The organism is Pseudomonas sp. R4-84 (genome assembly GCF_054130985.1).
In genome coordinates, this window is record NZ_CP096390.1 from 3,815,001 (window position 1) to 3,930,343 (window position 115,343).

Genomic DNA, 115,343 nt, shown 5'->3' on the forward strand with positions numbered 1-115,343 from the left:
CAAGGAATTTTCCGTTTCGACTGCGCCGGAAGTGGGGCGAATTATAGACATCCAGAATTTGCCGTCAACCGTTATTTTTTCCTTTCTTTATCTTTCCGGCTGAACGGGTCCAAACCCGCCTGATATATAGACTGCGCCGCTTGAAATGCGCACTATATTGCTCAAACCCGTTTCTCTTGCCCTTTTATTGGATGACACCCCGTAATGACTCCAGCCAATCGCAACCTGGTTTCTTCTTTATTCCCGGTTGCCTTGCTAATAATCGCGATGGCCTCGATCCAGTCTGGCGCGGCTCTTGCCAAAAGCATGTTCCCGGTAGTGGGCGCGCAAGGAACCACGACCCTGCGCCTTATCTTCGCCAGCATCATCATGTTGTTATTGCTACGCCCTTGGCGCGCCAAGCTCACCGCTCAATCCCTGCGCACGGTGATGGTCTACGGGATGGCGCTCGGCGGCATGAACTTCCTCTTCTATATGTCTCTTCGTAGCGTTCCACTGGGCATTGCCGTGGCACTGGAATTCACCGGCCCGCTGGCGGTTGCAATCTACGCCTCGCGTCGGGCGATCGATTTCCTTTGGATCGCCTTGGCAGTGATCGGATTGCTGCTATTGATACCTACCGGGGCAGCCGACACCGGCATCGACTTGGTAGGTGCCGGTTACGCCCTGGGCGCAGGCGTGTGTTGGGCGCTATACATTCTGTTTGGCCAGAAGGCCGGCGCGGACAATGGCGTTCAGACCGCAGCATTGGGAGTCATGATAGCGGCTCTGTTTGTCGCCCCTATTGGTATTGTGCACGCCGGTGCCGCGCTGCTGACGCCGAGTCTGATTCCGGTCGCCATCGGGGTCGCCATCCTGTCCACAGCCCTGCCTTATACCCTGGAGATGATTTCCCTGACCCGGATTCCAGCCCGCACTTTCGGGACGCTAATGAGCGTCGAGCCCGCGATCGGCGCCCTGTCGGGATTTATCTTCCTTCAGGAATACCTGTCGCTGGCGCAGTGGGCCGCCATCACCTGCATCGTCCTTGCATCAGTCGGCGCGACACTGACGATGGGCGATACCGCAAAGCCCGCCATCGCAGCAGATTGAGCAGTTTTTATATAGCTCTGGTATTTACCGCACATTTAGGCCATGTTTAGCCCCGTAACCTAATGCCAGGCATGGATTTTTTTATACAGGACGTCATGAACGCTTCAAGCGAAAGCGAACACAGCCGTACGTAGACACAAGATCCACGACGGCATAAGGACGGGAATGAAACGAATCTTGATCTTGATCGCCGTGCTGGCAGTTGCGGGCTGCGCGGCGACATCGAAAACCGAAATGAAACGCGGTAAAAAGGGCCTTCACATCAATTGCTCCGGTCTGACTTCATCCTGGGACCAATGCGCCGCCACGGCGGCCAATTCATGCGCCCCCAAGAACTACAAGGTGATCGCCAAATCCGGTGATGCCGTCGAGGAACCGGGTGACTATCCCTTCGGGCTCAACCCCGCCGGGTATACCAGCCGCAGCATGATCGTCATCTGCAAATAATCAGCGGATCAGTCAAAGGGTCGGTCGGCGATTCGACGACTGATTTCCTCACGGCTGGATTTGAGGACATCGCGCTGAATCTCAGGCGATGCCAACATGCGTGCCACCACCAATGCCCCGACACATTGTGACAGGACCGCCCATGCCAGGCTGTCACTTCCCATTATCCGCGCCCAGCCTTCATGCAACCGGCAGATCCAAGTCTGTGCCGCCTCCCGTACCTGAATATCCGAGCGCGCGATCTCTGCCCCCAACACGGGCAAGGCACACCCCACCTCCGGTTGCTCCACATGGCTCATGCTCAAGTACTGCTTGAGACAACGCTCCAGTTTCGTTGAGTCCATGATCCCATCGCCACTCAAGCGGTCCAGGCTGTGGGCCAGCTCTCGTTCGACAATCGCCCTGAAAAGCTCATCCTTGGATGAGAAATGGCTATAGAACGCGCCGCCGCTCAACCCGATCGCCTTCATCAGGCCATCAACGCCCACCGTTGCAAATCCGGATTTCTTAGCGGAGATAGCGCTGCTGGCGAGCAGTTTTTCGCGAGTTTCCATCTTGTGGTTGGCTGAATAACGCATCGTCCTGCCTCTGAATGCACACCTTGACGTTGGCCGGATCTTAACATAACGTCCGTTTAGTTAACGATCGTTTAGCAATGGGACGGACTATGAATAACAAGAAGGTCGTACTGGTTGTGGGTGCTGGCGATGCCACCGGCGGGGCAATAGCCAGGCGTTTCGCCCGGGAGGGTTTCGTTGCCTGCGTCACGCGTCGAAGTGCCGACAAGCTTGAGCCGTTAGTTAACAGCATTCGGGACGAGGGAGGTGATGCTCACGGTTTCGCCTGCGATGCGCGCAACGAAGATGAAGTCATCGGGCTGATCGAGCAAATTGAAGTACAGATCGGACCGATCGAAGCTTTCATATTCAACATTGGCGCCAATGTGCCCTGCAGCATTCTGGAAGAGACCGCGCGCAAGTATTTCAAGATCTGGGAGATGGCTTGCTTCTCCGGCTTTCTCAATGCTCGGGAAGTGGCCAAGCGCATGGTCAAGCGCCAGCGCGGGACAATCCTGTTTACCGGAGCCACGGCCGGATTGCGCGGAGCGTCAGGGTTCGCCGCGTTTGCCGGGGCCAAGCATGGCGTGCGAGCGTTGGCGCAAAGCATGGCGCGCGAACTGGGCCCGATGAACGTCCATGTCGCTCACGTAATAGTGGACGGCGCCATCGACACGGCCTTCATTCGCGACAACTTCCCGGAAAAATATGCCACCAAGGACGAAGACGGCATTCTCGATCCGGAACACATTGCTGAAAATTACTGGTATTTGCATACCCAGCCCCGCGATGCCTGGACATTCGAGCTGGATCTACGCCCCTGGAGCGAACGCTGGTAAGCCTTCCCTTCATAACAAAAAAGAGCAGCCCATGAGCAAATCCGTAGAGTTTTTCTTCGATCTCGGCAGCCCCACCACCTACTTGGCCTACACGCAGTTACCTGCGCTTTGTGCACAAGCGGACAGTGAGCTGATCTACCGCCCGATGTTGCTGGGGGGTGTCTTCAAGGCAACCGGCAACGCATCGCCTGTTACCGTACCGGCCAAAGGGCCTTATCTGTTCAAGGATCTGAATCGCTTTGCTATCCGTTATGGCGTTGAGTTCAAGCTCAACCCCTACTTCCCAATCAACACGTTGCTGTTGATGCGCGCCGTAACCGGGATGCAATTGCGCCACCCAGACCGATTCGAGACCTTTATCGATTGCCTGTTCCGCGCCCTTTGGATTGACGCCCGAAATCTCAACGATCCAGCGACAGTTGCGGCGGTTCTGGAAGACGGCGGTTTTGATCCTGGGTATGTACTGGCCTTGACCTCTGATCAACAGGTCAAGGACCAGCTCAAAAACTCCACCGAAGAAGCGATCCGCAGAGGCGTGTTTGGCGCGCCGAGCATGTTTGTAGGCAACGAGCTGTTCTTCGGCCAGGATCGGCTGGACTTCGTCCGTGAAGCCCTAGCCTGACCTTTTTGCATCAGATCGCCGCTGTCCGGGTGTTCAGCCATTGCAGCGCATCGCCTTGCAGCAATGGGCTCAACCGACGCTGAACCTCGGCGTGGTAGGCGTTGAACCAGTCCCTTTCATCCTGGGTCAGCAACGCTGGCTCAAGGCAACGGGTATCGATCGGGCACAGCGTCAGGGTTTCGAAGGACAGGAACTCACCGAACTCGCTACTGCCTGCCTCGCGGTTGAGGACCAGGTTCTCGATGCGCACACCCCAGCGACCCGGGCGATAAGTGCCCGGTTCGATGGACGTGATCATACCCGGCTGCATCGCGGTTTGTGGCGCGGCAGCGGCTTGATAGGCAATGACTTGTGGCCCCTCGTGCACGTTCAGGAAATAACCGACGCCATGGCCAGTCCCATGACCGTAATCCACCTGCTCGGCCCAGATTGGCGCGCGGGCGATGGCATCGAGCAAAGGCGATAGGATGCCCCGGGGAAATTTGGCCCGCGATAACGCGATCACACCTTTGAGGACTCGGGTGCAATCACGCTTCTGCTCCGGCGTTGGCGTTCCGACCGGTACCATGCGTGTGATGTCCGTGGTACCGCCGAGATACTGGCCACCCGAATCGATCAACAACAGGCCATCGCCTTCGATAACGGCGTGCGCTTCTTCCGTGGCGTGGTAGTGGGGCATTGCGCCATTTGCATTGAAGGCCGCGATGGTATTGAAGCTCAGGGAGACGAAATCCGGCCGGCGTTTGCGTGCCGCGGTCAGATGTTCATCGATAGTCAGCTCGGTGATGCGCTCGCGGCCCCAGGCGCTTTCCAGCCAGGCGAAGAATTCGCAGAGCGCCGCACCGTCCTGTTCCATTGCCTGGCGGATATGCTCGGCATCCGCCGAGGTTTTGCGGGATTTGGCCAGGGTCGTGGGGTTGAGACCTTCGACCAGCTTGACGCCACTGTCCAGGTTATCCAGCAAGCCGACCGTGACCCGCGCCGGATCGATCTGCAGGCTCGCACCGCTTGGCACTTCACGCAGCGCGGCCGCGGCTTCGCTGTAATCGCGCAGCGTCACGCCATCCTGTTCAAGAGTGGCACGCAATGGCGCACCGACTTTGTCCAAGGCTACGAACAACGTCGCCTGTTGTTGGCCAATCAACGCGAAGGAGACAAACACCGGGTTGAACGACACATCCGCGCCACGCAAATTGAACAGCCAGGCAATGTCATCCAGGGTCGCAATGAAATGCCAATCGGCACCGCGTTCCTTGAGGGATTCGCGCAGTTTGGCAAGCTTCTCTACACGACTCACCGTGGCTTGGGGTGGCAGGTGGGCGTAGACGGGCTGATCCGGAAGGGCTGGACGATCGGTCCAGATCTTATGCAGCAGGTCGACGTCGGTACGCAACCGCGCGCCGCGCGATTCAAGCTTACTGCTCAGCGTGCGGGCCGACGCAACGGCCATGACTGCACCGTCGACCGCCACAACACCACCCTCGGGTGTTTGTTCACCCAGCCAGTCCAATGGGCCGGGCTGACCTGGCATGAGCTTGACCAACTCGATCCCACTGCCCTCCAGTTCCTTCGTGGCCTGTTCCCAGTATCGACTGTCGGCCCAGACCCCGGCGAATTCCCCCGTCACGATCAAGGTGCCGACCGATCCATGGAAGCCGGACAACCACTGACGCCCTTGCCAATAGCCTGGCAGATATTCGGACAGATGCGGATCGGCCGACGGGACCAGCAGCGCATGAACGCCCTCCTCGCTCATCAACTGGCGAATTCGGGCCAGGCGCTGGGGCACCTCTCCTGGGGTCAAAGGCTCGGTACTCATTATTACTCCTGCTAATCGATTTTATTGTTCGTTGCAAAAGGTCGGTCGGTTCAAGGGGGCGTCGCCCAAAACGCCGGCGCAGCAGCGCAGGCTTCCTTGATAACCCGCACCGCCTCATCAATATCCTGTTCGCTGGTGAAACGCCCCAGGCTCAAGCGGATAGTCCGCCCGGCCGCACGTGCATCATGCCCCAGGGCCAGCAGGACATGGGATGGGCTGTTCTGCGCTGAATTGCAGGCCGAAGTAGCCGAAAATGCAATCGACGCACCCAATGTCGCCGAGTTGAATTCACCTTCGTTGAACGTCAGGCTCAACGTGTGGGGAATACGGCAGCTCGCACTGCCATTGATACATACACCGGGTAATGCCAACAGCGGCTCGAGCAAACGATTGCGCAACCGGGCGATCTGGGCAAGCTCCTGGTCGAACGACTGCGCCGCCAGCTCGAACGCAGCGCCCATGGCTGCAATCTGATGGGTCGCCAGGGTGCCGGAGCGCAAACCACCTTCGTGGCCTCCGCCATGAATCTGTGCCGATACCCGAGGCCGCGCACGGTCGCCAACGTATAGCGCGCCGATACCCTTGGGTCCGTAGATCTTATGCGCGGAAAAGGACATCAGGTCCACCGGCCACCGGGCCAGGTCGATGCCCACCTTTCCCGCCCCTTGGGCGGCGTCCATGTGGAACAGCGCGCCGTGCTCGCGAACGATCTCACCGATGGCAACGGCGTCGTTGACGGTTCCCAACTCATTGTTCACCAGCATCAGCGACACGAGGAACGTGTCTTCGCGCAGGGCCTCGCGAACCGCGCGTGCAGTGATCAGGCCATCGGCGTCTGGCGCCAGCCAAGTCACCTCGACGCCACTTTCCTCTAGTTGCCTGACCGTATCGAGAACCGCCTTGTGTTCGATCAGGCTGGTAATGACATGCCCACCACCGGCACCGCGCGCCTGCGCCACGCCCTTCAAGGCCAGGTTATTGGATTCGGTGGCACCGGAGGTCCAGATGATTTGATCGGCTCGAGCGCCAACCAACCGGGCCACCTGCTGGCGTGCCTGCTCCACGGTTTGTCGTGCCTCCTGGCCGAACGCATGGGAGCTGGAGGCTGGGTTGCCAAAGTTACCGTCGAAGCCCAGGCATTGGATCATGACCTGGATAACCCGCTCATCCACCGGCGTGGTGGCGGCGTAATCGAAATACAAAGGACGCTTATTCATAAGGAAACTCGCAGAGCCGGTTCCAAGACCAGGGTGCCCTCGTTGGATTCGAGACAAGCATTACCTGATCAAGACCTTTAAAGAAGTCGGACTTCATTTATAAGTGCGTAGGAACGCTCCTGGAACAGCGAGCTTAGCAGGCATCGCGCCGAAGCTCAGCCCTCACTCATGCTTTCGAGCAACAACGGATACAGCGACGCGACCAACAGCAACGCCATGCCCCAGTTGAACAGGCGCAACCATCGACGATCACGCAACAGGTTTCGCAACAGGCTGCCACAAACGACCCAAAGGCTGACGCTTGGCAGATTGATCAAGGCAAACACCGCCGCGATCACTACCACATTGAAAAAGTAGCCTTGCAGCGGTGTATAGGTGCTGATTGCACCGATGGCCATGATCCAGGCCTTGGGGTTGACCCATTGGAACGCCGCCGCGCCCCAGTAACCGATCGGCTTGTTGTTGCCCGTTGAGCTGTCCGAGACCGGGCCGGAATGGGCGATTTTCCATGCCAGGTACATGAGATACGCCGCGCCTATGTAGCGCAGCACGGTGTACAGCAATGGATAAGTCTGGAACACCGCGCCCAGGCCAAGGCCCACCGCCAGCACCAGGGAAAAGAAGCCGCAGGTGATGCCCAGCATGTGAGGGATCGTACGGCTGAAACCGAAATTGACACCCGAGGCCAGCAACATGGTGTTGTTGGGGCCTGGTGTGATCGAGGTCACCAGGGCAAACAGGGCGAAGCCCAGCAGCAGGTCAAGCGAGAGCGTCATGGCAGGTCAATCCGTTGGGGCAGTCAAATGATGACCCTACCCCACGTCCCGGCACGCGCCCATGGACAGTTAGGCAAAACTTCGAGCGGTACAGTCCTTCAGCTTGGTCGGCCAGGCAGTTGAACGGTCCGTTCGGCATTCATTTCGCCACGCTCGTCGAAACCGGTATTTTTCTGCGACGGTCCCAGCAATTCGGCTTTCTTCGCGTGATACTCCTCAAAAGAAAGGCCTCGGCGATTCAGCGCTTCGAGGGCCAGCTCACGAGTTTCCTCAGCTGTGTAAGGACGCAGCTCCGGAGACGACGAGGCGCAACCGCTCAATACGGTGACGGCCAACAGTAGCAAGACAGCAAGGATACGGTTCATGGCGGGCGTCCAATGTTCTGTAGTGGGGCGATGAACAAAGGCTACCCGCCAGCATGGAACGGCAAAAATCAACGGTTTCGATAGTGGGTATCGCCCTCTCGTATCTCTCGTTGCGCTTGGCTAACCCAGGGGCAATGCAGAGCGCCGTCCAGGCTGCGCTCGATAATGCGCAGTACCTGAAATGAGCCGAACGTCACCGCTTTGGCCCGATGCTTGTGAACCAGCCACCAGAAATACCCCTCGCCATCTGAAATGACGATTCCTATTAACCTCCACAAGGAGCTCACCCTTGGCCAAGTCGCCGCTCGCAGCAGCGTAGCGGTCACGGCGCTGCACTTCTATGAGTCCAAGGGCCTGATCAAAAGCACCCGCAACCAGGGCAATCAGCGTCGCTACCCTCGGGAAGTGCTACGGCGGGTGGCGCTGATCAAATTCGCCCAGCGCCTGGGCATTCCCTTGGCGGAGATTGGCGAGGCGCTGAAGAATCTGCCGGAGGATCGCGCCCCGACAGCAGCCGACTGGCAGACCTTGTCGGCGCAGTGGAGCCGGAATCTGGATGAGCGCATCAATCAACTGATCGCTCTGCGCGACCGACTGAACGGCTGCATCGGTTGTGTGTGATCGTCCGGGAGCTTGATGGCTCGCCACCCAAACACCAAACCACGCTTATCGCTAACGCGAAACATTTTCTTTCAACTTACTCTTCAGGATTTGAGTGTCTCGTTCGTCTTAATTAGATGCAGCAGGCCGCGTCGGCAAAAGCCACGGCCTGCTTTTCCAGGGTTCAGGCCGTTGCGAAGCCCGCGACACGGAACCTTCCATCGAATCAAGACGTTCAATCATGTCGAAGAAGTCCCGCTCCAAACTCTGGTTTCTCGTTCATAGCTGGTTGGCGTTGCCCATCTGGTTTTTTGTCCTGATCGTCTGCGTCACCGGCACTCTGGCGGTGGTCAGCCAGGAGATCGTCTGGCTGGTCAATCCTGAGATGCGCGCCAGCAAGCCCAGCGATGACGCCCCGTTGCTCAGCTATGACCAGGTCATGGCCGCCATCAAGCAAGCCCAGCCGCTGACACAAGTGCAAAGTATCGTGCGTCCGGATGAGTCGCATTTTGCCCTTGAAGCCAAAGTCACCTACCCCGACGGCCGCCCGGACACCGTCTACGTCAATCCCTACAGCGGCGTCATCCAGGGATCGGCCCCGGCGTTCAATTTCAGGGCTTTTACCCGCGCCCTGCATGGATGGTGGCTGGTGCCGTTCACCAACGGCTACAGCTGGGGCTGGTACCTGGTGTCTCTCCTCGGCCTGCCGATGCTGGCATCACTGGTTACCGGGCTTGTCGTCTACAAACGCTTCTGGAAAGGTTTCCTGCGCCCGACCTTGCGCATCCGCCACGGCGCGCGGATTTTCTGGGGCGATTTCCATCGGCTCAGCGGTATCTGGTCGATCTGGTTCATCGCGGTCATTTCCGTGACCGGCACCTGGTTCCTGATCGAAGCCACACTGGCCGACAACGGCATCTCCATCTCCAGCGCGCCGGTCGTCCCGGTCGTGGCTCGTGAAAGCGTTCCACTGTCAGCCGATGGTATTGCTCCACCACGATTGAACCTGGACCGAGCCATCGAGATCGCCCGGCAGCAAATCCCGGGGTTGGACGCGAGTTTTGTCAGCCTACCCGGCAATGCCTACAGCCACGTCGAAATCGGCGGGCGCGGCTGGTATCCATTGATGTTCCAGACCGCGACCATCAATCCCTACAGCGGCGAGGTGGACGCCACGCGATTGTTGGCGGACCGCACGCCCCTGGAGTTCGTCACCGAATCCATGCGGCCATTGCACACCGGGGACTTCGGCGGCCTCTGGATCAAGCTCATCTGGTTTTTCTTCGGTCTGATCCTGAGCATGATGGTCCTCAGTGGGTTGCTGATCTGGACCAAACGCACCGCCCTGGCCACTGCCAACGCCGTCAAGCGCAGCCAGAAGCCTGCCCGGCCCGCCCGGATCGCCCCCCCATTGCAACCCTCCCTCCACCGTGACTCGCCGGAGGGCAGCCTGTGAATCCGTCCACCACAACCCAGCCACCCTCTCGCCTGGGCCGGTTCTGGCATAAATGGCGTTTCCATCTCAATGTGCTATTGCTGCTGATTCCCCTGGGCTTCATGCCCAAGTATTTCTCGGAAGCTGCGTTGTTCCGTGGCGACGGCGGGCTCGGAGAGCGGGAAGTCGGTGAGATCCAGGTCGGGCCGTGGAGCTTGCGCCTGGCGGAATTTCGCAACGAAGCCCCTCGTACCCAGGGTCCCGCCGGCCCCATGAAGCACTTCAATGCCGCGCTGTGCCAACGCTGCATCAGCCAGGTGAAAGCCACCTATCTGCGCATTGGCAAGCCCCGCAGCCTGCGGGCCGCCGGGGTGATTTTCTTTGGCTCGCCCTATCGCATGGGCGCGTTGTTGCCAGTCCCGCCGAAGACCCAGCCCGATGCCGAACTGTGGATAACCCTCGAGGGTTGGGACGGTTCGATGCACCAGGCCTCGATTCCACTGAACCAGGCCTCCCCGGCCACCGTTGCCTGGCTGAAAACCCAAGGAGCCCGACCATGACCCTCCGCGCCTTCCTCAACAGCATGGCATTGCTCCTTTGCGCAAGCTTGAGCACCAGCGCACTGGCCCATAACCCGATGTGCGAGTGCAAGGCCATCGACGCCGAGCAGATCCAATGCACCGGCGGTTTTTCCGACGGCAGCGGTGCACCCGGAGTGACGCTGGACGTGATTGGCTATGACGAAACCATCCTCGTACCCGGCAAGCTCGGCGCCGACCTCAACGCTGACCTTCAAGAAACCGGACGCCGAGTTCTACGTACTTTTCGACGCCGGCCCCGGGCACGTCGTGGAAATCGACCAAGCCGACATCGAGGCCCCATGAGCACACCTACCCACCACGTCGTTCGCCCCGCTGGCGCGGGCCACGAAACCCTTTATGTCTTGCTGCTGTGCCTGATCATCGTATTGGGAGCCGGGTCGGTGGTGGCCTGGCATGGCGAAACCCAGGACGTCACTCACGTGCAAAGCAACCAGTTGGATGCCCGTCGCGACCTCAGCGCCGCCGAGCAAGGCATCTATGCCGACCTGCGGGTCACGCTGGACGAGATCCGCATTCTGCGCGAAAGCGAGCTAGCCCTTCCCGGCCCGCAAGCGTTGGCGGACGAAGGTTTTGCCCCGTTCGCCCAAGATGCCAGTTCTGTCACCCGCGGCGGCCACGCCTGGCAACTGCTGGGTGAAAAAGCCTACTTTGGCGCGAGTGCTACCCCGTCAATCGCAGGCTCCTTTCTGATGCGCATCAGCGAAACATCCGGCGCGCCCCCGGACATCTGGCTCAACCGCAGCAATCCTGCGACCGCCCCTGCCGTGTTGGACGACGCTGCTTTGTCCGCATCCGGCTGGCAACAGATCGTCGCGCAATTCGATGCCGGCGTGACCCGCCAGCACCGGCATTGACCCCTCGCCCTCATCCAAGAGAAGACCGCTTGCCCATGTCTATCGCCTCTCCACGCCGCCCGTTCCTGCGCCTGCTGTTGCTTGGCCTGCTGGCCTGCCTGCTCGCCCCGATGGCCAGCGCCGAAACATCCAAGCGCCTGCGCATCGGCATCACCTTGCACCCTTACTACAGTTACGTGGCGAACATCGTCGGTGACAAGGCCGAAGTGGTGCCGTTGATCCCGGCCGGATTCAATCCCCACGCCTATGAACCCAGGGCCGAAGACATCAAGCGCATCAGCGGTCTGGATGTGATCGTGCTCAACGGCGTCGGCCATGACGATTTTGCCGACCGCATGATCGCCGCCAGCGAAACACCAGACGTGAAGGTCATCGAAGCCAACGAAAACGTGCCCTTGCTGGCCGCCACCGGCACTGCCGCCAGGGGCGCGGGCAAAGTCGTCAACCCGCATACGTTCCTGTCCATCAGCGCGTCCATTGCCCAGGTCAGCAACATCGCCCGGGAGCTGGGCAAGCTCGACCCCGATAACGCCAAGACCTACATTCAAAACGCTCGCGCCTACGGCAAGCGCCTGCGGCAGATGCGTGCCGACGCCCTGGCCAAGCTGACCCAGGCGCCGAACGCCGAGTTGCAGGTCGCGACTGTACATGCCGCCTACGATTACCTGCTGCGCGAGTTCGGCCTGGAAGTGACCGCCGTGGTCGAGCCGGCCCACGGTATCGAGCCGAGCCCCAGCCAGTTGAAAAAGACCATCGATCAGTTGCGCGAACTGGATGTGAAAGTGATCTTTTCGGAGATGGATTTTCCCTCCACCTACGTCGACACAATCCAACGTGAATCAGGCGTAAAGCTGTACCCGCTTTCGCACATTTCCTACGGTGAATACAGCGCCGAGAAATACGAAAAGGAGATGACCGGCAACCTCGACACCGTGGTCCGGGCGATCCAGGAGTCCGGCGCATGACCGTGCAGCAAACCCTTATCCAGCCAAAGGCCGGCCCGCTGATCGAGTTCATCGACATCAGCCTCGAGCTGGGGCGCACCACGATTCTCGACAACGTGGGCTTGCAGATACAACCTGGCAGCGTCCATGCCCTGGTCGGCCCCAACGGCGGCGGCAAGAGTTCCCTGATCAAGACCCTGCTCGGACAAATGCCGCACAAGGGGCGCCTGAGCTTGCAGTGGCCAGGTGAGCCCGGCGTCATCGGCTATGTGCCCCAGGCCCTTGAGTTCGATCGTGGCCTGCCCATGACGGTGGACGATTTCATGGCGGCGATGTGTCAACGGCGCCCGGCCTTTCTCGGCTTGAGCAAGCATTACAGCGGTGCCATCGGCCAGGCCCTGGAGCGGGTCGGCATGCAGGATAAGCGCAAGCGCCGGATGGGCGCGCTGTCCGGCGGTGAGCGCCAGCGGGTACTGCTCGCCCAGGGCTTGATCCCTTCACCGCAACTGCTGGTCTTGGACGAACCGATGTCAGCCCTCGACGAGGCCGGCATCCAGGTGTTCGAGCGGTTGCTGCAGGACTGGCGCCAGGCCGGGATCACCGTGCTGTGGATCGAGCATGACCTGGAAGCCGTCGGGCGGCTGGCCGACCGGGTCACGGGCCTCAATCGCCGGGTACTGTTCGACGGCCCGCCACGCCAGACCCTGACCCCGGAGCGACTGCTCACGCTGTTTTCCACCCATCCACGCACCAACGGGAGCGCGGCCTGATGAGTTACGAAGCCTTTCGCTTGATGGTCCAGGGCTGGGCCTCGTCCGGCTATCTGCCCGAAGCGCTGGCCTATGGGTTTGTGGTCAACGCATTGTTGGCCGGGTTGTTGATCGGCCCGGTGCTTGGCGGCCTCGGTACGCTGGTGGTGGTCAAGCGCTTCGCGTTTTTTTCCGAAGCCGTGGGCCATGCGGCGCTGACTGGCGTGGCCGTCGGCATCCTGCTCGGCGAACCCTACACCGGGCCGTACGGAAGCCTGTTCGGCTATTGCCTGCTGTTCGGCATCCTGCTCAATTACCTGCGCAACCGAACCGGCCTGTCACCGGACACCCTGATCGGCGTCTTCCTTTCGGTGTCCCTGGCCCTGGGTGCAAGCCTGCTGTTGATCCTGGCGGGCAAGATCAACGTACACATCTTGGAGAACGTGCTGTTCGGTTCCGTGCTGACGGTCAACGGCAACGACCTGCTGGTGCTGGCGGTGGTCGGTTCACTGGTGATGGCGCTGGCGTTGCCACTGTACAACCGCATCATGCTCGCCAGCTTCAATCCGCAACTGGCGGCGGTGCGCGGGGTGGCGGTCAAGGCCCTGGACTACCTGTTCGTGATCTTGGTGACATTGATTACCGTGGCGGCGGTGAAAGTCATTGGCGCCATTCTGGTGGGGGCGCTGCTGGTAATCCCGGCGGCTGCCGCGCGCCTGCTCAGCCAATCGTTGAAAGGCTTCTTCTGGTGTTCGGTACTGATCGCCACCGTCAGCACGTTGTGCGGGATTCTCGCGCCGATCGTCTTCGACCTGCCGATCCCGTCCGGTGCCGCGATCATTCTGGTGGCCGGCATCGCCTTCGCCCTGAGCGCCATCGCCCGTGGCGTCGTCCCCAGCCTCAAAGGGAATCTTGGATAAATGGTTTTTTCATTGCGACAACTGACCCTGGCCGTCGCGTTGTGCGGCGTGGCCGTCACTTCATCATTCGCCGCCGAAAAGGTCCGTCTGCTGGCGTCGTTGCCGGTCACCTACGGGTTGGGCGAGGCCTTGCTCAAGGGCACCGAGGTCAGCCTGGAGCGGGCCGCGCCCGCCAATCTGCCTGGCACCCGTCAGAATGCCTATTTCAGCGGCCGTGGCGCGCCGGCCCTGGGCAAACTGGCCAGTGATGCCGATGCCGTGATCGGCCTGCGCTCGTTATGGCCGGACGATCCGCTGTACCCCATGGCCCGACGCAGCAACATCCGCATCGTCGAAGTCGACGCGGCCCGCCCGGTGGACGGCGCCCTGCCCGGTATCGCCGTGCAACCGGGGATGGCTGACGGTTTGGCGAGCCAGCCATGGATGGCCAGCCCCAACCTGGGGCGGATGGCCGACGTGATCGCCGCCGACCTGGTGCGCCTGGCCCCAAACGACAAAGCGAAAATCGACGCCAACCTGGCGGCCCTCAAGCAACGCCTGCTCAAGCTCAGCGCCGACAGCGAAAAACGTCTCGCCAGTGCCGATAACCTGAGCGTAGTCAGCCTGAGTGAGCATTTTGGTTACTTGATCAGCGGGTTGAATCTGGATGGCATCAGTACTGACGCCCGGCCCGACGCCGAGTGGACGCCCGAGGCCTTGAAGCAATTGACCACAACGTTGAAAGACAATGACGTGGCGCTGGTGCTGCATCATCGCCAGCCGTCGGAAGCTGTGAAAGCGGCCATTACCGAGGGCGGCAGTCAGTTGCTGGTACTGAGCACCGATGGCGCCGACCCGGTGGCGGAGCTGGAAACTAATGTGGGGGTGGTCGTCACGGCACTGATGGGAGGCTAACCACAGCCACGGTGGGAGCGAGCCTGCTCGCGAGAAGCGGTGTGTCAACCAACATAGATGCTGGATGTGCCGGCCTCATCGCGAGCAGGCTCGCTCCCACAGGTTTTGGGTTATGTCTGAAGGAACCCGTTAAAAAACATCCCCGGGCACCCGCACGAACCCTTCCATCAATACCCGCGCGCTGCGGCTCATGATGGCTTTTTTCACAGTCCATTCGCCGTCGACCTGGCTGGCCTCGGCGCCGACACGCAAGGTGCCGGACGGGTGGCCGAAACGCACGGCGTTGCGCTCGATACCGCCGGCGGCCAGATTCACCAGGGTGCCGGAAATCGCGGCGGCGGTGCCGATGGCGACGGCGGCGGTGCCCATCATGGCGTGGTGCAGCTTGCCCATGGACAACGCCCGCACTAGCAAATCGACGTCGCCCGCCGCCACGGCTTTCCCGCTGGACGAAAGGTAATCCGCTGGCGGCGCGACAAACGCGACTTTGGGGGTGTGCTGGCGCTGAGCCGCTTCGTCCAGATGCTTGATCAACCCCATGCGCAAGGCACCGTGGGCGCGGATGGTTTCGAACATCGCCAGCGCCTTCGGATCGCCGTTGATGGCGCCCTGCAATTCAGTACCGGTGTACCCGATATCCCGGGCATTGATGAAAATCGTCGGGATGCCTGCGTTGATCAGCGTCGCCTTCAAGGTACCAACACCGGGCACTTCCAAGTCGTCCACCAAGTTCCCGGTTGGGAACATCGAGCCGCCATCGCCCTCCTCCTCGGCAGCCGGGTCCATGAACTCCAGCTGTACTTCAGCCGCCGGAAAGGTCACGCCGTCGAGTTCGAAGTCGCCGGTTTCCTGCACCGCGCCGTCGGTGATCGGCACATGGGCGATGATGGTCTTGCCGATGTTGGCCTGCCAGATCCGCACCACGGCCACACCGTTTTGCGGAATCCGGGCCGGCTCCACCAAGCCACTGCTGATGGCAAACGACCCCACCGCCGCCGACAGGTTGCCGCAGTTGCCGCTCCAGTCCACGAAAGGCTTGTCGATGGACACCTGGCCGAACAGATAGTCGACATCGTGGTCGGCCCGGGTGCTCTTGGACAGGATTACCGTCTTGCTGGTGCTGGACGTCGCGCCGCCCATGCCATCGATCTGTTTTTCGTACGGGTCGGGGCTGCCGATCACCCGCAGCAACAGGGCATCCCGGACCGGGCCAGGGACTCGGGCGGCTTCGGGCAGGTCTAGCAGGCTGAAGAACACGCCTTTGCTGGTGCCGCCACGCATGTAAGTCGCGGGGATCTTGATTTGAGGCGAGTGAGCCATGTGCTCCAACTCCTTAAAAACGGGCGGCCGGAAAAACCGGCCACCCAGGCGATTTAAACGGCCACCGCCGACTCGAGGAAGTCCTGGGCGAAACGTTGCAACACGCCCCCGGCTTCGTAGATCGACACTTCCTCGGCGGTATCGAGGCGGCAGGTCACCGGCACTTCGACGCGGTCGCCGTTCTTGCGGGTGATGACCAACGTCAACGTCGCGCGCGGGGTGCGCTCGCCGATCACGTCGTATATTTCGCTGCCGTCGATGCCCAAGGTCTTGCGATCTGTACCGGGCTTGAACTCCAGCGGCAACACGCCCATGCCCACCAAATTAGTGCGATGGATGCGCTCGAAGCCTTCGGCAACGATCGCCTCGACACCGGCCAGACGCACCCCCTTGGCCGCCCAGTCCCGCGACGATCCCTGGCCGTAGTCGGCGCCAGCGACGATGATCAACGGCTGCTTGCGTTCCATGTAGGTCTCGATGGCTTCCCACATGCGCATGACCTTGCCTTCCGGCTCGACCCGGGCCAGGGAGCCCTGCTTGACCTTGCCGTTTTCAACGACCATTTCGTTGAACAGTTTCGGGTTGGCGAAGGTCGCGCGCTGCGCGGTCAGGTGGTCGCCGCGGTGGGTCGCGTAAGAGTTGAAGTCCTCTTCCGGCAGGCCCATTTTCGCCAGGTACTCACCGGCGGCGCTGTCCAACATGATGGCGTTGGATGGCGACAGGTGATCGGTGGTGATGTTGTCCGGCAGCACCGCCAGCGGGCGCATGCCCTGCAGCGGCCGCGCACCGGCCAATGCACCTTCCCAATAAGGCGGGCGACGGATGTAGGTGCTTTGCGGGCGCCAGTCGTACAGCGGCGTGACTTTCGGGCCGGTGTCTTCCTGGATGGCGAACATCGGGATGTAGACCTGGCGGAACTGCTCCGGCTTCACCGCCGCCTTGACCACGGCTTCGATTTCTTCGTCGCTTGGCCAGATGTCCTTGAGGCGGATTTCGCGACCGTCCACCACGCCCAGCACATCCTTCTCAATGTCGAAGCGAATGGTCCCGGCGATGGCATAAGCAACCACCAGCGGCGGCGAGGCCAAAAACGCCTGCTTGGCGTACGGGTGGATACGCCCGTCGAAGTTGCGGTTGCCCGACAGCACGGCGGTGGCGTACAGGTCGCGGTCGATGATTTCCTGTTGGATCACCGGGTCTAACGCGCCGGACATGCCGTTGCACGTGGTGCAGGCAAACGCCACCACACCGAAGCCCAGCTTCTCGAGCTCGGGCGTAAGGCCGGCTTCATCCAGGTACAGCGCCACGGTTTTAGAGCCCGGTGCCAGGGATGACTTGACCCACGGCTTGCGGGCCAGGCCCAGGCGGTTGGCGTTGCGCGCCAGCAGGCCTGCGGCGATCACGTTGCGCGGGTTGCTGGTGTTGGTGCAACTGGTGATCGCGGCGATGATCACCGCGCCGTCGGGCATTTGCCCAGGCACGTCGTCCCACTGGCCGGAGATGCCTTTGGCGGCCAGATCCGACACCGCGACACGGGCGTGGGGGTTGCTCGGGCCGGCCATGTTGCGCACGACCGAAGAAAGATCGAACGTCAGGCCACGCTCGTATTGCGCGCCCTTGAGGCTGTCTGCCCACAGGCCAATGGTCTTGGCGTAGTGTTCGACCAGCTGCACTTGCTGGTCTTCGCGCCCAGTGAGCTTCAGGTAGTCGATCGTCTGCTGATCGATATGGAACATTGCCGCCGTGGCGCCGTATTCAGGGGCCATGTTGGAGATGGTCGCCCGGTCGCCCAAGGTCAGCGCGCTGGCGCCTTCGCCGTAAAACTCCAGCCATGCGCCCACGACTTTTTGTTTACGCAGGAATTCAGTCAGCGCCAGCACCATGTCGGTGGCGGTGATGCCCGGTTGCAGCTTGCCGGTCAGCTCGACGCCGACAATTTCCGGCAAGCGCATCCACGAGGCGCGGCCAAGCATGACGCTTTCCGCTTCCAAGCCACCAACGCCGATGGCAATCACGCCCAGTGCATCGACGTGGGGCGTGTGGCTGTCGGTGCCGACGCACGTGTCCGGGAAGGCCACGCCGTACCGCTGCTGGATCACCGGCGACATTTTCTCCAGGTTGATCTGGTGCATGATCCCGTTGCCCGGCGGAATCACATCGACGTTCTTGAAAGCTTTCTTGGTCCAGTTGATGAAGTGAAAGCGGTCTTCGTTGCGACGGTCTTCGATGGCGCGGTTCTTGGCGAAGGCCTGGGGATCGAAACCGGCGCTCTCGACCGCCAGGGAGTGGTCGACGATCAGTTGGGTCGGCACCACCGGGTTGACTTGCGCCGGGTCGCCGCCCTGCTGGGCAATGGCGTCGCGCAAACCGGCCAAGTCCACCAGGGCGGTCTGGCCGAGAATGTCATGGCACACCACCCGCGCCGGAAACCATGGGAAGTCCAGGTCGCGCTTGCGCTCGATCAGTTGCAGCAGCGATTCACGCAGCGTGGCCGGGTCGCAGCGGCGCACGAGATTCTCCGCCAATACGCGAGAGGTGTACGGCAAGCCATCGTAGGCGCCGGGGCGGATGGCCTCCACGGCCGCGCGAACATCGAAATAATCCAGCGAAGTGCCAGGCAGCGGTTTGCGAAATTCTGTGTTCATCGTCAGGACTCGGGTCACGGTGGTTTCAGAAGGGTTGGCGCAGCTACTGAAGTGAACATGTTCCCTTGTGGGGGCGAGCCTGCTCGCGATTGCGGTGTGTCAGCCAACATTGATGCTGCTGACCCGACGCTATCGCGAGCAGGCTCGCTCCCACAGGGTTGTGGGTTTATCCAGTTCCCCAGTTCCTGCGGCTAGCCCTCCAGCTCAGCGTTGTTCGATTGGCACGAACTTGCGCTGTTCGACGCCGGTGTATTCGGCGCTCGGTCGGATGATGCGGTTGTTGGCGCGTTGTTCGAACACGTGGGCGGCCCAGCCGGTCAGGCGCGAGCAGACGAAGATCGGCGTGAACAGCTTGGTCGGGATGCCCATGAAGTGGTACGCCGAGGCATGGTAGAAATCGGCGTTGGGAAACAGTTTCTTCTGCTCCCACATGGTCTTGTCGATGGCTTCGGAAACCGGGAACAGCACCGTGTCGCCCACTTCATCGGCAAGTTTTTTCGACCATCCCTTGATGACCTCGTTGCGCGGGTCGTTGTCCTTATAGATCGCGTGGCCGAAGCCCATGATCTTGTCCTTGCGCGCCAGCATGCCGAGGGTGCCTTCGATGGCATCCTGGGGTGAGCTGAAGCGCTCGATCATTTCCATCGCCGCCTCGTTGGCGCCGCCATGCAACGGGCCGCGCAACGAGCCGATGGCGGCCGTGATGCAAGAGAACAGGTCCGACAGCGTGGAGGCGCAGACGCGGGCGGTGAAGGTCGAGGCGTTGAATTCGTGCTCGGCGTAGAGAATCAGCGACACGTTCATCACCTTGATGTGCAGCTCGCTCGGCTTCTTACCGTGCAATAGATGCAGGAAGTGGCCGCCAATGGACACTTCGTCAGTTACGCATTCGATGCGCTGACCTTCGTGGCTGAAGCGATACCAGTAGCACATGATCGCCGGGAACGCCGCGAGCAGGCGGTCGGTCTTGTCGTGCTGTTGGGAGAAATCCTGCTCGGGCTCAAGGTTGCCGAGAAACGAGCAACCGGTGCGCATCACGTCCATCGGGTGGGCGTCGGCGGGAATGCGCTCCAGCACTTCTTTCAAGGCTTGGGGCAAGTCGCGCAATTGGCGCAATTTACCGGTGTAGGCGTCCAGCTGTGCCTGGGTCGGCAGCTCGCCGTACAGCAGCAGGTAGGCCACTTCTTCAAATTGCGCATCCGCCGCCAGGTCGCGGACGTCGTAGCCGCGATAGGTCAGCCCGGCGCCCGACTGGCCTACGGTGGATAGGGCAGTTTGCCCAGCTACCTGGCCACGGAGCCCGGCGCCACTGAGTACTTTTGCTTCGGCCATGTTCTGTCTCCATTTTCTTGAATTTGTAGGGAGTCGCGCCTTACTTCTTCGCCGCGAACAGCGCATCGAGCTTCTGCTCGAAGGTGTGGTAGTCGATGCGATCGTAAAGCTCCATTCGGGTCTGCATGGTGTCGATGACATTCTGTTGCGTGCCGTCGCGACGGATGGCGGTGTAGACGTTTTCGGCCGCCTTGTTCATGGCCCGGAAGGCCGACAGCGGGTAGAGCACCAGGGACACGTCGGCCCCGGCGAGTTGTTCGGTGGTGTAGAGCGGGGTCGCGCCGAATTCGGTGATGTTGGCCAGGATCGGCGCTTTCACGCGGCTGGCGAACAGCTTGTACATTTCAAGTTCGGTGATGGCTTCGGGGAAAATCATGTCGGCGCCGGCCTCGATGCATGCGGCGGCGCGGTCCAGGGCCGATTCCAAGCCTTCCACTGCCAGGGCGTCGGTACGGGCCATGATCACGAAGCTGTCATCGGTGCGGGCATCGACGGCGGCCTTGATGCGGTCGACCATTTCCAGCTGCGAGACGATTTCCTTGTTCGGACGATGGCCGCAACGCTTGGCGCCGACCTGGTCCTCGATATGAATCGCCGCCGCGCCAAACTTGATCATCGACTTGACCGTGCGCGCCACGTTGAACGCCGAGGAACCGAAACCGGTGTCCACGTCCACCAGCAACGGCAAGTCGCAAACATCGGTGATGCGGCGCACGTCGGTCAGCACGTCATCCAGGCCGGTGATGCCCAGGTCCGGCACGCCGAGAGAGCCGGCTGCCACGCCGCCACCCGATAGGTAGATCGCCTTGAAACCGGCGCGCTTGGCCAGCAGCGCGTGGTTGGCGTTGATCGTGCCGACCACTTGCAGCGGATGCTCGCTGGCGACCGCATCGCGGAATCGCTGGCCTGGAGTGCTGTTGCTCATGACTCACCTCGTTCAGTGGCGGCGCTGTCCTGGAAATGACGCGCAATGTTGCGTTTGGACGCGCCGATGTGCCGGCGCATCAATAATTCAGCCAGTTCGCCGTCACGGTCGGCGATGGCATCGAGAATCCGATGGTGCTCGGCAAAAGCCTGGCGCGGACGGTTGGGCGTGGTGGAGAACTGGATGCGGTACATGCGCACCAGTTGGTACAACTCGCCGCAGAGCATCTGCGTCAGGGTGCGATTGCCGCTGCCCTGGATAATCCGATAGTGGAAGTCGAAGTCGCCTTCCTGCTGGTAATAGCCGACACCGGCCTGGAACGCCGCATCGCGCTCGTGGGTTTCCAGGACCCGGCGCAGTTCGTCGATTTCCTCCAGGGTCATGCGCTGCGCCGCGAGGCGACAGGCCATGCCCTCCAGGGACTCGCGAATTTCATAGAGTTCCAGCAGCTCGGCATGGCTCAGCGAGACCACTCGTGCCCCGACATGGGGGATGCGCACCAGCAGGCGCTGGCCTTCGAGGCGATGGATCGCCTCGCGCAGCGGCCCACGGCTGATGCCGTAGGTACGGGCCAGTTCGGGCTCGGAGATCTTGCTGCCCGGGGCGATCTCGCCCTTGACGATGGCAGCCTGGATGCGTCGAAAAACGTTCTCGGACAAGGTCTCGACATCGTCTTGGACGAGGACCGGCGTTTCGAGCTGATCGAGCATATTGTCGACACCTTGAAAATCAATACGGCAAAAACTAAACGTATAACCCTCAAACGTCAAAGCAAAAAACCATATTGTCGACAATCGTCTAATAACGCGTGCTGACATAACTTGCCGCTTCGAAGTATCGTAGCCCCCGGCCAGCGGTGGCGTCAGAAAACCACCGTGCTAGAATGCCGCCGCATTTGCCACTCTTCTATATAGAGAAGGCACCTAGGGAGCTTGTGCAGTAATGCCAGGGCCTGAACCGAAAACGGAACGCTGCGCACCAGGATTTATGACACTCAAGCCCTTATCCGCTGCCTTTTGCTTCATGTGCCTGCCCGGGCTCGCCGCGGCGGGGGAAAAAACCGTGTACGGCCTCAACGAATATGCGGCGCTGCAGGGCATTGACCTGGAGGTTGCCGCCAAGCTGGACACCGGTGCCAAGACGGCCTCGCTCAGTGCCCGCGACATCAAGCGCTTCAAGCGCAACGGCGAATCCTGGGTGCGCTTTTACCTGGCGATCGACGCCGCCCATTCGCACCCCATCGAACGCCCGCTGGCCCGAGTCAGCAAGATCAAGCGCCGCGCCGGTGACTACGACCCCGAAGAAGGCAAGAAGTACACGGCCCGGCCGGTCATCGAACTGGACATCTGCATGGGCTCGGCCCTGCGCAGCATCGAAGTGAACCTGACCGACCGCAGCGCCTTTCAATACCCGTTGCTGATCGGCTCCGAGGCGCTTAAACGCTTCGACGCGCTGGTCGACCCCAGTCTCAAATACGCAGCCGGCAAACCCGCCTGCGCCAATGCCGCTCACACCGCAGAGTAATTCCAATGCGCTCCCTTACCCTCCATTTGAAAATGCTGATCGCCATCCTGGTGGTGCTGGGCCTGTCGGTAACGGCCTATCAGATTTTCGTGCTCGGCATCCCGGTGACCGAAGACGCCACCGATGATCTCTGGAATATCGATGCCAAGGTCGAATTCGTGCCCAACGCCAAGGATCCGGTGAAGATCCAGATGTTCGTGCCCCCCTTGAGCCGCGACTATGTGAGCCTCAACGAGAGCTTCATTTCCAATAATTACGGCGTGGCGGTGAACCGGGTCGACGGCAACCGCAAGGTGACGTGGTCGGCCCGTCGCACCAAGGGCAACCAGACCCTCTATTACCGCTTGGTGCTGACCAAGCGCTACAGCGCCGAGAAAACCAAGGTCAAGGGCCCTACCTTCCGCGACAGCATTGCCGTCGAAGGGCCGGAAAAACTCGCCGCCGAAGCACTGCTCGCGCCGATCCGCCAGCATTCGGCCGACGTCGAGACCTTCATCAGCGAAGCGATCAAGCGGGTCAACAACCTCAATGACGACAACGTCAAGCTGTTGCTGGCCGGTGATCCTTCGTCGGCCAACAAGGCACGCATCGTCGAATTGGTGCTGTCCATTGCCCACGTGCCGGTGGAAAAGGTCCACACCATCCGCCTGGTGGCTGACCAACCGCAGACACCCGAGCTGTGGCTGCGCAGTTTCAACGGCACCGATTGGCTGTATTTCAACCCGGATACCGGCGAGCAAGGCCTGCCCACCGACCGTTTGCTGTGGTGGACCGGCGATGAGAACCTGATCACCGTCGATGGCGGCAAGAAAGCCACCGTCACCTTCAGCATGAACAACAGCGAAATGAACGCCATTCGCCTGGCCAAGCTGACGGATGAGAACACCGACGCCAACTTCCTCGAATATTCCCTGTACGGCCTGCCGCTGCAGACCCAGCAAACCTTCATGATCATGGTGATGATCCCGATTGGCGTGCTGGTGATCCTGGTGCTGCGCAACCTGATCGGCCTGCAAACCCTGGGGACCTTCACCCCGGTGTTGATCGCCCTCGCCTTCCGCGAAACCCAACTGGGTTTCGGCATCATACTGTTCACGGTGATCACCACGCTGGGCCTGTCGCTGCGTTCGTACCTGGAGCACCTCAAGCTGCAGATGCTGCCGAGGCTCTCGGTGGTGCTGACGTTCGTGGTGGTGCTGATCGCCGCCATCAGCCTGTTCAGCCATAAGTTGGGCCTGGAACGCGGCTTGTCAGTGGCGCTGTTCCCGATGGTGATCCTGACCATGACCATCGAACGCCTGTCCATCACTTGGGAAGAACGCGGCGCCGGCCACGCGATGAAAGTCGCCATCGGCACCTTGTTCGCCGCGTCGCTGGCGCACCTGATCATGAGTGTTCCTGAGCTGGTGTACTTCGTGTTCACCTTCCCGGCGATCCTGCTGATTCTGGTGGGCTTCATGCTGGCCATGGGTCGCTATCGCGGCTACCGCCTGACCGAGCTGGTTCGGTTCAAGGCCTTCGTCAAGGCTGACTCCTGATGTTCGGCCTCTGGAAGACCTGGAAAGCCCTGGAAGCCCGGGGCATCATGGGCATCAACCGGCGTAACGCCGACTACGTGCTCAAGTACAACAAGCGCAGCCTGTACCCCATCGTCGATGACAAGATCATCACCAAGGAACGGGCTATCGCCGCCGGCATTCATGTGCCGGAGCTGTACGGGGTGATCTCCACCGAGAAGGAAATCGACAAGCTCGACGAGATCATCGGCGGGCGCACCGACTTCGTGATCAAGCCGGCCCAGGGCGCCGGCGGCGATGGCATCATCGTCATCGCCGATCGCTTCGAAGGCCGCTACCGCACCGTGTCCGGCAAGATCATCAGCCACGAGGAAATCGAGCACCACGTCTCGAGCATCCTCACCGGCCTGTATTCCTTGGGTGGGCACCGTGACCGGGCTCTGATCGAGTACCGCGTGACGCCGGACCAGATCTTCAAGAGCATCAGCTACGAAGGCGTGCCGGACATCCGCATCATCGTGTTGATGGGCTACCCGGTGATGGCCATGCTGCGCTTGCCGACCCGTCAGTCCGGCGGCAAGGCCAACCTGCACCAGGGCGCCATCGGCGTCGGCGTCGACCTCGCCACCGGCCTCACCCTGCGCGGCACCTGGCTGAACAACATCATCACCAAGCACCCCGACACCACCAACGCGGTGGATGGCGTGCAGTTGCCCTACTGGGACGGCTTCATGAAACTGGCCGCCGGTTGCTATGAACTGTGCGGGCTGGGCTACATCGGCGTAGACATGGTGCTGGACCAGGAAAAAGGACCGTTGATCCTCGAACTGAACGCCCGCCCCGGGCTGAACATCCAGATTGCCAACGACTGCGGGCTGACCCTGCGCACCCATGCCGTGGAAGCACGCCTGGAAGAGCTCAAGGCCTGCGGCGTGATCGAAACCGTGGAAGAGCGCGTGGCGTTTGCCCAGGAATTGTTTGGGCACATTCCGCCGGTTGAGGGGTGAAGCTGAGGATGAAAACCGAAGCTGAAGGTTGAACCCTGTGGCGAGGGAGCTTGCTCCCGCTGGGTTGCGCAGCAACCCCAAAGCCCAGCACCTCGGTGTATCAGAATGATCGCGCTCAACTGCCCAGGGGGCCGCTTCGCAGCCCAGCGGGAGCAAGCTCCTTCGCCACGGGTCTCATTGAAGCTTCAGACCTGTTCAATACCGACATCCCTCTAGGAGCAATTCCTACAGGGGATTACAATCGCCACCCCGCCTGAACGGCCGACCCACCCCGCCCATGCCAACCTGCTTCGTACACTCGCTGCCCTACCGCGCCAACCCCGCCGATTATTTCGCGGCGATCCGCCATGCCCCGGGAAGCGTGCTGCTCGACAGCGGCCGGCCGAGCGCCGAGCGGGGGCGTTATGACCTGCTCAGTGCCTGGCCGCTGGAACAACTGGCGGTGCTGCCGGATGAAAGCGGTGGCCATTTCCTACAGCGTCTTCGGATGCATCTAACGCAGCTGGGCCACGCAGAGCTACCTGGCACGATGCAATTGCCCTTCGCTGGCGGCCTGATTGGCTACTTGAGCTACGACTTCGGCCGACACCTCGAAGCACTGCCGTCCCATGCACACGATGACCTGCAACTGCCCGACGCACGTTTCGGCCTGTACGACTGGGCATTGATTACCGATCACCAGGCCGTTACCAGCCAACTGGTTTTCCATCCCCATTGCGGCGAAAGTGAACGCCAACGTTTGATTGAACTGTTCAGCCAGCCGCTCGCGGCGCCTGCCAAGGCGTTCAGTCTTGAGGGCCCGATGGCGCCCGACCTCAGCGCTGAAGCCTATAAGCAGGCATTCGAACGTATCCAGGCGTATATCCAGGCCGGCGATTGTTATCAGGTCAACTTTGCCCAGCGCTTTCGCGCCCGGTGCCAGGGCGATGCGTGGGCCGCTTACCAGGCGCTGCGGGCGGCCTGCCCGACGCCTTTTTCCGGTTTCCAGAGCCTGCCGGAGGGCGGCGCGGTACTGAGCCTGTCGCCGGAGCGTTTCGTCAAGGTCAGCGAAGGCCACGTCGAAACCCGCCCGATCAAGGGCACCCGACCCCGCGGCACAACGCCCGAGGAAGACACGGCCCACGCCGCCGAACTGCTGGCCAGCCCCAAGGACCGAGCGGAAAACCTGATGATTGTCGACCTGCTGCGCAATGACCTGGGCCGCACGTGCCGCATCGGCTCGGTGCGAGTGCCGGAGCTGTTCAGCCTGGAAAGTTATCCGAACGTGCATCACCTGGTCAGCAGCGTGACCGGCGAACTGGCGGATGACAAGGACGCCTTGGACCTGATCGCTGGTAGCTTTCCCGGCGGCTCGATCACCGGCGCGCCGAAAATCCGCGCCATGCAGATCATCGACGAACTCGAACCGACCCGACGCGGGTTGTATTGCGGCTCGCTGCTGTATCTGGATGTGCGCGGGGAAATGGACAGCTCGATCGCCATCCGCAGTTTGTTGGTCAAGGATGGACAGGTGTGTTGCTGGGGCGGTGGTGGGATTGTCGCGGATTCAGATTGGCAGGCGGAATATCAGGAGTCGATGACCAAGGTGAAGGTCCTGCTGGAAACCTTGCAGAACCTGTGAACCCTGTGGGAGCGAGCCTGCTCGCGAAGGCGGTGGTTCAGCCAGCATTGATGTTGACTGACAAACCGCTTCGCGAGCAGGCTCGCTCCCACATTGAGAAGTGTTACAGGCCGAGGGGGCGGTTCGAAGCCTTGATGAATTCCTGCTTCAACTCGGCAAACGTATGCACCGCCGGGAATTGCGGAAACTCGCGGATGACGTTTTCAGGCGCATGGAACAGAATCCCAGCGTCGGCTTCGCCCAGCATAGTGGTGTCATTGTAGGAATCTCCCGCCGCGATCACCCGATAGTAAAGGCTCTTGAAGGCAAGGACCGACTGACGCTTGGGATCTTTCTGACGCAGCTGATAGCCAGTCACTCGCCCGCCGTCGTCGGTGATCAAACGATGGCAGAGCAGCGTCGGGAAACCCAGCTGACGCATCAGCGGTTGGGAGAACTCGTAAAAGGTGTCGGAAAGAATCACCACCTGGAACCGCTCCCGCAGCCAGTCGACGAATTCGATGGCGCCGTCCAGCGGCTGGAGGGTGGCGATGACTTCCTGGATATCGGAGAGCTTGAGACCATGCTCGTCAAGGATGCGCAACCGTTGCTTCATCAGCACGTCGTAGTCGGGAATGTCCCGAGTGGTTGCCCTGAGGGATTCAATCCCGGTTTTTTCAGCGAAGGCGATCCAGATCTCCGGGACCAGCACACCTTCCAGGTCGAGACAGGCAATTTCCACAAGACACTCCCATTTTTTTGATGTTTATCGGTTGAGCGAACAAAAGGCTTGCCGACTCTAGCCATTCGACGAAGCCCGCGCAACGCACAGGAGCGCGCCAGCCCCCGTTGCTTTTGTTACCATCAGCCCCATATAGAGCGCCCAGCGCCACCGACCTGTAGGAAACCGCCCTGATGAGCCCATCGTTTGACGTCGTGGAACTCGCCACGACCTATGCCAACAAGTCCCCCCAAGACATCCTCAAGCTGGCCTTCGCCGAATTCGGCGATGACCTGTGGATATCCTTCAGCGGCGCCGAAGACGTGGTGCTGGTGGACATGGCCTGGAAACTGAACAAGAACGTCAAGGTGTTCAGCCTCGACACCGGCCGCCTGCATCCGGAAACCTATCGTTTCATCGACCAGGTCCGCGACCACTACAAGATCGACATCGAATTGATCTCGCCCGACCATACGAAACTGGACCCTTTCGTTAAGCAAAAAGGCCTGTTCAGTTTCTATAAGGACGGCCATGGCGAATGCTGCGGCATCCGCAAGATCGAGCCGTTGCGGCGTAAACTGACCGACGTGCGCGCCTGGGCCACCGGCCAGCGCCGCGATCAGAGCCCTGGCACCCGCAGCCAGGTGGCGGTGCTGGAAATCGACACGGCATTCTCTACGCCCGAGCGCACGCTGTATAAGTTCAACCCGCTGTCGCAGATGACCAGCGAGGAAGTCTGGGGTTATATCCGCATGCTCGAGCTGCCTTATAACAGCCTGCACGAACGCGGTTTTATCAGCATCGGCTGCGAGCCATGCACCCGCCCCGTCCTGCCGAACCAACATGAGCGCGAGGGCCGCTGGTGGTGGGAGGAAGCCACGCAGAAAGAATGCGGGCTGCACGCCGGCAATATTATCGCCAAATCCAAGACTGTTTAGCCCTTCCTCATTTTCTGTACACAAAAATGTCACTTCAGGTGCCATTTTTGTGTGCATGCCCCGCTTGAATGCCCCTAAAAGTTACACCGACTCTAAAACCCTACCTGCTGCCTCCCCCCGCTTGACGCTAGCGTTGAAAATAAATACCTGTTCGAACGGTCAAATTTTACCTTCGATATTTCAGGCGGTTACTTGCAATTCATAACAAACCGAAATCAACGACCCATTCGTTAGATCCTGAAGTGGCATATATCTGGCTTAAGACGACCAGTGTTTTGTATACAAAGACAAAACAAAATACACACACTTTTCGATCCGCAAGCCTGAAGCGCCCTATCCCGTACAGGCTGCAGATGCCCCGTAACCAATGATGCTCGCCGCCGCGACGAAGATCTGCCGAGCCTCGCGCTCATGCACAGTCACCGTGGCCCGAGACTCTGGAGCCTGCCGGAATGCGTACAAGTCTTTCTAATAACATCGCGCTGGATCTGCCCTCCCCAACCACTGCGCTCGAAGAACGAGCAGCAGCTCCTCTCGCCTTGAGCCCCAGATTGCATAACAAGGATTTAGCGCCAACCAAGGCCGAAGGCCGGCGCTGGGGTCGCTACAGCATCTTTGCCCTGTGGACCAACGACGTACACAACATCGCCAACTATTCATTCGCCATCGGCCTTTATGCCCTGGGCCTGGGCGGCTGGCAGATCCTGCTGTCCCTGGGGATCGGCGCGGCATTGGTGTATGGCTTCATGAACCTGTCCGGCTACATGGGGCAGAAAACTGGAGTACCTTTTCCCGTCATCAGCCGGATCAGTTTCGGTATCCACGGCGCGCAGATTCCTGCGCTGATCAGGGCCGTTATCGCCATCGCCTGGTTTGGTATTCAGACGTACCTGGCTTCAGTGGTATTTCGCGTGTTGTTGACCGCTGTCCACCCTGGGTTCGCCGAGTACGACCAGAACTCCATCCTCGGGCTGTCGAGCCTGGGTTGGGTGTGCTTCGTGGCCATCTGGTTCGTGCAACTGGTGATCCTGGCCTACGGCATGGAGATGGTCCGGCGCTACGAAGGCTTCGCCGGGCCGGTAATTCTGGTGACGGTCGCGGCACTTGCCGGTTGGATGTATCTGCAGGCCGACGCAACCATTGCCTGGTCGATCCGCGAGCCCCTGACCGGAGGCGAGATGTGGCGCAACATATTGGCGGGCGGAGCGCTGTGGCTGGCGATCTATGGCACGCTCATTTTGAATTTCTGCGATTTCGCCCGCTCGTCGCCGTGCCGCCGAACCATCGTCGTAGGAAACTTCTGGGGCTTGCCGGTGAACATTCTGGTGTTTGCCGCCATTACCATCCTGTTGTGCGGTGCGCAGTTCCAGATCAACGGCCAGATCATCGAAAGCCCGACCCAGGTCATCGCCTCGATTCCCAATACGTTCTTCCTGGTGCTTGGCTGCCTGGCCTTTTTGATCGTCACCGTGGCGGTGAACATCATGGCCAACTTCGTCGCCCCGGCGTTCGTGCTCAGCAACCTGGCGCCCAAGTACCTGACCTTCCGCCGCGCGGGGTTGATCAGCGCCGCCATTGCCGTGCTGATCCTGCCGTGGAATCTCTATAACAGCCCGCTGGTGATCGTGTATTTCCTGTCCGGCCTCGGCGCCCTGCTCGGGCCGCTGTATGGCGTGATCATGGTCGACTACTGGCTGCTGCGAAAAGGCCGCATCAACGTGCCGCAACTGTACAGCGAGGACCCAAATGGTGCGTATTTCTACAGCAACGGGGTCAACCTGCGGGCGGTGGCGGCGTTCATTCCAGCGGCACTGATCGCGATTGTCCTGGCGCTGGTGCCCGGCTTTGACAGCATTTCACCGTTTTCCTGGCTGATTGGCGCTTCGATTGCAGGGTTGTTGTACCTGATCATCGCCAAGCGCGAGCCGCACTACGAGGACGTAAGCGGAGAATCCATCGCTGTGGATAACGTCAGCCATTAATCCATGGAAATGGCTCGTCAGGTACGGGCCTCCTGTTTTTCGTTCAAAAGGAATAGCTCATGCGAATTCTAGTGGTCAACGTCAACACCACCGATTCCATCACCCAGGCCATTGCCCGACAAGCCCAGGCCGTCGCCGCGCCGGGTACCGAGATCATTGGGCTCACGCCGCATTTCGGTGCCGATTCCATCGAAGGCAACTTCGAGAGCTACCTGGCGGCCATCGCCGTCATGGACCGGGTGATGTCCTATGACCAACCCTTCGATGCGGTAATCCAGGCCGGCTACGGCGAGCATGGTCGCGAGGGCTTGCAGGAGTTGCTCGACGTGCCGGTGGTGGACATCACCAACGCTGGCGCCAGCACCGCCATGTTCCTGGGCCACGCTTACTCGGTCGTCACGACGCTCGACCGCACAGTGCCGCTGATCGAAGATCGCCTCAAACTCTCCGGCCTGTTCGATCGCTGCGCCTCGGTGCGGGCCAGCGGCCTTGCGGTATTGGAGCTTGAAGAGGACCCGCAACGGGCGGTGGAAGCGATCGTGCAGCAGGCCGAACTGGCGGTCAGGCAGGACAAGGCGGAAGTGATCTGCCTGGGCTGCGGCGGCATGGCCGGGCTCGATGAGCAGATCCGCCAGCGCACCGGCGTGCCGGTGGTCGACGGGGTGACCGCGGCCGTGACGATTGCCGAATCGCTGGTGCGGCTGGGGTTGTCCACCTCTAAGGTGCGCACCTACGCGACACCTCGGCCGAAGAACATCATCGGCTGGCCGGGGCGGTTTGGGCGGTGAGTGTGCGGCTCTAGACCGTGGCGCGCTCCCACATGGATTCCAGCTGCCACACAAACTGTGATACTGCGAAATCCTATGGGAGCGAACTTGCTCGCGACTGGAGCCAACTCGGTCAACGTCCAAATCAGACCGCGCTAAACCGCCGAGCCAACCCCTGTTCGCCAAACTGCTCAATGATGAAGTCCACGAACGCCCGAGTCTTGCCTGGCAACAGTTTATGCTCAGCGTAATAGATGGAAATGTTGCCATCATCGACGTACCAGTCCGGCAGGACCCGTTGCACGGCGCCGCTGTCGAGGAAGGGAAGAGCTACTGGCATGCTGACCAGACCGATGCCCAACCCCTGAGCCGCGGCGGCGCAATCGGCCTCTGAATCACTCATTGTCATGCCGGGTTTAAGCATGAGCGGGCTATGTTGTTGGTCGCGGCTGGTCAATTGCCATGAACGGACACGCCCGGTTTGGGGCGAGCGAATAAGAATGCCTCGATGGTGCGCCAGATCCCCGGGCTCGATGATCTCTGGATATTTCTGCAAATAATCGCCTGACGCAACCAGCACCCGGTGGGCCACGGCCAATTTTCGAGCAACGACGCCCTGAGGCAACTCAAAACCGCCGCCGATAGCCGCGTCGAAGCCCTGGCCGATCAAGTCCACCTGCCGGTTATCGAAATGCCAATCCGGACTGATCGCCGGGTACCTGCGCAGCAATTCCCCCAACAACGGCACGACATACAACCGCCCGAACGCCGTGCCCATGCTCACTTTCAGCGTTCCCGCCGGTTGTCCGCCGGCGCTGGCCAGGTTGGCGACGGCATTCTGGATGGTGTTGAAACTGCTGCCAACTTCTCCTAGAAACAACAGGCCGGCTTCGGTCAGCCTCAAGCTGCGGGTGCTGCGCTGGAACAGGCGCACCCCCATCCGCGCCTCCAACTTGGCGACGCTTTTACCCACCGCTGCCGGGGTCACGCCCAAACGTCGTGCCGCCTCGGCAAAGCTGCCGACTTCGGCGCTGCGAACAAAACATTCGATACTGCTGAAACTCTCCATGGCGCCCACTACCAACTTTGGGTTTACACAGACTATATCAACGAAGGTCTACCCAGCCGATAGCCTAGTCTTGATACTCGCCCCATCACCGCGGCACCTCGCCCCGGCACCTTCTGGAGAACATCATGAATACCCAAGCACTGAACGGCAAAGTCGCATTGGTCCAAGGCGGTTCCCGTGGCATCGGCGCCGCCATCGTCAAGCGCCTGGCTGCGGAAGGCGCGGCAGTCGCCTTTACCTACGTCAGCTCTGGCGCAAAATCCGAAGAACTGCAGAACAGCATCACCGCAGCGGGCGGCAAGGCCCTGGCCATCAAGGCTGACAGCGCCGACGCCGACGCCGTGCGCAACGCCGTCGCCGCCACCGTCGAGGCTTTTGGCCGCCTGGATATCCTCGTCAACAATGCCGGCGTGCTGGCAATGGCGCCGCTGGATGAGTTCAAGCTGGAAGATTTCGACCAGACCCTGGCCGTCAACGTGCGCAGTGTGTTCGTCGCCACCCAGGCCGCCGCGCGGCACATGGGCGAAGGTGGCCGGGTCATCAACATCGGCAGCACCAACGCCGATCGCATGCCCTTCGCTGGAGGCGCCACGTACGCCATGAGTAAATCCGCGCTGGTAGGCCTGACCAAAGGCCTGGCCCGTGACCTAGGCCCAAGGGGCATCACCGTCAACAACGTGCAGCCCGGCCCGGTGGACACTGACATGAACCCGGCCGACAGCGACTTTGCCTCCAGCCTGATAGACCTCATGGCGGTTGGCCGTTACGGCACGTCGGAAGAAATCGCCAGCTTCGTTGCCTACCTCGCGGGCCCGGAAGCTGCCTATATCACCGGGGCCAGCCTGACCATCGACGGCGGTTTCGGCGCCTGATCCGAGGCAACCCGCAGGGCTGCACAGCAGCCCTTTCGCATCAAGCCCATTCCAGTTCCGGCAAACCGCACAGGCTTGGCTGGAACAGTTTGAGTGATCGGATGATCGCATCGGCGTGGGCGTACTTTTCGTCGGCCATGGCCGAATCCGGAATAGCGATGGCGGTCATGCCCGCCGCTTTCGCCGCCGTGACGCCGAACGGGGAATCCTCGAAGACCAGGCAATCGCGAGGATCGACGCCCAGGCGTCGGGCCGCGGTGAGGAAGATATCCGGAGCGGGCTTGGCCGCACCCACTTCCGGATCATCTGCGGTCACGATGCAGTCGAACAACGCGAACCAGTCCCGATGCAGGGTGGTTTTCAGCTCGAACGATGGGCGAGCCGAACTCGTCCCTACCGCAATCGGGATGTGGTGAGCCTTCAAATGCCGCACCAGCTCCTCAGCGCCAGGCATCCCCATGGCATGAGGAAAACGCTCGCGCATCAAGGGTTCGCGAATGGTCAGGAATTCTTGGGGGGTGATTGGCAACTCCAGCGCCTGGACAACGTAGTTGGCCAGGTCCGTGGCGCCACGCCCGATGATGTTCTGCTTGACGCTCCAGTCGAACGTGCGCCCGTAGCGCTCGGCAATGATGGACGTGACTTCGGTATAGATGCCTTCGGTGTCCAGCAGCAAGCCATCCATGTCGAAAATCACGGCCTTGATCGGGCCAAACTTTTTCAGCGGTGCATTCATCGCATCTGATCCGTTATCAACTCAGCATTTCAGGGATGGCTCAGGTGCGCCCGGCGCAACGTATTCGCCTTAAAGGATTCAGCAGAATAACGAGGCGCGCTCGATACAGGCAATGGGAAATTTTATTAGGACGGTGACGGGGGATTGGCAACTGCAACCCCCCGTCACGAACAGTTGGGATGATCGACGGGAACGTGCGTCAGCTGCCGGAACCACCTGAGCCGGAGCCCGACCCGCCGCCGCTTGAGCTACCGCCGCTACCGCTGCTGCTGCCGGTCCCACTGCTTGAGCCGGAACCGCCGCCCATCGTGCTGCCGCCGCTGGTGGAACCGCTACCGGTTCCCGGGCTGGTGCTGCTGCCGCTGGCATCACCACCGTTGCCTCCACCCACGGAGCCGGGTGGCAGGGCGTTGCCGGTGGTGTCGGTGGTGGATCCCGCATCCATCTGCGTCGAAGGCGGCATGCCTCCCTTGTCCACGGGCGCGTTGTCCGACGATTGGGCGAAAGCCGCCAGCGAACTGGTGCAGAGGACTCCGGCGAATGCCAGAGCCGTCAGGTTTGACTTCATCATGGTCAATCTCCTTTTCAGATGATTACTTCATGTCAGGCAACCCTGGCGCGCCGATGGTGCCGCGAAATCGACGGGCGGATCACGATCAGCTGGGCGTGCCCGAAGCGTCGTCACCGGCGATGTCCGGATCGTCCGGCGTCGCCTCGACATCCTGATCATCGCTTGGCACCTGCTCGACTCCAGTGTCGTCGTCATCAGGGGGTCGCTGGTCGCGGCTTAGCGGGTCGGTGGGTGAACGCAGCGGATATTCCGGCGTCTCGTCGTCGGGTACGGGCGTATCAGCAGTCATGGTAACCTCCTGGTATTTGCAATAAGCGCAAGCAAGACGGACTTATTTGTAGGACTCATCCTCAGCCTGAGCATCTTCATCGTCGATCAAGGGAACCTGAGCATCATCCATCAGGGAACCAGGGTCTTCGTTACCCGGATCGTTGACGCCCGGATCGTTGATGAAGGGAACACCCGACGGGCCCTTTTCTTCCTTGCCTTCAGTTTCCGGCGTCATGACACACCTCCAATCACACGTGAATGTATGAATTCGAGGCGATAGAAAGCTAATCGTTCCGGGTAAATGCCCATAAGAAAAAACCGGCGCTGGGCCGGTATTTTCAATGCGTGGATTCGCTCAGCGATGCTTTTTCTTGTGCTTGTGCTTGTGCTTCTTGCCGCCCGAGTGTCCATCATTATCGTTGGACAGGTTGCTGCCCAGCGCACCGCCTGCCGCCCCACCAATGCCCGCGCCGATGGTGGATCCGGTCGATCCGCCCAAGCGGTTGCCAACGATCGAGCCACCCGCCGAACCCAGCCCACCACCGATGGCTGCTTCCGTACGGCTGCCCTTGCGCGCGCCCACCGCACTACCGGCCGCACCGCCGACACCCGCGCCAATCGCGGCGCCAGTGCTGCCGCCCATCTGTTGGCCAACCACATTACCCAACACACCGCCCAGACCACCGCCAACCGCAGCAGTACCGTCGCCAGCGGCCATCGCGCCCTGAGCGAGGACAAGCCCAAGCGCCAAGGTGGACAAAGTCAAACGCATGATAAAAACCTCAAGAATGCCGCATCGGGGGAAAAGGCCGGCGCGCGCGGGCGCGAGTGTACGCCAAACCGCGACAGCCATGGCGGTTGGACCACAAGCAAGGGGGTAGTTTTATGACAGGCAAAAAAAAGCCCGCTGGGGAAACGGGCAGGTACTGCTTTCTAACGGATGAGCTGAGACTACGCGACCGACTGTGAAAGAAACGTGAAAGCAAATCTCTGTAGGAAAAAAATGAAAAATCTCAGGAAACGTCCCGTTTTTACGAAACGAACGGGCGAAAAAAAGCCCCATTCGATGACGGGGCTGCGCTGACGATTATTTCCTGACGGGTATTCGGGGCAGGAATTTGGCTTTTTCCCCTCGCTGTACCTTGGATACTCTCGTCTTGATGGACTTGATCGGCTCGTCGCCGAAATCCGATCGATAGGCCGACTGACCACACTGTAGACCTTCGTTGACCGGATACGCGGCGCCATTTTCCTCGCTGTACTGTGCTCCCATCGCATTTCCCCTTTTGACGAAGCCGATACCGGCAACAACGATTGCCTATAAATATCGACTTTCACGTCAGTGAGACTAGCGGGTCATCAACAGACTGCCTGTCCGCAACCCGCCCTGACCGACGAACGGAACCCACTGTTTCAAAAAGGAAACACTCACTCCGCGCCCAGTATGGTGCGGCTCAGAACCCTGGAGACCTGATCAGCCGAATAAGGTTTGGACAGAAACTCGAAACCTTCATGTCCGCTTCGAGCCAGCTCCTCGCTGTAACCAGACGTCAACACCACCGGCAGCTCCGGGCGACGCTTGTGCAATTCCCTCGCCAGGGCGATTCCGCTGATGCCGGGCATGACGACATCGGAGAATACGGCGTCGAACCTCGTCGCATCCTGGCCAATCATCTCCAACGCCTGCTCGGCATTGGTCGCCCAGGCCGTTTCGTATCCCAGGTCTTGCAGGATCTGGTTGGCGAAACGCCCCACTTCCAAGTTGTCTTCCACGATCAATACCCGACGCCGGCCCTTCTCCAGCACCATAGGCGTGGTTTCCTCGCGTTTGGGCGCCTGGACTCCTTCTGGTTCGACTTCCGGAAGATACAGCGTAAAGACGGTGCCCTTACCGACGACGGTGGAAACATCGACGTTGCCTCCCGACTGCTTGGCGAAACCAAATACCTGGGACAACCCCAGCCCCGTGCCCTTGCCCACTTCCTTGGTGGTGAAGAACGGTTCGAAAATATGCTCGAGTATTTGCGGGTCGATTCCCGTCCCGGTGTCCTCCAGGGCGATGGCGGCGAAGGCCTGCCCTGCCCCGGCATGGCCTCGGATCGGCGGCATGCTGTGCCCACAATCGAGCCTCAACCACAACGTTCCCTGGCCGTTCATGGCATCCCGGGCGTTCAAGGCCATGTTGATCAGCGCCGTCTCGAACTGGCTCAGATCCGCGCGGATGTAGCAAGGCTGTTCACACAATTGGACCTTGACGTGGATGCGCGCCCCCGTGACCGTTTCCAGCATGTCCCCCAGGCTCTGGACTTGCTTGCCCACGTCGATGATTTCCGGCTTCAACGGCTGTCGCCGTGCAAACGCGAGTAACTGGCTGGTCAGCTTCGAAGCCCGCTCCACCGTTTCGGAAACCGCGACCATGTAGCGCTGCCGGCGCTCGTCGGACAGGTTGGGCATGCGCAGGAAGTCGACCGAGGACCGGATGATGGTCAGCAGGTTGTTGAAGTCATGGGCCACGCCACCGGTGAGCTGGCCGATGGCTTCGAGCTTTTGCGACTGGCGAAGCGCCGCTTCGGTCTGTTGCAGCCGCGTCGTGCGCTCCTCGACCCGTTGTTCCAGGGTCGCGTTCAGTTCGGCCAGTGCCGCCAGGCCTTCACGCACCGCGGCGTCCGCACGGGCGCGTTCGATGTGGGCCCAGCAGCGCTCGGTGACCTCCATCAGCAACGTCAGGTCGTTCGACGTCCAGGTTCTCGGTGTTTTGTCATGGATCGCCATCAGCGCCGTCAAGCGACCATCCTTGATCAGCGGGACGCAAATGGTGGCCGCGATGCCTATCGACTGGAACGCAGCCGCTTCCTCAGGCGCCAGCTCCGTCAGGTTGTCGTTGATCACCAATGGCTTGCCGGCCCGCAGATTGGTGACCGCCAACCGGCCGAAATCCAGCAGACGGTAATGCCCGATGATGCTGGGCGAACCAGCCCTCGCCCAATCGCCACGAATCGTGAAGCCATCCTCGTCCTCATCCATATCGGCATAGGCGCAGTTGGACAGGTTGAGGTGCGCCGCGAGAATGCGCGCGGTGGTCGCCATGATCGCCTGCGGATCCGTGGCATTGGCCACGGCACTGCCAATGGCATCGAGCACCGCCAGGCGTTGGGTCATGAGCACCGTGGAAGTCGTCTCGGTGACCGTGTCCAGCATACCCACGACCTTGCCGAACTGATCCCGGATGGGGCTGTAGCAGAACGTGAAAAAAGCTTTCTCGGGGCCACCGCCACGTTCGATGACCAATGGAAAATTCTCGATATAGGTCGCTTGTCCCTCGAAGGCCGCGCCCACGATCGGCCCGATATCGCTCCAGGCTTCCTGCCAAACCTGATCGAACGGACGGCCCAATGCTTCGGGTTTGCTACCGAGGATGGGCAAGAACGCATCGTTGTACAGCATGACCAGCTCGGGGCCCCAGACGATTGCTTGGGGAAAATGGGACGCAAAGCTCAGCGCCACGGTGGTCTTGAGCACATCTGGCCATTTTTCGAAGGGTCCGAGGGAGGTGTCGTTCCAATCGTGACGGCGCACCCTTTCAGCCATTTCTCCATAGCTCTGGAGCCAATCTGTCATTGCGTTCGATCCTTCTGGCACGCCAATACCCAGCGAGGGGAAAAGCTTGTGACCCCAGGCAGGGCCGTATTATCCCGCGCGGGGTAGGAAAGTGCGATTGGATTGTGGGATGTGTCGGGCTGCAATTACCCAACAAATGACGATTCTCGACCGAAAGGCTACAGCAACGTCCTACAAACCAACGAAAGTGGCGGGCTTTCGCCTCCTCTGGCGACCAGTACGCATCGTCGGATCAAGGCGATGCAGCGACTCGAAAAGATGTGGATCATGGGGCTAAAGATCGGCTTGCAGGCGCCGATAAAACAGGCGCACTTGGTATTTGCCATACCCGCCCGAGACATGGAGACGAAGGCGCAAGCGGACGAGACTGCGATAACGCAGGTGTCCGACGAAACAGGCGAAGGACATATAGATAAGAAAAAAAATCAGGGGCGAAACGGTGAAGAACACCAAACCCAGAAGTGATGTATCTCCAGTATCACGCAACAGGTTTTTCGCCCTTGAACAACGAATGCTATTCGACGGCGCGGCGGCGGTCATCGCCGATACTGCGGTCGTGGCACGTAGCGGCGCCGAAGATGCTTCCGTCGCGATTAGCGGCATCAGCGTCAGCGACACCGATAGCGCAACACAACACGTCACCTTGAATGCCAGCCATGGCACGCTGAACCTGGCCAGTACCAATGGCCTCACCGGCTTGACCGGCAATGGCGGCGCCAGCATCAGTTTCAGCGGCTCGCTGGCAGACATCAACGCCGCCTTGAACGGCATGTCGTTCCGGGGCGACAGCAACTTCAATGGTGCTGCCTCGTTTACGTTGACCAGCGACGACGGCAGCAATACCACCAGCAAAACCATCGACATCAACCTGACCCCGGTCAATGACGCACCGACGATTTCCGGCAGTGGCCCGGCGTTGCAGGTGGACGAAGGCGGGACGGCGAATTTCTCGCCGGCCACCAGCTCCCCCGACGGCAAGGGCTTCACCCAAAGCAACCTGGGCATGACCGATGTCGATAACGTGCAGCAACAGGTCATCATCAAGCTCACCTCCCTGGCGAGCAATGGCACCTTGTTGCTCAACGGTAAGGAGCTAGGGGTAGGGTCGAGTTTTTCCATCGACCAGATCGCCAACCTCAGCTATCGCCACAATGGCGACCAGGTCATCAATCCCGCGGGCCTCACCGACAGTTTCACCATTACCATCGATGACGGCGCCGGCGGCGTCGTTCACGACCACAACGTGCAGGTTCACGTCAATCCGGTGAACCAGGCGCCGACATCGAGCGGCACCATCACGATCATCGAGGGCGAGCAAAGCGTCAACCTGACCGACAACGGCAACCTGGTCAGCCCGATCGGCACGCCCCGTGGCACGATCCAGATCGGCGATCCCGATCAATCCCCGGGTGTCGACTTCACCTATACGCTCAACTCCCTGCCGACCCACGGTACGTTGCGCTATGACGGCGTGGTGATCACCGACAGCAGCTTCGTCATCCTGGACCTCTCCAAGCTCACCTACAGCCACGACGGCAGCGAAGCCAGCGGGGCCGGCGCCACCGATAGCTTCTTGCTCAATGTCACCGATGATGGCGGCGGCACCGGTGTGCCCAAGACGTCGACGTTGACCGTCGATCTCACCATCCTGCCCAACAACGACGATCCGGTCCTGGATCACAGCATCGACCAGAACCTGAATCCTGGGGAAACGATTCGCGTCGTCACCAACGCCATGCTGCAGGTCACCGACAACGACTCCTTCGATTCCAGCCTCAGGTATACGCTCACCGCCGTGCCCGACAGAAACGTCGGTTATTTCACGCTCAACGGTGGGTTGCTGGTGGTGGGATCGAGCTTTACCCAGGCCGACATCAACGCAGGCAACGTGGTCTATCACGTTCGGGCCTATACCGGCACGGCGCGAACCGACAGCATGAGTTTTACCGTCAAGGACGGCGGCGTACGCCTGTATCCAAGCGCGCGCGATGGCGGTATCTACGACACCGACGCGGCCAACAGCTCGTTGACGGTCAAGACGTTCAACGTCCACGTGCCGGCCGAGCCATCGACGTTGCCGGGGGCACTGCCGGCCGACCCCGCGCCTAACCAGGCGCCCGTCAGCGGTGGCGACAAAACCGCGACGATCGACGAAGCCGCCAGCTACACGCTGACGACCGCCGACCTCAACGCCACGGATGACTTCACCTCCGCCGACGGTTTGACGTACCGGGTGCTGGTCACGCCGGGCAGCGGCACATTGCTGCTCGACGGTGTGGCGATTGGTGCGTTCGGCACCTTCACCCAGGCCGACGTGGACGCTGGACGCGTTACGTTCCAGCACAGCGGCGACGAACACTTTGTCGACAACTTCCAATTCTCGGTTTCCGACGGGACGCTGACCACCGCGACCGAAAATTTCAGCCTCAGTATCGTGCCGAAAAACGACACACCGACCGCCACCAATGACGATCGGGTATTCACGGCCGAAGGCGGCACCGTCACCATTACCAACGGCAACATCGTGGTCGCCGATACCGACAGACAAGCCGATGCCAGCGGCGGCACCCAATACGCCACGAGCAACGACGTCATCCTGCAGATCAGCGCGCTGCCACAATTCGGCCACCTGACGCTTGGCGGCGTGACCGTGACGTTGAATCAGACCGTGACCTCGGCACAATTGGCCGCGGGCGACCTGAAGTACGTCCATGACGGCAGCGAAAACTTTACTGACAGTTTTTCCGTCGTGCCCGTTGACGACCAGGGCGTGGCCGTCGGAGCGGGTACCAACCAATCCAGCACCGGCTCGGCTTTGGTGGTGCCGATCACCATATCACCGGTCAACGATGCGCCCGCGTTCAATTCCAAATCCCAACTGGTCGCCGGTGAAGCGGGCGCCATCCACGAAGGGGAATCGGCAGTGATCGGGGGTGCATCGGGTTATGCCAATGCCGATGGATCCGGGACGATAAATGGCTCGGTGGGCGGCGCGCACCTTGTGTACGGCGATGACGATAACTCCAGCCTACAGCGCCAATACCGGCTCACCGCTATTCCGGAGCATGGCAGGTTGATGCTCAACGGCGGCGTCCTCGGGCTCGGCTCGGTCTTCACCCAAGCCGACCTGGACGCCAATCGCGTCACTTATCAACATGACGGCAGTGAAACCAGCAACGACTCATTTTCCTACATCGTCAGTGACGGTGATTTCAGCGCCAACGACAGTGGCTCATTCGCCCAGGGCGTCACCGCCACGGCATCGACCTACAACATCGAAATTCTGCCGACCAACGACAAGCCAACGGTGTCTGCCCCCAACAACCCGGTCAATATCGACAGCACCGTCGCTGGCAACAATCCGGTGGGCGGCTTCACGGTGGGCGATCTCGATGACTTGAGCGGCGTCGGCACGCAGGATTCGGTGCAAGTCATCGTGCGGCTGACCCAGACCGACGGCACCGCTTTCACGGCGGGCGAGTATGCGGGCGTCACCCTCTCCGTCGGCCTGGGCGGCGGCGCTACCCGAGACGCCGATAAAGACGGCAATGGCGATTACCTGGTCCTTCGCGGCACCCGGGCCGAAGTCAACGCGGCGCTGGCGACCCTGACCGCCAGCGTCAACGACCCCAGCAACGAGGACCATCAATACCGCATCCAGGTCGTGGTCGATGATCGGCTGCGTGACGCCGGCGGCAACCTGACGACGGGGGCCAATGGCGGCAGCGAAAACCAGGCGGCCACCCCCGGCGGCAACGGGCAGCCGATCTCCGCCGTTGAATTCGATGGATACACCGACAGCGTCACCGGCACCGACCTCAACCTGGCACAGGCCAGCGTGTTGGTCCGCGTGTCGACAATCAACAGCCTGCCCAGCGTGGGCATCCCGGCGTCCCAACTGATCAACGAAGATCGCTCGACCGCCGTCACCGGCATCTCGGTGGTCGATACCGAGTCCACGGCCCTCGACGTTCCGGTCTCCGTGACGGTCAGCGTGCCATCGGGCCAAGGCATACTGGGGATTGGCGGCGCGGGTACGCAGACCACCATCACCCTGCCGTCAGGGCGAACCGTGAGCATCAGTGGCGATAACAGCAACAGCGTCACCCTGATCGGTCGGGCGGACGATATCCAGTCGCTGCTCAACGCCGCCGGCACTGGCTTGACTTACACCAGCGCAGCCCACGCCAACCACGACTACAACGGTGCCGCTGCTGGCGACGTTACGCTCAGCGTGCAAATGAACGAAGGCACCGCCGCCATCGGTGGTGACGTGGGCAGTGGCAGCGTTGCGTCGCCCGCCCAGACCAGCGAACTGGCAATCACCCTGCAAGCGACCAACGACGCCCCTACCGTAACGGCAGGCAGCGGTAGCCTGGCGATAGGCCAAAGCGGCGCAGCGGTGGCCGTGCCGGGGTTCTCGGTCTCGGATCGAGACTACAACGACGGTGGGGGCATCAGCGCACCGTCAGGCGAGAGCGCTTCGCCGGAACAGGACTTCACTCAGGTCACCGTGCGCCTGACCGATGCCAATGGCGTGCCGCTGAGCCAAGCGAGCTACACCGACATCATTCTCGGCTCCACCAGCTCGCCCACGGAAGATCACACCAGCTTCGAAATCGATGACACCTACTCCGGCACGGACAGTGCATTGGTCATCCGCGGCAGCCTGGCCAACGTCAATGCTTACCTCGCGGGTTTGCAGGTTACCCTCAGCGGCACCCTTGCCAACACCGACACCAGCTACAGGGTGCAGGTGATTGCCGACGACCGCATTCGCAACGTTGCCACCGGCGTGCTGGACGCCAGTGGTCTGGCCAACGGCGGCTTGAATCCGTCCGGTGCTTCGACCGCCGTGGTCCCCGCCACCGTTATCGATCCCTACGCGGCGTTGCCTGGCTCGCTCACGCTCAATATGGGCAGCAACACGCGGACGCTGTTTGTTTCCAGCCTCAACGACCCGACCCAGGTTACCGCCAGCGATGTCACCGTCAGGGAAGGCTCGGCGACCCTCAACCTGACCGGCAGCGTGGGTGGGTTCACCATCAGTGACCCGGACGCCAACGGTGCCAATACGTTCTCGGCCACCGTACACGTCAGCCAGGGGGTGATTTCCGGCGTGGGCGGCAGTGGTGGTTCGATCAGCGGTGTGGGCAGCGATACGGTGACGATCAGCGGGGCCACCCAAGCCGAAGTCAACGCTCGCCTTCAGGCCCTGACGATTACTTACCCGACGGCCACGGGCGCGCCGGCAGGCAGCGACTACACGGGCAACTTCACGGTGACGGTTTCCGTCAACGATGGCGGCAGCACCGGGCAGCGTCCTGGAGCGTTGACCGGCGACACCGACGATGCCAACCAGAACCCGGGCGATTTCGACTACGCCGACGGCACCACCGCCGCGCTGATCACCACCCGCACGATCAATGTAACCGTGCTGCCGGTCAACGATGCGCCTTTGGCCTCGGGCCTCGACAGCTCGCAAACCGTGACCAAGGGCGGCAACCCCGTTCGTCTGGATGGCGACGGCAATGTGGCCGTCAGCGACCTCGAACTGGATGTGAGTGCTGACAAATGGCAGGGCGCGACGCTGACCATCAACCGTCAGGGCGGCGGCAATGCCGATGATGTCTTTGGCCTTTTCGACAGCGATGCGGGGGACGATGCGGTCGGTGTTCAGGTCAACGGCAGCGACCTGCTCGTCGACGGGGTGGTCGTGGGCAGCATCAGCAATGCCTCGGGCACGCTGCAAGTCACCTTCAACGCCGATGCCGACGGTTCAGTGGTCGGCAAAGTGATGGGCGCCGTCACCTACAGCAACACCAACGCCTCGACATCGGCCAGCGCCGACGTAGCCGTCGACTTCGTGCTCAACGACCAGAACCCGAACACCACCGACAGCGGCACTGCCGGCAGCGGCCAGGACCAAGGCGCCGAAGGGCGGAAAATCGCGACGCAAACCATCACCATCCACCTCAACACCGCGCCGGTGGCCGTGGACGATGGCCTGCAAACCGTCCAGCAAGGCGATCCGGCCAGCGGCAATGTCCTGCCCAATGACAGCGACCCGGACGGCAACCCTTTGAGTGTCACCGGGTTCACCGTCGCGGGGGTCGTCGGCACGTTCAATCCTGGCGATACCGCCACCATTGCCGGCGTCGGCACCCTGACGCTCAATGCCAACGGCAGCTACTTGTTTACACCAGCGCCATCCTTCCACGGCGATGTGCCGGTGGTGACCTACAGCATCACCGATGGCACGGGCGGCGCCGACACCGCCGACCTCACCATCCGGGTCAACGCCCCACCGGTTGCGGTGGACGATGGTCTGCAAACCGTCCAGCAAGGCGATCCGGCCAGCGGCAATGTCCTGCCCAATGACAGCGACCCGGACGGCAACCCCCTGAGTGTCGGCGGGTTCACCGTGGCGGGGGTAGTCGGCAGTTTCAATCCTGGCGATACCGCAACCATTGCCGGTGTCGGCACCCTGACGCTCAACGCCGACGGCAGCTACCTCTTCACGCCGATCCCCACCTACCACGGCGATGTACCGGTGGTGACCTACAGCATCACCGACGGCGTGGGCGGTACCGACAGCGCCGACCTGACGATTCGGGTCAACGCGCCGCCAGTAGCGGTAGACGATGGGCTGCAAACCGTCCAGCAGGGCACGCCGGCCAGCGGCAACGTCCTGCCCAACGACAGTGATCCGGAAGGTCATCCGCTGAGCGTCGCCGGGTTTACCGTCGCGGGGGTTGCGGGCACTTTCAATCCTGGCGATACCGCAACCATTACCGGTGTCGGCACCCTGACGCTCAACGCCGACGGCAGTTACCTCTTCACGCCGGTTGCGACCTTCCACGGCGATGTGCCGGTGGTGACCTACAGCATCACCGACGGCGCGGGCGGTACCGACAATGCCGACCTGACCATCCGGGTCAATTCCACGCCTGTCGCCAACGATGACGGGGTGTTGCTCACAGACCGCGACACGCCCATCCAATCCATACCGGTGTTGGCCAACGACACCGATCCGAGCGGCCATCCGCTCACCGTCACCCACGCCCAGAGCGCTGACGGCAGCGTTACGATCAACCCAGACGGAACCCTGGATTTCACCCCGGCACCCGGCGTCACGGGCGATGTCACGATCACCTACGTGATCAGCGATGGCGTGGGTGGCAGCGACACCGCCCAAGTGCGCATCCATATCAATGAGCCGCCCGTGGCCGTCAACGACGGCGTTCATAGCGCGCCCCAAGGAGACCCGATCAGGGGCAGCGTGCTCGGCAACGACAGCGACCCCGAGAACGATGCGATTCATGTGGTCGATTTCACCGTGGATGGCGTGACCGGCACCTTCGCGGCCGGCGACAGCGTGGCAATCCCAGGCGTCGGCACGATTAGGCTCGACCTCGATGGCCGCTTCGTATTTACACCGAACGCCAATTATCTCGGCGCGGTGCCGACCATCGATTATCGGATCACCGACGACCATGGCGGCTTCGCAACGGCGCAATTGAGGCTGCGCATGGACTCCTCGACATTGCCGCTGCCGCCCACGTCCGATGTCTCGACGGATCGGAACGCGCCCACCGGCGACGTTCTGCGTCATGAATACCCGGATTGGCAGCTTGATTCGTTGAGCGTACGGCGCGACATGGTGCCGGGCTTGTTCGTCACGCTTCCGGTGATGGATTCGCAAATCCAGGCCGATGAACGACTCGACCCGCTGCGCTCCGGCTATGCCGAAGCCTACAGCGGCGAAATACGTTCGGAGTCGATCGGGATCGGCCTCGGTTTCGTTCCTAACCTGCACGTCACGCTGGCGGTACAGGATTCGCAAAAAACCGTCGATTACCAGGAAGGTTCGCTCAAATTCAAGGACAGCCTGTATTTCACCGGTGGCCATAGCTTGTTCGGCGATTTCGATGCCTTGCAGCCTGTGGCTGAAGAGCCTTCGGCAAGAGAAGTCAAGCCCAGCCCGCCGTCTGATCAGCCCAAGGCGGCCGTTTCCTTCAGTGACCAAATCAGCCAGGCCGCCAAACAGCGCCAGCCTCATTCGTCCACTCAAGTCGAACGGCTACCGGCGCCCCAGCGCAAAGGTTGACCCAACGTCCTCTACTTTCCTTATAAAAACGGTAATCACATGTCTTTGATGGAAAAAAATCGTTCAGTACTGGGCGCAGGCTGGGTCGCGGCCATGGTTATCGGCCTGGCAGGCTGCTCCGTTGCGCCGAAGCCGTTGCAACAAGATGAAATTCACCAACGAGTGGCCGGTGACCAGCTCCAGCTTTACGCCGACCAGGAACCGATCAAGGGGCCATTGACCTTCGCCGACGCGCTGGCACGCTCGCTCAAATACAACCTCGACTATCGCCTGAAGTTGATGGAATCGGCTCTGGCGGCGGGCCTGCATGACGTTTCACGTTACGACATGCTTCCCAAGATGCTGGTCTCGGCTGGCTACACGTCGCGCAACAACGAGTCGGGTGGTACGAGCGTCGGCATTGAAACCAACACGGTTTCGTTGATCCCCTCTTCCTCCGTCGAGCGTAACCGGACACTGGCCAACGCTGAGTTTTCCTGGAACCTGCTGGACTTTGGCGTCAGCTACTACCGCGCCAAGCAGAGTGCCGACCAATACCTGATCGCCGAGGAGCGACGCCGACGCGTGATGCAAACGGTCCTGCAGGACTTGCGCACCTCCTACTGGCGCGCCCTGGGCGCCCAGCGTCTTGAAAGCCAGGCCGACGAGCTGCTGAACCGTGTACGTCTGGCGCTGGGCAAATCACGGGAGGCCGAGGTACAGGGTCTGCTACCGCCGGCACAGGCGTTGGCTTACCAAAGCGCCCTGCTGGACGCGACCACTTTGCTCAACGCTCGCCGCCAGGATCTGGAATTCGCCAAACGCGAATTGGCCGCGCTGATGAGCATTCCACCGGGCACCCAATTCACGCTGGCTGAGGAAAGCGAGCCCTCGCTGCCTGGCGTCCCGGTCGACATGGCCAAACTTGAGGAAATCGCCTTACAGGCGCGTCCTGAGCTGCGTGAGGAAGACTATCGCAAGCGCATTTCGGCGGACGAAGCGCGACGCCAATTGCTGGCACTGCTGCCCAGCCTTGGAATCAACATCAACGATCAGTACGACTCCAACAAATATCTCTATAACAGCAACTGGGTCGACAGCGGCGTACAGGTCAGCGCCAACCTGTTCAAGCTGGCGGCCATCCCGGCCACGCAAAAAGCCAGCGCCTCCCAGGAAAAAACCGACAACGCGCGCCGCCTTGCGCTCTCGATGGCCGTGCTGACACAAGTGCGCATCTCGGTGGAGCGCTACAAGCTCGCCTTGGTCGATTACGACCTGGCCGACCAGTCGAGCCAGGTCGATCAACGCATGGCCAAGTTCGCCCGCGCTTCGGTGTCGTCCCGCACCGATTCCGAGCTTGAAGTCATTCGCACCGAAACCCGCGCCCTGCTCGCACAGTTCCAGCGATACTCGGCCTACGCCACGGCGCAGACCGCTTTCGGGCGCATCTACAACTCCTTGGGCCTGGACGTGCTACCCGAAGACGTGCGCGACGCCAGCGACTTGCAGCAACTCTCGCAACAACTGCAGGAAAGCCTGAGCCGTTCAGAACGCCAGGCGTTCACGACGGCGATCGGAGAGTTGCCTTCGCAGCAACCGCTGGCGGTACGCCTGGAATACTCAGGCGATGCTCGGGCAGCCAATGACATGCTCGAAGTGGCTCGCCAAGCATTGAAACGCAACCAGTTCGTGCTTGCCGAAAACAACCAGCCCGGGCCTACGCTGATCATGCAACTGCGTATCGCCAACATTCAGGATGGTATCCGTCGCGGTGAATGGAGCGTCAGCCTGCGCCGTGCCGACGGAAGCGTGGCAGGCACCAGTCACTACCAGAGCACGTTGCGCGCCCAGCCGGACAGAGATTCCTTGAACGCATTCTGCGAAGCCGCCACGGTCGCTGAAGTGCCGAATTTGCGCGCGTGGTTGAAATCGGGCCCAACACAGGTGGCCTCGAAATGAAGATCCGATCACGTTGTGTTTCTCTTTCTGTGATCGGCGGTTCGTTGCTCGGCCTGGTCGTGTCAGCGCAACCGGCATGGGCACAAAGCGAAACCGATGCCGGCGTACGCGTGCTGCTGGTGGCCGACCAGGAAACCACCCTGGCGAGCCAGCTGGTGGGGCGGGTACGCGCGGTCAACGCGTCGCTGGGATCGACGTTCAGCAAGGGTGACGTGCTCGTCAGTTTCGACTGCGACGAACAGGTCGCTCGCCTGAAGATGGCCCAGGCCGACCTGAGCTCCGCCCGTGAAACCCATGACGCCAAGCTGCGCTTGCAAGGGTTGCAGTCCGCCGGCGAGGTGGAAGTTTCGCTGGCCGCCAGTGCCGCAGAGAAAGCCGCTGCCCAGGTGGCCCAGTACCGGGCCCAGCAACAACAATGCAATGTGCTCGCACCGTTCGACGGGCGCGTGGTCAAGGTCCAGGTCAAAGCCTTTCAGGGCGTCAACCTGGGCCAACCACTGCTCGACATCATCAGCAAAGGGCCATTGAAGGTACGTGTGAATGTACCTTCCAAATGGTTGGTCTGGCTCAAGCCCGACCTGCCCTTCCAGGTTGATTTGGGTGAGACCGGCAAACGTTATCCCGCCAAAGTCAGCGCCATCAACGGCCAGGTCGACGCCGTCAGCCAGACCATCGAGCTTGAAGGGGTGATCGAAGGCCGGCCCGTCGATCTGCTCGCCGGCATGAGTGGCACTGCGCTGTTCGAAGCGCCGCAATGAACGCCCAAGCCAATACAGCGCCCAACCCGGTCGCGGTGCTGCTGCATCTTGAGCAGCGCGCACAAGAAGCGCGCAGTACCGCCGAGCTGGGTTTTGTGATGGTCAACGAAACGTGGCAACTTTTGCGTTATCGCCAAGGCTATGTATTTGTCAGCGATGTGCTGGGCAAGCCCTCGCTGAGCAACGTTTCCAGCTTGGCGGTGCTGCCTGAAGAGACACCGTTTACCGTCTGGCTCAAGAGGCTGGCCCAGCATCTCTGGACGCAGCCCGCGGTATCGGCCGAATCGACACCAGCCACCGTCTTGCATCTGTTGCGAGCCCGGGACCTTCCCGAAAGCTTCGCCGAGGGCTGGACCGAATGGATGCCGATGCATCTGCTGTGCGTACCGCTACCGCCTCGCGATCATTCACGTCGTGGCATGTTGCTGCTTGCCTGCGATACCGAGCCGGACGAACATACCCAGGCCCTGCTCGCCAGACTGGGGCAAACCTATGCCTACTGCCTCGCGGCGCTGACCAACAAACGCCCCACGCTCGGCGCCCGCTGGCAAGTCTGGCGACAGCGCCCGTGGCGTTTATTGGCGTTGGGGACGGCCATGGCCCTGGCGTGCCTGGTGCCGGTCCGACTGAGCGCCCTGGCACCGGCCGAGATCGAAGCCCATAACGCGATGGCCATCGCCTCCCCGCAAGATGGCGTGGTGCACGAGTTCCTGGTGCAGCCCAACCAGATGGTGCAAAAGGATCAACCGCTGTTCAGCCTCGACGACACGACCCTGCGCAATCGCCGCGCCGTTGCCCGGCAAGCGCTGGAAGTCGCCCGGTCCGAAGCGCTGCTCGCCGCGCAAAAAGCCTTCGAAAGCGCACAGAGCAAGGGCGAGCTGGCCGCGCTCAATGGGCAAGTGCAGGAGAAACAGGCCGAGGTCGCTTGGCTCGACGAAATGCTTGAGCGCAATGTGGTCCGAGCGCCACGCGACGGCATCGCGATATTTGGCGACACCAATGATTGGATCGGCAAGCCCGTGGTCACTGGCGAGCGCATCATCCAGCTGGCCGACCCGCAAGATGCGGGGGTGCTGGTCTGGCTCCCGGTGGCCAATGCCATCAACCTCGATACCGGTTCTGAAATTCGTCTGTTCCTGCACGTTGCGCCGCTATCGCCCTTGACCGCCAGCCTGATCCAGACCAGCTACCAGGCCACCCTTTCGCCAGACAACATTCCCTCGTATCGCATTCGGGGGCAGTTCCAGGGTGATGCCAGCCAGTTGGCGCGGATCGGCCTCAAGGGCACCGCCAAGCTGTATGGCGAATCGGTACCGCTGATCTATTACGTCATGCGCCGTCCGTTGGCCGCCCTGCGTGAATGGAGCGGGCTGTGAGCGAACTGGACCTGGCGACTCTGCTGTCGGGCTCATCGGCCGGATCGACATTGCAAGACCCAGACGTACATCTTCCCGAACACCTGCCCGCGGTGCGCGAAGACTTGCGCCTGATTCCCGCGGCCACGCAACGCGATGGCTCGCCAGCCTGGATGATCCAGGACCCGGTCGGTAACCGGTTCTTCAACATCGGCTGGCTGGAGTTCGAGATCCTGTCACGCTGGTCCCTGGGTAGCCCGACCCGCTTGCTCGAGGCGCTCGCGGCCGAAACGCCCCTGAACGTCAGCCGAGCGGAACTGGCGGCCTTGTTGGCGTTTCTGAGCCGCCATCAGTTATTGCATGTCAGCGACGTCACCGGTACCCGACGCCTGGAAGAGATGGCCCGGCAAGGCAAGCACACCGGTTGGCAATGGTTGCTTCACAATTACCTGTTCATGCGCGTGCCGCTCTGGCGTCCGCAGCGCCTGTTAGAAAAAACCCTGCCCTGGGTCGCGCCACTGTTCAGCCGGACCTTTCTGGTGTGCATCGCCCTCGCCATCGTGCTGGGCCTGTTCTTCGTCGAACAGCAATGGGATGTGTTCGTTGCCAGCTTCCAGCAAAGCCTGTCACCGCAAGGCCTGGTCGGTTATCTGGTAGCCCTGGCGATTACCAAGTGCCTTCACGAGCTCGGCCATGCCTATACGGCTACGCGCTACGGCGTGCGCGTCGCGCACATGGGCGTGGCGTTCCTGGTGCTATGGCCGGTGCTCTACACCGATACCAGCGAATCCTGGAAGCTCGCCGACCGCCGTCAACGCTTTCACATCGCCGGTGCCGGCATTCTCGTGGAGCTGCTGGTTGCCGGAGTTTCGACGCTAGGTTGGGCCTTGTGCGAAAACCCAATGCTCAAGAGCGGGCTGTTCTTCCTGGCGACCACCAGTTGGATGATTTCATTGGCCCTCAATGCCAGCCCCTTCATGCGCTTTGATGGGTATTTTTTGCTGTCGGACTGGCTCGACCTGCCCAACCTCCACGAGCGCTCGGGTGCCTTGGCGCAAGCCTGGATGCGCCGTCGCCTGTTGTCCTGGGACGAACCCGATCCGGAAGTCGTAGCGCCGCGCCTGCGTGGTTTTCTCATTGCCTTTGCCATCGTCACCCGTATCTATCGCCTGGTAGTGTTTCTCGGCATCGCCGTCGCCGTGTATTACCTGTTTTTCAAGGCGCTGGGTATCTTGTTGTTCCTAGTCGAAATTGCATGGTTCGTCGTCATGCCTATCCAGCGTGAACTCAAGGTCTGGTGGGGTCGTCGCAAGGAGATCCCCACGCGGCGAGGTCGCCTGCTTTTGCTCGGGCCAGGCGCGCTGATGCTATTGGCCGCCTTGCCGTGGAGCACCCAGGTGCAGGCGCCCGCCTGGCTGCATGCAGAGGTTCAATACACGCTCTATAGTCCCTTGCCGTCCCGGCTGGTGGAGATGCCTCTCGCCGGGCAACCGATCGAAGCCGGTTCAACCTTGGTCGTTCTGGATTCCCCGGTCATACGCGACAAGGCCGAACGGTCTCACAAAGCGACCCTCGCCTTGCGCGCGCAGCTTGCCGGGCTCCCCGGAACTGCCGATGGGGCCGAAAAATATGCCTCGATTGCCAGCCAGCTCAACCGTCAGCAAGCCGAGTCCGCCGCCCAGGCGGCCGAGTTGCAACGCCTGACATTGCGCGCCCCGATGGCCGGAGTGCTCATCGACATCGACCCCGCCGTGCAGCCCGGCGTCTGGGTCAAGCCCAATCAGCCGCTGGGCGTCTTGGTCAGCCCCGATAGCTGGACGGTGGAAGCATTCGTTCGCCAGCAAGACCTCTCGCGCGTGGCCGTTGGCGCTCGCGCGCGCTTTTATGCACAGGGAGGCAGCGGCACGACGCTTGAGGGAGAAGTGATCGGCATTGACGATTCACGCACCCAGAACGTCCCGCATCTCATGCTGAGCACGACCTACGGCGGTCCCATCGCCGTCTCCGCAAAACAGGACCGGAACCTGCAGATCCGTGATGCCCTTTACCGGGTGAGAATACGTTTGGACGCCCCTCCCGCCCAGATGATGATGCGCCTGGGCAACGTGTCCATCGAGGGGGCCCGCATCAGCCCGGTTGCAGAGCTGTTCACCGATGCGTTGTCGATTCTGATCAGGGAAAGCGGGTTCTGACGGGGGCTTTCACCTGCTCCCCCGTGCGAGGAAGCTTGCTCCCGCTGGGCCGCTCCGACGCCTCGGGAGCAGCGGCCCCTTTTCTGTGAGCGCTTCGCACTCAAGCGGGAGCGAGCTCCCTCGCCACGGGTGCATCGTCGGCTCAAGGCTTGAGCACCACCTTCACGCAGCCGTCTTTTTTGTCCCGGAAGGTGTTGTACATTTGCGGGCCGTCTTGAAGGCTCACGGTATGAGTGATGACGAAGCTTGGATCGATCTGCCCCTCCTGGATGCGCCGGAGCAGGTCGTCGGTCCAGCGGTTCACGTGGGTCTGCCCCATCTTGAAAGTCAGGCCCTTGTTCATGGCCGCGCCGAACGGGATCTTGTCGATCAAGCCGCCATACACACCGGGGATGGACAACGTGCCAGCGGGGCGGCACACATACATCATCTCCCGCAGCACGTGGGGGCGGTCTGACTCCAGCATCACCGCTTGCTTGACCCGATCGTAGATGGAATCGAACGAACGGGTCGCGTGGGATTCCATGCCTACCGCGTCGATGCATTTCTCTGGGCCCTTGCCGCCCGTCAGCTCGGCCAAGCGGTCCAGCACACTTTCGTCATCGAAGTTGATGGTGATGGCGCCCCCGGCCTTGGCCATGGCCAGGCGCTCGGGCACGTTGTCGATGCACACCACCTGCTTGGCTCCCAGGATCACCGCGCTGCGCACCGTGAACTGTCCTACCGGACCGGCGCCCCAGATGGCCACGGTGTCGGTGGGCTGGATATCGCATTGCACGGCCGCCTGCCAACCGGTGGGGAATATATCCCCTAGAAACAGCACTTGCTCATCGGTCAGGCCGTCCGGAATCACCACCGGGGTAAAGTCCGCATAAGGCACCCGCACGTACTCGGCCTGGCCGCCAGGATAGCCGCCAGTCAGATGGGTATAACCGAACAGCCCGGCAGTGGTGTGGCCGAAGGCCTTGTCGGCCAGGTCCTTGTTGCGGTTGCTGCGCTCGCAGACCGAGAAGTTACCCCGACGGCATTGATCGCATTCACCACAGCAAATCGTAAAGGGCACCACCACGCGATCGCCAATTTTCAGTTTCTTGTTGGCCGAACCCACTTCGACTACTTCACCCATGAACTCATGGCCCATGATGTCGCCATGCTTCATGCCGGGCATGAAGCCATCGTACAAGTGCAGGTCCGAGCCGCAGATGGCGCACGAGGTGACCTTGATAATGGCGTCACGTGGGTCTTCTATGGTGGGGTCGGGCAGATGATCATCACAGCGGATATCTTTTTTTCCATGCCAGCGTAACGCTTTCATCTTGGTACACCTCCTGAACAGGGTCGGTGCGCCAGCCATGAACATTCTCGTTATGCGCACCTACTGATGTTTTCGGTCGGAGGAAAACGCGACAAGTTCAAAGCATGTCTGCACACATCGGTAAAACGCGATAGACGGTTGCGCCGTCGCTCGGGTTATCAAGCGGCTCTTCCCTCCGCTCACCCCAGACTCATTGCCCCCGAAAAACTTGCCTCCACCGGTCCGATAAGAAAGACCGCGCCCACGCCATCCCATCGCACCGTCACGCTTCCACCATCACATTCAACCTCAACGGTGCTGTCCAACAAACCACGACGGATGCCGTTGACGACCGCACCACATGAGCAAGAACCTGACCCCAGCGCGATCCCGGCACCACGCTCCCAGATGCGTAGACGAATATGCCTTCGATCAATGATCTGGACGAAATGAACGTTGGTCTTGAGCGCAAATAACGCATTGGTTTCGATAGCGGGACCCACCGTGGCGATATCAACGCTGGCCAGGTCTTCGACAAAATAGGTGCAGTGGGGATTGCCCATGCTGCAAGCGGCTGGGCTGCCAGCCAGTGGCAAGTCAGCGGTGTCCGCTGCTTGCGCCAGCGGGATGTCCGACCAGCCAAAAAGCGGTACGCCCATGTCAACGGAAATATCGCCGGCTGGGGTGCGTTCGCAAGTCAGTAGACCCCGGTTGGTCCGCAGCATCAGAGAACCCACATTCGCTTCGCGCATGAGCAGGTCCGCCGTCCCCCGCGTCGCGCTGCCACAAACATCCAGCGCCGAGCCATCCGCATTCCAGAAGACCACCCGCGCAGCAGCATCGTCGCAATCGAGCAGTACCGCGAGTTGGTTGAAGCCAATACCCCGGTTGCGGTCGCCCATTCGCTGGGCCAGCGCACCTGTCACCGGATTGGCCGAGTTTCGCGAATCGACAATAACGAAGTCATCGCCGTTGGCATGCATCTTGTGGAAGTTAAGCGGCATGGATTGATCCTGGTCTTGCGACAACTTGCCCTGCGCGAGGTCGGACGAGCATCTAGGGTTTGTATGAAATTCGATGCATTAGATCGTTGAGCATATAGGTGTCCAGAAAGGCGGTCACTTCGATGATTTGCCCATCCTTGAGCGTCATGTGCCACAGGTAAGTGTTTTTATAGGGCTTGTGATCAAGTGCCGTGGCTGTGCCGTTCCAAAGAACAACCACGACGTCGTTCTCGGCAATGATGCTTTGCACCGTTGGCACAATCGGCGTAGCCAGCCGAGCAGTGATCGGGCGCACGGCTTGGGCCAACTCAGCCTTGCTGGTGTAGACGCCTGACACCGGGCTTGTGCCGGCCACGGTCCATTTGGCATCCGGCGCCAGCAGGTCGAAGACCGTGCCGTTGCCCTCCTGCCAATTCGCGAAAGCCTGGCGAACCAGATCCGTATTGGTACGTTGAATATTTTCCGAAGCCCAGCCGTTGCCCGCTGAGAATATAAAAGAAAGTGCAAGCACTTGGGCTTGCCAAGCCAAACTCATCCACCGGGTCATGATGTTCTCCCACAGCCATTAAATTCCAATAGAACCTTAACGGCATACGGGGAGAGGTCTTTGCTCGATACTGCAGTGGGGTTGCCTGATGCTGTTTGGCGCTGAGCTATCACGTGGATACCGCCATCAACGCCGTACAACGTCCTCGTAGAAACCCTGCGCTGCCAGATTCTTGTCCTTCGCCTCCAACATAATGTCGAACCGGTCCAGAAACCTGAGGGCGTACTGGTTCGTCCAGCGATTCCACATCTGCGCGCTGTGGCCGTACAGGTCACGCTTGGACACGACCCTCAACAAGGCATCCATCTCAAGCTTACCGTCGGCATCGAAACCCAACGCCTGAAGCCGCTCCGGGGGTTGGGAGTAATGCATGGTGGGCCGCACGCCGCGCCAACTGTCGATGACGCGATCGACTCGTGGGGAATCCGGAGCGATGTAATCGTTCTCGTTGATCCAACAATGATGAATATCCAGCACGATGGGTGCGAGGTCGGCAAGTTCCAGACAATCATCCAGGCCGTAGGTCTTTTCCTCGTTTTCGAAGGTAATGCAATTGCGCGCCGCCTCCGACAACCGTGGCCAGACCGAACGTATCCCCTCGCCCCCCAGCCGCCCGGCAATGTGCACGTTGCATTTGAAATCCTGGAAATGCCGACCAAAGCCCATCATCCGGATCATGTCGGCGTGGTACTCGAACTCGGCGAGGCTGTTCTCCACCACCGGCGGTTTATCCGAACCGAGCACGCAGTATTGCCCAGGGTGAAAGGACAGGCGGATATCCGCTGAACGCGCCAGGTCCCCGATCGCGCCAAAGCGCTCTTCCAGTTGGGCTTGGATGGCAGGGTCCTGATAGAACGCGCTCACCTTCGGATGACTGTAGAACGGCAATAGATCGCTACTCAGCCGAAGCATGCGCAGGGTCGGGGGAAGCTCGGCGACGTAGGCGATAAGGCGTAACTGCGCGTCGAGATTGTGCGTGATGATTTCCAACAGCTTGTCGCGGGCGACCTGTGGGGAGACGCTGTCCATCCAGCGCAACGTTGTGGTGCGCGGATTGAAGGGGGCTTCGATTGTCTTTAGCGCGGCCGCCGAGAGGCCGCGATCAGGGTGCCGGTATTGGCAGGCGAAGCCAATGCGGGGGTGGGTCATGGGGAGTCCTGGCCGTTGAGTCTGTGTTGGCGGTAGACATCCTGGCGGCCGAGTCGTCGTTTTTGATTGGTCGTTGAAACAGCTTTCCTCGGAAAGTATTCGAGATCAGGCAGTGGCAGCCAGAACGGAAGCGTGGGCTGGTCCCACATTGTTCCCATACCGCCCCTTTTCCAGACGCCAAAAACCACAAACCCCCGATTTTCTCCAGGAAAATCAGGGGTTTGTGTTTGTAGAATGTGGCGGTGAAGGAGAGATTCGAACTCTCGATACAGTTTCCTGTATACACACTTTCCAGGCGTGCTCCTTAAGCCACTCGGACACTTCACCGTGTCTCGGCAAACTGTTCAGTCTGTCGAGGCGCGCTAATGTAGTCGAAAGCCTTGGCGATGGCAAAGGTTTTTTTCAGAATTTTCATGTGCTTAAGGCAGGCCAGCATTTCAAACGGGTCGGGGCATGGCAAACCGGCCAAACTTCGGCTTTGTCCGCAGGCCCGCTTATAGAAGCAAGCGCGGCCCATCGGGCGGGCGAGGCCGTTTGAAAGGGGCGGGGCTGACCGGTGAGTCAGTCACGGCGCTTTACCTGGCCTGCGACGGTGGGTAACGTCTGCTGACTTCTCATACAAGGAATAGCGTCATGAGCGACCTGATTGCCTACCATCTCGAAGACGGTATCGCGACCCTGACCTTGAACAACGGAAAGGTCAATGCCATTTCGCCTGATGTGATTGCCGCGTTCAACGCTGCGTTGGACCAGGCAGTGGCCGATCGCGCGGTGGTGATCATTACCGGGCAGCCGGGGATTCTGTCGGGCGGGTACGATTTGAAAGTGATGACCGCAGGTCCCAAGGAAGCGGTGAGCCTGGTGGCGTCCGGTTCGACCCTGGCTCGCCGCCTGTTGTCGCACCCCTTCCCTGTCATTGTCGCTTGCCCGGGGCATGCGGTCGCCAAGGGAGCGTTCCTGTTGTTGTCGGCGGATTACCGCATTGGTGTCGAAGGGCCGTTCACGATCGGCCTGAACGAGGTGCAGATCGGCATGACCATGCACCATGCCGGTATCGAGCTGGCCCGGGATCGGTTGCGCAAGTCGGCATTCCACCGCTCGGTCATCAATGGCGAGATGTTCAATCCCCAGAGCGCCGTGGATGCGGGCTTCCTCGATAAGGTGGTGTCGGCGGACGAATTGCAATCTACGGCGTTGGAAGCGGCGCGTCAGTTGAAAAAGATCAATATGACCGCCCACAAAAACACCAAGCTTAAGGTTCGCAAGTCGCTGCTGGATGCGTTGGACAGCGCGATATTGCTGGACCAGGAATACATGGGCTGAACCCTGGCTGAAGTGAGGTTCCGACACGTGCGGCTTAAAACCCGGCGACCGCTCTAAGCCGCTTCTTACGCGCCATTTCGAAACATCAGCTTAAACATCGCCCATCTCCTACCTCTATAGGGGCAATTGCTGAAAACAGTGCACATCCGTACACTGCGCCACCTTTTGTCCCTGTGGGGCCTGTTGATGTTGTTTGCACTGCGTATGTCTTTGATGGGCCTGCACTTTATCCTGGCGGGTGTGTTGGGGGTGATTCTGGGTGTGTGTCGCCCGTTCAACCCTGACAACAGCCGTCTGTGCGCCAGGCTGTATGCGGTACCCGCGATGTGGATCCTGCGCCTGCGGGTCAAGGCCGAAGTCGACACACTGGCGAATAAAGCCCAGAGCAGCGTGATCATCGCCAATCATCAATCCAACTATGATCTGTTTGTCTTCGGCAATGTGGTACCGCGTCGTACCGTGTGCATCGGCAAGAAGAGCCTGAAATGGGTACCGCTGTTCGGTCAATTGTTCTGGCTGGCGGGCAACGTGTTGATTGATCGGGGCAATGCAATCAAGGCCCGCAAGTCGATGCTGACCACCACCCACACCCTCCAGCATGAAGACACCTCGATCTGGGTGTTTCCGGAAGGCACACGCAACTTGGGCGCTGAATTGCTGCCGTTCAAGAAAGGCGCGTTCCAGATGGCGATTGCTGCTGGAGTGCCGATCATCCCAGTCTGTGTGAGCACTTATATCAAGCATATGCAGCTCAATCGTTGGCGCAGTGGTGACATTCTCATACGCTCCCTGCCGGCAATTCCCACGGCGGGCCTGAGCATGGACGACATGCCTCGCCTTATCGCTCAATGTCGTGAGCAGATGCGCGAGTGCATCGAGACGATGGACCGGCAGTTGCAGCCCATGTGAACAAGAAACCCGCCCCTACGGCGGGTTTTCTTTTACGCGAACTTCGCGAATTTCGCTGACTCTCAATCAGCGTGGCGCGCTAAGCTGGACGCTGCCCCCACTGCCAATTTCCAAGAAGAAGCGAACCACATCATGGGTAGAGTTGTTGCTGCTGCGGTTTACAGCGCCGGTAAGAAAGTCACCAATATCACCCTCGATGAAGGCAGCGCCTGGGCGGCGAAGCCCGGACACTTCGTGTGGATCGGCCTCGAAGAGCCCAGCACCCAGGAACTGACCAACCTGCAGCGCCAGTTCAACCTGCATGAGCTGGCGATTGAAGACGCGATGGAGAAGCACAGCCGGCCCAAGCTGGAAACGTTCGGCGATGCGCTGTTCATCGTCACGTATTCGCCGGTGCGCAAGGACGGCAAGCTGCAGTTCATCGAAACCCATATCTTCGCCGGCAAGGGCTACATCATTACCGCCCGCAACGGTCACTCGGCCTCCTACGCCCATGTCCGACAACGCTGTGAGGCACGTCCTATCCTGCTGGAGCACGGGGAGGATTTCGTCCTTTATGCAATCCTCGATTTCGTCATTGAAAATTACCTGCCGGTGGGCGAAGCCATTCATGCCGAGATCGATGAACTGGAGCGCAACGTGCTATGCAGCGCCCTGAATGAGCGGGACATCCAGAACCTGCACAGTTTGCGCCGCGACGTGCTGCGCCTGCGTCGCTATGCGGCGCCGATGGTGGAAATCAGCGAAGAACTGCAGCGCCTGGATTTCCCCTTCATCGACAAGAACATGAGCCCCTATTTCCGCGACGTGCAGATCCACGTCACACGGCAGATGGAAGACTTGGCGACCCTGGCGGACATTGCCAGCCAGACGATTGAAATCGGCGTGCTGCTCGAAGCCTCGCGCCAGAGCGTGGTGCAACGCAAGTTCGCCGCCTGGGCGGCAATCCTGGCGTTTCCGACGGCGGTGGCCGGCATCTACGGGATGAACTTCGAAAACATGCCGGAGCTGACCTGGCACTATGGATATTTCCTGGTGCTCGGGTTCATCGGGGTTGGATGTACCGCGTTGTGGGCAAGTTTCAAGCGGTCGGGGTGGTTGTAGGATTTTTCGACGGGATTTGCGTAGCCTTCTTCGCGAGCAGCTTCCCACCGTTGATCAGCAGTGAACCGCTGATCAACGGTGGCATGCCCGAGTAGTCAGCCCTGGGCGGCATCGGCTTGGGGTTTATGGGCGACGAAACGCATCATCCACTCCGCTACCGTCGTACCGTGATGTTCCTGTTCCAGGCTCGCCACGCCCTGGCTGTAGATCTTCTCACCGAGGTGTTGCTGGCGAATCTCCAACAAGGCCCGGGAATAGTCGTGGATGAATTCCGGATGGCCCTGGAAGCACAGGACTTGATCATTGATGTGATAAGCCGCGTACGGGCAGAAATCGCTCGAGGCTATGACGGTGGCATTTTCCGGGAGCTCGGTGACTTGATCCTGATGGCTGATCAACAAGGTCAGCTCCTCCTTCACCGGGCTCATCCAGGGGGCCTTGGCCGCGAGTTTGTAGCGATGGGTGCCCACCCCCCAACCCTGGCTGGCGCGCTCGGTCTTGCCGCCCAACAGCAGTGCCAGCAATTGATGGCCGAAGCAGACGCCTAGCAGCTTGTCGCCACGCTGGTAGCGGTCCAGGAGATAAGTCTTGAGCGTCTGTATCCACGGATCGGTCCCGAAGGAGTCCGCCTTGCTGCCGGTCACCAGATAAGCGTCGAATTGTTCATCGACGCTTGGATACTGCCCTTCCACCACGTTGTACACGACAAATTCTGCCGCAATGGGCTGCTGCGAAAACAGGCGCTGGAACATCTGCCCGTAACCCTGATACTGGTCGACCAGTTCTGGACGCAGGATATCGGTTTCCAGAATGCAGATGCGTAGCGACATAAAAAATACCTGACACGATGATGGGAATATTGCACACCCCAGAGCCTGCCCTGAAACACCGTCCCAAGGCAAGCCCCCCGCGCATAGTCAGAACAGTGCTTGAGCGGCGGCCTTTTCCAGCAACAGTGCCGGGGGTGAAAAACGTTCGCCGTATTGCTCGGCCAAGTACTGGCTGCGGGCGATAAACGCCTGCAAACCGTACTGGTTGATAAACTGCAACGCCCCGCCCGTCCAGACCGCGAATCCGATGCCGAAGACCGAGCCAATATTGGCGTCCGCCGTCGAGGTGACAACGCCTTCCTCGACGCAACGAACGGTTTCCAGGGCCTGGATGAACAGCAGGCGATCACGGATATCCTGGGCTGGAATCTGCCCCGCGGGTTTGTCGAAACGCGCCTTGAGCCCCGGCCAGAGATATTTCTGCCCTTGGGTTGGGTACTCATAGAAACCGGCTCCGGCCGCTTTACCTGGCCGTTTGTATTCTTCGAGCAGCAGATCGATCACAGCGAATGCGGGGTGCTCAGTCGGAGCTTTCCCCTCTGCTCGCAAGTCTTTGGCAGTCTGCGTGCGGATATGCCTCATCAGGCTGAGTGAAACTTCGTCGGAGACAGCCAGCGGCCCGACTGGCATCCCGGCCTTGCGTGCCTCGGTTTCGATCATCGGCGCGCTCACGCCTTCGCCGAGCATCGCGATGCCTTCGTGGGTAAAGGTGCCGAACACCCGCGAAGTGAAAAACCCACGACTGTCGTTGACGACAATCGGCGTCTTGTCGATTTGCCGGACGAAATCGAAGCCACGGGCAAGCGTTTCGTCAGAGGTGCGGGCACCCTTGATGATCTCGACCAAGGGCATTTTTTCCACTGGACTGAAGAAATGCAGCCCGATGAATTTGCCCTCGTCCGGCACCGCCATCGCCAGGCCGGTGATGGGCAAGGTCGAAGTATTGGACGCAATCACCGCGTCCGGCCCGGCCACTGCTTGGGCTGCGGCCGTCACGCTGGCTTTAAGGACGCGGTCTTCGAATACGGCCTCGATGACCAGGTCGCAGCCGACCAGGTCCGCATCGCTGTCGGTCGGCTGGATCCTCGCCAGGATGGCGTCGCGCTGTTGCGCGGTGAGTAGGCCATGGACGACTTTCTTGTCCAGCAGCAACGCCGCGCGGGACTTACCCTTTTGCGCTGCGTCCAGGTCAATTTCCTTGAGTACCACGTCGATGCCGGCCGCAGCACTGACATAGGCGATACCCGCGCCCATCATCCCGGCGCCGAGCACAGCGACTTTTTTCGTCAGAAAAGGCGCAAAACCCTGCGGGCGAGAACCTCCGGCCCTGATCTCGTTGAGTTGGAACCAGAACGTACCGATCAGGTTTTTCGCCACCTGGCCAGTCGTCAGCTCGGTGAAGTATCGGGTTTCGATCAACTGCGCCGCATCGAAGCCTACCTGCGCGCCTTCCACCGCCGCACAGAGGATCTTTTCCGGTGCGGGCAGGCAGCCCTGGGTCTTGCTGCGCAGAATCGAAGGCGCGATCGCCAGCATCTGGGCGACCGCCGGGGCGGACGGCGTGCCCCCAGGGATCCGATAGCCCTTCATGTCCCACGGCTGGGCCACGCTCGGGTTAGCGAGAATCCAGGCCCGGGCCTTGTCCAGCAGCTCGTCGCGATCCGTCGCCAGCTCATCGATCAAACCAGCCAGCAGCGCTTGTTGCGGACGAACCCTGGTGCCTTCGAGCAAATACGGCAATGCCTTCTCCAAGCCCAGCAAGCGCACCATCCGCACCACACCGCCGCCGCCCGGCAACAGGCCAAGGGTGACTTCCGGCAGGCCGATCAACACCGAGGGATGGTCCAGCGCCACCCGATGATGGCAGGCCAGGCAGATTTCCCAGCCGCCGCCCAGGGCCGCACCGTTGATAGCGGCGACCACCGGTTTGCCGAGGGTCTCCAATGCGCGCAGCTGCGCCTTGATCTCGGACACCGTTTCGTAAAAGGCCTGGGCCTGGGATTTGTCGACCTGGACCAACTCGTTCAGGTCGCCGCCTGCAAAAAACGTCTTTTTGGCCGAAGTGATGATCACGCCGGCGATCGAGTCTTTTTCGGCGATCAGGCGAGCAACGCAGGCGCCCATGGCCTCGCGGTATATCGCGTTCATGGTGTTGGCCGCCTGCCCCGGCATGTCCAGGGTCAGCACGACGATCCGGTCCGGGCCGGTTTCGAAACGAATGGCATGGGTCATGAAAAGTGTTCCTTCAAAATCGGGGCTCAGAGGCGTTCGATAAGGGTGGCGATGCCCATGCCGCCGCCGACACACAGTGTCGCCAGGCCATAGCGCAGGTGACGCGCCTCCAACTCATCGAGCAGCGTGCCAAGGATTGCGCAACCGGTGGCGCCCAACGGATGGCCCATGGCGATCGAGCCGCCGTTGACGTTGACCTTGGCGGGATCGATGGCCATGTCCTTGATGAACTTGAGCACTACCGAGGCAAAGGCTTCGTTGACTTCGAACAGGTCGATGTCCTCGACCCGCAGGCCAGCTTTGGCCAATACCTTGCGGGTGGCCGGGGCCGGACCGGTGAGCATGATGGTCGGCTCGCTGCTGGTGACGGCAGTGGCAACAATCCGCGCCCGGGGTTGCAAGCCCAGCTCGCGACCTTTGGCCGGGGAGCCAATGAGCATCAGCGCGGCGCCATCGACGATGCCCGAGCTATTGCCCGGCGTGTGCACATGATTGATCCGCTCCACATGGCTATAGACGCGCAATGCCGTGGCGTCGAAGCCCATCTGGCCCATCGCTTCGAAGCTTGGCCGTAGTTTGCCCAGGCCTTCGAGCGTCGAGTCGGCGCGGATGAATTCGTCATGGTCCAGCAGCACGATGCCATTCTGGTCCCGTACTGCCACCAGGGATTTATCGAACGAACCGTTCTCCCGTGCTCGCGCGGCTTTTTGCTGGGATTGCAACGCAAAGGCATCGATGTCCTCGCGACTGAAACCTTCGAGGGTGGCAATCAGGTCGGCGCCGATGCCCTGGGGAACGAAATGGCCGTGCAGATTGGATTGCGGGTCCAGCGCCCATGCGCCGCCATCGCTGCCCATAGGCACACGGGACATGGACTCGACGCCCCCCGCCACTACGAGGTCTTCGAAACCGGAACGAACCTTCATCGCGGCCAGGTTCACCGCTTCCAAACCCGAAGCGCAAAAGCGGTTGAGCTGAACGCCGGGCACGCTGACGTCCCAGTCAGCCACCAGGGCGGCGGTCTTCGCGATGTCGGCACCTTGATCGCCGATCGGCGTCACGCAGCCGAGCACAATGTCGTCCACCTGGCTGGTGTCCAGGCTCATGCGCTGACGCAACGCCGTCAACAGGCCACCGACCAGGTTCACCGGCTTGACGGTGTGCAGGGCGCCGTCAGCTTTTCCCTTACCGCGAGGCGTGCGTAATGCGTCAAAAATCATAGCTTCGGTCATGACATCCTCAAACCGCGATCGGCTTTTACAAACACCTCTAACCTTAAGCCCAGCGGCGGCGGATTCAATGACCTCAGTGCTCAACGACATTGACAGGCACGCTCAGACGAACGGTAGCGAGCTATCGGATTAACCGTTTCAGGTAAGCAAGCTGTCTAGCAAAAGGGCCCGCAAGCAGCTGGCAATAGGCCTCATGCTGTTTTGATAACTTGGACCCATAAACTGATACTAATTGGGTCTAAGCGAAGCCGGCTGCGGCCCCTAATGTAAACCTTGTACAAGTAAGTCGTCGGGTTTTGCCGAGGCGCTTGTCAGACAGGAAGTGCAACGCCAGCCGTCACGGAGTAATGCAGGCTGGCCTCAGGAAATAACAAAAAGGCGGGTCAGCCATGTTCAAACATACGAAAGTTCGTCAAGCCGGACTCATTCTCTTCGCCACAACGCTGCTGTTGATCTTGCCGAACATCACTAAAGTGATCGGCTGACCCAGACGCGCGATGTCCGCTTTATTACAGTCGTTTCGCTAAATAAATGTGAGAGGGTTGATTGTTCCGGCAACGGTGGCTGTGCCAACCTTTGCGCTTCCCTCTCGACATGGACGGCGATTCACTTGAAAGCACTAATTGTCCTCGGGGCACTGCTGATCAGCGGCCCTCTGTACGCGGCGCAGCTCACGCTGGAGCTGGGCGCGGGTACCCGCACCTGGCAGACTGAAGAGCTACTCAAGCATCCCGACGTTCAAACAATTCAGATCAACGAAGACGTTTCCTACAAGAAACCCATGAGCTATCGCGCCGTGCCGTTGACCTCGCTATTGACCGGGGTGCAACCGAACGATCATCTGCAAGCCGTAGCCCTGGACGGTTTCGCAGCTGAACTGCCCGCGGCGCCATTACTCAATGCACACGGCGCCCGCGCGTGGCTGGCGATCGAGGACCCGACCAAACCCTGGCCGGCGTTGGGGGAAGGCAAGCAAAGCGCCGGTCCTTTCTATCTGATCTGGACCGATCCTCAAGCGGGCCATATCAGCCCCGAGCAATGGCCCTATGCGCTGGCAAGCATCAAGCGCCTGTCGCCAGTGGCCGATCGCTTCCCCGCCCTGCTGCCCTCGCCCACCCTGGCCAAAAACGATCCGGTCAACAAAGGCTTCGAGTTGTTTCAGAAAAACTGTTTGGCTTGCCATCGACTCAACGGCGCGGGTGATGCGCAGTTCGGACCGGACCTGAACATTCCCTTCAACCCTACGGAATACTTCTCGAAAGATTTCCTCAAACGTTACATCCGTGCCCCTCAAAGCTTGCGCCACTGGCCACAGGGTAAAATGCCGGGATTCTCCGCAGCGGTGTTGCCGGATTCTGAGCTTGACCTGTTGGTGGGGTATTTGAAGCACATGGCGGGACGCAAGCAGCCGTTGAAGCCGTAGGCGCGTTCCTTCGCCGCAAAGCCCGTTACCATTGGGCGTTGTGGCGGATCGCAGACCGACTGTGGGAGCAAGCTTGCTCGCGATGACGACAGAAAATCGATCAGCACCCAACATGAAAACGGCCGACACAAAGGTCAGCCGTTGCTGGATGCATAAAACATTCAGGCCTGCAGGCGACGGATCTCCTGCTTGACGCCCCACCCTTCGATAACGCCACCCAAGGGCTCGACCACGGCCTCGAAGTTCAACTCGAAATCGCCGATGTCATCATAAGTGGCGTACATCACCCGGCTCAGTTCGAGCGACCAGGCTCCATCGTCCCGCGCGCTGATCTGCGCATTCAGCGATTCCCCCCTGAATTGGCCTGCCGCCCTGCGCGCCCGTTCCTCGTCGGGGAAAATGGCATAGAACTCGATGGGATGAAATTGGGAGAAATCGAAACCGCCTTCTTTCATGCGGCGCAGCACACTGGCGCTGATGTCTTCTTGATAGGCTGTGCTCATGAAACGTCCTCCTCAGACCGATGGATAGACTTTCCGTCTTCCCGTGCGTGCAACCGCTGGTTACAAGCAGTACGGCATCAACTGGCCGTCGGGACACAAGCATGTAGCTGACAAGACCGGACCTTGGCGATCCTTTCGCTGATCTCGGTTGCAGAGTAGCTTCAAGTCATCGCCACTGCCAAGCGGGACCGAACAATGAATTTCATGAAATCGGTTTAATGCTGATGATTTCAATGCTGTTTTGGGTCTTGAGGCTTTTGAGCGTAGGGTCTTGCGTGCGACCTTCCAGGTCGTTGAGATCAAGCTTGGCGGGCACGGGGAGCAGTCTCTGGCGGATCAATTGGGCGGCCTGTTCCATTGTGGGCTCCTGGTCGTAATCGAACTGCTCGGCGACGGCTTCGCCGTGATCATCAACGAAAGTGATTTCCCACTTCTGCATCGGTGTCTCCTCGATCAATACATGGCCGGGCTTACGTCTATCTCGACATTGATGGCGAAACAATCGTTCCGCTGAGTTCGCTGACGGCACCAATGAAAAAACCGCCTCGTGGGCGGTTTCTTCATCGCGGCCTACCGATTATTTTTCGGCGCGCTCTTTCAGCGCTTTCAGCGTATTGAACGGCGCGTCCACCACGAACTTGTTAGCCAGCCAGGACGGTACATCACCCCCCGGCTCGGTGTGGACTTGGTAAGTCACTTCGATCTGGTTCGCCGCCTTGGGGGTGAACTTCCAGAAGCCTTCGACCTGCGTCACGCGCACAAAGCCTTTCTCTTCCGGCAGATAGGTAGGCACGCCCTTGAGTTTGCGAGTGAGGCTGCCATCAGCTTCTTCAACGGTAGTGACTTCCAGCACGGAGTCGCGGGCCGTGACCGGCCACGGCGTATTGAATTGGGTGTACGTCCAGCTCTTGTCGCCCTCGTGCTTGAGCAACTTCTGGCTCTTGCATTCATGGATCCATCCACACGCATCCGCAACGTCTTCCTGCAGGGCCCGCAGTTTGGCCATGGTGGTTTTCATGACGGTCACGCCGCGATAGGCCTTGTACTTCGAGCCAGCGACCTCACTCAGCGACACCTGGATACCTTCCTTTTCCTTGGCGACTTGCCAGTCTTCTGCCTGGGCGGTAGCTGTTGCCAACAGGACGGTCAATCCACACAACACAGCCATACGATGCAGCGAACCCATAATTGTTTTCCTTATCGTCCAAGTTCGTTCATGTCGTTTCCGATCGTTGTCCCACTACGCCGCCGTGACCTGCTCCCACCAGCCAATCAATCGAATGGCTTCTTCGCTGCTATTGCCGCAGACCTCAAGGTCCGCCTCAAACGCCGAACACACCGCCGGGCGTTCAGGGTGGCCGAAGATCAGGCAGAGATTACCGGCCGACAACTGCACGCAACGTTCTCCCGCCGGCTTGCCTTGGGGCATGCCAGGGATGGGAGAACTGATGGAAGGGGCGATGCAACAGGCGCCACAGCCTTCACGGCACTTCATGACGACAGGATCCTCACGACAAGTAATGATTGGTAACAGGACACAGGGTAACGGCTAAAACAGCCGTTTGAAATCGCCGTCCGGGGTTTTTTTCGTAGTGGGTGGAGTGACCCGGCAGTCAGCGACGAACAGCAGCATTGCATGGCCTTATTGCTTGAATTCGAATTCCAGTGCCGCGCCTTCCACTTCGTTGCGCTCCTGATTGCGCAAGGGCAGCTGCATCTCGTTGCTCAGCAGACGGCCGTTGAGCTGGAATGGGCCGGGCTTTTCCCCAAACATGGACGGCAACAGTGGCTCACGCTTGGGCAGGGGCACCTTGCCGGGTGGCTGCAACTGATCGACCATATCGTGTGGCAGGCTCAGGTCCAGCCTGGCCGGTGGTAAAGGGGTCTTGGCGACTTCGCGGGCCGATTTGCTCTTGGAGGCAATGGGGGCGCGCTTTTTCTTTGCGGCGGCCGTTTTGGCGGGCGTCTTTTTGACAGTCTTCTTTATCTCGGCGGTTTTCTTCGCGGTGGGCTTGGCGGCGCTGGCGGCCGGTTTCTCTTGGGCCGAAGCTGCCATGGCACTCCCCATGTCGAGGACACTCAACAGGCCGATCAAAACCCACGCAGCAGGAACAATGGCTTTCATAGACACGACGACACCTACGGCAGAGATGTCCATGCTCGCCCGATATTGAGGCGCTGACAAGCACATCGGGCCAAGCCGCTGATTTCTATAAAAACCCGCTGGCGGTCTCCTGGCACAACTGGGTCGCCAGCAACCCCAGGGTCATCAACGCACGCTCTGCCTCGCGATTCCAGGGTATGCCGCAATTCAGGCGGATGCAGTGGTTGAATTGCTCGGTATTACTGAAAATCAACCCGGGGGCGATGCTGATGCCCTGTTGCAGCGCGCGGACGTGCAGTTCCTGGGTGTTGACCCGCCCCGGCAGGCTGACCCAAAGAATGAACCCACCGGTGGGACGACTCATCTGCGTGCCTTCCGGAAAGTGCTGTTGCACCGCCAATTGAAAAGCGCTGAGGTTCTTGCGGTACTCCTGGCGAATGTAGCGCAAGTGCCGGTCATAGCCGCCATTCTCCAGGTAAGCCGCGATCCCCATCTGAGTGACGCTGCACGCCGAATGGGTGCTGAACGTCTGGAGTCGCTGGATCTCCTGCTGGAACTTGCCGGCGATCATCCAGCCAATCCGAACGCCGGGCGAAAGGGTCTTGGAGAAACTCGAACAGTAGATCACCCGATCCAAGCGATCGTAGGCCTTCAATGCCTTGGTCCGGCCCTGTTCGAACATCAGTTCGCCATAGATATCGTCCTCGACGATCTGGATATCGAAATCCGATGCCAGGCGCAGCAGTTGTTTTTGCCGCTCTTCGGGCATCGTGCCACCCAGGGGATTGCTCAGGCGCGTGGTCAGGACCAGCGCCTTGATCGACCATTGGTTGGCCGCCAATTGCAAGGCTTCAAGGCTCATGCCAGTGACCGGGTCGCTGGGGATCTCGATGACCTTCAGGCCCAGCAGATCCGCCAGTTGCAGCAGCCCGTAGTAAGTGGGCGACTCGGCGGCGATCAAATCCCCGGGACGCGTCAGCACGCGCAAGGACATCTGCAGGGCGTCGACGCAGCCATGGGTGATGACGACCTCGGAAGGATCCACCACCACGCCGGCGTCACGCATGCGGATCGCGACTTGGCGGCGCAACGGCTCGAAGCCGGGACTGAACATGTAGCTGAACGCCCGCGGGCTGTGGAAACGCGTGACCTTGGCTAACTGCTGATGCAACGCCCGCACGGGCAGATAATCAACGCTCGGCACCGCCGCGCCCAGCGGAAACACCCCTTCGCGGCGCGACTCGACCAACACCTGTTGGATAATGCTGCTGCGCGTCACCAGTCCGGGGCGCTCGACCCGGGCAATGTCCGGCGTCGGCGCGGTCAACGCCGGCGTCTGGTGCACGTAATAGCCCGATTGCGGCCGCGCGCGAATCAGCCCCTGGTCTTCAAGGTTCGCATAGGCCTGGAGGACGGTGGCATGGCTGACGTTGAGCTGCGAACTCATCTTGCGCACCGAAGGCACGCGTTCACCCGGCTGATACACCCCACGCCGGATGTCTTCCGCCAACTGTTGCGCAATACGTTGATAGAGCAGGAGGTTGGTCATGACGCAGTACTCGATTTCGCAGGCGTTTTATTCTTGTCGGAAATTCTACCGGCACAGTTTAGAAGTGTACTGGGACAGTTGCCAGATTACTCGACAGTACAGTGGGTTGACAGCCCCAACTGTACTCATCCCCAAACATCAGGCGAAAAAAAAACCCGGCGCCTCGAAGGGGCCGGGTTTTCCAATGACGCCGTCCTCAACGGGCGGCGCCGAGCTGGCCCTCGTCATCGGAGAATACGATTTCAACGCGACGGTTCTGCGCCCGGCCACGCTCGGTTGCGTTGACGTCCACCGGGTATTGATCGCCGTAGCCTTCGACCTGGATGCGCTTTTCGTCAATGCCAAGGTCCACCAGCACGTCCGCCACGGCCTGAGCGCGGTCGCGGGACAGCTTGAGGTTTTCCTGCTTGCCGCCGGTGCTGTCCGTGTAGCCCTCGATGCGCACCACGCGCTTGGGATTGAGTTGCAGGAACTGCACGATCTTGAGCACCACGCGATTGGCCGAGTTTTTCAGCTCGGCTTCGCCGGTATCGAACAGCACATCCCCGAGGGTCATCACCAGGCCGCGATCGGTCTGGGTGGTCGCCATCGCCATGATCTGCTCTTCAAGCCACTTGCCCTGCTGCTGGACACTCAGCAGCTTGGATTCGCGCAGGGCCAGCTGCAGGCGCTGGCGCTCCAGCTCGAGCTTCGTCGCGCGCTCTTCGTTGAGCACCTGGTTGCTGTGCTCACGGGCAATCTGACTGTAGCGCTGACTCAAGTAGGCGTAATGCTGCACGTCCTCACCGCTGCCCCAGTAGCTGGACAAGCGATCGGCGCGGGCCAGGGATTCGCCGGCCCGGATCACGTCCCGGGGCGCCGCACGCAGCACGTTGGCATCTTCCTTGACCTTCTGGAAGTCATCGCTGGCCTTTTCCAGCGCCACCTCGCTGCGCTGTCCGGCGCAACCGTACAGACTGGCCAGCCCCGCGAGGACCAGGCCGCCCAATACTTGGGAGTGCTTCATTGGGCATCCTCCCTCAGCTGTTTGCGCAAGCGCTTGATGCGAGTGTCGAGCACGTTCAATTGCTCCTGGCTCTTGAGCGTCAGCACCTTCGCTTCGGCCAGACGTGCATCCAACTCGGCCTGTTCAGCGCGCATGCGCGCCTTTTTATAGGATTCATCGGCCATGTTGGATTTGGCGCGCGTGAATTTTTCTTCAGCCAGTTTCAATTCGGGTACTTCGTCGGTGGTGGCACCCACCGCACGCGCTTGCTCAATGGCCTGTTCAGTCAGGCGGATCTGTTCATTCGGCGCTGGATCGGCTGCGCAACCCGCCAGAGCCAGAACGGCCAGGGCAGCGAAAAGAGGTCGAATAGTCACTAATATTCCCTACTGTTTGGGGGCGCTGACGGGGGACTTCAACTGTGCTCTCCAACGCTCCAGATTGCGCTGCAACACAGCCTCCGCCAGGCCAGACGCGGCCAATTCTGTCATCTTTTGCGCCAGCTGTCCGCGTAACCATGGGTCATTGCAGGCGGAGTTATGAGAAAGCGCGAGGAACAAGCCCGGCTTGTCCACCGCTTGCGGCGCGGCTTGCAAGTCATTAGCCATCCCTAGCGTCTGCGCCATCGCCAGGCCCGAGTAGCGCCCCGCCAGTACATATTCCACTTCACCCAGGAGCAGTTTCTGAAAGGCCTGGGTCAGGTTGGGCGTACGGGTCACGGTTAGATTCTGCTCAGCGAAAAGGCCAAATCCTTGTGTCATGCGAGCCTTTTCCGACAAGGCGCCGTTATGCCCGTGAAGATCCTCCGGTCGCTCGACCACCAGCGTCGAATCCTTGCGTGTCCAGACCAGGTAATCGTTCTCCAGCAGTGGCGGGTGCACGTAATCCAAGGCTTGCAACCCAGTCGTGGTCAGCGGGGCATCGGTGAGCAGGTCCATGCGTCCGCTGCGCACTTCGTCCAAGGCCTGGGCGCGTTTGCCGGCGTAGAGCAATTCGATCTTGATCCCCAGCGCCTGCGCCACCTGCGCCAGCAGGTCGGCCCCGGCACCGATCAAATGCTTGGGATCCTGGGGATCTTGCCAAAGATAAGGCGGCGCATCGGGGCTGCCAGTAGCGATCAGGCGCTCGCATTTGCCAGCGGCGGCAGACAGCCCTGGCGCGCACGCCAACGCCCAGAACAACGACGAGCAAGCCAAACGGCGAAGATCCATGGCACTAAGCGCTCCGGAAACAGAAATAAAAAACCCGGCCAAAAGGCCGGGCTCTTTATAAGTGAAGATGCCGGATTAGACCAGCTTCTCCAGCTCAGGGATGGCTTCGAACAGGTCCGCCACCAGGCCGTAGTCGGCCACTTGGAAGATTGGCGCTTCTTCGTCCTTGTTGATCGCAACGATCACCTTGGAGTCCTTCATGCCGGCCAAGTGTTGGATCGCGCCGGAGATACCGACGGCGATGTACAGCTGTGGTGCAACGATCTTGCCGGTCTGGCCGACCTGCATGTCGTTGGGAACGAAACCGGCGTCGACCGCTGCGCGGGATGCGCCAACGGCAGCGCCCAGCTTGTCAGCCAAGGCGTACAAGTGCTTGAAGTTGTCACCGTTCTGCATGCCGCGGCCGCCGGAAACGACGATCTTGGCGGCGGTCAGCTCAGGACGATCGGACTTGGCCAGCTCTTCGTTGACGAAGCTGGAAATGCCCTTGTCGTGGGCAGCGCCCACGGCTTCAACGGCAGCCGAACCACCTTCGGCGGCAACCGGGTCGAAACCGGTGGCGCGAACGGTGATGACCTTGATCGCAGCGGTCGATTGCACGGTGGCGATGGCGTTGCCAGCGTAGATCGGACGCTTGAAGGTGTCGGCGCTTTCTACCGAAATGATTTCGGAGATCTGGTCGACGTCCAATGCAGCAGCTACGCGAGGCAGGATGTTCTTGCCGTTCGATGTCGCGGCCGCCAGGATGTGGCTGTAGCCACTGCCCAGCTCAGCTACCAATGGAGCAACGTTTTCCGGCAGTTGGTGCGCATAGGCAGCATTATCGGCGTTCAGGACTTTGCTCACGCCAGCGATCTTGGCGGCGGCTTCGGCAACGGCGCCAGCGCCCTGCCCGGCCACCAGGACGTGGACATCGCCACCGATTTTGGCGGCGGCAGCAACGGTGTTCAGCGTGGCCGGAGCCAGCGCCTTGTTATCGTGTTCGGCGATTACCAAGATAGTCATATCAGATTACCTTCGCTTCGTTTTTCAGTTTCTCGACCAGTTCAGCCACCGACTTGACCTTGATGCCGGCGCTGCGTGCAGTCGGCGCTTCGACTTTCAGGGTCTTGTTCGTGGAGGCGGTGGAAACGCCCAAAGCGTCAGGAGTCAGCACTTCAAGCGGCTTCTTCTTGGCTTTCATGATGTTTGGCAGGGACGCGTAACGCGGCTCGTTCAAACGCAGGTCGGTGGTGACGATGGCCGGCAGTTTCAGGGAAACTGTCTGCGCGCCGCCGTCGATTTCGCGAGTCACGGCAACGCTGTCGCCCGACACTTCGACTTTCGACGCGAAGGTGCCCTGGCCGTAGCCGCTCAACGCAGCGAGCATCTGGCCGGTCTGGTTGTTGTCGCTGTCGATGGCCTGCTTGCCGAGGATCACCAGCTGTGGCTGTTCCTTGTCAACTACGGCTTTCAACAGCTTGGCAACGGCCAGGGAAGTCAGGTCTTCGGCGGATTCGACGAGGATGGCGCGATCGGCACCCAGCGCGAGCGCGGTGCGCAGTTGTTCCTGGGCGGTGGTCGGGCCGATGGAAACGACGACGATCTCAGTCGCCACGCCTTTTTCTTTCAGGCGTACGGCTTCTTCTACGGCGATTTCGCAGAAAGGGTTCATCGACATCTTGACGTTGGCGAGGTCGACGCCGGAGTTGTCCGCCTTGACGCGAACCTTGACGTTATAGTCGACCACTCGTTTGACAGCTACAAGAACCTTCATGGATTCCTCGTTACTCTCCGGTGAAAAGAAAGTCGCCTGGGCGAACCTGGCGGTTGATGATCATGGGCGCAAGGGCACCTCTAAAAACGCCGGCATGAACCACACATGACCTTTGCTCACGGGAGTGAAGACCATTCGTCAGTGATGACCGATGAGTCATTCATTATCGCGGCGTGTAAACTGCGCGTCCGAACCGCGCAACTCGTCACTTTGTGCTGCCTTCGCCCTGTCTTTAGAGGTGCTCTTGGAACCAACAGTCAGCCTACGGCGAGCGCAAAACCGCCCGTATCTTGACCGGAACGTCTATTCCGGTCAATACGGCAAAATGGTCAGTCATAAGCCGTACGTCAGTGATTTATCTGGGCTGCGGCAATTTCAAACAAACGTTTGTATTGGACCCTGAGAGTGGTGTAGATATAATGCGCCGCTTAAGAGAGAAGCGCGGGTCATCCATTGTCGCTTTCGTCGCTTCGCGAAGGAAACAACGGATGCAACGTCAAACCTCCAATTAGAAAAAACTGTTGAGCCTTGAGTAGGAGATAGCCTGTGGAACGCGAATACATGGAATTCGACGTGGTCATCGTCGGTGCCGGCCCCGCTGGCCTGTCTGCCGCTTGCCGACTGAAACAGAAGGCCGCCGAAGCCGGTAAGGAAATCAGCGTCTGCGTGGTCGAAAAAGGCTCCGAAGTCGGCGCGCACATCCTCTCCGGCGCGGTGTTCGAACCGCGCGCCCTGAACGAACTGTTTCCGGATTGGAAAGAGCTCGGCGCTCCGTTGAACACGCCGGTCAAGCGCGATGACATTTATGTCCTGAGAAACGCCGAGACCGCGAGCAAAATCCCTGACTTCTTTGTGCCCAAGACCATGCACAACGAAGGCAACTATATTATTTCCCTTGGCAATCTTTGCCGTTGGCTGGCCCAGCAGGCCGAGAACCTGGGCGTGGAAATCTACCCGGGCTTCGCCGCCCAGGAAGCGTTGTTCGACGAAAACGGCGTCGTCCGCGGGATCATCACCGGCGACCTTGGTGTCGACCGCGAAGGCAATCCGAAAGAAGGCCTCTACACCCCTGGAATGGAGTTGCGCGGCAAGTACACGCTGTTCGCCGAAGGCTGCCGTGGCCACATTGGCAAGCAATTGATCAAGCGCTTCAACCTGGACAGCGAAGCCGACACCCAGCACTACGGCATCGGCCTGAAGGAAATCTGGGAAATCGACCCGGCCAAGCATCAACCAGGCTTGGTGGTGCACACCGCCGGCTGGCCGCTGGACATCATGGGCACCGAAAATACCGGCGGCTCTTTCCTTTATCACCTGGAAAACAACCAAGTGGTCGTCGGCTTGATCGTCGACCTGTCCTACAGCAACACCTTCCTGTCACCATTCGACGAGTTCCAGCGCCTCAAGCATCACCCTGTGCTCAAGCAGTATCTGGAAGGCGGCAAGCGCGTCAGTTACGGCGCTCGCGCGATCGCCAAGGGCGGCCTGAACTCGCTGCCCAAGATGGTCTTCAAGGGCGGCGCGCTGATCGGTTGCGACCTCGGCACCCTGAACTTCGCCAAGATCAAGGGCAGTCACACCGCCATGAAATCCGGCATGCTCGCTGCCGAAGCCGTGGCTGATCGCCTGTTCGCCGAGTCCGAAGGCGGCGATGAACTGACGGCCTATGTCAACAGTTTCAAGAACAGCTGGCTGTATGAAGAGCTGTTCGCCAGCCGCAACTTCGGCGCGGCGATCCACAAGTACGGTGCGATCATCGGCGGCGGTTTCAACTGGCTCGACCAGAACATTTTCGGCGGCAAGATTCCGTTCACGCTGCGCGACACCAAGCCAGATTATGCTTGCCTGAAACCTGCGGCCGAATGCAAGAAGATCGACTACCCGAAGCCGGACGGCAAGATCAGCTTCGACAAGCTCAGCTCGGTGTTCATCTCCGGTACCAACCATGAAGAAGAGCAGCCTTGCCACCTGAAGCTGACCGACCCGAGCATCCCGATCAGCAAGAACCTGCCGCTGTACGACGAACCGGCCCAGCGCTACTGCCCGGCCGGCGTTTATGAAGTGATCACCAAGGAAGATGGCGAGAAGCGCTTCCAGATCAACGCCCAGAACTGCGTTCACTGCAAGACCTGCGACATCAAGGACCCTGCACAGAACATCACCTGGGTCACGCCGGAAGGCGCCGGCGGACCGACTTACCCGAACATGTAAGCCGGAACGCTGAACATCGAGGCTCCCGCAATGGGGGCCTTTTTGTTGCCCGCGATTCCGGGAAACACACCGAACCAAAGTGGGAGCGAGCCTGCTCGCGAAATGGTGTCTCAGTCGACATGTGTGTTGAATGATAAACCGCTTTCGCGAGCAGGCTCGCTCCCACAGGGTTCCCTGCACAATTCAGGCGGCGCGTTCGTCCCCTGGGTTGCGCTCGAAGTAACGCTTGTACTCCCGGCTGAATTGCGACGGGCTCTGATACCCCACCTGGTGCGCGACCTGGGCCACGCTCATGCCCTCGCAGAGCAGCAGCCGCTGGGCCTTGAGTAGGCGCAATCGCTTGAGGTACTGCACCGGCGATAGCAACGTGCTGCGTTTGAAATGCTCGTGAAAGGTCGAAGCACTCATGTTCGCGCGACTGGCCAGGATCTCGACGTTCAACGGCTCGGTGAAGTGCGCATGCAAATGGCCCAGGGCAGCGGCAATCCGGGCGAACTGGCCCTGTTGTTCCACCAACGCCCGCAGCACATCGGCCTGGGGTCCGCGCAACGCGACGAACAGCAGCTCCCGCAGCCGCGCCTGGCCCATGACCTGGCATTCCAACGGGTCGTGCAAGCAGCGCAACAAGCGCTCGACACACCCACGCATGGCGTCATCGAGCACTGCGCAAGTCATGGACTCCGGCGTCTGAGGCGGCAGATTCCGCCCCGGCATCAACCCCATGGCCAGCACCAGGTCGCCCAGCATCGCCCGATCGATCGCAACGGAAATTCCATACAGCGGAGCATTGGGCATGGCGTAGGTTTCGCATTCGAACGGCACCGGCAGGGCCTGGATCAGATAATGCCCCGCGCCATATTCCATTGTGCGGGGCCCCAGGTACGCCAGTTTGCTGCCCTGGGCAATGATCACCAGGCTCGGTTCGTAGAGCTGCGGGCCACGAGCGACGTCCTGGCTGGCGCGAAGCGCGTGCACCCCTGGCAGTCGCGTAGGAACAAAACCGTCGTGGGTCGCCAAAGGTTCTATCAGCGAAACCAGCGTGGCGTTGGCATCGAGATGACGGGTCAGCAGCATGAGCGAAAACTTCACGAAGAAAGGGATGAAAACATCATCGCAGGTCTGGCGCCACATGGAATCGAATCCTGGCCAACGCCGTAGGATTAGGCATGACAGGCGTAGGAATCGCCATCGCCACCGGCCGCCCTGCCTCCCAGAATGAACCCCTCACCGTTCAATGATAGCGAGGTCCATCATGTACACAGCCATCGGCTATGCCGCCCAATCGGCCACCACGCCCCTCGCCCCCATGAAGTTCGAGCGCCGCAGCCCGCGTGCGGACGATGTGGCGATCGAAATTCTCTACTGCGGCGTCTGCCACTCCGACATCCATCAGGCCCGGAACGAATGGGGCATCGCCGTCTATCCGCTGATGCCCGGCCACGAAATCATCGGCAAAGTCACCGCCGTGGGGGCGAATGTCACCCATCACAAGGTCGGCGACCTGGTAGGCGTAGGCTGCATGGTCGACTCCTGCCGCGAATGCGAAGCTTGCCGTGCCGATCTGGAACAATACTGCCTGGAAGGCATGACCCAGACCTACGCCAGCCCGGACCACGTGAGCGGCGGCCACACCATGGGTGGCTATTCCGACAGCATCGTGGTCAGCCAGCATTTCGTACTGCGCGTCCCTCAGACACTCGACCCGGCCAGCGCCGCGCCGCTGCTCTGCGCAGGCATCACCACCTACTCTCCCCTCAAGCATTATGGCGTGAAGGCCGGAGACAAGGTCGGCGTGCTGGGGATGGGTGGCCTGGGCCACATGGGCATCAAGTTCGCCAAGGCCATGGGCGCGGAAGTGACGTTGTTCACTCGCTCGGCGAGCAAGGCAGAAGAAGCCCGTCGCCAAGGCGCGGACCATGTGATCGTGTCCACCGACGCCGAACAGATGGCGGCCGCCGCCGGACGTTTCAACTTCCTGCTGGACACCATTCCGGTGCAGCACGACCTCAATCCCTACCTCGATACGCTGCATTTCAACGGCGTGCACATCATCGTCGGCCTGGTCGAGCCGGTCGACCCACCCGTACACGCGGCAAAGCTGATCCTGGGTCGCCGAGTGTTGGCCGGCTCGCTGATTGGCGGCATCGCCGAAACCCAGGAAATGCTGGATTTCTGCGCAAAACATAACATCAGCTGCGACATTGAAATGCTCGACATCCGCCAGATCAACGAGGCCTACAGCCGCATGATCGCCGGGGATGTGAAGTACCGCTTCGTCATCGACATGGCGACGCTCAAGGCCTGACGTTCGTCAAACCTTGGCACCCAGTTCCGCCGACAGCCGGGCTGTGACCCCTTTGACCAGGGGAATCAGCTCGGCCATCTTTTCCAAAGGCATGTACGGCACCGTGCTGGCGATGCTGATACCGGCGACGATGCGCTTGCCGGCGTCACGGATCGGCGCCGCCACACAGCGGATCGACGGTTCGTTGTCCTCCAGGTCGAAGGCATAGCCCCCCGCCACATACTCCACCATCCGTTGCTGGAACTGTTCCCAGGATTGCTCCTGGTGCTGGGGCCAGAATTGATTCTTCCCACCCGCAGGCAGGCTGATTTCGTACAGCCGCTTCCATTGTTCCTGGGCATCATCGAGCATCAGCGCCTTGCCGATCCCTGTCCGCGCCAACGGCATGCGATGGCCCACGCGCGAACGCATTTCCGGCCCGTTACGCCCCGGATTTTTCAGCAGATACAAGACTTCGTCGCCCTCGCGAATCGCCAGGTGAACGGTGTCCCCGGTGAGCGCCGACAACTCGTCCAGGTACGGCCCCGCCAGGCTCACCAGTGGCAACTCTTCCCGAGCCTGGAAACCCAGCTCGATCAACTTCGGCCCCAGCAGGTAACCCACTTGCGGCACCACGCGCAGGTAACGTTCGTCCACCAGGCAACTGGCCAGGCGGTGGGTGGTGCTGCGGGTGGTGCCGATCAGCCGGGCGATTTCCTTCAAGTCGCGAGCACCGCTGGCGACCGCCTGGACCACGCCCAGGCCGCGCAGCAAGGTCTGCGTGCCAGTAGGAGCGGCATCCTTGATGATTTTTGGATCGTCTTGCTGCATATCCGGCCTTCAACAGTGCGGGGAACGGGCGGCATTATGGTCGCCCGCCCCGTCGGACTACAACTCGATGCGCTCGACCTTCCCGACCAGCAGGATGTAGGACAGCGCCCCGGCCAATGCCAATACGGCGATATAGGTAATGGCCGGGGCAAACGAATCACCGCTGGCAAGGAAGCCGATGACAATCGGCGTGGCGATGGCCGCCAGATTACCGATGAGATTGAACACCCCGCCGGTCAAACCGAGCAACCGCGCCGGTGCCAAAGTGGAAACCAGTGACCACGTGATCGACGCCAGGCCATTGCCGAAGAACGCCAGGGCCAGGAAGGCGATCACCAGGGGCGTCGACTCCACGAAGTTGGCGCCGATGATCGAGGTGGAAATCAGCAGCCCGCCAATGATCGGCAGCTTGCGCGCAAAACCCACCGTGGCGCCTCGGCGGATCAGCCAGTCCGAGAAGAAGCCGGAACACAGCACGCCGACGAATGCCGCAAGGAACGGCAACGACGCCAGCAAGCCGGACTTGATGAAGTCCATGCCGCGATACTTCACCAGGTAGGTCGGGAACCACGTCAGGAAAAACCACAGCGTGGAGTTGAGGCAGAACTGCCCCAGGTAGATACCCCATAACTTGCGTTGGGTCAGGACGATGCCCAGGTCGCTCCAGCTGAATTTGGCCTTGGCCTTGGCGGTATCGGCCTGGATGTCCACCAGCCCTCCACCCTCACGGATCAACTCGATTTCCGCGGCATTGGCGCCCTTGAAATCCCGAGGCTCGCGATATACCGCATACCAGATCACCGCCCAGAGAATGCCCACCGCGCCCGTGGCGACAAACACCATGTGCCAACCAAACGCGTGTTGCAGCCACGCCAGCACCGGAGTCAAAAATGCGAGCCCAACGAACTGCCCGGAGGTATAGAAACCAATGGCCGTGGCCCGCTCGCGCTCGGGAAACCAAGTGGTGACCACGCGGCTGTTGATCGGATAAGCCGGCGCTTCCAGAGCACCGACGGCCATGCGCAGCACGAACAGCGCGATGAAACTGGCGGCAACACCGAGCATCACCGTGGCCGCCGACCACAGCAACAACGCCACGCTATACAGGATGCGCGGCGGCACCCGGTCCACCAGCCAGCCGCCGGGGATCTGCATGGCGGCGTAGGTCCAGCCGAACGCCGAGAAAATCAGCCCGACGTGGATCGGGTCGATGCCCAGGTCGCTGGTCAATGCGGGGGCCGCGATCGAGAGATTGCTGCGGTCCAGGTAGTTGATCACCACCGTGATGAACAGCAACACCATGATGAAAAAACGCTTGCGGCTGGGCGTCACCGACGACGCCTGCGCGCTCAGGGTGTGCGCTTGCATGTGAGGTGCCTCTTTTTATGTTTATTGAGGAAACGGGCGCATCGAAGAAGATCTCCCTGCTTGCGAAGATCAAATTGTGGGAGCGAGCTTGCTCCCACAGGGTCAGGCGTGACTCACCATTCGGCAAAACTGCCATCGGCATGGCGCCAGATCGGGTTGCGCCAGCGATGGCCAATGGCCGCGCGCTCGATGACGTATTCCTCATTGATCTCGATACCCAGGCCAGGACCGTTCGGAATTTTTACGAAGCCTTGGTCATAGTCGAACACTCGCGGGTCCTTGATGTAGTCCAGCAAGTCATTGCTTTCGTTGTAATGGATGCCCAGGCTCTGCTCCTGGATAAACGCGTTGTAGCAAGCCGCGTCCAGTTGCAGGCACGCCGCCAGGGCGATCGGACCCAACGGGCAATGCAGTGCCAGCGCCACATCGTAGGCCTCGGCCATGTTGGCGATCTTGCGGGTTTCGGTGATGCCGCCGGCGTGGGACGCATCCGGCTGGATGATGTCCACATAGCCTTCGCTGAGCACCCGCTTGAAATCCCATCGCGAGAACAACCGCTCGCCCAGGGCAATCGGGGTGCTGGTCAGCGGCGCCAGTTCCTTGAGGGCTTCGTAGTTTTCGCTGAGCACCGGTTCTTCAATGAACATCAGCTTGAAGGGGTCGAGCTCCTTCATCAGAACCTTGGCCATTGGCTTGTGCACACGGCCGTGGAAATCCACGCCAATGCCGACGTTCGGCCCGACCGCGTCGCGCACCGCTGCCACGTTGGCCAGGGCCAGGTCGACTTTTTCGAAGGTATCGAGGAACTGCAGTTCTTCGGTGCCGTTCATCTTCACCGCCGTGAAGCCGCGTCCCACCGCCTCTTTCGCCGCTCGGGCGGTGTCCGCCGGCCGGTCGCCGCCGATCCATGAATAGACACGGATCTTGTCCCGCACCTGGCCGCCCAACAGATCGCTGACCGACACACCCAGGGCCTTGCCCTTGATGTCCCACAACGCTTGGTCGATACCGGCCAGGGCGCTCATGTGGACGGCCCCGCCGCGGTAGAAGCCACCGCGATAGAGCACGGTCCAGATGTCTTCGATGTTGCGTGGGTCTTTGCCGATCAGGTAGTCGGACAATTCTTCAACCGCAGCCGCCACTGTGTGGGCACGGCCTTCGACCACGGGTTCGCCCCAACCGGTCACGCCCTCATCGGTCTCGACCTTGAGGAAGCACCAGCGCGGCGGAACGATAAACGTGGTCAGCTTGGTGATTTTCATCTTGTTGTCTCTCTTGTCAGATGCAGCGCTCGGAGCGCTGGAAAAGTCTTCAGTTCAAGGCATTCCATGCGGCCACATAGGCCTTGGCGCGCACCGCCACTTGATCTGCTGTCAGGCCCGGCTTGAACAACCCGGAACCCAGGCCGAAACCCTTGACGCCGGCTTCGACGAACACCGCCATGTTGTCCGGCGTAATCCCGCCCACCGGCACCAGCACGGTCCCGGCCGGTAAAACCGCCAGCCAGGCCTTGACCACCGCCGGGCCCATTTGCTCGGCGGGGAACATCTTCAGCACATGAGCGCCCTCGGCCAGCGCGGCGAAAGCTTCGGTCGGCGTGGCGACGCCGGGCGACAGGTACAGCCCCGCCGCTTTTGCCGCCCGCAAGACCTTCGGGTCACTGTGAGGCATGACGATCACCTGGCCACCGGCGGCCTTGACCTGCTCCACCTGCTCCGGGGTCAGCACGGTACCCGCGCCGATCAGGCAATCGGCGGGCAAGGTACTGCGCAGGATGCGGATACTTTCGTACGGTTCGGGGGAATTGAGCGGCACTTCGATGACTCGAAATCCCTCGCTATACAGGACTTCGCCGATAGATGCCGCCTCCTCGGGGCGCAGGCCGCGAAGAATCGCGATCAGCCCGTTGTGCGCCAATGCTTGTTTGAGCATGTCAGGTCTCCAGTCAGGTTTAACGCGACGCGGTGGGTCCGAGCAGCCCGGCCGCCAAGGCCAGTTGCCACAAACCGCGTTCGGTGGCCTGTTCGGCCAGGATCACGCGGGCGAAACCGCAGGCGTCGAGGGCCCGCTGGTAACGGGCGCAGAGTTGAGAATTGCCAATCAGCACGACCGTCGGCAGGTGAACGCTGTTGCGCCGTTGACGTTGCACGGCGGCCAGGGCCGTCAACTCATGGCCGATCAGCACACCCGACAGGTAATCGGCCTGGGCGCTCGCGCCGAGCTCGCCGGTCAGGCCCAGGCTGCGGGCGCTGAACACGGTGGACAGCGGGCCAATCTGCCCATCCGACGACAGCGCCACCTGCACGCCGCGATCGAAAGCCACGCCATCGAACGCCGCGCCGCGCTGCTGGGTGCGGCCGAGAATGCTGTGGTCGCTGAGCACGGCGAAGATCTCGCCGGTCATGAAGGTGTCGAAATGGACGATGCAGCCTTCGGCCGCCTCCACCCATTTCGAATGGCTGCCCGGCAAGCCGATCAGCACCGCTTCGTTGGGCAAGCCAGGCAACGCACCGAGCACCTGGGTTTCTTCGCCGCGCATCACATTGGGCAGTCGGGAGCGTTGGATTACCCCTGGCACGATGTGAACATCAACACCGCGAAGGCTCCGGATAATTTGTAGGGAATGTCCGAGATTGGCGACGTTTGCCGGCGTGTCGCAGTAAGGCGCTTCCCGCCAACCTTGGGCGCTGCCCACCATGCCGCAGGCGATGACGGGCAAGCCTGGCTGCGCATCGAGCCAATCGCCGCAGGCTTCATCGAAGGCCAGCTCAAAACCGTCGATGCAGACCTGGCCCGCTATCGTCCGCGGCCCGGACGGCAACTGCATGATCCCCGACGACAGCGAACGCTGTTCGAGCACCTCGCCTCCCGCGGCTAGTTTGTAAGCCCGTAATGAGGTCGTTCCCCAATCGAGCGCGATCAATTGCGCCTGCATCCGCTTCACCTGTTTTGTTTATTGGGCAGTGAGTGACGCGGACTATAAACCCGGACGCAGGAAAATCTCAATATATAAATATCTCTCCCACATATTGGGATATCAATTCTATCGTGAAGGCATCGCCATCCACCCAAGACCCTGCTACGTTTCTGACCGGACGCCAAACAACTTAGGGAAAAAGTGATGGGACAATTGTTGAAGATCCTCGGCCGCACTTCCTCGATTAACGTCAGAAAGGTCTTGTGGACTTGCCAGGAACTGGAAATCTCCTACGAACGCGAAGACTGGGGCATAGGCTTCGCGTCGACCCATGACCCGGCGTTCCTGGCATTGAATCCCAACGCCCAGGTGCCGGTGATTGTCGACGAGAGCGGCGTGCTCTGGGAGTCGAACACCATTTGCCGCTATCTGGTGGGCAAGCACGGGCGCAGCGACCTGCTGCCTGTCGGGCCTGCCGCACGGGCGCGTGTAGAGCAGTGGATGGATTGGCAAGCCACCGAGCTCAATCCGTCGTGGGGCGATGCGTTTTACGGACTGGTGCGCAAGCACCCGGATTTCCAGGACCCACAACTCATCGCCGCCGGCGTCAAAGGCTGGAATGAGAAGATGGGCTTGCTGGAACAACAGCTGGACCACACCGGCGCCTACGTAGCCGGTGCGGACTTTTCCCTCGCAGACGTACTCATTGGCCTATCCGTACACCGCTGGCGGCAGACGCCCATGGAGCGCCCGGACTATCCAGCCGTGGCCGCTTACTGCACGCGACTCCAACAGCGACCCGGGTTTACCCAGTGGGCGTCCGACGCGTACTCATGAACGTCAGTTGCCGTTAGCGAAGTCCCGGAGCACCTTGCCATCCATCCGGTAGCGCACCCACTCTTCCTGCGGTTGCGCGCCGAGGGATTTGTAGAAGTCGATGGCCGGGGTGTTCCAGTCCAGCACGCTCCACTCGAAGCGACCACAATCGTTGTCGCAGGCTATCTTCGCCAGATGTCGCAATAAGGTTTTGCCCGCCCCGCCACCGCGCTGTTCAGGCGTGATGTACAAGTCTTCCAAGTACAGGCAATTACTGCCCAACCAAGTGGAATAGCTGAAGAAAAACACCGCAAACCCGATCGGCACGCCATCGCGCAGGCAGATCAAGCCGTGGGCGGTGGCGCCTTCGCTGAACAGGCTGCGCTCGATGTCGGCCACGCTGGCGATGACTTCGTGGCGAGCTTTTTCGTAATCGGCCAACTCAGTGATGAAAGCAAGGATTTGCGGCGCATCGCTGGGCTGCGCGGGACGGATCTCGATGGACATGAACAGGCCTTGTCGCCAATTGAAAGCATCATACTAAGCCGCTCTGCGGCGCTCGTCACATCTTCTAAAGACACCCCCCATAGCGCCGTTCGTCGCCCCTGCGGCACCAACCCCTCTCCAGCGCGGCCAAAAATCTGGCAAGCATTTCAAAAAATGGAGGCGACACCATGATCTATTCAAGGCTGACTGCACTCACATTCGCCACGCTGCTGTCTTCGGCGGCTTTCGCGGCCACGACCAGTGGCACCGGACCGACCGACCCGGTTCAGGCACCCAACTCGCCGGCCACCCAAGGTTTGCCCAAACTGAACACCGATGGCACGGGCGGCACCTTGAACAATGGCCAGCCGCCTGCCACAGGCACCGATCCGCGGGTCCAAGGCAACGACACGGGCCGCCAAGGCGGGATGAACACACCTGACTCCACTGCGCCCGACAATGCCGATACTGGCGTGGGTTCGAAAACCACAACCGGAGGTTCAGGCTCTGAAGGTGGTGGGGCCTCCAGTCAATAACTTCTACCCAGCCATTGAGGAGGACCGTTCCCATGCCTCGTGGAAGCAAAGACAAGTACACCGATGAGCAGAAGCGCAAGGCCGAGCACATCGAAGACAGCTATGAGCAAAAAGGTGTGTCGGAAGGCGAGGCCGAGGCTCGGGCCTGGGCCACGGTGAACAAGCAATCGGGAGGCGGCGAACGCTCTGGTGGATCCGGCAAGAAGAAACCCGCCGAAGCCAAGCAATCCGACCGCAAGGAGTCGGCCCGGCGCGCCGCCAAGAGCCGCGAAGGCCAGCCGCGCACCAGCAAAGCCTCCCATGAGGCCCAGACCGTGGACAGCTTGATGAAAGAAGCCCGGGCAAAAAATATTCCCGGACGCTCGAAGATGCGCAAGCAGGAACTGGTCGAGGCGTTGCGCAAGGCGGGGTAGAGCGAAAACTGTGGGAGCGGGCCTGCTCGCGAATGCGGTGGGTCAGCTAAGGAAGTGTCGGATGTGCCGACGCCTTCGCGAGCAGGCTCGCTCCCACAGGTTTTTGTGCCTGGCTCAGGACTTCGGACAGTGCAGAGCCAGTGTGGGAGCGAGCCTGCTCCGGGCGGCGATCCGACGATGGCGGCAGGTCAGCCTCCAATAATCTTCAACGCTGTTTCAACCTGTCAATCACCACCGCCAGCAGCAGGATCGAGCCGCGGATGACGTACTGGTAGAACGTATCGATGTTCTTCAGGTTCATCGCGTTCTCGATGATCGCCAGGATCAGCACGCCGGCGATGACATGGCGAATCATGCCGATGCCGCCGCTCAACGAAACGCCACCCAGAACACAAGCAGAGATCACGGTCAGTTCGAAACCCTGGCCGATCATCGGCTGGCCCGAGGTCATGCGCGACGCCAGGATGACGCCTGCCAGCGCACCAATCACACCGTGCACGGCGAAGATGATGATCTTGGTGCGATCAACGTTAACGCCTGCCAGCAATGCCGCTTCCTGGTTGCCGCCGATGGCCATGGTGTTGCGCCCATAAGTGGTGTAGTTCAGCAGCCAGCCGAAGAACAGAAAGCAGGCAATGGTGATCAGGATCGGCACCGGCACACCGAACATCTGGCCGTTACCAAAGACGAAAAACGATTCTTCCGACACCCCCACCGCCTTGCCGTTGGCAAAGATGTAGGCCAGGCCGCGTACGATCTGCATGGTCGCCAGCGTGGTAATCAGCGCATTGACCCGCAGTTTCGCGATGACGATGCCGTTGATCAGGCCGACAATCAGCCCCATCACCAACGCCGCGCTCACGCCGAGAAATACGCTATTGGTGTCACGCATCACGACGGCCGCGACGACGCCGGCGCAGGCAATCACCGAACCCACCGACAGGTCGAAATGCCCGGACGCCAGGCAATACAGCATGGTGCATGCCGCGATGCCGGTGGTGGAAATCGCCAGGCCCAGGCCGCGCATGTTCAGCGGCGACAGGAAGTTGTCGATCATCAGGGTGCAGAGCACGAAGATGCCGATGGCCGCCAGCAGCATGACCCAGTCGTCGAGGAAGCGGCGCAGGTCCAGGGGTTTGCGCGCCGTTGGCAGTGCATTGTTTTGGATGGTCATGATTTACCTCTCAGTTCGCCGCGTCGGCAACGCGTTGGCGCGGCAGCGCCAGTTGCAGCAGGTTGGATTCGTCGGCCTGGTCACGCGGCAACTCGCCGCGCATGGCCCCTTCGCACAGCACCAGGATCCGGTCGGAAATGCCCATCACTTCCATCAAGTCACTGGACACCACAATCACCGCGATGCCATCGGCCGCCAGGTTGTGGATAATCTGGTAGATCTCGGCCTTGGCGCCGATGTCGATGCCTCGCGTCGGCTCGTCAAGCAGCAGGACTTTCATCGGCATGGAAAGCCAGCGTCCCAGGATTGCTTTCTGCTGGTTACCGCCGGACAAGTACATGATTTTCTGGCTCGCCGCCGGGGTCTTCACTTTGAGCGACTTGATCTGCTTGTCGGCATTGCCCCGCTCCCACTCGCCACGCAACAGGCAGCCGAGCGCGGAATGAGCCGGACGGGCGCTGATGTTGATGTTCTCGGCCACGCTGCCCAACGGAATGATGCCCTCCTTCTTGCGATCTTCCGGACAGAGCAGCACACCAGCGGCGATGGCATCCCGGGGGGAACGCAGTTTCAATTCCTTGCCGTGCAGGACCAGGCTGCCCTCGCTCTGACGTTCCAGGCCACTGAGCAAACGCAGCAGCTCGGTACGACCGGCGCCGACCAGCCCGAACAAGCCGAGGATCTCGCCCTTGTGTACATGGAAACTCACCGGTTCGCGCAAGCCCGGCCCGAGCAGGCCTTTCACCTGCAACGCCACATCGCCGCGCTCGCGGGGGCGGTAGTCATAAATGTCTTGGATATCGCGACCGACCATGCACGTGACCAACTGATCGTGGGTCAGCTCGCTCATGTTCTCGAAGGTGCGGACATAACGACCGTCCTTGAAGACCGTCACCGCGTCACAGATGCGGAACACCTCCTCCATGCGGTGGCTGACGTACAGCACCACTTTGCCCTCGTCCCGAAGGCGGGCAATGATCGTCATCAAACGGTCGATTTCCCGGGCCGACAGGCTGCTGGTCGGTTCGTCGAAGGCAATGACGTGGGCGCCACGGGACAAGGCCTTGGCGATTTCCACCAACTGGCGCTGGCCAAGGGACAGACGACCGACTTTTTCCTGCGGGTCGATTTCGTCCGCCAGCCCTTTGAGCAATGTCAACGCCTGCTGACGCAGTACGCCGCGATTGACGAGGCCGAAACGCGCCGGCAAATGACCGAGGAACAGGTTCTCCGCGACGGTCATTTCCGGCACCAGGTGCAATTCCTGGTGAATCACCGCCACACCGCTGGCGATGCTGTCGGCGGTGCCTTTGAAGGCCATCGTCTGCTCGCCGATCTGCAAGTCGCCGCTGCTCGGGATGTAGGCGCCCCCGAGGATTTTCAGCAACGTGGACTTGCCCGCGCCGTTCTCGCCCATCAAGGCATGCACCTGCCCCGGATGAGCAACGAAACTGATATTGGCCAGCGCCTGCACGCCAGGAAAGGACTTGCCGATCCCGTTGAATCGCAAGCTGCCGCCGATGTTGTGTTGCCGTGTCGCTGTTTGCGCTTGCATAACCACCTCGAACTCACAGAGATCAAGCGACCCTGCCACTCATGTGGCCAGGGCCGCTTTTGAATCAACCGGCCGTCAGTTCCACAGGCCGATCTTTTCCAGCTCTTGCTTGAAGTTCTCCCGGGTGATCAGCGTCACCTCGTCCATGGCGGTGTACTTCGGCGGTTCCTTGCCGGTGGTGATCCACTCGTACATCATTTCTGCGGTCTTGTAGCCTTCGATGTGCGGGCTTGGCAACATCGAACCGAAGAAGCCGCTGTCCGGTTTCTTCAACTCGCCGATGGCGTCGGTGCCGTTGATGCCGATGCCGATCACGTTGGCCGCCTTGAAGCCGGCTGCTTCGGTGGCGCGCACGCCGCCCAGCACGGTGTTGTCGTTCATACCGCCGATGATCAGGTTTTTCGCAGCGCTTGGCAGCTTCACCAGCGCCGAGTTGGTGGAGTCCATGCTGCCGGGGACGTCGAGGGTCTTGAGCGCCGCAAACAGAATGTGGTCTTCCGGCATCCCGGCTTTCTTCAAGGCATCGACCGAACCGTCGGTGCGCTTCTTGCCGGTGTCCAGTTCGTTGAAGGTGTTGATCACCGCGTAGGTGTCTTTCCAGTCCCAGTTACGCTTTTTCGCCTCGGCGGCCATCGCGGCGCCCTGCTTCTGGCCCACCTCGAAGGCCGCCATGCCCAGGTATGGCACGTCCTCCATGAACTTGCCTTTGGCGTCGACGAAACGGTCGTCGACGGCGATCACCTTGAGATCGTTAAGCTTGGCCTTGGCCATGATGGCTGGGCCGAGAGACACGTCCGGCGGGCAGATCACGAAGCCCTTGGCACCGTTGGCGGCAAGGCTGTCGATGGCCGAAAGGGTTTTTTCGCCATCGGGCACGGCGATTTTGATCAACTCGAAGCCTTTGTCCTTGCTCGCCTTCTCGGCGAAAGCCCACTCGGTCTGGAACCAGGGCTCCTCCGCCTGCTTGACCAGGAAACCGATTTTTACCGGATCCGCTGCCAGCAGGCTGCTGCTAAGGCTGACCGCGGTCACCGCCAGGGCGGCACGACACAGGGAACGGATCCCACGACGATATTTCATAGCTGACTCCTTGTTTTTTTTATTGAAAGCCAAACGTCCAGGGATCTGCTCCACATGGGTGGAATTGCGCAGGCTGGCCGGTCAAATCGTGTTACTGCACAAGCATAGGTGTAAATAGTCATATCGTATGATGATTGGATTACAGGCGAAGTTTCCCTCCGCAATCCAAGAATGTTCAGTCGTGGTACATGACCGAACGCCCACCATCGATGGTGATGCATGAGGCATTGATGAACGGTGCTTCGTCACTGGCCAGGAATACGGCCGTCATTGCCACTTCAATCGGCTGCCCGATGCGCCGTGGCGGGTGCAGGTCCAGCGCGCGCTGGCGTTCGGCCTGGGGATCGGCAAAGCCGTTCCAGTAGTCGACGTTCAGTTGAGTCTCGATGTAGCCCGGCGCAATGGCATTCACCCGCACGCCCTTGGGTGCGTACTCGATGCCCAGGGCACGGGTCAGGCCCAGCAGGCCATGTTTGGCTACGGGGTATGGGAAACAACCGGGAATGATGTGGGACGAATGGGTCGACGCGATGTTGATGATGCTGCCCACGCCCTGTTCGATCATCTGTGGCAACACCGCCTTGCAACCGTACCAAGCGCCATCCAGGTCGATGGCAAAGCAACGGCGCCAGTCCTCTTCGGTCATTTCCAGCGGATCGCGGAACACGTTGATGCCTGCGCAGTTCACCAGCACGTCGATGCGACCATGCAACTCGACCGCCCGGCGGGCCATGACGTGCAAATCCTGTTGGTTCGAGACATCAACCTTCAGCGCTTGGACATCCGCACCCTGTCGACGCCAATGGGCGGCGACGGTTTCGACCTTTTCCCCCTGGATGTCGCTGATGACCAGCCGGGCCTGTTGCGAAGCGAACGCGGCGACAATGGCCTCGCCGATGCCCTGGGCAGCGCCGGTCAACAGCACGACCTTGTCTTTAAGGCGTTCGCCCTTCACGGGCTCAGGCACCGGCGGCAAGCAAAGCGCTTCAGCCATGGACGGGGCCTCCAGTGCAAACACACGACAAAAACCGGACACCCAACGATGGCCGGTTCAAAAGCTGTGGGCTCAACACTGATTCGCGAACACCGCCGAGGCGTTCCGGGAAAAAACGATGCATCACTTCACCTGTTTTGTTTTTTTAAGTGTGAGTGCGTATTGCTGATGGAGCCGACTATAAACCCGACCGCCAAATAATCTCAATATATATATTTACATCCCATATTTTGGGATTTACCCCGCGAACCGTGTACAAGCCACGCCCGGCACATCGACGCGCATCGATAGCACCGCCCCGTCCAATGGGTGATTGAGGGGACTTTGCGCACTGGTGATATACAAAGTCCGTAGGTCTTCACCACCGAATACACAACTGGTAGGGCGACTGACCGGCAATTCGATCACCTGATCGACGTGACCCTCCGGATGCAACCGCAGCAGGCTACTGCCGTCCCAACGGGCATTCCAGATATAGCCCCGCGCATCCATCGCCGAACCATCCGGCCCGCCACGGGAATGGGGTCCGAACCAGACTTCGGCGGGCGCGAGTTTTCCATCGGGGTAAATGAAGTGCCGATAAAGGGTCCCGTCCAGGCTCTCGCCGAAATAGACGGTCGTGCCATCAGGGCTCCACAACAATGTGTTGGGGATGCCCAAGCCACGCAACAGCGGCATCACGCGGCCATCGCCGCCGACACGAAACAGCCCACCGGAGCGCTGCTCGATGGGCAAGTCTTCGCCATCTTCCCCGATGTTGTTCTGCATGGTGCCCAGCCAGAGCTGGCCCAACGCATCGCAGCGGGCTTCGTTGGCGCGATTGCCCGGCTGGGGATCGGCCATGCACAGCAACTTCAGGCGCGGTTCCAGTCCTGGGGAGTCCAGGTCCAACCGGTAAACGCCACTGCTCAACGTCACCAAGGCATCGCCGCTCTGGGTCGGGATGAATGCAGAGACGTGCTCAGGCATCTGCCAGATCTGCACGTTCTTGCCAATCAGCCGCAACGCCTGCTTGCCGGCAATATCGACCCAATACAGCGCCTGGGTCGGCTCGTCCCAAAAAGGCCCCTCGCCCAGCTTCGCCCGATGCTCCGTCACAGCCGTCCACTTCATTTAAAACCTCCTGTTCCCGAGTTTCCCGGCGTTGTCTGTTCGACCGGCCATGACATTGGGGTAAAAACGCTTGATGGCCAGGTCTGCGTTATCGATCAGCGTCATGCAGGCCCAGACGCCTCGCGTCGCGTCCCGAGCGGCGATGGCTTCGGCGATGTCCTTGTGGATCGGCAGCGTGCGGCGCAGTTCGTCCGGGTCGGCGGCCGACACCTCGAACGAAACCGCCAACAACGCTCCGAGGGCTGGGACCATTTGTTCGATGAATTGATTGTGGCTGGCCGCGAGGATGCATTCGTGGAAGAACTGGTCGGCGCGGTTGTAATCCGCACCGCTGTCCACCGCCCGCTCAAGCGCATGATAGGCCAGGCGGATCGCCTGCACCTGGTCGGCCGTCGCCCGTTCACAGGCCCAGCGCACGGCCATCGGTTCGATGGTGCGGCGCAGGTCCAGCAGATCGTCGACAAAATTCTCCGGCAAGCCGCTGCGCGACAGCCAGCCCACCACTTGTGGATCAAAGAGGTTCCAGCGGCGCACCGGCAATACCCGCGTGCCGACCTTCGGCCCGACTTCCAGCATGCCTTTGGCCACCAAGGTTTTGATGGCTTCGCGAATCACCGTGCGGCTGACGCCCAGTTGCTCGCCCAGATCCGCCTCGACCTTGATGGTTTGCCCAGGCTTGACCTGGCCGGCGGCGATCCAGCCCCCCAGCCAATCGACGGTCGACGCGTGAAAACTGCTGGACATGAGCACCCCGTGGGCATTTCTTGTTAGGTGCCCACGCTAATCATCATACGATTGGGTGTCAATTTGAATTTTTGGCGCCTTGTGAAAGCGAGCAAGTTCGCTCCTACAGAAAAATCAGGGCTCCAGGCCGATGGGGAAAAACTCGCCACCACTCCAGACGCCCAACCAGCGCTGCCCATCTATCTCACGGCTGACCGCAAGCTCCACCAATTGATAGAACACATTGCGATGAATCAGCGCTTCGAGATTGCTGCGCACATGAATGTAAGGCGCCGGTTCCTGGGTCTGGGGATCGATCATCACCCGCATCGGATGTTCCGGGCCGGCTTCGGTGACTTCCTCGACATTGGTGGTAAAGCGCAACAACTGCCCTTCCCCCTCTCCTTCGACCTCCAGGGTCACGGCCACGAACGGCGCGTCATCGACCTTGATGCCGACTTTTTCCACAGGGGTAATCAGAAAGTAATCATCGCCGTCGCGGCGAATGATGGTGGAGAACAGCTTGACCATCGGCTTGCGTCCGATGGGGGTGCCCAGGTAGTACCAAGTGCCATCCCGGGCGATGCGCATGTCGATGTCGCCGCAGAAGTCAGGGTTCCACAAGTGGACCGGCGGCAGGCCTTTGGTCTTGGGGATCTGCCCCAGCAGGTCATTGGCTTTTTGCGGTCCGCTCATGGTGCCCCCTTCTGTTTATTCGTTGCTCATCCCCAACAAGCTGCGGGCGTACTCACGCAACGGCGCGGCGATGAGGTCTTGTGGCTGCTTGTCGTGCAACGTCAGCAAACCGCCACGACTCTTGATGCGTGCAGTATCAATCAAATACTGGGTGCTGGTCTCGATCAACATGATTTGAATCACACTGGTGTCGACACCCAGGCGATCCACCGCCTCTTCATCCAGCCATTCGTCGGTGTTGCCGATGCGGTTGTCCGCCTTGGCAAATCGGGTGTAGAGCAAATAGTGGGCACCGGCGGCACGCGCTTCACCCATCGCCTGATCGAGGCCTTCCGGGACCCTGGCGCGACGAACCATCGGGAAATATTCGATGAATCCATTGAAGGCTTCTTCAGCCACGACGTTGGGTCGCGGATAGGCGCTACCTGGCGGAGCAAAAGCGCCCTGAGCGATGTAGATGAAGGAATCCGGCTGGATGCGCAGGTTGTTTACACGGCGGCTGTCGCTATGGTCCAGCAGGCCGGCATCGCTCATGTGATAACGAACGCCCTCCCCCATATCGCTGACATTCATGCAGCCACCAAGCGTCAAAACGGTCAGCAGCAAAAACAGGCTACGCATCCTATCCTCCAAAAACCGGTGACGGAAAACCGGCGAATGGCCGTGGGATGCAGCTTTTGCGCCAGCTTGCAGGGTATGCGCCTTGGAATACCTGTGGCGAGGGAGCTTGCTCCCGCTGGGCCGGTCCGACGCTTCGGCGTAGCGGCCCCTTTGCACGTTGCGACTGCTTCGCAGCCGAGCGGGAGCAAGCTACCTCGCCAGGAGAAGCCAGTCAGCCGCCAATGATTTTCATGATGGTCGCGCCACCCGAGAACGCTACTTCCTGCTTGTCTCCCAACGCCTTGACCAGCAAGCGCTGGAGCGCCGGCAACGCCTGGTGTCGGGGCTTGTCCAGCAGATCGCCGACGTAATGACGGTTGCTCGACGACAGGCAGCCGTGCAGCCAGCCAGTGGAAGACAACCGCAGTCGCGAACAGGTTCGGCAGAACGGCACGCTTTCGTTGGCGATCACGCCAAAGTGCCCGAGCCCGGGAATTTCATAGCGCACAGCCGTGGCATCGACGGGAGCGTCGGCTTGCAGATATTCGTATTGGTCGCCAATCAGGCCCAGCAGTTGCTGAAGGCTGACGAATTGCTGAAGGAACGCATTGGAATCCTTGGCCAGGTGCCCCATGCGCATCAACTCGATGAAGCGCAACTCATAGCCACGTTCCAGGCAGTATTCAAGCAACGGCATCACCTGATCGAGGTTCTGCCCGCGCAGCGGCACCATGTTGACCTTGATCTTCAGGCCCGCCGCCCGGGCCTGCTCCATGCCATCGAGCACAGTCGCCAGGTCTCCTCCGCGGGCTATGCTGCGAAAGGCAGCGGCGTCCAGAGTGTCGAGGGAAACGTTGATCCGGCGGATACCGGCATTCATTAGCAGGGGCAGCTTCCTGGCCAGCAACTGGCCGTTGGTGGTCAGGCTGATGTCCTCAAGGCCCATCTGCCCTACCGCTGTCATGAAGCTCTCAAGCTTGGGGCTGACCAGCGGCTCGCCACCCGTGATGCGCAACCGCTCGATTCCAGCCGCTTCGATCAGATACGCCACGCCTCGCGCCATGGCCTCGGCCGACAGTTCATCCTGCGCAGCCACCAGCCGCTTGCCATCAGGCACGCAGTAGGTACAGGCGTAATTGCAGGCTGAAGTCAGGCTGATCCGCAAATTGCGAAAACGCCTGCCTTGACGGTCAACGATCATGGATCACTCCGGCGAAAGAAGAATCGAGCCCGTGAAAATTGACCTAGAAATCAAGTTTTCGCAAGACCCAAGCCCGAGTATATTCCTGGGGCACTGCGCCATGTAAGCGGACATGGCGCAATTAAGCAGCTGAATGCCTCAACTGCTCGGCGTATCCGTGTCGCGCTTGCGCTTGTTTCCCATGCGCACACCGATATCCATCAGGAATTGGAAGAAGCCTTCCTGGTCTTCCAGCACATTGCTCCAGAACGGCGAGTGGTACAGCGCCACCGCGCCGTGCACCAGCGCCCAGGCAGCGCAGTAATGGAAATACGGCGGGACGTCTTCAAGCTTGCCTTCGCTGATCCGGCCCTTGATCAGCAAGGTCAGGCGATCGAAATTCGAGGCGCGGATCTTGTGCAGCTCCTCGACCATTTCCGGCACCTGGTTGCCCTTGACCACCTTTTCTTCCAGGCGATCGAACAAGCGGTAACGCTGCGGGTCGCGCATGCGGAACTCGAAGTACGCTCGGGACAGCGCTTCCTTGTCCTTGTCGACATCGGCCGAATGCAACAGCTCGTTCAAATCCCGCTCGTAATCGAGCATCAGCCGCAGGTAGATCTCAGCCTTGGACTTGAAGTGTTTGTAAATCGTGCCTTTGCCGATACCCACGGCATCCGCAATCATCTCGACGGTGACGCTGTCTTCACCCTGATCGAGGAACAACTTGAGCGCGGTGTCGAGAATTTCCTGCTCGCGGCGACGAAACTCACGGACCTTACGAGGTTCTTTGTGCATAAGAAAAAGGTCTGAAGGGTCAAAATTCGAAGCCGGGTATTATGCCTAACTTACGCAAAAATGCACGGATCATCCGCGCACGGCCACAGTTCTTCACAAAACGGTGCGACCCCAGCTCCTCAGTTGGTAAGCGCGGACCCGCCTGGGCAGGCTTTGCCGGCAATGAGAACTTATCCGAAGCGAACGTATTCCAAATTTGTTTAAAAACGACCTCGGTCAAACTGGACTCATCGCCAGACTGATCAATACTTGAACTGTCGGCACGACATCTCCCCCAAGTGACGCGCCGATAAAGGTGCCAACGGACCGCGTGCCTTTGTTTTACTCCTAATGGTCTTAACCCGGATTCACCCCCCAGAACCCGGGTTTTTTTTGCCTCGATTTCAGGCTCTTGCCGTACGGACCCGAGCCAACGGGAACAGCCGCTTGAAATTTTCGGTGGTTTGCTCCGCGAACCGGTCGTACGGTTCCCCCCGCAGCATCGCCAGGTATTCGGCAACCTCCCGGACATACTGCGGAAGGTTGGGCTTGCCACGATAAGGGATGGGCGCCAGATAAGGCGAGTCGGTTTCCACCAACAAACGATCGGCTGGCACTTTGCTTGCGACGTCGCGCAGGGCGTCGGCATTACGGAACGTGACGATGCCGGACAAGGAAATGTAATAACCCATGTCCAGGGCAGCCTTGGCCATATCCCAATCCTCGGTGAAGCAATGAAGCACACCGGCGTGGGGCAGCGCCGCGTCCCGCAGCAATGCCAAGGTATCGGCCCGCGCGCCACGGGTATGGATGATCACCGGCTTACCGGTCTGCCTGGCGGCCTCCAAGTGCAACCGGAACGACGCCTGCTGGACGTCGGCGGCCTCCGGCTCGTAGTGATAGTCGAGCCCGGTCTCGCCGATAGCCACGACTCGCGGATGATCGAGTTCGTGCAACAGCCAATCCAGGGCCGGCGTGGCATCGGGCTGCACATCCAGTGGGTGGATGCCCACCGAACAATCGACGTCTTCGTATCGTTCAGCCAGGCGCTTGACGTCGGCGGCGTTGTCGGCGCTGACACCGATGCAGAGGAAATGCCCCACCCCTCGCTGGCGCGCCGCATCCAAGGCGGCGTCGAGGGATCCGCCATGGGCGGCGAGGTCAAGGCGATCGAGGTGGCAATGAGAGTCTACGAGCATAAAGGGCCAGGCTACATCGTATGAGTGGGACGGTCGGACTTGAGCGTTCCGGCCAGGTGGGTTTCGATCTGGTTGCGAGCCGAGTTGTCGCCTTCGTTGAACTGCACGCCAACGCCGGCGGCCCGGTTGCCCTGGGCGCCTTTGGGAGTCATCCAGATCACCTTGCCGGCGACCGGGATTTTTTCCGGTTCGTCCATCAGGCTCAACAGCATGAACACCTCGTCGCCCAGGCGATAATTCTTGTTGGTGGGAATGAACAGGCCGCCGTTTTTGATAAACGGCATGTAGGCCGCGTAGAGCACCGACTTGTCCTTGATGGTCAGGGACAGAATGCCGTTGCGTGGTCCGGGACTGACAGGTTCGTTCATGCTGGTCTCCGCTGCGATTGAGCTGAGTCTAGTGCCTCTGTCAGGTACGACCAGGCAAACTCGCCCATTGCACCAACAGCGCCTCCAACAGCAATACGCGATTGAGGTTGGCCTTGCTCAACACCTTCTGACGTTGGGCAAGAATCCAGTCCTGGATGTTCAAGATTTTGTCCTGGCTGCTTTTTTGCGCCAGGTATTGGATGACTTTACGCATGTCGGTCAATCCGAGGCCGGCTTCGTCCTCGGTAAGCTGATAACGCAGGATCAGGCTCGACCAATCGCAGAACCAGTCAAACAACAGCAACAGGGGAATGGCGTTCCAGCCTTCGGCCAGTTGCGTTGGAGATTGTTGCTGCTTGAGCAGCTTCTTCACGCCGTCCACCACCAACGCCCGCTGCTCGCGCACGCCTTGGGCCTGCAGGCTGACGGCCGCCAGCGGCGAACCGGCGGCCAGGGTCAGCAGTTCGCCACGTTCCTCATCGGTGCTGTCAGGCATGGCCTGGGCGAGCCATTGCAAACTCATCGCCTGGCTGGGCAGCGGGCAGGCCTGCTGCACGCAGCGGCTCTTGATGGTCGGCAGCAAACGGCTCGGCTGATGACTGACCAGCAACAGGACGGTATCGCCGGAAGGCTCTTCGAGGCTCTTGAGCAAAGCGTTGGCGGCGTTGATGTTCATTGACTCAACCGGCTCGACCAGCACGACTTTGCGCCCGCCCATTTGCGAGGTCTGGACCACGAAGCTGACCAAGTCACGGACCTGGTCGACCTTGATCGCTTTGTCCGCTTCTTCAGGTTCCAGCACATAATTGTCCGGATGACTGCCAGCCTTGAGCAGCAGGCACGATTTGCATTCCCCGCAGGCATTCGTGGCCGTCGGGGCCTGGCACAAAAGGCTCGCCATCAGGCGCTCGGCCAACGCCCGCTTGCCGATACCGGCCGGGCCATGCAACAGGTACGCGTGGGCATGCTGCGTGCGGCCGGCCAGTTGCTGCCAGAGACCGTCCTGCCAGGGATAGGCTTCAGCCACGGGCACGCTCCAGCAACCCGGGCAACACCGCATCCAGCGATTGCTGGACCTGGGTCAACGGCTGCGCGGCATCGATCAACAGGTAACGCGTCGGATCGGCCTTGGCGCGCTCGATGAAGGCGTTGCGCACGGCATTGAAGAACGTTGCCCCTTCAAGCTCGAAGCGATCCAGCCTGCCACGAGCGCTGGCCCGCGCCAGGCCGATTTCCACCGGCAGGTCGAAAACCAGGGTCAGGTCCGGCCGCAGGTCGCCCTGGACAAACGTTTCCAGCGCAGCGATACGCTCGACGGACAAGCCTCGGCCACCGCCCTGGTAGGCGTAAGTCGAATCGGTGAAGCGGTCACAAAGCACCACGGCTCCTCGGGCCAGCGCCGGTCGAATCACTTCGGCCAGGTGCTGCGCCCTGGCAGCGAACACCAACAACAACTCAGCGTCAGGGTTCATGACTTCTTCAAGGGGCGCCAGCAACACCTCGCGAATCCGCTCGGCCAGCGGCGTACCGCCCGGCTCGCGGGTCAAGACCACCTCGATGCCGGCGGCCTGGAGGCGTCCGGCGAGGTATTCGCGGTTGGTGCTCTTGCCGGCGCCTTCCGGGCCTTCCAGCGTGATAAACAAACCAGTCACGGGGCGATCCTTAGTCAAAGTCATTGCGGGTTCGGTGGCTCACTGGCATCCGGTTCGGGGGCCGGATCCTGAGGCGGCACCTGGGACCCGTCTTGCGGCGCGGTATCAGGTGACGCGGCGGGAATCGGCGCCGAATCTTCAGGTGTGGCCGGGGCCGGGCTGGAGCGGTAGTCGGCGCGACGTTTGAGCTGGTATTCACGCACCGCATTGTTGTGCGACTCCAGATCATCGGAAAACACATGGCTGCCGTCGCCCCGCGCAACAAAGTAAAGGCTGTTGCCGTCGGCCGGGTTCAATGCTGCGTGAATCGCCTCGCGCCCGACCATCGCGATAGGCGTAGGCGGCAGGCCCGGCACCAGGTAGGTGTTGTAGGGATTGGGTTCTTTCAGATGGGATCGGGTGAGCTTGCCGGTGTAGCGCTCCCCCAGGCCGTAGATCACAGTGGGATCGGTCTGCAGCAGCATGCCCAGGCGCAGGCGCCGCACGAACACCCCGGCAATCTGACCCCGTTCCTGGGGCACACCGGTTTCCTTTTCTATCAGCGAAGCCATGATCAATGCTTGATAGGGTTGGGTGTAGGGCACGTCGGCGGCCCGTTGCGCCCATTCCTTGGCAAGCACATCATCGAGCCGCTCGTAGGCTTTCTTCAGCAGGTCGGCATCCGATGTACCGCGCACGAATCGGTAGGTGTCCGGAAAGAACCGACCCTCCGGAAATACGCCGGAATGGCCAAGGCGATCCATGACCTGGCTATCACTCAGGCCGGCGAGCGTCTGCTCGAGCTTTTCATCCTTGGCCAACGCCGCGCGCACCTGGCGAAAGTTCCAGCCCTCCACCAGCGTCACGCTGTACTGCACCACTTCACCGCGCTTCCAGACGCCGATCAGGCCTTCCATCGTCATGCCCGGCACCATCCGGTATTCACCAGTGTGCAACGGCTGGCCGGCAAGATTGAAACGCCAATAGACGCGCAGCCAGAACGCATCCTTGATCAGGCCATCGGCTTCGAGACGATTGAGGGTTCCGGTCGGCGTGGTCCCATTGGGCACATCCAGCAACTCTTCCTGGGTGATGTTCAACGGCTGCTGCAGCGCCGAATGAATTTTCCAGGCCGAAGCGCCCAACAACAGCCCTGCCAGAACCAGTCCGGTCTCCAGCAACAACAAGAATTTACGTCTCACGAATCAAGCATCCAATAGCGCACGGGCAAGGGCCTGCAGTTTACGGGTGAGCGGGCCAACGGGCCAGCGCGCCGAACCGCACCCGCGTACCGGCCACACGCCATAAACGCTGTTGCAGACCATGACTTCATCGGCCTGGTGCAGCTGTTCGAGGCTGATGTCGGTGATTTGCGTGGCGATGCCTTGGGACTTGGCTTGAAACAATAATTCGGCGCGCATCACACCGGCCACGCCACAACGACTCAGGTCCGCTGTGAACAGAACGCCATTGCGCACCAGGAACAGGTTGCTGAAGACGCCTTCGATCACCCGTCCGGACGTATCAAGCATCAATCCCTCGGCATGCTCGATGTCGCGCCACTCGGCGCGGGCCAGCACTTGCTCCAGGCGATTGAGGTGCTTGAGGCCGGCGAGCAAGGGCTGTTCGGACAAACGCACGGTGCAGGGGAACATTTGGATGCCTTGTTCGGCATGGGTGGTGGGATAAGCAGCCGGCGGGCTTCCTTGCAGAATACGCCTGGCCGGACTCGACGGATCGGCCGCATAACCACGCAGGCTGTTGCCCCGGGTCACGATGAGTTTCAGCACGCCATTGCCCAGGCGCTGGGCATAGGCGCTCAGCTCAGCACACAGCACGCTCAAGTCGACGTTGAACGCCAGACGCTGGCAACCGGCCTCCAGACGCTGCAGGTGGCGCTCCAGCAGTACAGGTGCGCCATTGCGCACGGCGATGGTCTCGAACAGCCCATCGCCATAAGCCAGGCCGCGATCTTTCAGCGACAGGACGTCTGCCGGCTGACCGTCGACCCAGCTTTCCATCAACCGGCGAACCGGCGGAACACCAGCGATCCGTTGGTTCCGCCAAAGCCGAAGGAGTTGGACAACACCACATCGATGTCCATGCTGCGGGCCGTATGCGGCACGAAGTCAAGGTCGCAACCTTCGTCCGGCTCATCGAGGTTGATGGTCGGCGGCGCGGTCTGGCTATTGATCGCCAGTACGCTGAAGATGGCTTCCACCGCCCCCGCCGCACCCAACAAGTGACCGGTCATGGACTTGGTGGAACTGACGGCCAGCTTGTAGGCGTGCTCGCCAAACACCGTCTTGATCGCCTGGGCTTCCGCGAGGTCACCCGCCGGGGTCGAAGTGCCGTGGGCGTTGATGTACTGGACCTGCTCGCCATTGATCTTCGCATCACGCAAGGCATTGGCAATGCAGCGGGCAGCACCAGCGCCATCGGCCGGTGGCGACGTCATGTGGTACGCATCGCCGCTGGTACCAAAGCCGATCAGCTCGGCATAAATGGTCGCACCGCGAGCTTTGGCGTGCTCCAACTCTTCGAGCACCAGCGCACCGGCGCCATCGGACAGCACGAAGCCGTCGCGGCCCTTGTCCCAAGGCCGGCTGGCCCGTGCAGGCTCATCGTTGCGGGTCGACAGCGCGCGGGAGGCGCCGAAACCGCCCATGCCCAGACCGCAGGCCGCCATTTCGGCGCCGCCGGCGATCATCACGTCGGCTTCGTCGTACATGATGTTGCGCGCGGCCATGCCGATGCAGTGGGTGCCGGTGGTGCACGCCGTGGCGATGGCATAGTTAGGGCCCTGTGCACCGAGGTGGATGGACAGGAAACCGGAAATCATATTGATGATCGAGCCCGGCACGAAGAACGGAGAAATCCGTCGCGGCCCCGAATCATGCAGCGTGCGGCTGGTTTCTTCGATATTGGTCAAGCCACCAATACCTGAACCCATTGCCACGCCGATGCGCTCGCGGTTGGCGTCGGTGACTTCCAGGCCGGCGTTACGCACTGCCTGAAAACCGGCAGCCAAGCCGTATTGAATGAACAGGTCAAGCTTGCGAGCTTCCTTGACCGACAGGTATTCCTCGACATTGAAGCCCTTTACCGAGCCGCCAAAACGGGTGGAATAGGCAGAAAGGTCGGTGTGTTCGATCAGACCAATGCCACTACGGCCAGCCAGAATGCCCTGCCAGCTGCTCGGCACATCCGTGCCCAGTGGCGACAACATACCCATACCGGTGACTACGACGCGTCTACGCGACACAGCACTCTCCTTTTTCAAATGACGACTTTGCATCAGGCCTAAAGAAAAAACCGCACGCCGTGATGGCAGTGCGGTTTTTCCATGACAGCTAGCGACGACTGAATACGATTACGCCTGGTGGCTGGTAACGTAGTCGATAGCAGCTTGTACAGTAGTGATCTTTTCAGCTTCTTCGTCAGGAATCTCGGTCTCGAATTCCTCTTCCAGAGCCATCACCAGCTCAACGGTGTCAAGGGAGTCGGCACCCAGGTCTTCAACGAAGGAAGCGGTGTTCACAACTTCTTCTTCTTTAACGCCCAGTTGCTCGGCAACGATTTTCTTGACGCGCTCTTCGATGGTGCTCATACCTTGTTTTCACTCCTAATGGACAAATTCAGGCAGCTGGCCGGTGGGTAAGTGTATAGAAAGACTTTTCGGTTTTTCAACCGAAAGCTTCACTCCTCGAACCTGGGGCCCGCCGCCTATAAATAGATTGCAGCTTTATAACGGATTTTAGACAGCTCGTATGACATTTTTTTGAAGCAATCCGTCACATTTAACTCATGTACATCCCGCCGTTCACCGGGATTGTAGCCCCAGTCACGTATGCCGCACCGTCCGAAGCAAGAAAAGCGACCACGGACGCGATTTCTTGAGCTTGCCCCAGACGACCCAGCGGAATCTGTGTCAACAAGGCTTCACGCTGCGCTTCCGGCAGTTCACGGGTCATGTCGGTGTCGATGAAACCCGGTGCGACCGAGTTTACCGTAATCGAGCGCGAACCGACTTCTCGTGCCAGCGCACGGCTGAAACCTTCCAGACCGGCCTTCGCTGCAGCATAGTTTACTTGGCCTGCGTTGCCCATGGCACCCACAACCGAGCCGATACTGATAATTCGGCCCCAACGAGCCTTGGTCATGCCACGCAGGACGCCCTTGGACAGCCGGTACAGGCTGTTCAAGTTGGTATCGACCACGTCGAACCACTCGTCATCTTTCATGCGCATCATCAGGTTATCGCGGGTGATACCGGCATTGTTGACCAGGATCGCCGGCGCGCCGAACTGCTCCTGAATGCTGGACAATACCGCCGCAACAGACTCATCGCTGGTCACGTTGAGCTCAAGACCGGTGCCCTGGATGCCGTTTTCCTTCAAGGTGGCGGCGATACGCTCGGCGCCCGAAGCGGACGTCGCGGTGCCGACAACGATGGCGCCTTGGCGACCCAGTTCCAGGGCGATGGCCTGGCCGATGCCGCGGCTTGCACCGGTCACCAGTGCAACTTTACCTTGCAGACTCATGCAAGCTTCTCCTGTTCAGGCTTGCGCTGCGCGAGCGGCAGCGAAAGCGTCTGGGGTGTTGAGGTTGGAAGTGGACACGCCTTCGGCGCAGCGCTTGTTCAGGCCTGCCAGCACTTTGCCAGGACCGCACTCGACCAGTTCGGTCGCACCCTTGGCTGCCAGCGTCTGGACCGATTCAACCCAACGAACCGGCTTGTAGAGCTGCTCCAGCAGGTCGCGCTTGAGGGTTTCCAGGTCTGCTGCGACGTTGGCGCTGACGTTCTGCACCACGGGAATCTGCGGAGCCTGCCAGTCGATGGCGGCGATGGACTCGGCAAAACGCTCGGCGGCTGGACGCATCAGCTCGCAATGCGACGGCACGCTGACCGGCAACGGCATGGCGCGCTTGGCACCACGGGCCTTGCAACCCTCGATGGCGCGCTCGACGGCGGCCTTGGCCCCCGCGATGACCACCTGGCCCGGGGAGTTGAAGTTGACCGCACTGACCACATCACCCTGAGCCGCTTCGGCACAAGCTGCCAACACGTCGGCGTCTTCCAGGCCGAGGATCGCGGCCATGCCGCCCTGCCCGGCCGGAACGGCTTCCTGCATCAATTGGCCACGACGTTCCACCAGCTTCACCGCGTCGCCGAGACTCAGGCTACCCGCAGCCACCAGGGCGCTGTATTCGCCCAGGCTGTGACCGGCGACAAACGCCGGGCGCGCGCCGCCCTCGGCCAACCATAGGCGCCACAGCGCAACGGAGGCCGTCAGGATTGCCGGCTGGGTTTTATCGGTTTGATTGAGTTGCTCTTCCGGCCCTTGCTGGGTCAGTGCCCACAAGTCGTAGCCGAGTGCATCGGATGCTTCTTTGAATGTTTCGAGGATCAGCGGGTATTGCGCGCCCAGCTCGGCCAGCATGCCGAGGGACTGCGAGCCCTGCCCTGGAAAGACGAATGCGAGGGAAGCAGACATGAAAACAAAGCCCCTAATGATCTTGTCGTCAAAAATTGACGCCCCTGGGGGCGCTAGGAAACTGACAGTTGGATGACGGCTTGAACCGACCGGTCACATTTAAGCATTGTCGGACGAAAACGCCTAAGTTAACAAATCCTCGAGGCGCCCATGAAGGCGTTCCGGCAGGTTTTCCTGGATCTCGATCACCGCCCGGTTGATGGCGCTTTGAAACCCCTGCACCCCGGCCGAACCATGGCTCTTGATCACGATACCTTGCAGCCCCAGGAAACTTGCACCATTGTGCCGCGCCGGCGCCAGGTCCGCCTGCAACCGACGCATCAACGGCAGCGCGAGCGCACCCACCACCCGCGAGGCCAAACTCTGCTTGAACAACGCCTCGATGCGCTGCCCGATCATGGTGGCCAATCCCTCGCTGGACTTGAGCAGGATATTGCCAACAAAGCCGTCACACACCACCACATCGGCCTCGCCGCGATACAAGCCATCGCCTTCGACGAATCCGATGTAATTGATGCCCGGTGCATTTTGTAACAAAGTCGCCGCCAGCTTGACCTGCTGGTTGCCCTTGATCTCTTCGGTGCCAATGTTCAGCAGCGCCACGCGAGGACGCGCAATGCCAAGGGTCTGCGCCGCAACCGAACCCATCACGGCGAATTGCAGCAGGTGCTCGGCGCTGCAATCGACATTCGCGCCCAGATCAAGCAATTGGCAGAACCCGCGCTGGGTCGGGATCGCCGCCACCATTGCCGGACGATCGATGCCCGGCAACGTTTTGAGCACGTAGCGCGACAGCGCCATCAGCGCCCCGGTATTGCCTGCACTGACGCACGCCTGGACCTTGCCATCGCGCAACAACTCCAGGGCCACCCGCATCGACGCGTCAGGCTTGCCGCGCAGGGCCTGGGCTGGCTTTTCGTCCATGGCGATGACTTCGGACGCGGGCATGATCGACAGGCGCGCGCGATCCGCAGCCGATTGGCCGCCGAGCAGTTCTTCTAGCAGGGAGGGTTGACCGACGAGGGTCAGGTGCAGCGAGGGCGTGGCACGCAGGCAAGCAAGGCTGGCCTGGACAATGCTGCGGGGACCGAAGTCCCCGCCCATTGCGTCAATCGCGATGACTTGAGCGGACAAGTGATTACTCGTCAGCGCCCTTGTCGATCACTTTACGGCCACGGTATACGCCTTCTGGCGATACGTGGTGACGCAGGTGAACTTCACCAGTGGTTTTTTCTACAGACAGGGTGCTAGCCTCGAGAGCGTCGTGCGAACGGCGCATGTCACGGGCAGAGCGGGATTTTTTGTTCTGCTGAACAGCCATAATTGATTAACTCCTAAACGTTTGGGTCACGCTTTAACTGCGCCAATACACTGAACGGGTTGGACCGCGTTACCTCGTCCTCGCTCGGTTCGGGCTCATCTGCTCCCGCCGGCTGCTGGCATTCTTCCGGATGATGAGCAGGCACAATGGGCAAGGCGAGCAAAAGCTCCTCCTCGATCAGTGACTGCAGATCCAAAGGATCTTCGCCCAGTTCCAGCACGTCATAACCTTTCGGCAACGACTGGGTATTCGCACCCTCCTTCACCACCGCGTAACTGCATTCGCTGTGGATCGGCAGGGTGACCAGCTCAAGACAACGCTGGCAAACCATTTTGACTTCAGTGTCGATAAAGCTGTGGATTACCACAGATTTACGTTCATCTCGTTCAAAAACGAATTTGGCCTGGACCGTACCGACATCGTCGGAAAGCGGGTCGCAGAGTCTCTTCAAATCGGCCAGCAGCAGTTCACCTTGGAGGGTGGTGCCACGATCAGCCAATTTGCGCGGGTCAACGTGAGGTGGAATCGGGTCATTCAACATAGGCGCAGCATTATAGGGATGCACCGGGCCATGTCAAAGGAAATTCAGCCCTGTCCGTCACTTGCGTGCCTGGCTAGAATCCTTCCCTGCCCATCGGAGATAGCCATGCTGCCCTTATTACTCGCTTCAAGCTCGGTTTACCGCCGGGAACTGCTGGCCCGCCTGGGGCTGCCATTCGTCTGCAGTTCGCCGGACATCGACGAAAACCGTCACGCCGACGAACCTGCGGCCCAACTGGTAAAGCGCCTGGCCCGGGAGAAAGCCCTGGCACTCGCCGACAGCCACCCAGGCCACCTGATCATCGGCTCGGATCAGGTCGCCGTGCTCGGCGACCGCATTCTGGGCAAGCCTCACACATTCGAAAATGCCCGCGAGCAACTGATGGCCGCCAGCGGCGCCAGAGTGACATTCCTGACCGGCCTGGCCCTGCTTAACAGCCAGACCGGCAGATGCCAGGTCGACTGCGTACCCTTCACCGTGAATATGCGGGCATTGGATCAAGCTCGCGTAGAGCGCTATCTGCGCGCCGAGCAGCCGTACGACTGCGCCGGCAGCTTCAAGGCCGAAGGCCTGGGCGTGAGCCTGTTCCAGAGCACCGAAGGCCCGGACGCCACAAGCCTGATCGGCCTACCGCTGATTCGCCTTGTGGATATGTTGCTAGCTGAGGGCGTGCAGGTTCCCTGAAACCCCAGACAACCCATTTGTTGCGAGGGACCCCGCCAACCAGAGCCCCAGGAGCCTAGCGCAACGCCGGCCCCTGGAAGCCCATCCACATCGCCAAGTGCTCAGCGATGCTCGCCCCCAACTTCTTGGAGAAGCGATCGAACGGCGATTCTTCGATAGTGAAATCCACCAGGTCTTTCTGACCGATTACATCCCGAGCCACGGAGCTGGCACTGCCCAGGCCATCGATCAAGCCCAGCGGCAGAGCCTGCTCGCCAGACCAGACCAGCCCGGAAAAAAGCTCCGGATGCTCCTTGTCTTTCAAACGCTCGCCCCGACCCTTCTTGACGCTGGCGATGAATTGCTTGTGAGTGGTGTCCAGCACGCCTTGCCAGAATGCGGTTTCCTCCGGCTTTTGCGGCTGGAACGGATCAAGAAACGATTTATGCTCGCCTGAGGTGTAGACCCGCCGCTCCACGCCCAGCTTCTCCATGGTGCCGACAAACCCGTAGCCGGCCGCCGTTACACCAATGGAGCCTACCAGGCTGGCCTTGTCGGCGTAGATCTGGTCCGCCGCACTGGCGATGTAGTAGGCCCCGGACGCACCGAGATCGGCGATCACCGCGTAGACCTTGATGTCTGGATGCAACCCGCGCAACCGAACGATTTCGTCATAGACGTAACCCGACTGAACCGGGCTACCGCCCGGGCTGTTGATGCGCAACACCACACCCTTGACCTTTGGATCCTCGAACGCCGCCCGCAGGCTGCCGACAATATTGTCCGCGCTTGCAGGTTCCTTGTCGGCGATCATGCCTTCGATGTCGATCAGCGCCGTATAAGCCGAGCCGCTCACGGCCCCCTTCTCTATGCTCATCAGCGGCGTAAACAGCATTAGCGCGACAAAGAGATAGATGAACGTCAGCAGCTTGAAGAAAATCCCCCAGCGACGGGACCGGCGCTGCTCCTGGACGCTAGCCAGCAACGTCTTTTCCAGCAGCTTCCAGCTTTTATCGTCACCGCTCTCGGCGCTCGCCTTGGCCGGTGCCTTCCATTCATCCGTCATGCATGTATCTCCATCAGAACTTAATCGGCACGCTGGCTCAACCAAGCGTGCAATTGCGCAAAATGGTCGATCGCCAGGCACGGCTCGAAGGCCTTGAGCGCCTCGATCGTCTGCGCGCCATAGCTGACAGCCACCGACCCCATGCCTGCGTTACGGGCCATTTGCAGGTCGAACGATGAGTCGCCGACCATCAGCGCCTGGCCAGCGGACACATTGCAATGAGCCAGGATCTGCTCAAGCATCAGTGGATGTGGCTTGCTCGCCGTTTCATCCGCGGCACGGGTGATATCGAAATAATCTTCCCAACCATGCGCCTTCAATACCCGATCCAGCCCACGCCTGGCCTTGCCGGTCGCGACCGCCAGCCGATACCCCTCCTCCCGCAAGGCCCCGAGGGTTTGCACCACGCCGTCAAACAGCGGCGAAGGCTCGGCTTCCAGGGCAATGTAGTGATCGGCGTAGTGCTGGCGAAAAACGATCAGCTCTTGATCATCGATTTCCGGGTACAGGCTTCGAATCGCCTCCGGCAAGCCGAGACCGATGATGCCTTTTACCGCGAAATCATCCCGCCGGGGAAACCCCGTGCGATCCGACGCAACGTGCATCGCATCCACGATCCGACCGATGGAGTTCGCCAGAGTGCCATCCCAATCGAATATGAGCAGCTTGTAGTCAGGATGCACTCAACCGCTCCACGGTCTTGGCCCACATGTCATCCACGGGAGCCTGCAGCTTCAGCTCGCCGCCGTCAGGCAACGGCACCGTCAACATATAGGCATGGAGAAACAGGCGCTTGCCGCCCAAGTCACGGATCTCCTTGGTGAAATCGTCATCGCCGTATTTGCTGTCGCCGGCGATGCAGTGCCCGGCATGCAGAGTGTGCACGCGGATCTGGTGGGTACGCCCGGTGACCGGCTTGGCCTCCACCATGGTGGCAAAGTCGCCGAAGCGTCGAAGCACCTTGAATACGGTCAGCGCTTCCTTGCCTTCCTCGTTGACCTCCACCATGCGCTCGCCTGAACGCAGGTTACTCTTGAGCAACGGGGCGCGGACCTGCTTGACAGAGGTCTCCCAGCGGCCACGCACCAACGCCATGTAGCGCTTGTCGACGCCATCGCCGCGCAATTGCTCGTGCAGGTGGCGCAGCATGCTGCGCTTCTTTGCGATCATCAGCAGGCCGGAGGTGTCGCGGTCGAGACGATGGACCAACTCCAATTCCTTGGCGTCCGGACGCAACTGACGAAAGGCTTCGATCACACCGAAATTAAGGCCGCTGCCGCCATGGACCGCAATTCCCGCAGGCTTGTTGACCACGATCAGGGCCTTGTCTTCGAAGACGATGGCAGCCTCCAGGCGTTGCAACAGGCCCTGGGCCAAAGGCACCGGCTCGTCACGTTCCGGCACGCGAACCGGTGGTACACGCACGACATCACCGGCCTGCAGCTTGTATTCGGGCTTGATCCGACCTTTGTTCACCCGCACTTCGCCTTTGCGCAAAATGCGATAGATCAAGGTCTTGGGCACACCTTTGAGCCGGGCAAGGAGAAAATTATCGATTCGTTGGCCGGCATATTCCGGCGAGACCTCGAGCAGTTGAACGCCAGGGGTCGAAGGGGCAGTAGTCGTCATGGCGGCGATCATAACAATTTTTTATGGAATTGAAGCACTTAATCATTGCTGCTATAGTCGCGAACGCCGCCAAAAGTGGCTGGACAGCGGACTAACGGTCAAAAACCGGCCCTGACCAACGCAATTCACGAGGACGAGAGGCCGTCCTACGGGGTTCTTGCTACGTAACGGCAGAGTTTGCAGGTGCAACGAGCGCAGGTGACATGAGGCCTGAAATACGCCGCAAAGCAGAGTTCTGACTCGCCTTGCGCGCCACATTCACGGCCAGTTCACAAAGTGCAGTCACCCGGGAACGACCCCGAGCGAGAGCTTCGGAAACAACGCCTAAATTAGCCATGATGCGTGACTTCCCCTTTCGGAGCTCACGGTAAATGCCAACCCGCTGCGGATTCTGCGCGCGGCAGCACCCGAACTATCAGGGATACGTGTAGGGTGGAGATGTACAACCGTCGGACTGTGTAGCACTAGGCTTATATTTAGACGCTTCATCTCGTCCACAGGCGCCGGTTGATTCCTCCTCCTGACTGAGTGCTTGAGTACCAGCAAGCAGGACGCGTCCGTCGCGACTTCGCCATCATTGGGTCGAACTCGCTGGACACTGGAATGGCCCCGCCATTTCCAGGACGCACCTGACACCGACCGTGAGAAGTCGTGTGTGCCGAACGCCGTTTCCGGCAGCCCGGAAACCGACGGTACTACATGAAAAGAATGCTGATTAACGCAACTCAACCCGAAGAGTTGCGTGTTGCACTGGTAGACGGCCAGCGCCTCTACGACCTGGATATCGAATCCGGTGCACGCGAGCAAAAGAAGGCCAATATCTATAAAGGCCGGATTACTCGCATCGAACCAAGCCTTGAGGCTGCCTTTGTCGATTTCGGCTCCGAGCGCCATGGCTTCCTGCCCCTCAAAGAAATCTCCCGCGAATACTTCAAGAAAGCCCCTGAAGGCCGCGTCAACATCAAGGACGTGCTGAGCGAAGGCCAGGAAGTCATCGTCCAGGTTGAAAAAGAAGAACGTGGCAACAAGGGCGCCGCCCTGACCACCTTCATCAGCCTCGCTGGCCGTTACCTGGTCCTGATGCCGAACAACCCACGCGCCGGCGGCATCTCCCGCCGCATCGAGGGCGAAGAGCGCAACGAACTGCGTGAAGCCCTCAACGGCCTGGTAGCCCCCGCCGACATGGGTCTGATCGTGCGCACTGCCGGCCTGGGCCGCAGCAGCGAAGAAATGCAGTGGGACCTCGACTACCTGCTGCAACTGTGGACCGCCATCAAAGAAGCATCGCTGGATCGCTCCGCGCCGTTCCTGATCTACCAGGAAAGCAACGTGATCATCCGCGCCATCCGCGATTACCTGCGCCAGGACATCGGCGAAGTATTGATCGACAGCGTCGAAGCCCAGGACGAAGCCCTGACCTTCATTCGCCAGGTGATGCCGCAGTACGCCAGCAAGATCAAGCTCTACGAAGACAGCGTTCCGCTGTTCAACCGCTTCCAGATCGAAAGCCAGATCGAGACCGCCTTCCAGCGCGTCGTCGAGCTGCCGTCCGGCGGTTCCATCGTCATCGATCCGACCGAAGCCCTGGTGTCCATCGACATCAACTCGGCGCGCGCCACCAAAGGCAGCGACATCGAAGAGACAGCCCTGCAGACCAACCTTGAAGCCGCCGAGGAAATCGCCCGTCAGTTGCGCCTGCGCGACATCGGCGGCCTGATCGTCATCGACTTCATCGACATGACCCCGGCCAAGAACCAGCGCGCCGTGGAAGAAAAAGTCCGTGAATGCCTGGAAGCCGATCGCGCCCGCGTACAGGTCGGCCGTATCTCGCGCTTCGGCCTGCTGGAAATGTCCCGTCAGCGCCTGCGTCCATCCCTGGGCGAAAGCAGCGGCATCGTTTGCCCACGCTGCAGCGGCACCGGCATCATTCGTGACGTTGAATCGCTGTCCCTGGCGATCCTGCGCCTGATCGAAGAAGAAGCCCTGAAGGACCGCACCGCCGAAGTTCGCGCCCAGGTGCCGATCCCGGTCGCTGCGTTCCTGCTCAACGAAAAACGCAACTCGATCACCAAGATCGAACTGCGCACCCGCGCCCGCATCGTGATCCTGCCGAACGATCATCTCGAGACGCCGCACTTCGAAGTGCAGCGCCTGCGTGATGACAGCCCGGAAGCCCACACCAACCAGTCCAGCTACGAAATCGCCGCTGCCGCTGCCGAAGTGGAAGACATCCAGCCGGCCGCCGCCACTCGCACCCTGGTTCGCCAGGAGGCAGCGGTCAAGACCGCTCCGGCCCGCGCCAACGCTCCGGTTCCGACCGAAGTGACCGCTCCGGTTGCCGCCCCTGCCGCCGCCCCGGAACCGAGCCTGTTCAAAGGCCTGGTGAAGTCGCTGGTCAGCCTGTTCGCCACCAAGGAAGAGCCGGCTGCCCCGACCGTCGTCGCCAAGCCCGCCGCTTCCGAGCGTCCGGCCCGCAACGAAGAACGCCGCAACGGTCGCCAGCAGACCCGCAACCGCAACGGTCGTCGCGACGAAGAGCGCAAGCCGCGCGAAGAACGTGCCCCGCGTGAAGAGCGTGCGCCACGTGAGCCGCGTGAAGAGCGCCAACCTCGCGAAGCCCGTGAGGAAGCGCCGGCCGTAGCCCGCGAAGAGCGCGCACCGCGTCCGCCGCGTGAAGAACGCCAACCGCGTGCGCCGCGTGAAGACCGCAAGCCTCGCGGCGAGCGTGAAGAACGCGTTCGCGAACTGCGAGAGCCATTGGATGCGGCCCCGGCCGTTGCCGCCGCCGTCGCTGAAGAGCGTCCGGCTCGCCAGCCTCGTGAAGAGCGCGCACCGCGTCCTCCACGCGAGGAACGCCAGCCACGCGCCGAGCAGGCAGCCGCCGCTTCCAGCGAAGAAGAAGTGCTGAACACCGAAGAGCAGTTGCAGGAAGACGGCCAGGACACCGCCGAAGGCGATCGTCCACGCCGCCGCTCCCGTGGCCAGCGTCGTCGCAGCAACCGTCGTGAGCGTCAGCGCGACGCCAATGGCAACGTGATCGAAGGTTCTGAAGAATCCGAATCCACCGAGAACGCCGAAACGCCAAGCGCTGCTGACCTGGCCGCTGGCCTGGCGGTCACTGCGGCAGTTGCCAGCAGCGCGATCAGCGCCCCGGCCGAAGCCCAGGCAAACGAGCAGGCTGAACGTGCCACCGCTGCGGTGGAAAACGCGCCGGTTGAAGCGCCTGTGGTCGAATCCTCTGCCCCGGTGGAAGCTACCGCTTCACCTGAAGTGGAACTCGCACCGGCATCCGAAGCCCAGCCTGAAGTTGAAGTCGCCGCCGAGCCTGCGCCGATCGTCGAAGCACCCGTTGTTGCTGCCGAGCCGGTTGTCGAAGCACCGATCGAGGAAAAGGCGCCAGAGCCTGCCCGCGAAGAGCAGACTGCGTTCAACTGGACTGCGGAGCCAGCCGCAACGGCCGCCGTTGTCGAGCCTGAGCCGACGCCAGAGCCGGTGAAAGCGGCCGAGCCAGAAGTGGTCGAACCTGCTCCAGTGGTCGAAGCGCCCGTGGTTGTCGAAGCACCGGCCCCGGTTGAAGAGCCTGCCCCTGTCAGCGCCTTGACTCCGAACGGTCGCGCTCCAAACGATCCGCGCGAAGTGCGTCGCCGCAAGCGTGAAGCCGAGCGTCTGCAGAAGGAAGCCGAACAAGCTGCCGCTGCCGCCGCCCAAGCCCCTGCTGCCGAGCCCGCTCCGGCCGTGGAAGAAGTCGCCGAGGCAGCTCCTGCCCCGGTCGCCGAAACCCCGGTTGAACCGGCTCCGACGTTTGACGAACCTCAGCACACCGCTGAAGAAGTCGCACCGCGTCACACTGAAGCGCTGGAAAAAGAGCACGAGCCTAAACCTCACGCTTAATCCCACCGCCCAGTAAAAAAGCCCCGCCTGGTGATGCCAGGCGGGGCTTTTTCATGCACGCAGATATACAAACACATCCCTCTCGCGATGGCGCCGGCTCAGCCTGTAACCATGGTGAATGCCAGACCGCTATCGCGAGCAAGCTCGCTCCCACAGGGGATTCGGGGCCAGGCACAGGATTTATATCCACTGAAGATCCAATGTGGGAGCGAGCTTGCTCGCGATGGCGCCGGCTCAGCTTGCAACCATGGTGAATGCCAGACCGCTATCGCGAGCAGGCTCGCTCCCACAGGGGATTCGGGCCGGCTTCAGGATTTATATCCACTGAAGATCCAATGTGGGAGCGGGCTTGCTCGCGATGGCGCCGGCTCAGCTTGCAACCAGGGTGAATGCCAGACCGCTATCGCGAGCAGGCTCGCTCCCACAGGGGATTCGGGCCGGCTTCAGGACTTATATCCACTGAAGATCCAATGTGGGAGCGAGCCTGCTCGCGATGGCGCCGGCTCAGCTTGCAACCATGGTGAATGGCAGACCGCTATCGCGAGCAGGCTCGCTCCCACAGGGGATTCGGGCCGGCTTTAGGATTTATATCCACTGAAGATCCAATGTGGGAGCGAGCTTGCTCGCGATGGCGCCGGCTCAGCTTGCAACCAGGGTGAATGCAAGAACGCTATCGCGAGCAGGCTCGCTCCCACAGGAGATTCGGGCCGGCTTCAGAATTTATATCCACTGAGGATCCAATGTGGGAGCGAGCTTGCTCGCGATGGCGCCGGCTCAGCTTGCACCCATGGGGAATGCTAGACCGCTATCGCGAGCAAGCTCGCTTGTATGGTAGGGCTTGAAGGGAGGAGGAGGGACAAGGCTCGATTCTGACTGTTCGCGCAGTACAGACCGTGGGAGATTTCACCCCTCCTCCTTTCACCCAAGCGCCGATAAAGAATGCATCTGGCCTAGACCGACGATAGGAACAAGCCTGCGCCTCTGGGTGAACCCTTCAAGTGTTCAAACCTTAGCGCGGAGGATTTTCAATGGCAATGCCGGTTTCTGTCGCAAAGCCGATCGTGGGGGTTGATGTCGCCAAAGATGAGTTGGTGATTTATCACGCAGAAACAGATCGACTGGAAGCGATCCCCAACACCAAAGCTGCGATCAAGAAGTGGCTCAAGGAATTGCCTGCGCCAGTGGATGTCGCCATCGAGGCCACCAATATCTATCACCAGGACTTCGCCGACCTGGCTTATGCGCAGGGCTGTGTGATCTACATGATCGGCGGCTACGAACTCAGCCATTACCGCAAAGGTGTGAAAGTTCGCGCCAAAACCGATGCGCTGGATGCTCGGTTGTTGGCTCGCTACTTGAACAACGAAGGCCACCAGTTGCACCCGTGGACCCCGCCATCGCCCCTGTATTGCCGGCTTATAAGCCTTTTCCGGCGCCGGGCAGCCTTGGTTCAGGCGCGTGTCAGCCTCAAGCAAAGTTGGTCGAACGAACCGTTGCTCAAAACGGCCTTTGAGAACCAGATAAAGGCCATGCAGCGACTGGAAATCTTGCTTGAGAAAACAATCCAGACGCAATTGGATGCAGCCGGTCTGGGCAGTCAGCTCAAGCGCTGCATGAAAGTCGAAGGAATCGGGCTGTTGAGCGGTGCGCGTTTACTTACGTCGTTTCAGCGTGGAGATTTCAGAAATGCCGATGCCTTCATCGCTTTTCTAGGGCTGGACCTGCGCATATCGGACTCGGGAAAAAAGAAGGGACGCCGCTGCCTGTCTAAGCGAGGTGACCCGGAGGCGCGCCGATTGATGCACAACGCCGCGATGTCGGCGAGCCGCACAGCGGCGTGGAAGGGTTTTTATGGGGCTCTGCGGGCTCGAGGGCTAAGCACAACCGAAGCATTAGTGGCACTGGCCCGCAAGCTTGCCCGAGTGGTATTCGCTCTGTTGAAGAACCAGAGCGAATACTTACCAAAAGGCATCTAAGGGCTAGCCATGCACCATAGAATCTCCCACAGGGGATTCGGGCCGGCTTCAGGACTTATATCCACTGAAGATCCAATGTGGGAGCGAGCTTGCTGGCGATGGCGCCGGCTCAGCTTGCAACCATGGTGAATGGCAGACCGCTATCGCGAGCA

General features: G+C 60.6%; 106 protein-coding genes, 1 tRNA gene and 2 pseudogenes. 39 read left to right on the forward strand and 70 right to left on the reverse strand.

The window, feature by feature from the left end; translation table 11 throughout:
* Positions 1-204: 204 nt before the first annotated feature.
* Positions 205-1,092 carry a threonine/homoserine exporter RhtA gene (gene rhtA / locus M1D68_RS17325; protein WP_420767268.1) on the forward strand — a complete coding sequence of 296 codons (888 nt, stop codon included), beginning with the start codon at positions 205-207 and terminating at the stop codon, positions 1,090-1,092.
* 165 nt (positions 1,093-1,257) lie between these two features.
* Positions 1,258-1,539: a hypothetical protein gene (locus M1D68_RS17330; protein ID WP_420767267.1), complete on the forward strand. Its 282-nt coding sequence runs from the start codon at positions 1,258-1,260 to the stop codon at positions 1,537-1,539.
* Between the two features lie 8 nt (positions 1,540-1,547).
* On the opposite strand, the gene M1D68_RS17335 is transcribed toward M1D68_RS17330, so the two are convergent.
* A complete protein-coding gene (locus M1D68_RS17335) occupies positions 1,548-2,117 on the reverse strand; it encodes a TetR/AcrR family transcriptional regulator (RefSeq protein ID WP_457967899.1) in 570 nt (189 codons plus the stop codon).
* Positions 2,118-2,206: 89 nt separating this feature from the next.
* Here M1D68_RS17335 and M1D68_RS17340 point away from each other — a divergent pair, with 89 nt between their 5' ends.
* On the forward strand, positions 2,207-2,935 hold the full coding sequence (locus M1D68_RS17340; protein ID WP_420767265.1) for an SDR family oxidoreductase: 729 nt from the start codon (positions 2,207-2,209) through the stop codon (positions 2,933-2,935).
* A 31-nt stretch (positions 2,936-2,966) separates the two neighbouring features.
* Positions 2,967-3,557 (forward strand): 2-hydroxychromene-2-carboxylate isomerase, encoded by a 591-nt coding sequence (locus tag M1D68_RS17345; RefSeq protein WP_457967902.1) that lies wholly within the window; start codon positions 2,967-2,969, stop codon positions 3,555-3,557.
* Positions 3,558-3,567: 10 nt separating this feature from the next.
* On the opposite strand, the gene M1D68_RS17350 is transcribed toward M1D68_RS17345, so the two are convergent.
* From M1D68_RS17350 to M1D68_RS17365, 4 genes are all read right to left on the reverse strand, one after another.
* Positions 3,568-5,376, reverse strand: coding sequence for an aminopeptidase P family protein (locus M1D68_RS17350; protein ID WP_420767263.1), 1,809 nt, complete (start codon positions 5,374-5,376; stop codon positions 3,568-3,570).
* 50 nt (positions 5,377-5,426) lie between these two features.
* Positions 5,427-6,593 carry a cysteine desulfurase family protein gene (locus M1D68_RS17355; protein ID WP_457967904.1) on the reverse strand — a complete coding sequence of 389 codons (1,167 nt, stop codon included), beginning with the start codon at positions 6,591-6,593 and terminating at the stop codon, positions 5,427-5,429.
* A gap of 155 nt (positions 6,594-6,748) precedes the next feature.
* Positions 6,749-7,369 carry a LysE family translocator gene (locus M1D68_RS17360; protein ID WP_420767261.1) on the reverse strand — a complete coding sequence of 207 codons (621 nt, stop codon included), beginning with the start codon at positions 7,367-7,369 and terminating at the stop codon, positions 6,749-6,751.
* Positions 7,370-7,467: 98 nt separating this feature from the next.
* Positions 7,468-7,734, reverse strand: a complete 267-nt coding sequence (locus M1D68_RS17365) for a hypothetical protein (RefSeq protein ID WP_420767260.1) — start codon at positions 7,732-7,734, stop codon at positions 7,468-7,470.
* 252 nt (positions 7,735-7,986) lie between these two features.
* Between M1D68_RS17365 and soxR the strand changes: the two are divergent.
* From soxR to M1D68_RS17410, 9 genes and pseudogenes are all read left to right on the forward strand, one after another.
* Positions 7,987-8,349, forward strand: a pseudogene (gene soxR / locus M1D68_RS17370) (redox-sensitive transcriptional activator SoxR); the annotation flags it as partial.
* A 226-nt stretch (positions 8,350-8,575) separates the two neighbouring features.
* Positions 8,576-9,790: a PepSY-associated TM helix domain-containing protein gene (locus tag M1D68_RS17375; RefSeq protein ID WP_420767259.1), complete on the forward strand. Its 1,215-nt coding sequence runs from the start codon at positions 8,576-8,578 to the stop codon at positions 9,788-9,790.
* Complete coding sequence (locus tag M1D68_RS17380) at positions 9,787-10,329, forward strand: thiamine pyrophosphate-binding protein (RefSeq protein ID WP_457967906.1); 543 nt, start codon at positions 9,787-9,789, stop codon at positions 10,327-10,329. Before M1D68_RS17375 ends, M1D68_RS17380 begins: the two co-directional genes overlap by 4 nt.
* Positions 10,326-10,653, forward strand: a pseudogene (locus tag M1D68_RS17385) (hypothetical protein). Before M1D68_RS17380 ends, M1D68_RS17385 begins: the two are co-directional and overlap by 4 nt.
* Positions 10,650-11,225, forward strand: coding sequence for a DUF6162 family protein (locus M1D68_RS17390; RefSeq protein WP_457967908.1), 576 nt, complete (start codon positions 10,650-10,652; stop codon positions 11,223-11,225). Before M1D68_RS17385 ends, M1D68_RS17390 begins: the two are co-directional and overlap by 4 nt.
* Before the next feature lie 35 nt (positions 11,226-11,260).
* A complete protein-coding gene (locus M1D68_RS17395; RefSeq protein ID WP_457967910.1) occupies positions 11,261-12,190 on the forward strand; it encodes a metal ABC transporter solute-binding protein, Zn/Mn family in 930 nt (309 codons plus the stop codon).
* Positions 12,187-12,939, forward strand: a complete 753-nt coding sequence (locus M1D68_RS17400; RefSeq protein ID WP_457967912.1) for a metal ABC transporter ATP-binding protein — start codon at positions 12,187-12,189, stop codon at positions 12,937-12,939. Before M1D68_RS17395 ends, M1D68_RS17400 begins: the two co-directional genes overlap by 4 nt.
* Positions 12,939-13,838, forward strand: coding sequence for a metal ABC transporter permease (locus tag M1D68_RS17405; protein ID WP_420767253.1), 900 nt, complete (start codon positions 12,939-12,941; stop codon positions 13,836-13,838). Before M1D68_RS17400 ends, M1D68_RS17405 begins: the two co-directional genes overlap by 1 nt.
* Complete coding sequence (locus M1D68_RS17410) at positions 13,839-14,732, forward strand: metal ABC transporter substrate-binding protein (RefSeq protein ID WP_434559918.1); 894 nt, start codon at positions 13,839-13,841, stop codon at positions 14,730-14,732. It abuts the gene before it with no gap.
* Between the two features lie 129 nt (positions 14,733-14,861).
* Here M1D68_RS17410 and prpF read toward each other — a convergent pair whose 3' ends face one another.
* The 5 genes from prpF to M1D68_RS17435 form a co-directional block, all read right to left on the reverse strand.
* Positions 14,862-16,052 carry a 2-methylaconitate cis-trans isomerase PrpF gene (gene prpF, locus M1D68_RS17415; protein ID WP_457967915.1) on the reverse strand — a complete coding sequence of 397 codons (1,191 nt, stop codon included), beginning with the start codon at positions 16,050-16,052 and terminating at the stop codon, positions 14,862-14,864.
* A gap of 53 nt (positions 16,053-16,105) precedes the next feature.
* Positions 16,106-18,697 carry a Fe/S-dependent 2-methylisocitrate dehydratase AcnD gene (acnD, locus tag M1D68_RS17420; RefSeq protein WP_457967917.1) on the reverse strand — a complete coding sequence of 864 codons (2,592 nt, stop codon included), beginning with the start codon at positions 18,695-18,697 and terminating at the stop codon, positions 16,106-16,108.
* Between the two features lie 204 nt (positions 18,698-18,901).
* Positions 18,902-20,029 (reverse strand): bifunctional 2-methylcitrate synthase/citrate synthase, encoded by a 1,128-nt coding sequence (gene prpC, locus M1D68_RS17425; protein WP_457967919.1) that lies wholly within the window; start codon positions 20,027-20,029, stop codon positions 18,902-18,904.
* 40 nt (positions 20,030-20,069) lie between these two features.
* Positions 20,070-20,954: a methylisocitrate lyase gene (prpB, locus tag M1D68_RS17430; RefSeq protein WP_457967921.1), complete on the reverse strand. Its 885-nt coding sequence runs from the start codon at positions 20,952-20,954 to the stop codon at positions 20,070-20,072.
* Entirely contained in the window at positions 20,951-21,664 is a 714-nt protein-coding gene (locus M1D68_RS17435; RefSeq protein ID WP_420767249.1) for a GntR family transcriptional regulator, read from the reverse strand. The genes prpB and M1D68_RS17435 overlap by 4 nt, the downstream gene beginning before the upstream one ends.
* Positions 21,665-21,941: 277 nt before the next feature.
* On the opposite strand from M1D68_RS17435, the gene rloA reads away from it, so the two are divergent.
* The 4 genes from rloA to pabB all read left to right on the forward strand — a co-directional run bounded on the left by rloA (position 21,942) and on the right by pabB (position 26,623).
* Entirely contained in the window at positions 21,942-22,478 is a 537-nt protein-coding gene (gene rloA, locus M1D68_RS17440) for a retropepsin-like aspartic peptidase RloA (RefSeq protein ID WP_420767248.1), read from the forward strand.
* A gap of 5 nt (positions 22,479-22,483) precedes the next feature.
* Positions 22,484-24,016, forward strand: a complete 1,533-nt coding sequence (gene rloB / locus M1D68_RS17445; RefSeq protein ID WP_457967923.1) for an osmotic stress tolerance membrane protein RloB — start codon at positions 22,484-22,486, stop codon at positions 24,014-24,016.
* On the forward strand, positions 24,016-25,002 hold the full coding sequence (locus tag M1D68_RS17450; RefSeq protein WP_457967925.1) for an alpha-L-glutamate ligase-like protein: 987 nt from the start codon (positions 24,016-24,018) through the stop codon (positions 25,000-25,002). The genes rloB and M1D68_RS17450 overlap by 1 nt, the downstream gene beginning before the upstream one ends.
* Before the next feature lie 277 nt (positions 25,003-25,279).
* The gene (gene pabB, locus M1D68_RS17455) at positions 25,280-26,623 is read left to right on the forward strand and encodes an aminodeoxychorismate synthase component I (protein WP_457967927.1); all 1,344 of its coding nucleotides are present in this window, start codon (positions 25,280-25,282) and stop codon (positions 26,621-26,623) included.
* A gap of 103 nt (positions 26,624-26,726) precedes the next feature.
* On the opposite strand, the gene thrH is transcribed toward pabB, so the two are convergent.
* Positions 26,727-27,344, reverse strand: coding sequence for a bifunctional phosphoserine phosphatase/homoserine phosphotransferase ThrH (gene thrH / locus M1D68_RS17460; protein WP_434559930.1), 618 nt, complete (start codon positions 27,342-27,344; stop codon positions 26,727-26,729).
* A gap of 173 nt (positions 27,345-27,517) precedes the next feature.
* On the opposite strand from thrH, the gene M1D68_RS17465 reads away from it, so the two are divergent.
* The 3 genes from M1D68_RS17465 (at position 27,518) to M1D68_RS17475 (ending at position 31,031) form a co-directional block, all read left to right on the forward strand.
* On the forward strand, positions 27,518-28,261 hold the full coding sequence (locus tag M1D68_RS17465) for a phosphoadenylyl-sulfate reductase (protein WP_420767244.1): 744 nt from the start codon (positions 27,518-27,520) through the stop codon (positions 28,259-28,261).
* 452 nt (positions 28,262-28,713) lie between these two features.
* Positions 28,714-30,243 carry an NCS1 family nucleobase:cation symporter-1 gene (locus M1D68_RS17470; RefSeq protein WP_457967930.1) on the forward strand — a complete coding sequence of 510 codons (1,530 nt, stop codon included), beginning with the start codon at positions 28,714-28,716 and terminating at the stop codon, positions 30,241-30,243.
* A gap of 59 nt (positions 30,244-30,302) precedes the next feature.
* Positions 30,303-31,031 carry an aspartate/glutamate racemase family protein gene (locus M1D68_RS17475; RefSeq protein ID WP_457967932.1) on the forward strand — a complete coding sequence of 243 codons (729 nt, stop codon included), beginning with the start codon at positions 30,303-30,305 and terminating at the stop codon, positions 31,029-31,031.
* A 124-nt stretch (positions 31,032-31,155) separates the two neighbouring features.
* Here M1D68_RS17475 and M1D68_RS17480 read toward each other — a convergent pair whose 3' ends face one another.
* Positions 31,156-32,079, reverse strand: a complete 924-nt coding sequence (locus M1D68_RS17480; RefSeq protein ID WP_457967934.1) for a LysR family transcriptional regulator — start codon at positions 32,077-32,079, stop codon at positions 31,156-31,158.
* 125 nt (positions 32,080-32,204) lie between these two features.
* On the opposite strand from M1D68_RS17480, the gene M1D68_RS17485 reads away from it, so the two are divergent.
* Positions 32,205-32,951 carry a 3-oxoacyl-ACP reductase family protein gene (locus tag M1D68_RS17485; RefSeq protein ID WP_420767241.1) on the forward strand — a complete coding sequence of 249 codons (747 nt, stop codon included), beginning with the start codon at positions 32,205-32,207 and terminating at the stop codon, positions 32,949-32,951.
* A gap of 40 nt (positions 32,952-32,991) precedes the next feature.
* On the opposite strand, the gene M1D68_RS17490 is transcribed toward M1D68_RS17485, so the two are convergent.
* The 6 genes from M1D68_RS17490 to M1D68_RS17515 form a co-directional block, all read right to left on the reverse strand.
* Positions 32,992-33,687, reverse strand: a complete 696-nt coding sequence (locus M1D68_RS17490) for an HAD-IA family hydrolase (RefSeq protein WP_420767240.1) — start codon at positions 33,685-33,687, stop codon at positions 32,992-32,994.
* A gap of 199 nt (positions 33,688-33,886) precedes the next feature.
* Entirely contained in the window at positions 33,887-34,258 is a 372-nt protein-coding gene (locus M1D68_RS17495; protein WP_457967936.1) for a hypothetical protein, read from the reverse strand.
* 85 nt (positions 34,259-34,343) lie between these two features.
* Positions 34,344-34,547, reverse strand: a complete 204-nt coding sequence (locus M1D68_RS17500; RefSeq protein ID WP_420767238.1) for a hypothetical protein — start codon at positions 34,545-34,547, stop codon at positions 34,344-34,346.
* Between the two features lie 42 nt (positions 34,548-34,589).
* A complete protein-coding gene (locus M1D68_RS17505) occupies positions 34,590-34,763 on the reverse strand; it encodes a hypothetical protein (RefSeq protein WP_420767237.1) in 174 nt (57 codons plus the stop codon).
* 120 nt (positions 34,764-34,883) lie between these two features.
* Positions 34,884-35,300: a glycine zipper domain-containing protein gene (locus M1D68_RS17510; RefSeq protein WP_420767236.1), complete on the reverse strand. Its 417-nt coding sequence runs from the start codon at positions 35,298-35,300 to the stop codon at positions 34,884-34,886.
* A 656-nt stretch (positions 35,301-35,956) separates the two neighbouring features.
* A complete protein-coding gene (locus M1D68_RS17515; RefSeq protein WP_434559940.1) occupies positions 35,957-38,146 on the reverse strand; it encodes a response regulator in 2,190 nt (729 codons plus the stop codon).
* 240 nt (positions 38,147-38,386) lie between these two features.
* Here M1D68_RS17515 and M1D68_RS17520 point away from each other — a divergent pair, with 240 nt between their 5' ends.
* From M1D68_RS17520 to M1D68_RS17545, 6 genes are read left to right on the forward strand one after another with little or no spacing between them, the layout of a single operon-like run.
* Entirely contained in the window at positions 38,387-38,611 is a 225-nt protein-coding gene (locus M1D68_RS17520; protein ID WP_434559942.1) for a hypothetical protein, read from the forward strand.
* Positions 38,612-38,657: 46 nt separating this feature from the next.
* Positions 38,658-46,256 carry an Ig-like domain-containing protein gene (locus tag M1D68_RS17525; protein WP_457967939.1) on the forward strand — a complete coding sequence of 2,533 codons (7,599 nt, stop codon included), beginning with the start codon at positions 38,658-38,660 and terminating at the stop codon, positions 46,254-46,256.
* Positions 46,257-46,295: 39 nt separating this feature from the next.
* Positions 46,296-48,194, forward strand: coding sequence for a TolC family protein (locus M1D68_RS17530; RefSeq protein WP_434559946.1), 1,899 nt, complete (start codon positions 46,296-46,298; stop codon positions 48,192-48,194).
* Positions 48,191-48,952, forward strand: a complete 762-nt coding sequence (locus M1D68_RS17535; protein WP_434607044.1) for an efflux RND transporter periplasmic adaptor subunit — start codon at positions 48,191-48,193, stop codon at positions 48,950-48,952. The genes M1D68_RS17530 and M1D68_RS17535 overlap by 4 nt, the downstream gene beginning before the upstream one ends.
* A complete protein-coding gene (locus tag M1D68_RS17540) occupies positions 48,949-50,328 on the forward strand; it encodes an efflux RND transporter periplasmic adaptor subunit (protein ID WP_434559950.1) in 1,380 nt (459 codons plus the stop codon). Before M1D68_RS17535 ends, M1D68_RS17540 begins: the two co-directional genes overlap by 4 nt.
* Complete coding sequence (locus M1D68_RS17545) at positions 50,325-52,499, forward strand: HlyD family efflux transporter periplasmic adaptor subunit (RefSeq protein ID WP_420767230.1); 2,175 nt, start codon at positions 50,325-50,327, stop codon at positions 52,497-52,499. The genes M1D68_RS17540 and M1D68_RS17545 overlap by 4 nt, the downstream gene beginning before the upstream one ends.
* 142 nt (positions 52,500-52,641) lie before the next feature.
* Here M1D68_RS17545 and M1D68_RS17550 read toward each other — a convergent pair whose 3' ends face one another.
* From M1D68_RS17550 to M1D68_RS17570, 5 genes are all read right to left on the reverse strand, one after another.
* On the reverse strand, positions 52,642-53,814 hold the full coding sequence (locus tag M1D68_RS17550) for a zinc-dependent alcohol dehydrogenase (RefSeq protein WP_434559954.1): 1,173 nt from the start codon (positions 53,812-53,814) through the stop codon (positions 52,642-52,644).
* Between the two features lie 179 nt (positions 53,815-53,993).
* The gene (dapF, locus tag M1D68_RS17555) at positions 53,994-54,797 is read right to left on the reverse strand and encodes a diaminopimelate epimerase (protein ID WP_457967943.1); all 804 of its coding nucleotides are present in this window, start codon (positions 54,795-54,797) and stop codon (positions 53,994-53,996) included.
* A gap of 52 nt (positions 54,798-54,849) precedes the next feature.
* Positions 54,850-55,344, reverse strand: coding sequence for a nuclear transport factor 2 family protein (locus M1D68_RS17560; protein WP_457967945.1), 495 nt, complete (start codon positions 55,342-55,344; stop codon positions 54,850-54,852).
* A gap of 126 nt (positions 55,345-55,470) precedes the next feature.
* Positions 55,471-56,493 carry a UV damage endonuclease UvsE gene (locus tag M1D68_RS17565; protein WP_434648515.1) on the reverse strand — a complete coding sequence of 341 codons (1,023 nt, stop codon included), beginning with the start codon at positions 56,491-56,493 and terminating at the stop codon, positions 55,471-55,473.
* 237 nt (positions 56,494-56,730) lie between these two features.
* Positions 56,731-56,820 (reverse strand) — tRNA-Ser (locus tag M1D68_RS17570).
* Between the two features lie 306 nt (positions 56,821-57,126).
* Here M1D68_RS17570 and M1D68_RS17575 point away from each other — a divergent pair.
* The 3 genes from M1D68_RS17575 (at position 57,127) to M1D68_RS17585 (ending at position 59,829) form a co-directional block, all read left to right on the forward strand.
* Positions 57,127-57,816 carry a crotonase/enoyl-CoA hydratase family protein gene (locus tag M1D68_RS17575; protein ID WP_434559962.1) on the forward strand — a complete coding sequence of 230 codons (690 nt, stop codon included), beginning with the start codon at positions 57,127-57,129 and terminating at the stop codon, positions 57,814-57,816.
* Positions 57,817-58,002: 186 nt separating this feature from the next.
* Positions 58,003-58,725: a 1-acylglycerol-3-phosphate O-acyltransferase gene (locus M1D68_RS17580; RefSeq protein ID WP_420767225.1), complete on the forward strand. Its 723-nt coding sequence runs from the start codon at positions 58,003-58,005 to the stop codon at positions 58,723-58,725.
* Positions 58,726-58,857: 132 nt separating this feature from the next.
* Positions 58,858-59,829 carry a magnesium and cobalt transport protein CorA gene (locus tag M1D68_RS17585; protein ID WP_420767224.1) on the forward strand — a complete coding sequence of 324 codons (972 nt, stop codon included), beginning with the start codon at positions 58,858-58,860 and terminating at the stop codon, positions 59,827-59,829.
* Positions 59,830-59,924: 95 nt separating this feature from the next.
* On the opposite strand, the gene M1D68_RS17590 is transcribed toward M1D68_RS17585, so the two are convergent.
* From M1D68_RS17590 to M1D68_RS17600, 3 genes are all read right to left on the reverse strand, one after another.
* Positions 59,925-60,659 carry an amidotransferase gene (locus M1D68_RS17590; RefSeq protein WP_434607063.1) on the reverse strand — a complete coding sequence of 245 codons (735 nt, stop codon included), beginning with the start codon at positions 60,657-60,659 and terminating at the stop codon, positions 59,925-59,927.
* A gap of 87 nt (positions 60,660-60,746) precedes the next feature.
* Positions 60,747-62,891 carry a 3-hydroxyacyl-CoA dehydrogenase NAD-binding domain-containing protein gene (locus M1D68_RS17595; protein WP_457967948.1) on the reverse strand — a complete coding sequence of 715 codons (2,145 nt, stop codon included), beginning with the start codon at positions 62,889-62,891 and terminating at the stop codon, positions 60,747-60,749.
* Between the two features lie 26 nt (positions 62,892-62,917).
* Complete coding sequence (locus M1D68_RS17600) at positions 62,918-64,123, reverse strand: acetyl-CoA C-acetyltransferase (RefSeq protein ID WP_457967950.1); 1,206 nt, start codon at positions 64,121-64,123, stop codon at positions 62,918-62,920.
* Positions 64,124-64,733: 610 nt separating this feature from the next.
* Here M1D68_RS17600 and M1D68_RS17605 point away from each other — a divergent pair.
* Positions 64,734-65,546 carry a c-type cytochrome gene (locus M1D68_RS17605; protein WP_457967952.1) on the forward strand — a complete coding sequence of 271 codons (813 nt, stop codon included), beginning with the start codon at positions 64,734-64,736 and terminating at the stop codon, positions 65,544-65,546.
* Positions 65,547-65,707: 161 nt separating this feature from the next.
* On the opposite strand, the gene M1D68_RS17610 is transcribed toward M1D68_RS17605, so the two are convergent.
* From M1D68_RS17610 to M1D68_RS17660, 11 genes are all read right to left on the reverse strand, one after another.
* A complete protein-coding gene (locus tag M1D68_RS17610) occupies positions 65,708-66,049 on the reverse strand; it encodes a ribonuclease E inhibitor RraB (RefSeq protein ID WP_434559974.1) in 342 nt (113 codons plus the stop codon).
* Between the two features lie 202 nt (positions 66,050-66,251).
* Entirely contained in the window at positions 66,252-66,488 is a 237-nt protein-coding gene (locus M1D68_RS17615) for a hypothetical protein (RefSeq protein ID WP_420767218.1), read from the reverse strand.
* Between the two features lie 138 nt (positions 66,489-66,626).
* Entirely contained in the window at positions 66,627-67,235 is a 609-nt protein-coding gene (locus M1D68_RS17620) for an START domain-containing protein (RefSeq protein WP_457967954.1), read from the reverse strand.
* A gap of 54 nt (positions 67,236-67,289) precedes the next feature.
* On the reverse strand, positions 67,290-67,544 hold the full coding sequence (locus M1D68_RS17625; protein WP_457967956.1) for a YkgJ family cysteine cluster protein: 255 nt from the start codon (positions 67,542-67,544) through the stop codon (positions 67,290-67,292).
* A 147-nt stretch (positions 67,545-67,691) separates the two neighbouring features.
* Positions 67,692-68,174 (reverse strand): translation initiation factor 2, encoded by a 483-nt coding sequence (locus tag M1D68_RS17630; protein WP_434559976.1) that lies wholly within the window; start codon positions 68,172-68,174, stop codon positions 67,692-67,694.
* Positions 68,175-68,259: 85 nt separating this feature from the next.
* Positions 68,260-69,702 (reverse strand): aminotransferase-like domain-containing protein, encoded by a 1,443-nt coding sequence (locus tag M1D68_RS17635; RefSeq protein ID WP_420767214.1) that lies wholly within the window; start codon positions 69,700-69,702, stop codon positions 68,260-68,262.
* 196 nt (positions 69,703-69,898) lie between these two features.
* Complete coding sequence (locus M1D68_RS17640) at positions 69,899-70,708, reverse strand: OmpA family protein (protein WP_457967958.1); 810 nt, start codon at positions 70,706-70,708, stop codon at positions 69,899-69,901.
* Positions 70,705-71,064, reverse strand: coding sequence for a DUF4398 domain-containing protein (locus M1D68_RS17645; RefSeq protein WP_420767212.1), 360 nt, complete (start codon positions 71,062-71,064; stop codon positions 70,705-70,707). The genes M1D68_RS17640 and M1D68_RS17645 overlap by 4 nt, the downstream gene beginning before the upstream one ends.
* Positions 71,065-71,073: 9 nt before the next feature.
* Positions 71,074-71,898: a substrate-binding periplasmic protein gene (locus M1D68_RS17650; protein WP_420767211.1), complete on the reverse strand. Its 825-nt coding sequence runs from the start codon at positions 71,896-71,898 to the stop codon at positions 71,074-71,076.
* A gap of 75 nt (positions 71,899-71,973) precedes the next feature.
* Entirely contained in the window at positions 71,974-72,903 is a 930-nt protein-coding gene (locus tag M1D68_RS17655) for an electron transfer flavoprotein subunit alpha/FixB family protein (protein ID WP_420767210.1), read from the reverse strand.
* Position 72,904: 1 nt separating this feature from the next.
* Positions 72,905-73,654: an electron transfer flavoprotein subunit beta/FixA family protein gene (locus M1D68_RS17660; protein WP_457967960.1), complete on the reverse strand. Its 750-nt coding sequence runs from the start codon at positions 73,652-73,654 to the stop codon at positions 72,905-72,907.
* A 546-nt stretch (positions 73,655-74,200) separates the two neighbouring features.
* Here M1D68_RS17660 and M1D68_RS17665 point away from each other — a divergent pair.
* Complete coding sequence (locus M1D68_RS17665) at positions 74,201-75,865, forward strand: electron transfer flavoprotein-ubiquinone oxidoreductase (RefSeq protein ID WP_457967962.1); 1,665 nt, start codon at positions 74,201-74,203, stop codon at positions 75,863-75,865.
* Positions 75,866-76,048: 183 nt separating this feature from the next.
* Here the strand turns inward: M1D68_RS17665 and M1D68_RS17670 are convergent, their stop codons facing one another.
* Entirely contained in the window at positions 76,049-76,939 is an 891-nt protein-coding gene (locus M1D68_RS17670; RefSeq protein WP_457970758.1) for an AraC family transcriptional regulator N-terminal domain-containing protein, read from the reverse strand.
* A gap of 178 nt (positions 76,940-77,117) precedes the next feature.
* Here M1D68_RS17670 and M1D68_RS17675 point away from each other — a divergent pair, with 178 nt between their 5' ends.
* Positions 77,118-78,170 (forward strand): NAD(P)-dependent alcohol dehydrogenase, encoded by a 1,053-nt coding sequence (locus tag M1D68_RS17675; protein ID WP_434559984.1) that lies wholly within the window; start codon positions 77,118-77,120, stop codon positions 78,168-78,170.
* 6 nt (positions 78,171-78,176) lie between these two features.
* On the opposite strand, the gene M1D68_RS17680 is transcribed toward M1D68_RS17675, so the two are convergent.
* From M1D68_RS17680 to M1D68_RS17700, 5 genes are all read right to left on the reverse strand, one after another.
* Complete coding sequence (locus M1D68_RS17680; RefSeq protein ID WP_420767207.1) at positions 78,177-78,980, reverse strand: IclR family transcriptional regulator; 804 nt, start codon at positions 78,978-78,980, stop codon at positions 78,177-78,179.
* Between the two features lie 57 nt (positions 78,981-79,037).
* On the reverse strand, positions 79,038-80,348 hold the full coding sequence (locus tag M1D68_RS17685; RefSeq protein WP_457967964.1) for an MFS transporter: 1,311 nt from the start codon (positions 80,346-80,348) through the stop codon (positions 79,038-79,040).
* Between the two features lie 113 nt (positions 80,349-80,461).
* On the reverse strand, positions 80,462-81,610 hold the full coding sequence (gene dgoD, locus M1D68_RS17690) for a galactonate dehydratase (protein ID WP_420767205.1): 1,149 nt from the start codon (positions 81,608-81,610) through the stop codon (positions 80,462-80,464).
* 49 nt (positions 81,611-81,659) lie between these two features.
* A complete protein-coding gene (locus tag M1D68_RS17695; protein WP_434607083.1) occupies positions 81,660-82,280 on the reverse strand; it encodes a 2-dehydro-3-deoxy-6-phosphogalactonate aldolase in 621 nt (206 codons plus the stop codon).
* A 19-nt stretch (positions 82,281-82,299) separates the two neighbouring features.
* On the reverse strand, positions 82,300-83,283 hold the full coding sequence (locus M1D68_RS17700; protein ID WP_420767203.1) for a 2-dehydro-3-deoxygalactonokinase: 984 nt from the start codon (positions 83,281-83,283) through the stop codon (positions 82,300-82,302).
* 186 nt (positions 83,284-83,469) lie between these two features.
* Between M1D68_RS17700 and M1D68_RS17705 the strand changes: the two genes are divergently transcribed.
* Positions 83,470-84,102 carry a glutathione S-transferase family protein gene (locus M1D68_RS17705; RefSeq protein WP_457967967.1) on the forward strand — a complete coding sequence of 211 codons (633 nt, stop codon included), beginning with the start codon at positions 83,470-83,472 and terminating at the stop codon, positions 84,100-84,102.
* 3 nt (positions 84,103-84,105) lie between these two features.
* Here the strand turns inward: M1D68_RS17705 and M1D68_RS17710 are convergent, their stop codons facing one another.
* Complete coding sequence (locus M1D68_RS17710; protein ID WP_030137727.1) at positions 84,106-84,588, reverse strand: GNAT family N-acetyltransferase; 483 nt, start codon at positions 84,586-84,588, stop codon at positions 84,106-84,108.
* Positions 84,589-84,755: 167 nt separating this feature from the next.
* Here M1D68_RS17710 and M1D68_RS17715 point away from each other — a divergent pair, with 167 nt between their 5' ends.
* Both M1D68_RS17715 and M1D68_RS17720 read left to right on the forward strand, forming a co-directional pair.
* Positions 84,756-85,103 carry a hypothetical protein gene (locus M1D68_RS17715; protein WP_434559994.1) on the forward strand — a complete coding sequence of 116 codons (348 nt, stop codon included), beginning with the start codon at positions 84,756-84,758 and terminating at the stop codon, positions 85,101-85,103.
* Positions 85,104-85,135: 32 nt separating this feature from the next.
* Positions 85,136-85,516, forward strand: coding sequence for a Rho termination factor N-terminal domain-containing protein (locus M1D68_RS17720; protein WP_434559996.1), 381 nt, complete (start codon positions 85,136-85,138; stop codon positions 85,514-85,516).
* Between the two features lie 205 nt (positions 85,517-85,721).
* Here M1D68_RS17720 and araH read toward each other — a convergent pair whose 3' ends face one another.
* The 23 genes from araH to M1D68_RS17835 form a co-directional block, all read right to left on the reverse strand.
* A complete protein-coding gene (gene araH / locus M1D68_RS17725; RefSeq protein WP_420767199.1) occupies positions 85,722-86,690 on the reverse strand; it encodes an L-arabinose ABC transporter permease AraH in 969 nt (322 codons plus the stop codon).
* Between the two features lie 10 nt (positions 86,691-86,700).
* Positions 86,701-88,245, reverse strand: coding sequence for an L-arabinose ABC transporter ATP-binding protein AraG (araG, locus tag M1D68_RS17730; RefSeq protein ID WP_420767198.1), 1,545 nt, complete (start codon positions 88,243-88,245; stop codon positions 86,701-86,703).
* A 75-nt stretch (positions 88,246-88,320) separates the two neighbouring features.
* Positions 88,321-89,325 (reverse strand): substrate-binding domain-containing protein, encoded by a 1,005-nt coding sequence (locus tag M1D68_RS17735; protein ID WP_420767197.1) that lies wholly within the window; start codon positions 89,323-89,325, stop codon positions 88,321-88,323.
* 175 nt (positions 89,326-89,500) lie between these two features.
* A complete protein-coding gene (locus M1D68_RS17740) occupies positions 89,501-90,319 on the reverse strand; it encodes an SDR family oxidoreductase (protein ID WP_434559998.1) in 819 nt (272 codons plus the stop codon).
* A gap of 237 nt (positions 90,320-90,556) precedes the next feature.
* A complete protein-coding gene (locus tag M1D68_RS17745) occupies positions 90,557-91,432 on the reverse strand; it encodes an SMP-30/gluconolactonase/LRE family protein (protein WP_457967971.1) in 876 nt (291 codons plus the stop codon).
* Positions 91,433-92,176 (reverse strand): FadR/GntR family transcriptional regulator, encoded by a 744-nt coding sequence (locus tag M1D68_RS17750; RefSeq protein ID WP_434560002.1) that lies wholly within the window; start codon positions 92,174-92,176, stop codon positions 91,433-91,435. It abuts the gene before it with no gap.
* 114 nt (positions 92,177-92,290) lie between these two features.
* Complete coding sequence (locus M1D68_RS17755) at positions 92,291-92,851, reverse strand: DUF1285 domain-containing protein (RefSeq protein ID WP_420767193.1); 561 nt, start codon at positions 92,849-92,851, stop codon at positions 92,291-92,293.
* Between the two features lie 15 nt (positions 92,852-92,866).
* Entirely contained in the window at positions 92,867-93,472 is a 606-nt protein-coding gene (locus tag M1D68_RS17760) for a DUF4823 domain-containing protein (RefSeq protein WP_039593661.1), read from the reverse strand.
* A 211-nt stretch (positions 93,473-93,683) separates the two neighbouring features.
* Positions 93,684-94,652, reverse strand: coding sequence for a GTP 3',8-cyclase MoaA (locus M1D68_RS17765; protein WP_420767192.1), 969 nt, complete (start codon positions 94,650-94,652; stop codon positions 93,684-93,686).
* 138 nt (positions 94,653-94,790) lie between these two features.
* Positions 94,791-95,429: a TetR/AcrR family transcriptional regulator gene (locus tag M1D68_RS17770; RefSeq protein WP_039593659.1), complete on the reverse strand. Its 639-nt coding sequence runs from the start codon at positions 95,427-95,429 to the stop codon at positions 94,791-94,793.
* A gap of 383 nt (positions 95,430-95,812) precedes the next feature.
* Positions 95,813-96,607 (reverse strand): TatD family hydrolase, encoded by a 795-nt coding sequence (locus M1D68_RS17775; protein WP_457967974.1) that lies wholly within the window; start codon positions 96,605-96,607, stop codon positions 95,813-95,815.
* A gap of 11 nt (positions 96,608-96,618) precedes the next feature.
* A complete protein-coding gene (locus M1D68_RS17780) occupies positions 96,619-96,975 on the reverse strand; it encodes a PilZ domain-containing protein (protein WP_186611513.1) in 357 nt (118 codons plus the stop codon).
* 40 nt (positions 96,976-97,015) lie between these two features.
* Entirely contained in the window at positions 97,016-98,002 is a 987-nt protein-coding gene (locus tag M1D68_RS17785) for a DNA polymerase III subunit delta' (RefSeq protein WP_434560006.1), read from the reverse strand.
* Positions 97,995-98,627, reverse strand: a complete 633-nt coding sequence (gene tmk / locus M1D68_RS17790) for a dTMP kinase (protein WP_434560008.1) — start codon at positions 98,625-98,627, stop codon at positions 97,995-97,997. The genes M1D68_RS17785 and tmk overlap by 8 nt, the downstream gene beginning before the upstream one ends.
* Positions 98,628-98,647: 20 nt before the next feature.
* A complete protein-coding gene (gene mltG / locus M1D68_RS17795) occupies positions 98,648-99,808 on the reverse strand; it encodes an endolytic transglycosylase MltG (RefSeq protein ID WP_457967976.1) in 1,161 nt (386 codons plus the stop codon).
* Positions 99,809-99,811: 3 nt separating this feature from the next.
* On the reverse strand, positions 99,812-100,627 hold the full coding sequence (gene pabC / locus M1D68_RS17800; RefSeq protein ID WP_457967978.1) for an aminodeoxychorismate lyase: 816 nt from the start codon (positions 100,625-100,627) through the stop codon (positions 99,812-99,814).
* Positions 100,627-101,871, reverse strand: coding sequence for a beta-ketoacyl-ACP synthase II (gene fabF / locus M1D68_RS17805; RefSeq protein ID WP_109754384.1), 1,245 nt, complete (start codon positions 101,869-101,871; stop codon positions 100,627-100,629). Before fabF ends, pabC begins: the two co-directional genes overlap by 1 nt.
* Before the next feature lie 108 nt (positions 101,872-101,979).
* Positions 101,980-102,216 carry an acyl carrier protein gene (acpP, locus tag M1D68_RS17810; RefSeq protein ID WP_003175607.1) on the reverse strand — a complete coding sequence of 79 codons (237 nt, stop codon included), beginning with the start codon at positions 102,214-102,216 and terminating at the stop codon, positions 101,980-101,982.
* Positions 102,217-102,406: 190 nt separating this feature from the next.
* Positions 102,407-103,150 carry a 3-oxoacyl-ACP reductase FabG gene (gene fabG / locus M1D68_RS17815; protein ID WP_420767185.1) on the reverse strand — a complete coding sequence of 248 codons (744 nt, stop codon included), beginning with the start codon at positions 103,148-103,150 and terminating at the stop codon, positions 102,407-102,409.
* A gap of 15 nt (positions 103,151-103,165) precedes the next feature.
* A complete protein-coding gene (fabD, locus tag M1D68_RS17820) occupies positions 103,166-104,104 on the reverse strand; it encodes an ACP S-malonyltransferase (protein ID WP_434607108.1) in 939 nt (312 codons plus the stop codon).
* A gap of 123 nt (positions 104,105-104,227) precedes the next feature.
* Positions 104,228-105,238: a phosphate acyltransferase PlsX gene (gene plsX, locus M1D68_RS17825; protein WP_420767183.1), complete on the reverse strand. Its 1,011-nt coding sequence runs from the start codon at positions 105,236-105,238 to the stop codon at positions 104,228-104,230.
* A 4-nt stretch (positions 105,239-105,242) separates the two neighbouring features.
* Positions 105,243-105,425, reverse strand: a complete 183-nt coding sequence (gene rpmF / locus M1D68_RS17830; protein ID WP_003179396.1) for a 50S ribosomal protein L32 — start codon at positions 105,423-105,425, stop codon at positions 105,243-105,245.
* 13 nt (positions 105,426-105,438) lie between these two features.
* A complete protein-coding gene (locus tag M1D68_RS17835; protein WP_003204262.1) occupies positions 105,439-105,966 on the reverse strand; it encodes a YceD family protein in 528 nt (175 codons plus the stop codon).
* 105 nt (positions 105,967-106,071) lie between these two features.
* Between M1D68_RS17835 and M1D68_RS17840 the strand changes: the two genes are divergently transcribed.
* Positions 106,072-106,650 carry a Maf family protein gene (locus tag M1D68_RS17840; RefSeq protein ID WP_420767182.1) on the forward strand — a complete coding sequence of 193 codons (579 nt, stop codon included), beginning with the start codon at positions 106,072-106,074 and terminating at the stop codon, positions 106,648-106,650.
* 55 nt (positions 106,651-106,705) lie between these two features.
* Here M1D68_RS17840 and M1D68_RS17845 read toward each other — a convergent pair whose 3' ends face one another.
* Genes M1D68_RS17845 through rluC form a run of 3 tightly spaced genes read right to left on the reverse strand, consistent with a single transcriptional unit; the run spans position 106,706 to position 109,324 of the window.
* Positions 106,706-107,695, reverse strand: a complete 990-nt coding sequence (locus tag M1D68_RS17845) for a S49 family peptidase (RefSeq protein WP_434560018.1) — start codon at positions 107,693-107,695, stop codon at positions 106,706-106,708.
* Positions 107,696-107,715: 20 nt separating this feature from the next.
* Complete coding sequence (locus M1D68_RS17850) at positions 107,716-108,378, reverse strand: HAD-IA family hydrolase (protein WP_420767180.1); 663 nt, start codon at positions 108,376-108,378, stop codon at positions 107,716-107,718.
* Positions 108,368-109,324, reverse strand: a complete 957-nt coding sequence (rluC, locus tag M1D68_RS17855; RefSeq protein WP_434560020.1) for a 23S rRNA pseudouridine(955/2504/2580) synthase RluC — start codon at positions 109,322-109,324, stop codon at positions 108,368-108,370. Before rluC ends, M1D68_RS17850 begins: the two co-directional genes overlap by 11 nt.
* A gap of 699 nt (positions 109,325-110,023) precedes the next feature.
* On the opposite strand from rluC, the gene rne reads away from it, so the two are divergent.
* Together rne and M1D68_RS17865 are read left to right on the forward strand one after the other, a co-directional pair.
* Positions 110,024-113,215, forward strand: coding sequence for a ribonuclease E (gene rne / locus M1D68_RS17860; RefSeq protein WP_457967981.1), 3,192 nt, complete (start codon positions 110,024-110,026; stop codon positions 113,213-113,215).
* A 1,028-nt stretch (positions 113,216-114,243) separates the two neighbouring features.
* Positions 114,244-115,191 carry an IS110 family transposase gene (locus M1D68_RS17865; protein WP_445570990.1) on the forward strand — a complete coding sequence of 316 codons (948 nt, stop codon included), beginning with the start codon at positions 114,244-114,246 and terminating at the stop codon, positions 115,189-115,191.
* Positions 115,192-115,343 lie beyond the last annotated feature (152 nt).

Bases quoted from the DNA above. Each gene is read 5' to 3' on its own strand.
- M1D68_RS17365 (WP_420767260.1), bottom strand. From the start codon at position 7,734: ATGAACCGTATCCTTGCTGTCTTGCTACTGTTGGCCGTCACCGTATTG.
- M1D68_RS17330 (WP_420767267.1), top strand. From the start codon at position 1,258: ATGAAACGAATCTTGATCTTGATCGCCGTGCTGGCAGTTGCGGGCTGC.
- M1D68_RS17550 (WP_434559954.1), bottom strand. From the start codon at position 53,814: ATGAAAGCGTTACGCTGGCATGGAAAAAAAGATATCCGCTGTGATGAT.
- dgoD (WP_420767205.1), bottom strand. From the start codon at position 81,610: ATGAAAATCACCAAGCTGACCACGTTTATCGTTCCGCCGCGCTGGTGC.
- fabG (WP_420767185.1), bottom strand. From the start codon at position 103,150: ATGAGTCTGCAAGGTAAAGTTGCACTGGTGACCGGTGCAAGCCGCGGC.
- M1D68_RS17700 (WP_420767203.1), bottom strand. From the start codon at position 83,283: ATGCAGGCGCAATTGATCGCGCTCGATTGGGGAACGACCTCATTACGG.
- M1D68_RS17585 (WP_420767224.1), top strand. From the start codon at position 58,858: ATGGGTAGAGTTGTTGCTGCTGCGGTTTACAGCGCCGGTAAGAAAGTC.
- M1D68_RS17675 (WP_434559984.1), top strand. From the start codon at position 77,118: ATGTACACAGCCATCGGCTATGCCGCCCAATCGGCCACCACGCCCCTC.
- M1D68_RS17590 (WP_434607063.1), bottom strand. From the start codon at position 60,659: ATGTCGCTACGCATCTGCATTCTGGAAACCGATATCCTGCGTCCAGAA.
- M1D68_RS17540 (WP_434559950.1), top strand. From the start codon at position 48,949: ATGAACGCCCAAGCCAATACAGCGCCCAACCCGGTCGCGGTGCTGCTG.
- M1D68_RS17625 (WP_457967956.1), bottom strand. From the start codon at position 67,544: ATGAAGTGCCGTGAAGGCTGTGGCGCCTGTTGCATCGCCCCTTCCATC.
- M1D68_RS17480 (WP_457967934.1), bottom strand. From the start codon at position 32,079: ATGGAGAGTTTCAGCAGTATCGAATGTTTTGTTCGCAGCGCCGAAGTC.
- M1D68_RS17740 (WP_434559998.1), bottom strand. From the start codon at position 90,319: ATGGCTGAAGCGCTTTGCTTGCCGCCGGTGCCTGAGCCCGTGAAGGGC.
- M1D68_RS17715 (WP_434559994.1), top strand. From the start codon at position 84,756: ATGATCTATTCAAGGCTGACTGCACTCACATTCGCCACGCTGCTGTCT.
- rloB (WP_457967923.1), top strand. From the start codon at position 22,484: ATGCGCTCCCTTACCCTCCATTTGAAAATGCTGATCGCCATCCTGGTG.
- M1D68_RS17655 (WP_420767210.1), bottom strand. From the start codon at position 72,903: ATGACTATCTTGGTAATCGCCGAACACGATAACAAGGCGCTGGCTCCG.
- M1D68_RS17510 (WP_420767236.1), bottom strand. From the start codon at position 35,300: ATGCGTTTGACTTTGTCCACCTTGGCGCTTGGGCTTGTCCTCGCTCAG.
- M1D68_RS17670 (WP_457970758.1), bottom strand. From the start codon at position 76,939: ATGCTGCTGACCCGTCATCTCGATGCCAACGCCACGCTGGTTTCGCTG.
- M1D68_RS17705 (WP_457967967.1), top strand. From the start codon at position 83,470: ATGGGACAATTGTTGAAGATCCTCGGCCGCACTTCCTCGATTAACGTC.
- M1D68_RS17495 (WP_457967936.1), bottom strand. From the start codon at position 34,258: ATGATGAAGTCAAACCTGACGGCTCTGGCATTCGCCGGAGTCCTCTGC.
- M1D68_RS17490 (WP_420767240.1), bottom strand. From the start codon at position 33,687: ATGAATGCACCGCTGAAAAAGTTTGGCCCGATCAAGGCCGTGATTTTC.
- M1D68_RS17395 (WP_457967910.1), top strand. From the start codon at position 11,261: ATGTCTATCGCCTCTCCACGCCGCCCGTTCCTGCGCCTGCTGTTGCTT.
- M1D68_RS17335 (WP_457967899.1), bottom strand. From the start codon at position 2,117: ATGCGTTATTCAGCCAACCACAAGATGGAAACTCGCGAAAAACTGCTC.
- M1D68_RS17640 (WP_457967958.1), bottom strand. From the start codon at position 70,708: ATGAAGCACTCCCAAGTATTGGGCGGCCTGGTCCTCGCGGGGCTGGCC.
- M1D68_RS17515 (WP_434559940.1), bottom strand. From the start codon at position 38,146: ATGACAGATTGGCTCCAGAGCTATGGAGAAATGGCTGAAAGGGTGCGC.
- M1D68_RS17560 (WP_457967945.1), bottom strand. From the start codon at position 55,344: ATGACCCGGTGGATGAGTTTGGCTTGGCAAGCCCAAGTGCTTGCACTT.
- M1D68_RS17345 (WP_457967902.1), top strand. From the start codon at position 2,967: ATGAGCAAATCCGTAGAGTTTTTCTTCGATCTCGGCAGCCCCACCACC.
- M1D68_RS17390 (WP_457967908.1), top strand. From the start codon at position 10,650: ATGAGCACACCTACCCACCACGTCGTTCGCCCCGCTGGCGCGGGCCAC.
- M1D68_RS17745 (WP_457967971.1), bottom strand. From the start codon at position 91,432: ATGAAGTGGACGGCTGTGACGGAGCATCGGGCGAAGCTGGGCGAGGGG.
- M1D68_RS17600 (WP_457967950.1), bottom strand. From the start codon at position 64,123: ATGACCGAAGCTATGATTTTTGACGCATTACGCACGCCTCGCGGTAAG.
- M1D68_RS17755 (WP_420767193.1), bottom strand. From the start codon at position 92,851: ATGAGCGGACCGCAAAAAGCCAATGACCTGCTGGGGCAGATCCCCAAG.
- M1D68_RS17615 (WP_420767218.1), bottom strand. From the start codon at position 66,488: ATGCAGAAGTGGGAAATCACTTTCGTTGATGATCACGGCGAAGCCGTC.
- M1D68_RS17505 (WP_420767237.1), bottom strand. From the start codon at position 34,763: ATGACGCCGGAAACTGAAGGCAAGGAAGAAAAGGGCCCGTCGGGTGTT.
- M1D68_RS17660 (WP_457967960.1), bottom strand. From the start codon at position 73,654: ATGAAGGTTCTTGTAGCTGTCAAACGAGTGGTCGACTATAACGTCAAG.
- M1D68_RS17750 (WP_434560002.1), bottom strand. From the start codon at position 92,176: ATGTCCAGCAGTTTTCACGCGTCGACCGTCGATTGGCTGGGGGGCTGG.
- M1D68_RS17470 (WP_457967930.1), top strand. From the start codon at position 28,714: ATGCGTACAAGTCTTTCTAATAACATCGCGCTGGATCTGCCCTCCCCA.
- M1D68_RS17410 (WP_434559918.1), top strand. From the start codon at position 13,839: ATGGTTTTTTCATTGCGACAACTGACCCTGGCCGTCGCGTTGTGCGGC.
- M1D68_RS17520 (WP_434559942.1), top strand. From the start codon at position 38,387: ATGCAGCGACTCGAAAAGATGTGGATCATGGGGCTAAAGATCGGCTTG.
- M1D68_RS17435 (WP_420767249.1), bottom strand. From the start codon at position 21,664: ATGCTCGATCAGCTCGAAACGCCGGTCCTCGTCCAAGACGATGTCGAG.
- M1D68_RS17710 (WP_030137727.1), bottom strand. From the start codon at position 84,588: ATGTCCATCGAGATCCGTCCCGCGCAGCCCAGCGATGCGCCGCAAATC.
- rne (WP_457967981.1), top strand. From the start codon at position 110,024: ATGAAAAGAATGCTGATTAACGCAACTCAACCCGAAGAGTTGCGTGTT.
- M1D68_RS17775 (WP_457967974.1), bottom strand. From the start codon at position 96,607: ATGCTCGTAGACTCTCATTGCCACCTCGATCGCCTTGACCTCGCCGCC.
- M1D68_RS17340 (WP_420767265.1), top strand. From the start codon at position 2,207: ATGAATAACAAGAAGGTCGTACTGGTTGTGGGTGCTGGCGATGCCACC.
- M1D68_RS17535 (WP_434607044.1), top strand. From the start codon at position 48,191: ATGAAGATCCGATCACGTTGTGTTTCTCTTTCTGTGATCGGCGGTTCG.
- M1D68_RS17840 (WP_420767182.1), top strand. From the start codon at position 106,072: ATGCTGCCCTTATTACTCGCTTCAAGCTCGGTTTACCGCCGGGAACTG.
- M1D68_RS17760 (WP_039593661.1), bottom strand. From the start codon at position 93,472: ATGCGTAGCCTGTTTTTGCTGCTGACCGTTTTGACGCTTGGTGGCTGC.
- M1D68_RS17465 (WP_420767244.1), top strand. From the start codon at position 27,518: ATGAGCCCATCGTTTGACGTCGTGGAACTCGCCACGACCTATGCCAAC.
- prpC (WP_457967919.1), bottom strand. From the start codon at position 20,029: ATGGCCGAAGCAAAAGTACTCAGTGGCGCCGGGCTCCGTGGCCAGGTA.
- M1D68_RS17530 (WP_434559946.1), top strand. From the start codon at position 46,296: ATGTCTTTGATGGAAAAAAATCGTTCAGTACTGGGCGCAGGCTGGGTC.
- M1D68_RS17735 (WP_420767197.1), bottom strand. From the start codon at position 89,325: ATGAAATATCGTCGTGGGATCCGTTCCCTGTGTCGTGCCGCCCTGGCG.
- M1D68_RS17400 (WP_457967912.1), top strand. From the start codon at position 12,187: ATGACCGTGCAGCAAACCCTTATCCAGCCAAAGGCCGGCCCGCTGATC.
- rloA (WP_420767248.1), top strand. From the start codon at position 21,942: ATGACACTCAAGCCCTTATCCGCTGCCTTTTGCTTCATGTGCCTGCCC.
- M1D68_RS17835 (WP_003204262.1), bottom strand. From the start codon at position 105,966: ATGTTGAATGACCCGATTCCACCTCACGTTGACCCGCGCAAATTGGCT.
- M1D68_RS17685 (WP_457967964.1), bottom strand. From the start codon at position 80,348: ATGCAAGCGCACACCCTGAGCGCGCAGGCGTCGTCGGTGACGCCCAGC.
- M1D68_RS17580 (WP_420767225.1), top strand. From the start codon at position 58,003: ATGTTGTTTGCACTGCGTATGTCTTTGATGGGCCTGCACTTTATCCTG.
- M1D68_RS17350 (WP_420767263.1), bottom strand. From the start codon at position 5,376: ATGAGTACCGAGCCTTTGACCCCAGGAGAGGTGCCCCAGCGCCTGGCC.
- M1D68_RS17595 (WP_457967948.1), bottom strand. From the start codon at position 62,891: ATGACCCATGCCATTCGTTTCGAAACCGGCCCGGACCGGATCGTCGTG.
- M1D68_RS17525 (WP_457967939.1), top strand. From the start codon at position 38,658: ATGCTATTCGACGGCGCGGCGGCGGTCATCGCCGATACTGCGGTCGTG.
- pabC (WP_457967978.1), bottom strand. From the start codon at position 100,627: ATGGAAAGCTGGGTCGACGGTCAGCCGGCAGACGTCCTGTCGCTGAAA.
- M1D68_RS17765 (WP_420767192.1), bottom strand. From the start codon at position 94,652: ATGATCGTTGACCGTCAAGGCAGGCGTTTTCGCAATTTGCGGATCAGC.
- M1D68_RS17780 (WP_186611513.1), bottom strand. From the start codon at position 96,975: ATGAACGAACCTGTCAGTCCCGGACCACGCAACGGCATTCTGTCCCTG.
- M1D68_RS17680 (WP_420767207.1), bottom strand. From the start codon at position 78,980: ATGCAGCAAGACGATCCAAAAATCATCAAGGATGCCGCTCCTACTGGC.
- M1D68_RS17475 (WP_457967932.1), top strand. From the start codon at position 30,303: ATGCGAATTCTAGTGGTCAACGTCAACACCACCGATTCCATCACCCAG.
- M1D68_RS17610 (WP_434559974.1), bottom strand. From the start codon at position 66,049: ATGAGCACAGCCTATCAAGAAGACATCAGCGCCAGTGTGCTGCGCCGC.
- araH (WP_420767199.1), bottom strand. From the start codon at position 86,690: ATGACCATCCAAAACAATGCACTGCCAACGGCGCGCAAACCCCTGGAC.
- rpmF (WP_003179396.1), bottom strand. From the start codon at position 105,425: ATGGCTGTTCAGCAGAACAAAAAATCCCGCTCTGCCCGTGACATGCGC.
- dapF (WP_457967943.1), bottom strand. From the start codon at position 54,797: ATGCCGCTTAACTTCCACAAGATGCATGCCAACGGCGATGACTTCGTT.
- fabD (WP_434607108.1), bottom strand. From the start codon at position 104,104: ATGTCTGCTTCCCTCGCATTCGTCTTTCCAGGGCAGGGCTCGCAGTCC.
- M1D68_RS17375 (WP_420767259.1), top strand. From the start codon at position 8,576: ATGTCGAAGAAGTCCCGCTCCAAACTCTGGTTTCTCGTTCATAGCTGG.
- araG (WP_420767198.1), bottom strand. From the start codon at position 88,245: ATGCAAGCGCAAACAGCGACACGGCAACACAACATCGGCGGCAGCTTG.
- M1D68_RS17650 (WP_420767211.1), bottom strand. From the start codon at position 71,898: ATGGATCTTCGCCGTTTGGCTTGCTCGTCGTTGTTCTGGGCGTTGGCG.
- pabB (WP_457967927.1), top strand. From the start codon at position 25,280: ATGCCAACCTGCTTCGTACACTCGCTGCCCTACCGCGCCAACCCCGCC.
- prpB (WP_457967921.1), bottom strand. From the start codon at position 20,954: ATGAGCAACAGCACTCCAGGCCAGCGATTCCGCGATGCGGTCGCCAGC.
- M1D68_RS17720 (WP_434559996.1), top strand. From the start codon at position 85,136: ATGCCTCGTGGAAGCAAAGACAAGTACACCGATGAGCAGAAGCGCAAG.
- M1D68_RS17845 (WP_434560018.1), bottom strand. From the start codon at position 107,695: ATGACGGATGAATGGAAGGCACCGGCCAAGGCGAGCGCCGAGAGCGGT.
- M1D68_RS17635 (WP_420767214.1), bottom strand. From the start codon at position 69,702: ATGACCAACCTCCTGCTCTATCAACGTATTGCGCAACAGTTGGCGGAA.
- rluC (WP_434560020.1), bottom strand. From the start codon at position 109,324: ATGACGACTACTGCCCCTTCGACCCCTGGCGTTCAACTGCTCGAGGTC.
- M1D68_RS17575 (WP_434559962.1), top strand. From the start codon at position 57,127: ATGAGCGACCTGATTGCCTACCATCTCGAAGACGGTATCGCGACCCTG.
- rhtA (WP_420767268.1), top strand. From the start codon at position 205: ATGACTCCAGCCAATCGCAACCTGGTTTCTTCTTTATTCCCGGTTGCC.
- M1D68_RS17405 (WP_420767253.1), top strand. From the start codon at position 12,939: ATGAGTTACGAAGCCTTTCGCTTGATGGTCCAGGGCTGGGCCTCGTCC.
- prpF (WP_457967915.1), bottom strand. From the start codon at position 16,052: ATGGCTCACTCGCCTCAAATCAAGATCCCCGCGACTTACATGCGTGGC.
- M1D68_RS17770 (WP_039593659.1), bottom strand. From the start codon at position 95,429: ATGCACAAAGAACCTCGTAAGGTCCGTGAGTTTCGTCGCCGCGAGCAG.
- M1D68_RS17620 (WP_457967954.1), bottom strand. From the start codon at position 67,235: ATGGGTTCGCTGCATCGTATGGCTGTGTTGTGTGGATTGACCGTCCTG.
- M1D68_RS17500 (WP_420767238.1), bottom strand. From the start codon at position 34,547: ATGACTGCTGATACGCCCGTACCCGACGACGAGACGCCGGAATATCCG.
- M1D68_RS17485 (WP_420767241.1), top strand. From the start codon at position 32,205: ATGAATACCCAAGCACTGAACGGCAAAGTCGCATTGGTCCAAGGCGGT.
- acnD (WP_457967917.1), bottom strand. From the start codon at position 18,697: ATGAACACAGAATTTCGCAAACCGCTGCCTGGCACTTCGCTGGATTAT.
- M1D68_RS17355 (WP_457967904.1), bottom strand. From the start codon at position 6,593: ATGAATAAGCGTCCTTTGTATTTCGATTACGCCGCCACCACGCCGGTG.
- M1D68_RS17450 (WP_457967925.1), top strand. From the start codon at position 24,016: ATGTTCGGCCTCTGGAAGACCTGGAAAGCCCTGGAAGCCCGGGGCATC.
- M1D68_RS17630 (WP_434559976.1), bottom strand. From the start codon at position 68,174: ATGAAAGCCATTGTTCCTGCTGCGTGGGTTTTGATCGGCCTGTTGAGT.
- M1D68_RS17695 (WP_434607083.1), bottom strand. From the start codon at position 82,280: ATGCTCAAACAAGCATTGGCGCACAACGGGCTGATCGCGATTCTTCGC.
- M1D68_RS17865 (WP_445570990.1), top strand. From the start codon at position 114,244: ATGGCAATGCCGGTTTCTGTCGCAAAGCCGATCGTGGGGGTTGATGTC.
- M1D68_RS17360 (WP_420767261.1), bottom strand. From the start codon at position 7,369: ATGACGCTCTCGCTTGACCTGCTGCTGGGCTTCGCCCTGTTTGCCCTG.
- acpP (WP_003175607.1), bottom strand. From the start codon at position 102,216: ATGAGCACCATCGAAGAGCGCGTCAAGAAAATCGTTGCCGAGCAACTG.
- M1D68_RS17565 (WP_434648515.1), bottom strand. From the start codon at position 56,493: ATGACCCACCCCCGCATTGGCTTCGCCTGCCAATACCGGCACCCTGAT.